This is a genomic window from Geomonas ferrireducens, assembly GCF_004917065.1.
GTDB lineage: Bacteria > Desulfobacterota > Desulfuromonadia > Geobacterales > Geobacteraceae > Geomonas > Geomonas ferrireducens.
In genome coordinates this window covers 988320-1103662 of the sequence record NZ_SSYA01000001.1, presented here as the reverse complement: position 1 = coordinate 1103662, position 115343 = coordinate 988320, and the positions used below count along the sequence as shown (strand labels likewise).

At 63.1% G+C, this 115343-nt stretch carries 93 protein-coding genes, 1 tRNA gene and 1 other RNA gene (2 of these 95 cut by a window edge); 50 read left to right on the top strand and 45 right to left on the bottom strand.

Annotated features, from left to right (window positions below):
• A protein-coding gene (locus E8L22_RS04735; protein WP_136524075.1) for a PilZ domain-containing protein crosses the window boundary here: on the bottom strand, nucleotides 1–223 show its 5' portion. Its footprint begins 491 nt before the window's first position; 223 of the gene's 714 nt are visible here — the first part of the coding sequence; its start codon is at nucleotides 221–223; its stop codon lies beyond the left edge, outside the window.
• Between the two features lie 129 nt (nucleotides 224–352).
• On the opposite strand from E8L22_RS04735, the gene E8L22_RS04730 reads away from it, so the two are divergent.
• The 7 genes from E8L22_RS04730 to E8L22_RS04695 all read left to right on the top strand — a co-directional run bounded on the left by E8L22_RS04730 (nucleotide 353) and on the right by E8L22_RS04695 (nucleotide 6322).
• Nucleotides 353–1936 (top strand): peptide chain release factor 3, encoded by a 1584-nt coding sequence (locus tag E8L22_RS04730; RefSeq protein ID WP_162604778.1) that lies wholly within the window; start codon nucleotides 353–355, stop codon nucleotides 1934–1936.
• 145 nt (nucleotides 1937–2081) lie between these two features.
• Complete coding sequence (locus E8L22_RS04720; RefSeq protein ID WP_136524074.1) at nucleotides 2082–3002, top strand: DMT family transporter; 921 nt, start codon at nucleotides 2082–2084, stop codon at nucleotides 3000–3002.
• A gap of 24 nt (nucleotides 3003–3026) precedes the next feature.
• On the top strand, nucleotides 3027–3329 hold the full coding sequence (locus E8L22_RS04715) for a Rieske (2Fe-2S) protein (RefSeq protein ID WP_136524073.1): 303 nt from the start codon (nucleotides 3027–3029) through the stop codon (nucleotides 3327–3329).
• A gap of 116 nt (nucleotides 3330–3445) precedes the next feature.
• Nucleotides 3446–3754, top strand: coding sequence for a 50S ribosomal protein L21 (rplU, locus tag E8L22_RS04710; protein WP_012528601.1), 309 nt, complete (start codon nucleotides 3446–3448; stop codon nucleotides 3752–3754).
• A 72-nt stretch (nucleotides 3755–3826) separates the two neighbouring features.
• Nucleotides 3827–4084 (top strand): 50S ribosomal protein L27, encoded by a 258-nt coding sequence (gene rpmA / locus E8L22_RS04705; RefSeq protein ID WP_136524072.1) that lies wholly within the window; start codon nucleotides 3827–3829, stop codon nucleotides 4082–4084.
• 78 nt (nucleotides 4085–4162) lie between these two features.
• Nucleotides 4163–5179 (top strand): GTPase ObgE, encoded by a 1017-nt coding sequence (obgE, locus tag E8L22_RS04700; RefSeq protein ID WP_136524071.1) that lies wholly within the window; start codon nucleotides 4163–4165, stop codon nucleotides 5177–5179.
• A 207-nt stretch (nucleotides 5180–5386) separates the two neighbouring features.
• Nucleotides 5387–6322, top strand: a complete 936-nt coding sequence (locus tag E8L22_RS04695) for an HD-GYP domain-containing protein (protein WP_136524070.1) — start codon at nucleotides 5387–5389, stop codon at nucleotides 6320–6322.
• Nucleotides 6323–6410: 88 nt separating this feature from the next.
• Here the strand turns inward: E8L22_RS04695 and E8L22_RS04690 are convergent, their stop codons facing one another.
• The 16 genes from E8L22_RS04690 to E8L22_RS04615 all read right to left on the bottom strand — a co-directional run bounded on the left by E8L22_RS04690 (nucleotide 6411) and on the right by E8L22_RS04615 (nucleotide 23743).
• Nucleotides 6411–7805, bottom strand: coding sequence for an NADH-quinone oxidoreductase subunit N (locus tag E8L22_RS04690; RefSeq protein ID WP_136524069.1), 1395 nt, complete (start codon nucleotides 7803–7805; stop codon nucleotides 6411–6413).
• 53 nt (nucleotides 7806–7858) lie between these two features.
• Nucleotides 7859–9343: a complex I subunit 4 family protein gene (locus E8L22_RS04685; protein WP_136524068.1), complete on the bottom strand. Its 1485-nt coding sequence runs from the start codon at nucleotides 9341–9343 to the stop codon at nucleotides 7859–7861.
• Nucleotides 9344–9377: 34 nt separating this feature from the next.
• On the bottom strand, nucleotides 9378–11252 hold the full coding sequence (gene nuoL / locus E8L22_RS04680) for an NADH-quinone oxidoreductase subunit L (protein WP_136524820.1): 1875 nt from the start codon (nucleotides 11250–11252) through the stop codon (nucleotides 9378–9380).
• A gap of 5 nt (nucleotides 11253–11257) precedes the next feature.
• Nucleotides 11258–11566: an NADH-quinone oxidoreductase subunit NuoK gene (gene nuoK, locus E8L22_RS04675; RefSeq protein ID WP_135868854.1), complete on the bottom strand. Its 309-nt coding sequence runs from the start codon at nucleotides 11564–11566 to the stop codon at nucleotides 11258–11260.
• Nucleotides 11563–12048, bottom strand: a complete 486-nt coding sequence (locus tag E8L22_RS04670) for an NADH-quinone oxidoreductase subunit J family protein (RefSeq protein WP_136524067.1) — start codon at nucleotides 12046–12048, stop codon at nucleotides 11563–11565. The genes nuoK and E8L22_RS04670 overlap by 4 nt, the downstream gene beginning before the upstream one ends.
• Nucleotides 12049–12196: 148 nt before the next feature.
• A complete protein-coding gene (gene nuoI, locus E8L22_RS04665; RefSeq protein ID WP_129125202.1) occupies nucleotides 12197–12727 on the bottom strand; it encodes an NADH-quinone oxidoreductase subunit NuoI in 531 nt (176 codons plus the stop codon).
• Between the two features lie 129 nt (nucleotides 12728–12856).
• Entirely contained in the window at nucleotides 12857–13306 is a 450-nt protein-coding gene (locus E8L22_RS04660; RefSeq protein ID WP_136524066.1) for an ankyrin repeat domain-containing protein, read from the bottom strand.
• 44 nt (nucleotides 13307–13350) lie between these two features.
• The gene (gene nuoH / locus E8L22_RS04655; RefSeq protein WP_136524065.1) at nucleotides 13351–14340 is read right to left on the bottom strand and encodes an NADH-quinone oxidoreductase subunit NuoH; all 990 of its coding nucleotides are present in this window, start codon (nucleotides 14338–14340) and stop codon (nucleotides 13351–13353) included.
• Entirely contained in the window at nucleotides 14337–16292 is a 1956-nt protein-coding gene (locus E8L22_RS04650; RefSeq protein WP_136524064.1) for a 2Fe-2S iron-sulfur cluster-binding protein, read from the bottom strand. Before E8L22_RS04650 ends, nuoH begins: the two co-directional genes overlap by 4 nt.
• Before the next feature lie 264 nt (nucleotides 16293–16556).
• Nucleotides 16557–17816, bottom strand: coding sequence for a complex I 51 kDa subunit family protein (locus E8L22_RS04645; RefSeq protein WP_136524063.1), 1260 nt, complete (start codon nucleotides 17814–17816; stop codon nucleotides 16557–16559).
• The gene (gene nuoE / locus E8L22_RS04640; protein WP_136515342.1) at nucleotides 17813–18286 is read right to left on the bottom strand and encodes an NADH-quinone oxidoreductase subunit NuoE; all 474 of its coding nucleotides are present in this window, start codon (nucleotides 18284–18286) and stop codon (nucleotides 17813–17815) included. The genes E8L22_RS04645 and nuoE overlap by 4 nt, the downstream gene beginning before the upstream one ends.
• 21 nt (nucleotides 18287–18307) lie before the next feature.
• On the bottom strand, nucleotides 18308–20692 hold the full coding sequence (locus E8L22_RS04635) for an NADH-quinone oxidoreductase subunit B/C/D (protein WP_136524062.1): 2385 nt from the start codon (nucleotides 20690–20692) through the stop codon (nucleotides 18308–18310).
• On the bottom strand, nucleotides 20689–21093 hold the full coding sequence (locus E8L22_RS04630) for an NADH-quinone oxidoreductase subunit A (RefSeq protein ID WP_136524061.1): 405 nt from the start codon (nucleotides 21091–21093) through the stop codon (nucleotides 20689–20691). The genes E8L22_RS04635 and E8L22_RS04630 overlap by 4 nt, the downstream gene beginning before the upstream one ends.
• A gap of 108 nt (nucleotides 21094–21201) precedes the next feature.
• Entirely contained in the window at nucleotides 21202–22479 is a 1278-nt protein-coding gene (locus E8L22_RS04625; protein ID WP_198420134.1) for a GspE/PulE/PilB domain-containing protein, read from the bottom strand.
• 170 nt (nucleotides 22480–22649) lie between these two features.
• Complete coding sequence (locus E8L22_RS04620; RefSeq protein WP_136524059.1) at nucleotides 22650–23057, bottom strand: GreA/GreB family elongation factor; 408 nt, start codon at nucleotides 23055–23057, stop codon at nucleotides 22650–22652.
• 149 nt (nucleotides 23058–23206) lie between these two features.
• On the bottom strand, nucleotides 23207–23743 hold the full coding sequence (locus E8L22_RS04615) for an acyloxyacyl hydrolase (RefSeq protein WP_136524058.1): 537 nt from the start codon (nucleotides 23741–23743) through the stop codon (nucleotides 23207–23209).
• Nucleotides 23744–23943: 200 nt separating this feature from the next.
• On the opposite strand from E8L22_RS04615, the gene E8L22_RS04610 reads away from it, so the two are divergent.
• A complete protein-coding gene (locus E8L22_RS04610) occupies nucleotides 23944–24315 on the top strand; it encodes a hypothetical protein (RefSeq protein ID WP_136524057.1) in 372 nt (123 codons plus the stop codon).
• 86 nt (nucleotides 24316–24401) lie between these two features.
• On the opposite strand, the gene E8L22_RS04605 is transcribed toward E8L22_RS04610, so the two are convergent.
• On the bottom strand, nucleotides 24402–24875 hold the full coding sequence (locus E8L22_RS04605) for a peroxiredoxin (RefSeq protein ID WP_136524056.1): 474 nt from the start codon (nucleotides 24873–24875) through the stop codon (nucleotides 24402–24404).
• 135 nt (nucleotides 24876–25010) lie between these two features.
• On the opposite strand from E8L22_RS04605, the gene E8L22_RS04600 reads away from it, so the two are divergent.
• Entirely contained in the window at nucleotides 25011–25541 is a 531-nt protein-coding gene (locus E8L22_RS04600; RefSeq protein ID WP_136524055.1) for a hypothetical protein, read from the top strand.
• 66 nt (nucleotides 25542–25607) lie between these two features.
• Here E8L22_RS04600 and E8L22_RS04595 read toward each other — a convergent pair whose 3' ends face one another.
• Nucleotides 25608–26807 carry a protoporphyrinogen/coproporphyrinogen oxidase gene (locus E8L22_RS04595; RefSeq protein WP_136524054.1) on the bottom strand — a complete coding sequence of 400 codons (1200 nt, stop codon included), beginning with the start codon at nucleotides 26805–26807 and terminating at the stop codon, nucleotides 25608–25610.
• A 150-nt stretch (nucleotides 26808–26957) separates the two neighbouring features.
• Here E8L22_RS04595 and E8L22_RS04590 point away from each other — a divergent pair, with 150 nt between their 5' ends.
• A complete protein-coding gene (locus E8L22_RS04590) occupies nucleotides 26958–27848 on the top strand; it encodes a DnaJ C-terminal domain-containing protein (protein ID WP_136524053.1) in 891 nt (296 codons plus the stop codon).
• 77 nt (nucleotides 27849–27925) lie between these two features.
• Here E8L22_RS04590 and E8L22_RS04585 read toward each other — a convergent pair whose 3' ends face one another.
• The 3 genes from E8L22_RS04585 to mfd all read right to left on the bottom strand — a co-directional run bounded on the left by E8L22_RS04585 (nucleotide 27926) and on the right by mfd (nucleotide 33444).
• Complete coding sequence (locus tag E8L22_RS04585) at nucleotides 27926–28885, bottom strand: peptidylprolyl isomerase (protein ID WP_136524052.1); 960 nt, start codon at nucleotides 28883–28885, stop codon at nucleotides 27926–27928.
• Nucleotides 28886–28980: 95 nt separating this feature from the next.
• On the bottom strand, nucleotides 28981–29913 hold the full coding sequence (locus E8L22_RS04580) for a peptidylprolyl isomerase (protein ID WP_136524051.1): 933 nt from the start codon (nucleotides 29911–29913) through the stop codon (nucleotides 28981–28983).
• A gap of 57 nt (nucleotides 29914–29970) precedes the next feature.
• Complete coding sequence (gene mfd, locus E8L22_RS04575; RefSeq protein WP_136524050.1) at nucleotides 29971–33444, bottom strand: transcription-repair coupling factor; 3474 nt, start codon at nucleotides 33442–33444, stop codon at nucleotides 29971–29973.
• Between the two features lie 209 nt (nucleotides 33445–33653).
• Between mfd and E8L22_RS04570 the strand changes: the two genes are divergently transcribed.
• The 8 genes from E8L22_RS04570 to E8L22_RS04535 all read left to right on the top strand — a co-directional run bounded on the left by E8L22_RS04570 (nucleotide 33654) and on the right by E8L22_RS04535 (nucleotide 41229).
• The gene (locus tag E8L22_RS04570; RefSeq protein WP_129125221.1) at nucleotides 33654–33992 is read left to right on the top strand and encodes a hypothetical protein; all 339 of its coding nucleotides are present in this window, start codon (nucleotides 33654–33656) and stop codon (nucleotides 33990–33992) included.
• A gap of 123 nt (nucleotides 33993–34115) precedes the next feature.
• A tRNA-Ser gene (locus E8L22_RS04565) sits at nucleotides 34116–34206 on the top strand.
• 33 nt (nucleotides 34207–34239) lie between these two features.
• An RNA gene (ffs, locus tag E8L22_RS04560) (signal recognition particle sRNA small type) lies at nucleotides 34240–34338 on the top strand.
• A 78-nt stretch (nucleotides 34339–34416) separates the two neighbouring features.
• The gene (gene dnaX, locus E8L22_RS04555; RefSeq protein ID WP_136524049.1) at nucleotides 34417–36189 is read left to right on the top strand and encodes a DNA polymerase III subunit gamma/tau; all 1773 of its coding nucleotides are present in this window, start codon (nucleotides 34417–34419) and stop codon (nucleotides 36187–36189) included.
• Between the two features lie 49 nt (nucleotides 36190–36238).
• The gene (locus E8L22_RS04550) at nucleotides 36239–36553 is read left to right on the top strand and encodes a YbaB/EbfC family nucleoid-associated protein (protein ID WP_135868832.1); all 315 of its coding nucleotides are present in this window, start codon (nucleotides 36239–36241) and stop codon (nucleotides 36551–36553) included.
• Nucleotides 36554–36694: 141 nt separating this feature from the next.
• Nucleotides 36695–37288: a recombination mediator RecR gene (recR, locus tag E8L22_RS04545; protein ID WP_129125224.1), complete on the top strand. Its 594-nt coding sequence runs from the start codon at nucleotides 36695–36697 to the stop codon at nucleotides 37286–37288.
• A gap of 79 nt (nucleotides 37289–37367) precedes the next feature.
• The gene (gene nifJ / locus E8L22_RS04540; RefSeq protein ID WP_136524048.1) at nucleotides 37368–40916 is read left to right on the top strand and encodes a pyruvate:ferredoxin (flavodoxin) oxidoreductase; all 3549 of its coding nucleotides are present in this window, start codon (nucleotides 37368–37370) and stop codon (nucleotides 40914–40916) included.
• 112 nt (nucleotides 40917–41028) lie between these two features.
• Nucleotides 41029–41229, top strand: a complete 201-nt coding sequence (locus E8L22_RS04535) for a cold-shock protein (RefSeq protein ID WP_136524047.1) — start codon at nucleotides 41029–41031, stop codon at nucleotides 41227–41229.
• 91 nt (nucleotides 41230–41320) lie between these two features.
• On the opposite strand, the gene E8L22_RS04530 is transcribed toward E8L22_RS04535, so the two are convergent.
• The gene (locus E8L22_RS04530; protein ID WP_136524046.1) at nucleotides 41321–42004 is read right to left on the bottom strand and encodes a pentapeptide repeat-containing protein; all 684 of its coding nucleotides are present in this window, start codon (nucleotides 42002–42004) and stop codon (nucleotides 41321–41323) included.
• A gap of 221 nt (nucleotides 42005–42225) precedes the next feature.
• On the opposite strand from E8L22_RS04530, the gene uvrA reads away from it, so the two are divergent.
• From uvrA to E8L22_RS04515, 4 genes are all read left to right on the top strand, one after another.
• Nucleotides 42226–45063 carry an excinuclease ABC subunit UvrA gene (gene uvrA / locus E8L22_RS04525; RefSeq protein WP_136524045.1) on the top strand — a complete coding sequence of 946 codons (2838 nt, stop codon included), beginning with the start codon at nucleotides 42226–42228 and terminating at the stop codon, nucleotides 45061–45063.
• A gap of 22 nt (nucleotides 45064–45085) precedes the next feature.
• A complete protein-coding gene (locus tag E8L22_RS21480) occupies nucleotides 45086–45250 on the top strand; it encodes a hypothetical protein (protein ID WP_198420119.1) in 165 nt (54 codons plus the stop codon).
• Nucleotides 45251–45324: 74 nt separating this feature from the next.
• Nucleotides 45325–45894 (top strand): hypothetical protein, encoded by a 570-nt coding sequence (locus E8L22_RS04520; protein WP_136524044.1) that lies wholly within the window; start codon nucleotides 45325–45327, stop codon nucleotides 45892–45894.
• Between the two features lie 144 nt (nucleotides 45895–46038).
• Complete coding sequence (locus tag E8L22_RS04515; protein WP_136524043.1) at nucleotides 46039–47025, top strand: serine/threonine protein kinase; 987 nt, start codon at nucleotides 46039–46041, stop codon at nucleotides 47023–47025.
• A gap of 65 nt (nucleotides 47026–47090) precedes the next feature.
• Here the strand turns inward: E8L22_RS04515 and E8L22_RS04510 are convergent, their stop codons facing one another.
• The 6 genes from E8L22_RS04510 to E8L22_RS04485 form a co-directional block, all read right to left on the bottom strand.
• Nucleotides 47091–47591 (bottom strand): hypothetical protein, encoded by a 501-nt coding sequence (locus E8L22_RS04510; protein ID WP_136524042.1) that lies wholly within the window; start codon nucleotides 47589–47591, stop codon nucleotides 47091–47093.
• Nucleotides 47588–48880 (bottom strand): GGDEF domain-containing protein, encoded by a 1293-nt coding sequence (locus E8L22_RS04505; protein WP_246044545.1) that lies wholly within the window; start codon nucleotides 48878–48880, stop codon nucleotides 47588–47590. The genes E8L22_RS04510 and E8L22_RS04505 overlap by 4 nt, the downstream gene beginning before the upstream one ends.
• 102 nt (nucleotides 48881–48982) lie before the next feature.
• A complete protein-coding gene (locus E8L22_RS04500; protein WP_136524040.1) occupies nucleotides 48983–49495 on the bottom strand; it encodes a shikimate kinase in 513 nt (170 codons plus the stop codon).
• 57 nt (nucleotides 49496–49552) lie between these two features.
• A complete protein-coding gene (locus E8L22_RS04495) occupies nucleotides 49553–49861 on the bottom strand; it encodes a hypothetical protein (RefSeq protein ID WP_198420118.1) in 309 nt (102 codons plus the stop codon).
• Between the two features lie 37 nt (nucleotides 49862–49898).
• Nucleotides 49899–50681 (bottom strand): rhomboid family intramembrane serine protease, encoded by a 783-nt coding sequence (locus E8L22_RS04490; RefSeq protein WP_136524039.1) that lies wholly within the window; start codon nucleotides 50679–50681, stop codon nucleotides 49899–49901.
• Between the two features lie 4 nt (nucleotides 50682–50685).
• The gene (locus E8L22_RS04485; protein WP_136524038.1) at nucleotides 50686–51354 is read right to left on the bottom strand and encodes a hypothetical protein; all 669 of its coding nucleotides are present in this window, start codon (nucleotides 51352–51354) and stop codon (nucleotides 50686–50688) included.
• Between the two features lie 171 nt (nucleotides 51355–51525).
• Here E8L22_RS04485 and E8L22_RS04480 point away from each other — a divergent pair, with 171 nt between their 5' ends.
• Entirely contained in the window at nucleotides 51526–53088 is a 1563-nt protein-coding gene (locus E8L22_RS04480) for a hypothetical protein (protein WP_136524037.1), read from the top strand.
• Between the two features lie 13 nt (nucleotides 53089–53101).
• Nucleotides 53102–54364 (top strand): LysM peptidoglycan-binding domain-containing protein, encoded by a 1263-nt coding sequence (locus E8L22_RS04475; protein ID WP_136524036.1) that lies wholly within the window; start codon nucleotides 53102–53104, stop codon nucleotides 54362–54364.
• A gap of 6 nt (nucleotides 54365–54370) precedes the next feature.
• Here the strand turns inward: E8L22_RS04475 and E8L22_RS04470 are convergent, their stop codons facing one another.
• The 5 genes from E8L22_RS04470 to E8L22_RS04450 form a co-directional block, all read right to left on the bottom strand.
• Nucleotides 54371–55090, bottom strand: a complete 720-nt coding sequence (locus E8L22_RS04470; RefSeq protein ID WP_136524035.1) for a lytic transglycosylase domain-containing protein — start codon at nucleotides 55088–55090, stop codon at nucleotides 54371–54373.
• A gap of 223 nt (nucleotides 55091–55313) precedes the next feature.
• Complete coding sequence (gene gdhA, locus E8L22_RS04465; RefSeq protein ID WP_136524034.1) at nucleotides 55314–56663, bottom strand: NADP-specific glutamate dehydrogenase; 1350 nt, start codon at nucleotides 56661–56663, stop codon at nucleotides 55314–55316.
• Between the two features lie 359 nt (nucleotides 56664–57022).
• Entirely contained in the window at nucleotides 57023–58093 is a 1071-nt protein-coding gene (locus tag E8L22_RS04460; RefSeq protein ID WP_136524033.1) for a type IV pilus twitching motility protein PilT, read from the bottom strand.
• A gap of 33 nt (nucleotides 58094–58126) precedes the next feature.
• Nucleotides 58127–59854 carry a response regulator gene (locus E8L22_RS04455; RefSeq protein ID WP_136524032.1) on the bottom strand — a complete coding sequence of 576 codons (1728 nt, stop codon included), beginning with the start codon at nucleotides 59852–59854 and terminating at the stop codon, nucleotides 58127–58129.
• Nucleotides 59855–59980: 126 nt separating this feature from the next.
• Nucleotides 59981–60787 carry a triphosphoribosyl-dephospho-CoA synthase gene (locus E8L22_RS04450; RefSeq protein ID WP_136524031.1) on the bottom strand — a complete coding sequence of 269 codons (807 nt, stop codon included), beginning with the start codon at nucleotides 60785–60787 and terminating at the stop codon, nucleotides 59981–59983.
• A gap of 348 nt (nucleotides 60788–61135) precedes the next feature.
• Here E8L22_RS04450 and E8L22_RS04445 point away from each other — a divergent pair, with 348 nt between their 5' ends.
• From E8L22_RS04445 to priA, 5 genes are all read left to right on the top strand, one after another.
• Nucleotides 61136–63634 (top strand): penicillin-binding protein 1A, encoded by a 2499-nt coding sequence (locus E8L22_RS04445; protein WP_136524030.1) that lies wholly within the window; start codon nucleotides 61136–61138, stop codon nucleotides 63632–63634.
• Nucleotides 63635–63852: 218 nt separating this feature from the next.
• On the top strand, nucleotides 63853–64137 hold the full coding sequence (locus E8L22_RS04440; RefSeq protein WP_015718556.1) for an HU family DNA-binding protein: 285 nt from the start codon (nucleotides 63853–63855) through the stop codon (nucleotides 64135–64137).
• Between the two features lie 451 nt (nucleotides 64138–64588).
• On the top strand, nucleotides 64589–65953 hold the full coding sequence (locus tag E8L22_RS04435) for a DEAD/DEAH box helicase (protein ID WP_136524029.1): 1365 nt from the start codon (nucleotides 64589–64591) through the stop codon (nucleotides 65951–65953).
• A gap of 143 nt (nucleotides 65954–66096) precedes the next feature.
• Nucleotides 66097–67284 (top strand): FprA family A-type flavoprotein, encoded by a 1188-nt coding sequence (locus tag E8L22_RS04430; protein ID WP_136524028.1) that lies wholly within the window; start codon nucleotides 66097–66099, stop codon nucleotides 67282–67284.
• Between the two features lie 97 nt (nucleotides 67285–67381).
• Nucleotides 67382–69640: a replication restart helicase PriA gene (gene priA / locus E8L22_RS04425; protein WP_136524027.1), complete on the top strand. Its 2259-nt coding sequence runs from the start codon at nucleotides 67382–67384 to the stop codon at nucleotides 69638–69640.
• Between the two features lie 113 nt (nucleotides 69641–69753).
• Here priA and E8L22_RS04420 read toward each other — a convergent pair whose 3' ends face one another.
• The 3 genes from E8L22_RS04420 to E8L22_RS04410 form a co-directional block, all read right to left on the bottom strand.
• Nucleotides 69754–71604: a cytochrome c3 family protein gene (locus E8L22_RS04420; RefSeq protein WP_136524026.1), complete on the bottom strand. Its 1851-nt coding sequence runs from the start codon at nucleotides 71602–71604 to the stop codon at nucleotides 69754–69756.
• A 392-nt stretch (nucleotides 71605–71996) separates the two neighbouring features.
• The gene (locus tag E8L22_RS04415; protein ID WP_342792609.1) at nucleotides 71997–73730 is read right to left on the bottom strand and encodes a B12-binding domain-containing radical SAM protein; all 1734 of its coding nucleotides are present in this window, start codon (nucleotides 73728–73730) and stop codon (nucleotides 71997–71999) included.
• Nucleotides 73731–73849: 119 nt separating this feature from the next.
• Entirely contained in the window at nucleotides 73850–74407 is a 558-nt protein-coding gene (locus tag E8L22_RS04410; protein ID WP_136524025.1) for an MXAN_5187 C-terminal domain-containing protein, read from the bottom strand.
• Nucleotides 74408–74557: 150 nt separating this feature from the next.
• Here E8L22_RS04410 and glmU point away from each other — a divergent pair, with 150 nt between their 5' ends.
• Together glmU and glmS are read left to right on the top strand one after the other, a co-directional pair.
• Entirely contained in the window at nucleotides 74558–75931 is a 1374-nt protein-coding gene (gene glmU, locus E8L22_RS04405; protein ID WP_136524024.1) for a bifunctional UDP-N-acetylglucosamine diphosphorylase/glucosamine-1-phosphate N-acetyltransferase GlmU, read from the top strand.
• 87 nt (nucleotides 75932–76018) lie between these two features.
• Nucleotides 76019–77848 carry a glutamine--fructose-6-phosphate transaminase (isomerizing) gene (gene glmS, locus E8L22_RS04400; protein ID WP_136524023.1) on the top strand — a complete coding sequence of 610 codons (1830 nt, stop codon included), beginning with the start codon at nucleotides 76019–76021 and terminating at the stop codon, nucleotides 77846–77848.
• Nucleotides 77849–77934: 86 nt separating this feature from the next.
• Here glmS and E8L22_RS04395 read toward each other — a convergent pair whose 3' ends face one another.
• Together E8L22_RS04395 and E8L22_RS04390 are read right to left on the bottom strand one after the other, a co-directional pair.
• Nucleotides 77935–78228: a type II toxin-antitoxin system RelE/ParE family toxin gene (locus E8L22_RS04395; RefSeq protein WP_135868802.1), complete on the bottom strand. Its 294-nt coding sequence runs from the start codon at nucleotides 78226–78228 to the stop codon at nucleotides 77935–77937.
• Nucleotides 78216–78404, bottom strand: coding sequence for a hypothetical protein (locus E8L22_RS04390; protein WP_136524022.1), 189 nt, complete (start codon nucleotides 78402–78404; stop codon nucleotides 78216–78218). The genes E8L22_RS04395 and E8L22_RS04390 overlap by 13 nt, the downstream gene beginning before the upstream one ends.
• Nucleotides 78405–78663: 259 nt before the next feature.
• Between E8L22_RS04390 and E8L22_RS04385 the strand changes: the two genes are divergently transcribed.
• From E8L22_RS04385 to E8L22_RS04360, 6 genes are all read left to right on the top strand, one after another.
• Nucleotides 78664–80028 carry a glycosyltransferase family 87 protein gene (locus E8L22_RS04385; protein ID WP_162604777.1) on the top strand — a complete coding sequence of 455 codons (1365 nt, stop codon included), beginning with the start codon at nucleotides 78664–78666 and terminating at the stop codon, nucleotides 80026–80028.
• Nucleotides 80029–80059: 31 nt separating this feature from the next.
• On the top strand, nucleotides 80060–80578 hold the full coding sequence (gene dcd / locus E8L22_RS04380; RefSeq protein WP_136524020.1) for a dCTP deaminase: 519 nt from the start codon (nucleotides 80060–80062) through the stop codon (nucleotides 80576–80578).
• Nucleotides 80579–80808: 230 nt separating this feature from the next.
• A complete protein-coding gene (locus E8L22_RS04375) occupies nucleotides 80809–81489 on the top strand; it encodes a response regulator transcription factor (protein ID WP_136524019.1) in 681 nt (226 codons plus the stop codon).
• Nucleotides 81486–82844, top strand: a complete 1359-nt coding sequence (locus E8L22_RS04370; RefSeq protein WP_136524018.1) for a sensor histidine kinase — start codon at nucleotides 81486–81488, stop codon at nucleotides 82842–82844. Before E8L22_RS04375 ends, E8L22_RS04370 begins: the two co-directional genes overlap by 4 nt.
• 53 nt (nucleotides 82845–82897) lie before the next feature.
• A complete protein-coding gene (locus tag E8L22_RS04365) occupies nucleotides 82898–84136 on the top strand; it encodes a hypothetical protein (RefSeq protein WP_136524017.1) in 1239 nt (412 codons plus the stop codon).
• 56 nt (nucleotides 84137–84192) lie between these two features.
• The gene (locus tag E8L22_RS04360; protein WP_136524016.1) at nucleotides 84193–84891 is read left to right on the top strand and encodes a LamG domain-containing protein; all 699 of its coding nucleotides are present in this window, start codon (nucleotides 84193–84195) and stop codon (nucleotides 84889–84891) included.
• Here E8L22_RS04360 and E8L22_RS04355 read toward each other — a convergent pair.
• From E8L22_RS04355 to E8L22_RS04345, 3 genes are all read right to left on the bottom strand, one after another.
• A complete protein-coding gene (locus tag E8L22_RS04355; protein ID WP_136524015.1) occupies nucleotides 84878–86626 on the bottom strand; it encodes a response regulator in 1749 nt (582 codons plus the stop codon). The genes E8L22_RS04360 and E8L22_RS04355 overlap by 14 nt on opposite strands.
• A gap of 176 nt (nucleotides 86627–86802) precedes the next feature.
• Nucleotides 86803–87927: an ATP-binding response regulator gene (locus E8L22_RS04350; protein ID WP_136524014.1), complete on the bottom strand. Its 1125-nt coding sequence runs from the start codon at nucleotides 87925–87927 to the stop codon at nucleotides 86803–86805.
• Between the two features lie 46 nt (nucleotides 87928–87973).
• Nucleotides 87974–91399, bottom strand: a complete 3426-nt coding sequence (locus E8L22_RS04345; RefSeq protein ID WP_136524013.1) for a CHASE domain-containing protein — start codon at nucleotides 91397–91399, stop codon at nucleotides 87974–87976.
• Nucleotides 91400–91834: 435 nt separating this feature from the next.
• Here E8L22_RS04345 and E8L22_RS04340 point away from each other — a divergent pair, with 435 nt between their 5' ends.
• The 7 genes from E8L22_RS04340 to E8L22_RS04310 all read left to right on the top strand — a co-directional run bounded on the left by E8L22_RS04340 (nucleotide 91835) and on the right by E8L22_RS04310 (nucleotide 101452).
• Nucleotides 91835–92512 carry a response regulator gene (locus tag E8L22_RS04340; RefSeq protein WP_136524012.1) on the top strand — a complete coding sequence of 226 codons (678 nt, stop codon included), beginning with the start codon at nucleotides 91835–91837 and terminating at the stop codon, nucleotides 92510–92512.
• 93 nt (nucleotides 92513–92605) lie between these two features.
• Nucleotides 92606–94813, top strand: coding sequence for an ATP-dependent helicase (locus E8L22_RS04335; protein ID WP_136524011.1), 2208 nt, complete (start codon nucleotides 92606–92608; stop codon nucleotides 94811–94813).
• A gap of 54 nt (nucleotides 94814–94867) precedes the next feature.
• Nucleotides 94868–95602 carry a glycine zipper family protein gene (locus E8L22_RS04330; RefSeq protein ID WP_136524010.1) on the top strand — a complete coding sequence of 245 codons (735 nt, stop codon included), beginning with the start codon at nucleotides 94868–94870 and terminating at the stop codon, nucleotides 95600–95602.
• Between the two features lie 106 nt (nucleotides 95603–95708).
• A complete protein-coding gene (pdxA, locus tag E8L22_RS04325; protein ID WP_136524818.1) occupies nucleotides 95709–96686 on the top strand; it encodes a 4-hydroxythreonine-4-phosphate dehydrogenase PdxA in 978 nt (325 codons plus the stop codon).
• A gap of 29 nt (nucleotides 96687–96715) precedes the next feature.
• Entirely contained in the window at nucleotides 96716–97690 is a 975-nt protein-coding gene (locus E8L22_RS04320) for a transglycosylase domain-containing protein (protein ID WP_136524009.1), read from the top strand.
• A gap of 228 nt (nucleotides 97691–97918) precedes the next feature.
• Nucleotides 97919–98992, top strand: coding sequence for a response regulator (locus E8L22_RS04315; RefSeq protein ID WP_136524008.1), 1074 nt, complete (start codon nucleotides 97919–97921; stop codon nucleotides 98990–98992).
• A gap of 18 nt (nucleotides 98993–99010) precedes the next feature.
• Entirely contained in the window at nucleotides 99011–101452 is a 2442-nt protein-coding gene (locus E8L22_RS04310) for a sensor domain-containing diguanylate cyclase (protein ID WP_136524007.1), read from the top strand.
• On the opposite strand, the gene E8L22_RS04305 is transcribed toward E8L22_RS04310, so the two are convergent.
• Nucleotides 101442–102446, bottom strand: a complete 1005-nt coding sequence (locus E8L22_RS04305; protein WP_136524006.1) for a hypothetical protein — start codon at nucleotides 102444–102446, stop codon at nucleotides 101442–101444. The genes E8L22_RS04310 and E8L22_RS04305 overlap by 11 nt on opposite strands.
• 300 nt (nucleotides 102447–102746) lie before the next feature.
• Here E8L22_RS04305 and E8L22_RS04300 point away from each other — a divergent pair, with 300 nt between their 5' ends.
• From E8L22_RS04300 to E8L22_RS04290, 3 genes are all read left to right on the top strand, one after another.
• A complete protein-coding gene (locus E8L22_RS04300; protein ID WP_136524005.1) occupies nucleotides 102747–104405 on the top strand; it encodes a GspE/PulE family protein in 1659 nt (552 codons plus the stop codon).
• Nucleotides 104406–104417: 12 nt separating this feature from the next.
• Entirely contained in the window at nucleotides 104418–105488 is a 1071-nt protein-coding gene (locus E8L22_RS04295) for a type IV pilus twitching motility protein PilT (protein WP_136524004.1), read from the top strand.
• 123 nt (nucleotides 105489–105611) lie between these two features.
• On the top strand, nucleotides 105612–106787 hold the full coding sequence (locus tag E8L22_RS04290; protein ID WP_136524003.1) for an aminotransferase: 1176 nt from the start codon (nucleotides 105612–105614) through the stop codon (nucleotides 106785–106787).
• A gap of 11 nt (nucleotides 106788–106798) precedes the next feature.
• Here E8L22_RS04290 and E8L22_RS04285 read toward each other — a convergent pair whose 3' ends face one another.
• Entirely contained in the window at nucleotides 106799–107638 is an 840-nt protein-coding gene (locus tag E8L22_RS04285) for an alpha/beta fold hydrolase (RefSeq protein WP_136524002.1), read from the bottom strand.
• 274 nt (nucleotides 107639–107912) lie between these two features.
• On the opposite strand from E8L22_RS04285, the gene E8L22_RS04280 reads away from it, so the two are divergent.
• Genes E8L22_RS04280 through E8L22_RS04270 form a run of 3 tightly spaced genes read left to right on the top strand, consistent with a single transcriptional unit; the run spans nucleotide 107913 to nucleotide 112922 of the window.
• Entirely contained in the window at nucleotides 107913–109013 is a 1101-nt protein-coding gene (locus tag E8L22_RS04280; RefSeq protein ID WP_162604776.1) for an ABC transporter substrate-binding protein, read from the top strand.
• Between the two features lie 17 nt (nucleotides 109014–109030).
• Nucleotides 109031–110119 carry an ABC transporter substrate-binding protein gene (locus tag E8L22_RS04275; protein ID WP_136524000.1) on the top strand — a complete coding sequence of 363 codons (1089 nt, stop codon included), beginning with the start codon at nucleotides 109031–109033 and terminating at the stop codon, nucleotides 110117–110119.
• Nucleotides 110112–112922 carry a response regulator gene (locus tag E8L22_RS04270; protein ID WP_136523999.1) on the top strand — a complete coding sequence of 937 codons (2811 nt, stop codon included), beginning with the start codon at nucleotides 110112–110114 and terminating at the stop codon, nucleotides 112920–112922. The genes E8L22_RS04275 and E8L22_RS04270 overlap by 8 nt, the downstream gene beginning before the upstream one ends.
• Before the next feature lie 212 nt (nucleotides 112923–113134).
• Here the strand turns inward: E8L22_RS04270 and E8L22_RS04265 are convergent, their stop codons facing one another.
• Nucleotides 113135–115343, bottom strand: the 3' portion of a protein-coding gene (locus E8L22_RS04265) for a methyl-accepting chemotaxis protein (protein ID WP_136523998.1). Its footprint extends 212 nt past the window's final position; only the last 2209 of its 2421 coding nucleotides appear in the window; its start codon lies off the right edge, out of view — the gene reads right to left on this strand; the stop codon is at nucleotides 113135–113137.

Genomic DNA, 115343 nt, shown 5'->3' with positions numbered 1-115343 from the left:
GCGCTATGACAACGGCCTGCACCTGGTGCACCAGCAGTTCGGCGTCATTTTCTTCGATGGTGAGGACTTCCGCACCGTAGCTTACCGGGACTTCACGGTAGAAGTTGAGGAGCCTGAGGTCGTTTTTCAGCTTCCCGGAGCGTATGGCAGCGAGGGTCGCGAGGATCTCGGTGCGGTCACGCTGCTCGTCGGCAAGTTGCAACCTCTGGTAGTTGTCGTTCATGGTCGGTTCCGCCCGAAAAAAGTTATTGCTCTTTAGGCGCTTGCTGTGCAATTATGCCACGTTGTAGCGCTTGGCGAAGATACCCTCTTCGCCTTTCGTTTGTCCAGAGAATTTTAACGGGAGTTCAAGTTGATACGGTACAACGAACAAGAGATAGAGAGGCGGCGCACCTTCGCCATTATCAGTCATCCGGACGCTGGTAAGACTACCATAACCGAGAAGCTGTTGCTATTCGGCGGTGCCATCCAGCAGGCGGGCGAGGTCCGGGCGAGAAAGTCGGCGCGGCATGCCACGAGCGACTGGATGGAGATGGAAAAACAGCGTGGCATTTCGGTCACTTCTTCGGTCATGAAGTTCACCTACCGCGACTTCGAGATAAACCTCCTGGACACCCCAGGCCACAACGACTTTTCCGAGGACACCTACCGCACCCTGACCGCCGTTGACTCGGTGCTCATGGTCATCGACTCCGTGAAGGGTGTCGAGAGCCAGACGAAGAAACTCCTCGAGGTCTGCCGCCTGCGCAATACGCCGATCATGACCTTCATCAACAAGCTTGACCGTGAGGGGCGCGAGCCGCTCGACCTGCTCGACGACATCGAGAGCACGTTGAAGATCCAGTGCGCGCCCATGACCTGGCCCATAGGGATGGGGAAACGTTTCCGCGGTACATACCACCTCTACACCAAGGAGATCACCTTCTACGACCCGGAGGCGGACCGCGGCGTCGGTGAGGTCATCACGGTGAAGGGGCTGGAAGATCCGCTCCTTGACGAGCTCCTGGGAAGCCAGGTGGAGGAGTTGCGCAACGACGTAGAGCTCCTGGAAGGGGCGGCGCACCCGTTTGACGCCGAGGCGTACTTAGCCGGCAAACAGACTCCGGTCTTCTTCGGCTCCGCCATCAACACCTTCGGGGTACAGCAACTGCTCGACTCCTTCGTGGAAAACGCTCCGTCGCCGCTGCCGCGCGACGCAACCACCCGTACCGTCTCTCCGTACGAGGAGCCATTCACCGGGTTCACCTTCAAGATCCAGGCGAACATGGACCCGGCGCACCGCGACCGCATCGCATTCTTCCGCATCTGCTCCGGAAAGTTCGAGCGCGGCATGAAGGTTAAGCACCTGCGGCTTGGGCGCGAAGTCCAGATCTCCAATGCCACCATCTTCATGGCACAGGACCGCACCAACGTGGACGAGGCTTACGCCGGCGACATCATCGGCATCCACAACCACGGCACCATCAAGATCGGCGACACCTTTACGCAGGGCGAGGATCTCAAGTACACCGGGATCCCGAACTTCGCGCCGGAGCACTTCCGTAAGGTACGCATCCTGAACCCGCTCAAGTCGAAGTCCCTGGAGAAGGGGCTCGTGCAGCTAGCCGAGGAGGGGACCACCCAGGTCTTCCGTCCCCTGATGGGCGCCGACTGGATCGTGGGCGCGGTGGGTATGCTGCAGTTCGACGTGGTCATGCATCGCCTCGAGCACGAGTACGGCGTCAAGGCGACCTACGAGCCGGTCTCCTACGTCACCGCCCGCTGGGTCACCGGCGATAGGAAGAGGCTCGACGAGTTCCAGAAGAAAGAGGCGATGAGCCTCTACCTGGACGGAGAAGGGAACCTCGCCTACCTTGCCGGGAGCCAGTGGCGCCTGGACAACACCATGGAGAACTGGAAGGACCTCAACTTCCACGCCACCCGCGAGCACAGCTAGGCCGGGCTTAACCCAGTCGGACCCGTCGTACCCGTCTGACTAGTCCGACTGGTCCGACTGGTCCGACTGGTCCGACTAGTCCGACTGGTCCGACTGGTCCGACTGGTCCGACTGGTCCGACGGGTTCTTAGAGAGCACAGCAACGATGGCCAACCAGCCGGAAAAAACCACCGCCAACGCAGCAGCGCCTGCCGCACACAATGCCGGCGGCGCCCTGCTCGTCCTTGCTGCCGCCACCCTTTGGGGGACCTCGGGCACCTCGCAGGCCCTGGCGCCTGCAGGCGTCAGCCCCTGGAGCGTCGGCGCATTGCGCCTGCTGGTTGGGGGCGCGGCGCTCATGGTTCTCGCCTTCATGAGAGGCGGCCTGGGCAAAGGGCGCTGGCCCTTCTGGGGCACCCTGGCTGCGGGCGGGTTCGTCGCCATCTACCAACTTGCTTTCTTCACCGCAGTGAGCAGGACCGGTGTAGCCGTCGGCACCCTGGTTGGCATCGGGAGTTCGCCGGTCATCGCCGGCATACTGGGCTTCGTCGTCCGTGGAGAGCGCCCGGGCCGTGCGTGGGGGATTGCGACCGTGCTCGCCTTGGCCGGCTGCGGCCTCCTGGTCACCGGGGGAGGCGGGGTCGCCATCGACGTGGTGGGCGTCCTTCTGGCTTTTGGCGCCGGCACTTCCTATGCCTGCTACACCATGGCCATCAAGGTGCTCCTACCCGGCCGCACCTCCGAGGCGGTCATGGCGGTGGTTTTCTGTCTGGGCGCCCTGCTCCTCGCACCCGTCCTTTTCATGGCGGACCTCCATTGGGTCGCCCAGCCGCGGGGGATCGGCGTCGTGCTCTACCTCGGCGTGGTGGTCACCGCCCTTTCCTATTGTCTCTTCGCTATGGGGCTGCGCAGCGTACCGGTCGCCTCGGCGGTCACCCTTTCGCTCGCGGAGCCGCTGATGGCGGCGCTTCTTGGGATACTGTTCCTGGGCGAGCGGCTCACCCCTACGGCACTCGCCGGGATCCCGCTGCTATTCGCGGGGCTCGCCGTGCTCGCTTATTCAATGTCAGGTAAAAGGGCTGTTTGAACTAAAAGGTAAGGAGGCATTTCCATGGTATTCGCAGCGAAAGTTTCCGAGATTCCGGAGTTCGGCAAGAAACTGGTTGAAGTGGGCGGTGAGAAGGTCCTCCTGGTGAAGACCAAGGGGAAGGTCTACGCATGCGAGCACGAGTGTCCGCATCAGGGGGCGCCGCTGCAGGGGGCGCTGGTCAAGGAAGTCGGGAAGCTCTCGTGCCAGCGTCACGGCTACCGCTTCGATCTGGAGACCGGCATCTGCCCTGAGCATCCGGAGTGCCCTCTCACGGTCTACTCCGTAGAGATCCGCGGTGACGAGGTATTCGTAGACCTCGGGTAGTCTGTGCGTCCCTCACAGAAAAAATGTCCGTGTCACAAAAAAATGTTGACTCAAAAGACTTTTCAAGATAAGTTTGACCGCTCAATTGTAAATCCAGAGTAAAGGTGGTGAAGTTCATGTACGCAGTAGTCAAAACCGGAGGGAAGCAATATAAAGTTTCCGAAGGCGACTTTCTGAAAGTCGAAAAACTGGAGGGTGCGGTAGGTGATACCGTCGAGTTCTCCGAAATCCTGATGGTTGGCGGCGATAAGGTTGTTATCGGAACACCTTTAGTGCCCAGCGCCTCTGTAGTCGGCAAAATCGTCGAGCAGGGCAAAGACAAGAAGATTCTGGTCTTCAAGTCCAAGCGCCGGAAAAACACCAGGAAACTTAACGGGCACCGTCAACTCAGGACTATTCTCAAGATTGAGAAGATCAACGCCTAGGTAATATCTTAAACGGCGGTGCGGCAGCCGCGATTTTAGAATCAGGGCCGCTACCGGCAGAAGGAGCAGAAAATGGCACACAAGAAAGGCGTCGGTAGTTCCAGGAACGGTCGCGACTCCGACGGCCAAAGACTTGGTTGCAAGAAGTTCGGCGGCGAAGCGGTCAAAGCCGGCAACATCATTTACCGTCAGCACGGCACCAAGATCCACCCGGGCAACAACGTTGGCCTCGGCAAGGATTACACGCTGTTCGCCCTTATCGAGGGCGTGGTGAAGTTCGAGCGTCTGGGCAAAGACCGTAAGAAGGTCTCCGTCTACCCGGCCAACTAGCCAGCGCAGCAAGACGAAAGTGTGAAAGCCCGGAGCCGCAAGGTCCGGGCTTTTGCCGTTTGCACAGGAATATTCCTAATGAGTTTCATTGATGAAGTAAAGATTTACGTGAAGTCCGGCGACGGCGGCGCGGGGTGCGTCTCCTTCCGGCGTGAAAAGTTCATCCCGCTTGGCGGTCCCGACGGCGGTGATGGCGGCAAGGGCGGCGACGTGGTGGTGAAGGTATCGCCGCATCTGGCGACGCTGCTCGACCTGCGCCAGCACCCGCACCAGAAGGCCGGGCGCGGCAAGAACGGCATGGGGAGCGACCGGCACGGCGCCAATGGCGACGCCAAGGAGATCCTGGTGCCGCGGGGCACCGTTATCAAGGACGCGGAGACCGGCGAAACGCTAGCCGATCTGACCGAGTCTGATTCTTCCATCGTGCTCCTCAAAGGTGGACGCGGCGGGCAGGGGAACGCCCGCTTCAAAACCGCGACGCACAAGGCCCCGAAGTTCGCGCAGCCCGGCGAGCCGGGAGAGGAGCGCTGGATCAGGCTCGAGCTGAAGCTCATGGCGGACGTCGGCCTTCTTGGGATGCCGAGCGTCGGGAAATCGTCGCTCATCAGCAAGATCTCCGCGGCACGCCCGAAGATCGCCGAGTACCACTTCACCACGCTGAAGCCGAACCTGGGCGTGGTGAAATACAAGAACTACCGCACCTTCGTCATGGCCGACATCCCGGGCCTCATCGAGGGGGCGAGCGAAGGGGCGGGCCTTGGGCACCGCTTCCTCAAGCACCTGGAGCGCACCGGGCAGTTGCTGCACCTGCTCGACCTCTCCTGGATGCCCGATCGCGATCCGATCGCCGAGTACGAGGCGATCAACCGCGAGCTGGCACTCTTCAACCCGGAACTCGCCGAAAAGCGGCAGACCGTGGTGATCAACAAGATCGACCTGCCGCACGTCCGCGAGAACCTGGAGAAGGTGCTCCCTTACTTCGAGGAGCGCGGCATCAGGGTCTTCCCCATTTCGGCCGCGACCGGCGAGGGGATCGCCGAACTTCTGGACGACATCGCCTTCAACCTTTGGGGCGAGCCGGAGGAGACCTGGTAAGGGTTGGCACATAGTGGAGTGTTGAAGGGGGAGGGGCGCAAGCTTCTCCCCCTTTTCTTTTTGAGGCGCAGTGCGGAATGGGACTACGGGCGGCAATTGCGAAAAGACATGATAGACTACGATATTTGTAATTTCTAATAAATTGCAAGTGGTCGGACTGTGACAGGTGCTGAGCGGGAGCCGGACAGAACTCTTCAGGAGGTCGGCATGTACAGGATGATCCAGCTGGAATCCTTGGTACCCGAAACTCTGCCGGGCGTGTCGCTGTTCATAAAGCACGGCGAGAACCACGTGCTCTACAAGAATCCGGATCTCTCCTTTACGCAGTGGGATAAGGAGCGGCTGCTGGATAACAACGTGACGCACCTCTACGTGAAATCGGCGGAGATATCCATCTTCAACCAGTACGTCGAAGCCAACCTCGCGGCGGCCCTGAACGACGAGAACCTGGAGCCGGAGGTCAAGCAGGCCATGCTGTATCAGGCATCGGTAAACTACGTACAAGAGATTTTCGACAGTCCGGCCATTGCTATAAAACAGAACGTCGAGCGTTGCCGAAACCTTATTCAACACATACTGGATGACGTGATGAAATCCGACGGCGTCATGCCTGCACTCAGCAGTCTGGTCGACCACAACACCTATACCTATGTTCACTCAGTACAGGTGGCGACCTACTCGATAGCCCTGCATGTCAGGATGTTCGAGCTGAGCAGCGACGAGCTCATGGACGTCGGGATGGGATCGCTCTTCCACGACTACGGCAAAGTCTACGTTCCGAAAGAGTTGCTGGACAAGCCGGGAAGGCTCACCGCCACCGAATTCCAAGAGGTAAAGAAGCACCCGGTCTACGGTTTCAGCACCTTGAAGGATCTTGATATCTTCACCCCTGTGGCCCTGGGGATCGTCAAGCACCACCACGAAAAGGAGAACGGCAGCGGTTATCCCGACGGGCTTTCCAGCTACGACATCGCCCGCAGCTCAAAGATCACGGCCATCGCCGACGTCTTCAGCGCCCTCACCACGACGAGGTCCTATCGCCAGGCGCTATCCAAGGAGAGCGCCCTGGAGATCATGTACGGCGAGATGGACGGCTCCTTCGACCTGCACTACCTGAACTCCTTCCGGGACAGTCTCAACTGACAGTGCCATCCCCATATTGAACAAAAAAGCCCCGCCGGTTATAGGACCAGTGGGGCTTTTACTTGTGCATCAGGTGAAGGCGCAGAGCCTAGCGCAAGGCCGTTTCCACCATTTCCAGGAGCGGCCCGGGATAGACGCCGATGATGAGGATGGCGGCTGAAGCGGCGCAAAGGGCGAGCCCCTCGGCGAAACCGACCGGCTTGGGAGCGGGGGACTCGGTACGATGCATGTAGAGTTGTGCCACCACCCTGAGATAGAAGTAGGCGGACGCTGCCGCGCTCAGGATGCCGACGACGGCGAGCGGGACGATGCCCCCTTTGAGGGCTGAATAGAAGATGAAGAACTTCCCGATGAAGCCGGCTGTCGGGGGGATGCCGGCCAGCGAGATCATGGCGAGGGCAAGTACGCCGCCACGGACCGGGGCCGTAAAGCCGATTCCGGTGAAATCCGTGATCTGCTCGCGCTCTTCTTCGAAGGAGAGCGAAGAGATGGCGCCGAAGGCGGCGAGGTTCATGGCCGTGTAGATCGCTCCGTAAAGAAGCACCGCCGCATAGCCGTCCCGGGAGCCGGTCAGTAGCGCGAGGGCAAGGTATCCCATGTGGGCGACCGAGGAGTAGGCGAGCATCCGCTTGATGTTGGTTTGCCTGAGGGCGGCGAGGTTGCCGAGCACCATGGAAAGAACGGAGAGGGCGGCAAGCGGGACGCGCAGCTCGGCCATCGGGGGGAAGTGGCCGAGCAGGATGAGAAGCAGAGCCGCGGCGGCGACCTTCGAGCTCGTGGAGAGGAAGGCGGCGACCGGCGACGGTGCGCCCTGGTAGACGTCGGGCGTCCAGAGATGGGCGGGGACCAGCGAGAGCTTGAAGGCCATGCCGAGGATGAGGACACCCCAGCCTGCGGAGATGATGGCCCTGTTTTCGGGGCGCGTAAGCGCTGCGGAAAGCGCGAGGGTGCCGCTACCCGTGAAGATGAGCGCGAAGCCGAAGGCGGTGAAGGCGGCCGCCACGGCTCCCATCAGGAGGTACTTGAGCCCCGCCTCCCCGGACTCGGCGCGGTTCAGATCCATGCTGACGAGGATGTAGAAGGCGAAGGAGACCGACTCCAGCGCAAGGAAGAGGATCAGCATGTTGGTGGCGCAGGGGAGCACACACATGGCGAAAAGCGCGAAGAGGACGGTCGCGGGATATTCCTCACCCTTGAGGATGCGGCGTTCGTTGTACCCGTGGGAGAGGAGCAGGGTAAGCGCGGCGGCGAAGCTGAAGAGGGGGATCAGCAGCTGGGCAAGCGGCGTGAAGGCGAGCCCTGGTATGCACTGGATGGGTGCGGGAGCCGTAAAGGCAGCCCAGATGCCGGCGGCAGCGGAAGCGGTGACCCCAATGGCGGTAAGGCTCGAGGAAAGGAGCAGCGGACCGCAGAGCAGCACGAAGAGCGCAGCGCAGCCCGTGATCACAATCGGCATGAGGCAGTAAAGTTCGGTAAGGGTCATTCTAAATGCTCCAAAAGCTAACCACAGAGGTTTGGGTCATCTGCGTTCCGGGGTTACTTATTCAGCAGAAGCTCCAAAGGCGCCTTGAACAGGTCGAGCACCGGCCCGGGGTGCACGCCAAGGTACACGACCACCACCGCGAGCAGCACCAGCACGCTTCCTTCCCTCAGCGAAACCTCCGCGAGCACCGTCGGCTTGCTCTCCTTGCCGAAGAGCACCTCCTGCACCAGGCGCACCGTGTAGATGAGCGTCAGGACGCTCCCCAGAAACGCACCCAGTGCAGCGGCGGGGGCGACCTTGAAAACACCCACAAGGACGATCAGCTCACTCACGAAGTTGTTCAACCCCGGCACCCCGGCGGAGGCCATGTTGAAGACCAGGAAGAAGAAGGCGAGCACGGGGACCTTGCCCCATACGCCGCCGAAGTCGGAAAGGTCGCGGCTCTCCGCGCGCTCGTCGAGCATGCCGACCATGACGAAGAGCGCCCCGGTGGTGATGGCGTGGTTCACCATCTGCATGAGCGCTCCGGAGACGGCGACCGGGCTCCACGCGGCGATACCGAGCGCGACGAATCCCATGTGGCTCACGCTCGAGTAGGCGAGCATCCGCTTCATGTCCCGCTGCGCGAAGGCGACCCAGGCGAAGTAGCAGATGCCGATCACGGCGACCACGTAGACGAGCGGCGTCAGTGCGCGGGAGGCCTCGGGGAAGAGCGGGTAGGCGATGCGGATGAGGCCGTAGGCGGCGGTCTTCGAAAGAAGGCTCGCGAGCATGAGCGTACCGGCGACGGGGGCGTCGCAATAAGCGTCGGGCTGCCAGGTGTGTAGCGGGAAAAGCGGGAACTTGATGGCGAACGAGAGCAGGAATGCGCCGAAAAGCCAAAGCCCAAGTTGGTACGGGACGGCGGTGTGCATGAGCGCGGGAAGCGCGAAGGTGTAGCTGCCGGTCTGGGCGCCGTGCATCAGGTAGAGCGCGATGATGGCGAGCAGCATGAGGAGCGAGCCGACGAAGGTGTAGAGGAAGAACTTGATGGTCGAGTACACCGGCCTGCCGGTTCCCCAGACGCCGATCAGGAAAAGCATCGGGATCAGCATCGCTTCCCAGAAGAGGTAGAAGAGGAAAAGGTCGAGGCTCAGGAAAAGCCCCTGCACCGCGCCCTGCAGGGCCAGGAGCAGTGACAGGTAGAGTCCCTGCCGCTCCTTCACCTTCCACGAGGCGATAACGGCGACGATGGTGATGAAGGCGGTGAGGATAACCATGACGAGGCTGATGCCGTCCATCCCGAGGGTGAAGCGGATGCCGAAACGGTCGATCCAGCCGTGGTCCTGATACAGGAAGAACCCGGTAGGTACGCCGACTTGCGCGCCCCCCTGGCGGTCGATGGCGAGCGGGACGCAGGCGAGGACGAACTCGGCCACGCCGAAGACGAGCGCGAGCCAGCGAGCGGCAGACGCGCTTCGCCGAAGGGCGAACACGAGCAGCGCTCCCGCCAGCGGGAGGAAGATAAGCAGCGAAAGTATCGGGATGAGAGATGTCATCAGAGGTCCCGTTGGCGCGTCTGCGCCGGTTGCGTTACAGCACGAGCCACGCGAGGTAGCAAAGGATAAGGGCTCCCCCGGCGGCGAAACTGATCAGGTAGACGGCGACGCGCCCAGTGCTCCAGCGCCCGAGCCGCTGTCCTACCGAGCCGAGCCCCTTGCCCAGACCGTCCAGGGACTCGTCGATGACCCCTTCGTCCATGCGCTCCCACAGGACCCCGGCGAGAGCGCGGTAGGGGCGGATGAAAAGGACGTTGTACAGCGCGTCGAAATACCAGCCGTTGGCGAGGAACGAGATGAGCGGGGAGGGTGGCGACTGCGCCTCCTGCATCCGGTGTGCGCGTCCCTTGCCGTAGCGCAGCCACGCCGCCGCGAGTCCCGCGAGTGCGAGTGTCCCGGCCACGGCCTGCATGACGATCTCCTGCTCGTGCGTCGCCTCAACGGCGCCGCCCCCTGGGATCGCGGCGAAGAGGCGGGTGAGGAGCCCTTCGCCGATGTATCCCGGCAGGTCCAGCACGCCGCCGAAGAGACCGAGTATGGCCAGCGGGATGAGCACCGCCTGCATCACGCCGAGGCCGGAAGTGCGGTGCACGTGTCCGTTGCCCCCCCCGAAGACCAGGAAGACGAGACGGAAACTGTAGAAGGCGGTGACGAGGGCGGTCAGGAGTCCCAAAAGGTACAGGGACTGGTAAAGCGCCCCCCCCTTGTGCCAGACCGCCATGAGGATGCTGTCCTTGCTGAAGAAGCCGCCGGTGAGCGGCAGACCGGCAAGGCAGGCGGCACCGGCGAGGAAGCTCCAGAAGGTGAGCGGCAGCGTCCGCCTGAGCCCTCCCATCTTGAAGATGTCCTGTTCGTGGTGCATGGCCGCGATGACGCAGCCCGCGCCGAGGAAGAGGAGCGCCTTGAAGAAGGCGTGCACCAGCAGGTGGAAGGTCGCAGCGGTGACCGCTTCGGCACCGACGCCAAGCATCATGTAGCCGATCTGGCTGATGGTCGAATAGGCGAGCACACGTTTCAGGTCGCGCTGCGCGAGGGCGCAGGTGGCGCCGTAGAAGGCGGTCACCGCGCCGGTCACGGCGATGGCGGCAAGCGCTGCCTGCGAGGCCGAAATCAGTGGGTACATGCGCGCCAGGAGGTAGACCCCGGCGGTGACCATGGTGGCCGCGTGGATCATGGCGGAGACCGGCGTGGGGCCCGCCATCGCGTCCGGAAGCCAGACCATGAGCGGGACCTGAGCGGACTTGCCCATGGCGGCAATGAGGAAAAGGATGCCGAGGGCGGTGAGCACGGAGACCGGCATCAGGAAGCCCATGCCGTTCAGCTTGGTCACCGAGAGGGTCCCGAAGAGCTGGAAGAGCCAGGCGAGCGCGATCATGAAGGCGGTGTCGCCGATCCTCGTGGTGATGAACGCCTTTCTGCCGGCGTCGGCGTTGTTCGTGTCCCGGTACCAGAAGCCGATCAGGAGGTACGAGCAGAAGCCGACCCCCTCCCAGCCGAGGTAGAGAAGCGGCAGGCTCTCGGCGAGGACCAGGGTCAGCATGGCGAAGACGAAGATGTTCAGCAGGGCGAAGTAGCGCGCGTAGTCCTCGTCCTCGCGCATGTAGAAGACCGAGTAGAGGTGGATCAGGCCGCACACGAAGCCGATCATAACGGAAAGCGAAAGCGAAAGGGGATCGAGGTAGAGCGAGATCGGAATGACGAGTTCGAAACTGGCGAACCACTCCGCCAGCGTGACCACCGTCGGCGCCGTGTAGGAGAGGGCGGCCAGCGCGGCGCATGCGAAGCTCCCGAAGACGGCGGCGCAGGCTAGGCTTTCCACCAGCACGCGCGGCAGTTTCCTCCCGGCGATGGCGCAAGTGAGCCCGCCCAGAAGCGGTAGGAGGAGCATCAATGTCAGGTAGGTTGCCAGCATCATTATCCCTTCATCGAATCAAACCGGTCCGTGTTGACCGTCTGCTTGCGCCGGTGCAGGTAGACCACCATCGCAAGCGCAAGCGACACCTCGGCCGAGGTGAGCGCCATGAGCATCAGCGAAAAGAGCTGTCCATCGGCGATGCCCCAGTGCGCCGAGCCACCGACGAAGGTGAGCATGACGGCGTTCAGCATGATCTCGATCCCGATGAGCATCATGATCACGTTGGCGCGCCAGGCGACCACGCAGGCAAGCCCCATGGCGAACATGAGCGAGGCGACGATCAGGACGTGCGACAGCGGTACGCTCATTTGTGCCTCCCGAGGTACAGCGCGCCCACCAGGGCGAAGAGGAGCTGCATGGAAACGATCTCCACGGCGACCCCGTACTGCTTGAAGAGCGTGTAGGCGAACTGGCGCACCGGGATATCGGTGAAGCCGGGGGGGACCGCCCGCACGTGGCTGAGCAGCAGCACCGCCAGTGCGCCCACCACCACGACCACCAGGGCCAGGGCAGGCCACCAGTCGGAAAGGCGCGGTTTGGGCAGCTTCTCGGGCGATTCCAGCTCAAGCATCATGATGACGAACAGGAAGAGCACCATGATGGCGCCGGCGTAGATGATGACCTCGAAGGCCGCGATGAGCGGGGCCCCCAGGAGGTAGAACATCAACGCCAGCGCGAAGAACGAAACCACCAGGTAGACGATGGCCCGTACCGCCTGCCGCGCCGTAATGGCACAGAGCGTCCCGATCAGCAGTATCGCCGCCAGTATGTAGAAAACAGTCGCTTCCATCTCTCTCCAGATTATGCAAGTCCCACCCTTGGCGTTCCCGCCCCCGGAGGGGGAGGAACAGGGAGGGGGATTTTTTGTTGCGGCTGCGCCCCCCTCCCAGCCTCCCCCCTCCAGGGAGAGCAGTGCTCGGATGGAGCATTCTGATCCCCTAAGGCATGAGGCTCCTCGGGTCGAAGGGGGCCTGCTCGCCGTCACCGCTACCGCGCGGCTGCACCACACCGATGCCGGCATGGCGGTAGAAATTGTAGTCGGGATCCTTGCCGGTCCCGTCGATCAGCAGATCTTCCTTTTCGTACACCATGTCGATCACCTGCCGCCTGCAGTTGAACATCTCGGGCGACATCTGGATGGCGAGTGTCGGGCACGCCTCGGCGCAGAGGCCGCACAGGATGCAGCGCGAGAAGTTGATGCGGAACCAGGCGGCGTAACGCCGGCCGTTCTCACCTTCAGCCGCCGCCATCGATATGCAGTCGACGGGGCAGGCCCCGGAGCACAGATAGCAGGCGACGCAGCGCTCGGCGCCGTCGGGGTCGCGGGTCAGGACGATGCTGCCGCGGAAGCGCTCCGGCATGGGCCGACGCTCCTCGGGGAACTGCACCGTGACCGGCTTCCTGAAGATGTGGCGCAGGGTGATGGAAAGGCCGGTAAAGATCTCTTTTATGTCGGTCAGTATGGACATCTGTTCCCGATGTTGTTCTTGTTGCCGTAAGTTGCCTGCCGTCGCCTCAAACTTCGGCAGGATTTGCCGCGCCCGGAGAGGCGGCCGGGGCCCGGCAGACAGCGCGGGGCTGTCTGCCGGAAGGAGGTGTTAGTTGGGCCGTAGTGCCTTCAGCAAGACGTCGAGGGTCTGTTTGTGACGGTTGTTCTCTGCGTAGGCCAGGGCGGTGGTTCCGGAGTATGACAGCGCCATGGGGTCGGCGCCGTTGTCGACCAGCAGTTGACTGGTCTGGGTGCAGCCGTAGTTGGCTGCCAGCATGAGAGGCGTGTGGCCGTCACGGTCGCGGGCATCGACCTCGGCACCCTTTTGCAGCAGCAGGCGTACCACGTCCGCCTTGCCGTGCGCTGCTGCGAAATGCAGAGGGGTCTTTCCCTTGTCGCTTCTGGCGGTGATGCTGGCGCCGCGCTCCAAAAGTTCGCTCACCTCCGTCAGGTTGCCGGCCTTTGCTGCGTCCATGAGTGCGGTGTGGCCGTTTTTGTCCACCGCATCCACCTGTGCTGTAAACCCTGCCCCCAACTCGACTTCCACGGTTGTCGTCATCGCAGTTCCTCCTTTGTTGAATGCATTGCCCAGTACAACGCCCCCTATCGTAAAGCCAGCCACCATCCGGTGACTAGAATATTGAGAAGAGCTAGCGGTGTCAGGAACTTCCAGCCCAGATGCATGAGCTGGTCGTAGCGAAGGCGGGGCAGGGTTCCCCTGACCCAGATGAACAGGAACGAGAACAATCCGACCTTGATGAAGAACCAGAGGATCGGCGGCAGTAGCGGGCCGCGCCATCCGCCCAGGAAGAAGAGCGAGGCGAGCGAGCCCAGAGAGATGATGTTGATGTACTCCCCGACGAAGAAGAGCCCGAAGCGCATCCCGGAGTACTCGGTGTGGAAGCCGGCGACGAGCTCCCCTTCCGCCTCGGGGAGGTCGAAGGGGATGCGGCGGCACTCGGCCAGGATGCTGACCAGGAAGATCGCAAAGGCGAGCGGCTGGTACACGATGAACGGCATATCCGCCTGGGCGTTAACGATGTCGGCGAGGCTCAGCGACTTGGCCAGCATGACCACGGGAACCAGTGAGAGCCCCATGGAGAGCTCGTAGGAGATGAGCTGGGACAGGCCGCGGATGCTCCCTAAGAGCGCGTACTTCGAGTTGGAGGCCCAGCCGCCGAGGGCGACGCCGTAGACCGCAACCGAGGAGAGCGCCATGAAGTAGAGCACCCCCACGTTCAGGTCGACGACCTGCATGGTCACCTTGTGCCCGAAGATCTCCACCGGCGCCCCCAGGGGGATGATGGCGAAGGTGAGGATGGCCGGCAGCGCCGCCATGGCTGGTGCTAACGAGAAGAGGAGGCGGTCCGCAGCGCTCGGGATCATGTCCTCCTTGGTAAGCATCTTAATGACGTCGGCCAGCGGCTGTAAAAGGCCCCAGGGGCCGACGCGGTTCGGGCCGATGCGGTCCTGGAGAAAGCCGAGGATGCGCCGCTCCGCCAGCACCAGATAGGCTGCGTAGGTGAGTATGACGGCGAAGACGAAGACTATCTTCCCGAGCATCAGCGCTATGTCGACGGTATCCCAAGTCATGACTCGGTCCTTGGATCGCCCTGCAACAGGTTGAAGACGCGGACCCCTTCACCTTCCGGATCGAGGTCCTTCAGCTTGCTCCATCTACCGGTGAGGGGCTCCTCGATGGTTCGACCCCCCAGTCTCTCGATGAGCTGCGCCATGACGCGCCAGGCGTCCCGCTCCGCGCCGCCGGGAACTTCTCTGCGGTGCAGTCGCGGCGGGTGCTCGGCGACCGCGTCCGCGGTGGAGCCGTAGTACTTCGGATCGAGCCCCCTCAAGGGAAGTCCCGGCACCCGGGTTCGCTGAAAGCGCTGCGCGCGCCCCTCGTAGTTGATGGCTGTGCCGTCGGACTCTACCCAGGTGGTGGTGGGGAGAAAGACCGGCGCCTTCGCGGCAGCAGCGCTCGTACGCCAGTCGGCGCAGGCCAGGATCTCGATGTCGGCGATGAGTCCATCGGGAAGGTCGGCTTCGAAGCAGACCACACCCTTTATCTTCCCGGCCGAAGCCAGCTCCGAAAAGGCCTGTCCCCCGAATTCCAGGGTGAGGAGCCCTCCCGCCATGGCGTTGGGGCCCGGCTGCAGCATCACGAGTTTGGCTCCCCCGGAGGCAAGCTGGTCCAGGAGATCCGCATCCTTCTTCCCGGCGCCTGCGATGACCACCCCCCTGCCGCCCCCCTCGAAGGGGACCTCGTCCAGGGTGGCTACCGCGGTGAAGGTGAAGGGGAGCTTTTGCCTTGCCGGAATCGGATCGCCGTCCACCAGGTAGATCTGCGCACCGGCGAGAAACGCCTTGCGCACCGCCAGGGCCAGCATGGGGCCTTCTTCCATGAGATCAAGGGCATAGAGCGCGATGCACTCCGCCTTTTCGATGTCACCCAGATAGGCGCTGTTCTTCTCATGCAGGAGTCTCGCCGCCGCCACGCTGCCGGCAAGCTCTTCTTCGTTGCCGAAATAGCAGAGCCTGGAGCCGTCGACGGTGCGGGCGAGCTGTGCCAGCAGGGTCATCCCCTCCAGGGAGAGTCTTGAGGAGCCGACGAAGGCGAGGCTTTCGGCACCGTTTTGGGCGACGAACTTGTCGATCTCCTTGGCGGCCGCGTCGATGGCGACGTCGTAGCCGCAGGTGGCGCCGTCCAGGCGCGCTTCGCGCGGGCGCTGCGGGTCGTTCAGGTAACCCTTGTCAAAGCGGGCGCGGTCGCAGATGAACCAGCCGTTCACCTGGTCGTTGCGGCGTCCCACGATCTTGATGGTCTCCCTCTGGAAGCTCTGCGGCGCGGTGTTGCAGCCGACCGAACAGTGCTGGCATACCGAGGGGGCGAACTCGTAATCCCAGTAGCGGGCCCGGAAGCGGCCGGTCTTGTCGGTGAAGACCCCGGTCGGGCAGATGTCGACCAGGTTGCCTGAGAATGGAGACTCGAGCGCTCCCTCCTGGAACCTGCCGAAGTAGACACGGCCGGCGCTCCCGGTCACGCCGAAGTCGGTGCCGCCGGCGTAATCCTGGTAGAACCTGACGCAGCGATAGCATTCGATGCAGCGGTTCATCTCGTGGTGGATCGTCTCGCCCAGGTACTGGTTCTGGAAGGTCCTCTTCTTCCCCTGGTAGCGGCGCCGGCTGTGCCCCCCGGCGATGGTGAAGTCCTGCAGGAGGCACTCGCCCCCCTCGTCGCAGACCGGGCAGTCGTGCGGGTGGTTCATCATGAGCCACTCGATCACCAACTGGCGCATCCTGAGCGCTTCGGGATCGGTGGTGGATACCACCATGCCGTCTTGTGCCGGGAGGGAGCACGACATCTGGATACCCTTCACCGGGCCGTCCAGGAGTTTCACGGCGCAGAGGCGGCAGGCCGCGGCTATGGCGAGCGCAGGATGGTAGCAGAAGTGCGGGATGGTGATGCCGACGCTTCGCGCCGCCTCCAGCACGCTCGTTCCCGGCGCGACCTCTACCGGTATGTCATCGATGATCAGTTTGGGCATCTTCCTCTTTCGTCCTTATATGCTTCAGTCCCTTCTCTCTTATCCCGCGGCGCCCTCACCCCGACCCTCTCCCGGGGGGAGAGGGTCGGGGTGTTCAGAGGGAGGGGCTTTGTGTGCCCCGAAGTGCCGTACCTGACCTCGCGCTCCCCCCTTTGCGAAAGGGGGACGGGGGGGGATTTGCTCTTCGCAGCTCCGGGCCGCCGCCCAGCATCAGCCATCTGCCGCCCGCAGTTTGCGGGATAGGGCGCTAGCTTCTTTTTACCGCTACTTCAGCGGGCACTTCTTCTTCACGATATGCTCCCGCACCTCGTCCTCGAAGTCGCGCAATAGCCCTTCAAGGGGGGCCATGGCGCCCGGTGCGAGGGCGCAGAAACTGTAATTCAGGTACTTCACGTGCTCGCGCAGGATGGCGATGTCGTCCTCCTCGCCGCGGCCGTTCTCGATCCTGGTGAGGATCTCCCTTACGAAAGGAAGCCCCTCGCGGCACGGGGTGCACCAGCCGCATGATTCCCGGGCGAAGAAGGTGATCAGGTTCAGGGTCGCCTCGACGAGACAGTGGCTTTCGTCGAAGACGATCACGCCGCCGGAGCCGAGCCGGGAGCCGGCCTTGGCCACGGTATCGTAGTCCATCGGGAGCTTCATGTGCTCCGGTTTCAGGAACTGCGTCGAAGCGCCACCCGGGATGCAGGCCTTGAACTTCCTCCCTTCGCGCATGCCGCCACAGGCATCGAGTACCGCCTCAAGGGTGCTCCCGATCGGGAGCTCAACGCAGGCGCGGTTTTCGACCGAGCCGCTCACGCAAAAGAGCTTGCTCCCAGCCCCTTCCGGGTTCAGCGCGAGCCCCTTGAACCAGGCCGCGCCATTGGCGACGATGGCCGGGATGTTGGCCAGCGTCTCCACGTTGTTCACCACCGTCGGCCCCTGCCAGAGCCCTTTAACGGCTGGGAACGGGGGCTTTTGTCGCGGGTTCGGCCGCTTCCCCTCCAGGGCGTTGATGAGGGCGGTTTCCTCGCCGCAGATGTAGCGGCCGGCGGAGAGGTGCAGGTCCAGTTCGATGGAATGCTCCGTCCCGAGGATCTTCTCACCCAGGAGTCCCGCCTTTTTCGCCTCTTCGATGCCGCGCGCGAGGTTCGCCGCGGCCTTCTCGTACCCCTTGCGAATGAAGATGAAGGCGTGCCGGACGCCGAGCGCGTAGCAGGCGAGGGTCATCCCCTCGATCAGGGAGTAGGGGTTATGCTCGAGGAGCACCCGGTCCTTGTAGGTGCCGGGCTCCATCTCGTCACAGTTGCAGATGAGCCAGCGCGGACCCGGGAGGTCGCGAGGCACGAAGGACCACTTGCGTCCGGTCGGGAACCCGGCGCCGCCGCGGCCGCGCAGCCCCGAATCGATCACGGTCTGCTGCACCTCGGCAGGGCTCATCCCCGTAAAGGCCTTCCTGAGTCCCTCGAAGCCCCCCTCCTCGCGGTACTCGTCGAAGGTAACCACGCGGTTTGCGCGGTTATGTCGGAAAAGAGGGAGTGTCATGCTTTTTGCCGCTCCATCTCAAGGATTTCGTCCACCAGCTCGGGGGTCAGCTTCCCGTACGGGACGTCGCCCACCGACATGGCCGGACCGTCGCCGCACATCCCCATGCAGCAGCAAGGGAGGAGGGTGAACATGCCGTCCGCGGTGGTCTCGCCGAGGCCGACGCCGAGTTTCTTCTTCAGGTGCTCGATGATGCCTTCGCAGTCAACGCACCAGCAGGAGATGGAATCGCAGACGTGGATCACCTTCTTCCCCACCGGGCGGCGGTAGATCATCTCGTAGAAGGTGGCAAGCTCCTCGACCTGCAGCGGCGAGAGCCCGAGCAGGCTTGCCGCCTCCCCGACCGCCTCGTCGGTCAGCCAGCCGTAATGGGCCTGCAGCTCCTTCATCACGTCCACCGCGGCCTCCCGCGCGGTGATGGCGGAGGCGACGCGCGCCTCCAGCGTTTTTTTCAAACTCTCCGGTATCATCCCGAATTCTGCTCCTTGTTGTTACCGGTCCAGGTCCGCCAGCACGAAATCGATGGAACCAAGGATGGCGAGAAAGTCCGACACGAGCCAGCCGCGGCTCAAAACGGGGAGCGACTGGATGTGCGGGAAGGTCGGCGTCCTGATCCGCATGCGGTAGGCGGTGTGCAGGCCGTCCGAGACCGCGAAGTAGCCGCACTCCCCCTTGGGCGCCTCGATCGGGGCGTAGCACTCCCCCTTGGGGGGTGACATGCCGCGCGTCGCGTTCACGAAGTGGTGGATCAGCGACTCGATGTCGTTCAGCGCGTCCCGTTTTTGCGGGAGCGTGTAGCGGTAGTCCTGCGAGATCCAGCGGCCGTCCGGCATCCCCTCTGCGGCCTGCTTCACGATGGCGAAGGACTGCCGCATCTCCTCCATGCGTACGAGGTAGCGCGCGTAGCAGTCCCCGCCTTGCGCGATGGCGACGTCGAACTTGAAGCGGTCGTAGCCGCCGTAGGGCATCTTCTTCCTGAGGTCCCAGTCGAAGCCGCAGGCGCGCAGCATCGGTCCGCTGAGGCCCCATTCCATCGCTTGGTCCACCGTGATTGCGGAGACCTCCTTCAGGCGAGCGGTGAAGATCGGGTTGCCGGTCAGAAGCTTCTCGTACTCGGCCAGCCGCGGCGGGAACCACTCCAGGAAGGCGCGCACCTTCTCCTGCCACCCCGGCGGGAGGTCGTCGGCGACGCCGCCGATCCTGAACCAGGCCGGATGCATGCGGCCGCCGGTGATCAGCTCGACTATGTCGAAGATCTTCTCGCGGTCCGTGAAGGTGTAGAAGACCGGGGTCATGGCGCCGATGTCCGCGGCGAAGGTTCCGAGCCATACCAAGTGGTTCGCGATCCTGAACAGCTCGCAGAGCATGACGCGGATGTAGGTGGCGCGCTCGGGGATCTCGATGCCGCAGAGCTTCTCGACCGAGTTCAGGTAGGCGAGGTTGTTCTGCACCCCGGCCAGGTAGTCGACCCGGTCCGTGTACGGCATGAACTGGTGCCAGTTCTGACGCTCGCCGATCTTCTCGGCGCCGCGGTGGTGGTACCCGATCTCGCTGTCCATGTCGACGATCTCCTCGCCGGAGAGCTTCAACACGAAACGGACTACGCCGTGGGTCCCGGGGTGCTGGGGGCCGAGGTTCAGGATGAGGGTCTCATCGTCGACGCGGTCGAAGAAGTCGCTGGCGGGAAGCGCCTTGCGCCGGCGCGCCTCGTCGGCGGTGTAGGGGGGCATCTCGGTTGCGCGGGACGGGTGCTCCTTCCTGAGCGGGTGCCCCTCCCAGTCCGGCGGCATCAGGATGCGGGTGAGGTTTTTGTGTCCGGCGAAGCGGATGCCGAACATGTCGTACGCCTCGCGCTCGTACCAGTCGGCTGCCGGGAAGACCGAGGTGACGCTCGGCATCTCGGGGTACGCCCCGTCGAGCTCGGTCTTGACCCGAATTCTCCCCGGGGTGTCGAAGCAGGTGAGGTGGTAGTTCACGGTGAAGTCGCGGAAGCGGTCCCGGTCGCGCCGGCACGACTCGTCCACGCAGGCGATGTCCTCCAGGCGGCGGAAGGGGGAGGAACTGCGCTTCTTCAGGTGCGCGAGCAGCTCCGGCACCAGCCGGGCCGGGGCACGCAGGGTGAGCATGTCGCAGGCGGCCGGATCGACGGCCACCTCGCCGCCGAAAGCTGATTGCAGTTCGCCTTCGAGGCCGAAATCGGGGTAGGGGAGGCGCGGCTGTTTCGGGCGCCAGAGCTCGTCGGAGCGGGGCGCCGCGAAGTACGGGTGCTGCATGGCGCTGCCGCGGATGGCGATCCCCTCCATACCGGGGCCGCGGGTGTCGCGCGACTTTGTGACGCCGTCGACGAGGATCGGGGCCACCGTCCCCTGGGTACCCCCCTGCATGCGGAGCACGGGGCGGGTCGGGCGCTCCTCGGTCCTGATCTTTTGCTGCAGCAGCATGAGCCCTTCAAGGAAGGATTCGGGACGCGGCGGACAGCCGGGGATGTAGAGGTCGACGGGGAGGATCTGGTTCACCCCCTGCACGACGCTGTAGACGTCGTACATCCCGCCTGAGTTGGCGCAGCTCCCCATGGAGATGACCCACTTGGGCTCCGCCATCTGGTCGTAAAGCCTGAGGATACTGGGCGCCATCTTCTTGAAGACGGTCCCCGCGATCACCATGAGGTCCGCCTCGCGCGGCGTGCCGCGCAGTACCTCGGCGCCGAAGCGCGAGACGTCGTAGCGCGAGGTGAAGGAGGCCATCATCTCCACGAAACAACAGGAAAGCCCGAAGAACATGGGCCACAGCGAGTTAGCCCTCCCCCAGTTGATCAGGTCGTCCAGGTTGGTGAGGAGGACGTTTTCCGGTATTTTTTCGTCGTCTCTCTCGCTCAATGCTGTCTACCTCGCTCTCGGGCTGCGGACGGTCCCCACTCGAGGCCACCCTTGATCCAGAGCCAGACGAGCCCCAGCATTAGGATGACGATGAACGCGGTGATGTGGACGAGGCCGGGGATGCCAAGAAGGTCCCAGGCGGTGGCCCAGGTCAGGATGAAGGCACCCTCGACGTCGAAGACGATGAAAAAGATGGCGATGAGGTAGAAGGGAACGCGTGAGGCGTGGCGGGCTGCCCCGGTGGGGACGACGCCCGATTCGTACGGGATGTGCTTGTCAGCTGAGTCCTTGCCGGAGCCGAGGAAATACGCCGCGGCTAAAAGTAGGGCGATGAGCCCCACCGCGAACGCGGTGTAGATGGCTAGGGGAATGAACTCTACCTGCTGAGCGGTTAATGGCATACCGGCCTTTCAATGAGAGTATCAGGGGATTTTGGTACCCGTATAATCTAGCGTAGGGCGGCTGAAAGTCAATTTGTCCCGCGGTTAATTTAGTCTTTCATTAGAGGGTCAGGTCATCATGATCTTGCTCTTCAGAATGAGTATCTCAAAGGCCATGGCGGCCTTGCCGATGAGCTTCTGGATTTCGAGGAGTTTTTCCTCGAGAGGGGTACTCCCGCCGCCGACATAGAGGACGGCGACGACGCGTCCCATCATCACGAGCGGGACCAGGAGGTTGTTGAAGGGAGTCCCCCCACCCAGCGCCTCCATGATGGCCTGGTTGCCGGCCGTAGCGGGCATCGGGCCAAGAAAGTAGTTCTTGCTATGGTCCACCAGGTTCAGCACCGACGGCTCGGCCAGCGAGAGTTCCAGTTCTTCGAACTCAGGCACCGGCCTGTTGTCGACCCGCGCCACCCAGCCGGAAGCACGGCCGCCGCGCAAAAGGAAAAAGGCGACCCGGCGGAACTGGGAGCCGAGGTGTCCGGTGACCAGTTCCGCGATCCAGTCCCGGTCATCCGGCTCGGCAAGACCCGCAAGCACGCTCTCCAGGGAGTAATCCTGCTCCGGGTCTTCAATCTCCTCGTAGATCTCGGCGGCGGGCGGCTCGGGTGCGGTTTGCGGTGCGGCCGGCTCCGCGGCAGGTGTGTGAGCGGCTGCGCTTTCCGGCGCCAAAGCGGCGGGTGGCTCCTCTGTCTGTTCCAGGAGCTCCAGGCAGCTCAGGTCCTCGATTACCGGGAGGTCGAAGACATCCTCCTCTTCGTGGGCCGGCAATAGCCCGAGTGGTGGTTTCGGGGGCGCGGGAGGCGGGGTGGCGGCGGCCACACGGCTTGCCGGGGGAGCGGCTTGATGAGCGGACGGATGCGCGGCATGGTGCCGGTTCCTGCTTCGGTTCCCCCCTTCCACGCTTATGTAGCGCACCTCGCGCTTGATGCGGTAGTACTTCTCCATCGCCGTTACGATGCGCAGTTCCGGGGCAATCACCGGCATGATGATGAGGCCGGTGGCGAAAGAAATCTCGTCTATGGCGTGGAAGTCTGTAGGGTCGACCATCGCCAGGGTGAGCTTGCGCTTGTTCAGTTCGATGGGGATCACGCGGTATTTCTTCACGTGGTCGTAGGAGATGAGCTTGATTACGTCGTCGGGGATGTCGAGCAACTGTTCCGGGGCTGCGTGGGGAACTCCCGTTTTCTGGCTCAGAAACTCAGCCAGGTCGCGCTCGTCGAGGTACCCCATCTCTACGAGGTTGGTGCCGAAACGGCCGCCGAAAATGGCCTGTCCCTTGAGGGTTTCCTCCAACTGGAACGGCGTGATCTTCCCCGCCTGGACCAGCATTTCGCCCAATCTCATCTTCTCCAAACCGTCCTCCGCCATCACATGAAATCGCATCGCAAGACCGGTCATGCCGCACCACGTCCAGGGGCTTCGGAACTGCCGTTTCGGGGCGGCATCCCGTGCCGGTCAGGCGCCAATTTAGAGCCGCTTCACGTAGATGTCAATAGCAAAGGGGGGCGTTGTCACTAACAGAGGTCGACTATCTCGTACGAGGCGCTGCCTATTTCCACAGTGTCGCCTAGGGATTTGCCGATCAGCTCTCGCCCCATCGGGGAACTCGGTGTGATGACAAGGACTTCCTCGCCGTTCAGCAGCAGTTTGAGGCCACCTTCCTGCGGGCCGATGAAGACCGTTTTGAGCACTTCGTCGTCCCCTTCCAGGGTGACCAGCGCGGTGAGGCGGATCTCGGCCGAGGCGTCGAAGGGCTGCAGCGACAGGCCGCGATAGGCCTGCAGGGCGAGCTTTATCTCCTGGGCTCGGTTTGCCTGCCCTTGCGCCACGTAAGAGGCCTCAAGGCTCAGGGTGTCGTACTTGTTGTCGGGGATGTTTTCTTCGTGGATGGCCGCTTCATGGGCCGCCTTCGCGGCCTTCATCAGGGTGTCCAGGTCATGGGTGAGACGGTCGATGATGAGACGGTGCAGTTGCTTCTTTTTGTTCGCTACAATGGGAAACCTTCCTGAAAGATGTTTAGGTCACCTGTCGGGTGACGGCGACAGATACTATAACGCGCGGAGGAATCTGTCTAGGGATACCAGTCGACCCCGATCAGATGCATGTTGATGCCCGGGTTCGGACCGCCGTTGAAACCGGCGTTGGACATGTGCTGGAAACGGTAGGAGAGACCGAAGCCGGGGGTGAAATGGTAGATCAGCTCGGCGTGCGAGACGAACTGCTGGATGCCGTTGTAGTCCTTCAATCCGAAGCGGTCGCGGGAAATGATGGCGATGCTGACACCAAGGTCGAGCTCGACGGGGAAGTCCGGATTGCCGAACCTGAAGGCGGGCCCGAGGGTGCCGATGAACCCGTTGTCTTCTTCTGTACTCAAAGTCCCTGCCGTGATGGCAGCCTCGGTCCATACGCCCCAACCTGCCTTATTGCGCAGGCCCCAGGGGAGTTGGTAAGTACCGAATGCTTCGATGAGATAGGCGCTGTTATCCTTGCCGTCTGCAGATACCCCGCCCCTGATACCCAGCGGGCCCCAGCTGCCGGCTGCGGCGGATCTTTCCGTCATGGGGAGCAGAGCGAGTGCTGCGATTAGCAGAAGGAATGTGCTTTTCATGATGTATCCCCCGCGGTTAGGGCATGTTAACCTCATAAGGTGTATCCACTATTTGCAGAAATTCAAGCAGGTTTCACGAGGGCACGGATGCGTGTCGTCCAAAAGCCCTTTAGTTGCGGAAAAATATCGCTGGGGGTACTATTTAATAGGCGGTAAACAGGCAGGAGGAGGCTGTTAATGACAGCCGGGAGGAGGTGGCCATGAAAGGATACCAGCTGGTAAAAGAGATCAGAGATGCGAAGAACGCTCACCCCGACATGGTATTCATCAAGTGGTGGCGCAATGAGGAGGATTTCATCGATTTCGACCTGCTTGACCGATTCCTGCAGAACCTGAAAGAGAGCGAAAACATCGGCGGATTCGAGTTGATCAACGAGGATGAGATGTGGCGCACTCTTGAAGCAAGATGCCGCGGGCGGGTGACGAGGGAACAGCGTGACGGAGAGTGGGTGTTGCACTGGACGCCGCCGCCTGACAGAAAGGTTGAGGAGGCACAGACAGAGTTCCCGTACACGGCAGAGTCACTGGTGAAGATCCTGGATTCGGAAACCAACTACAACTACGTGGACTGACAGGCAGGCTCCGCGTCCGCGCGCCTCCGCTTCTGCTGACGATGAGGGGCGAAGACTTCCGTCTTCGCCCCTTTTATCGTCCAGGTTCAGCCTTTTGCCAGCATCTTGAAGAAATCGAGCACCTTGTCAGGGTGTTCAGAGGCCTTCGCGATCTTGGTCCAGTGCCTGATCACGGTTCCCTCAGGCGCGAGCACCACCGTGGAGCGGATCACCCCCATAGTGGTCTTGCCGTACTGAACCTTCTCACCGAAGGCGCCGTATGCCTTCATCACCGACGCGTCCGGGTCGGAGAGTAGGGTGAACGGGAGCTTGAAGTCGGCGACGAACTTCTCGTGCGACTTCAGGGAATCCTTGGAAATACCGACCAACACGACCCCCAACTGGAGGAAAAGCGGCTGCAGCTTCGCAAAGCCGACCGCTTCAGCGGTTCAGCCGGGGGTGTTGTCTTTGGGGTAGAAGAAGAGCACCACGAGTTTCCCCGCGTAATCCTTCAGCGAATGTTCCTTCCCGTCGCTCCCTTGGAGCCTGAAATCCGGCGCCTTCTGGCCTTCTAGTGACATGCCTGCCTCCTTGGATGTGGTTCTCATTAGCTGGTTAAACATAGCAGACTGGGTATGAATGGCAAGGGATAAGGCTGCGGTTGTCAGCTAGATCCTTTCAGGGTATGCTGTGGCCGGTTTTATGGGAGGGGTGAGATGGGCGGCATCATGGAGGTGGCGGGCGACCCGGAGCGTTGGCATCACTTTGCCGGGGTCCTGCTCGTGATAGCGATGGCGGTGTTGCAGGCGCGGGTCGGGAGGGCGGGAGCCCTATGGCAGATCTGCTGGGCCCTTCCGGGGACGCTGCTGCATGAGCTTTCCCACCTGGTGGTGGCCACGGTCACCGGTGGGAGGCCCGTGGGGTTCAGCATTATCCCGCGGCGGGAAGGCGAGGGGCGCTGGGTGCTGGGTTCGGTGACCATCAGCAACGCCGGGGCCATTTCCGCGCTACCCTCGGCGCTTGCGCCGCTTTTGCTGAACGTGGTCGCTTATTATCTGTATCTTGGGTGGAACACGTGGTTTCCCGCGGACCTGCCGCACACCCTGCTTATGTACGTCGCCATTTACGTTTTCAGTTACAGCTCGATTCCGTCGGGGCAGGATGTGCGGGTTGCCCTTTCCAATCCTGCGGGGGTGCTGCTCTACGGCGGTGCAGCGGGTTTCTATTTCTGGCGGGCGGGACTTTAGGGGGTAAAAAAGCCCACCCCACTTTCGCGGAGGCGGGCTCGCCTTCTCTTCTATCCCTGCCAATCTCTAGAGTGTCGCCGCCAGCCTCTCGAACTCCTTCCTCGAGCGCACGATGCAGTCTTCCACCGCCATCCCGGCAAAGTAGTTCCCGGTCAAGTAGAGGCTGCTTCCCTGCAGCAGCCGGTCGATCTCGTCGGTGAGCGCCTTGTGGCCTACCACCGGCGACGGGAGCTGGCTCTCACGCTCCACCACCTGCTCGAGATCCTCCGGCTTGACCTTCAGCACCTGGGCAATCCGATTCAGCTTGGCATCCAGCGGGAGCTTCCCGGACTTGAAGTGGAAGCTGAAGCCCCGATAGCTGTCGTGGGCGACGGTATCCCTGGAAACGGCGGAGTAGAATTCCTCACCGATCGGGATCAGACCGGCCAGAAGCGGCAGCTGCAGCTTGCTCTTCTGAACCGCCACCCCCACCGTTTCTATGGTTTCCAGCTTGAGCGCGGAAAGCACCTTGGTGAGCTCGGGGGCGATGCCGGCGGCAAGCGCCGCGCTCGCCGGCGGCGGAGCGGCGAGGGTGAGCCTCGGCGCACGGTAGACGGTCCCGTCGGAGAGTTCCACCTCATAGCCGGACGCATCCTTGGAGACGCGGACCACCTCCACACCGGTCTGCAGGGTGATGCCACGCGCGGCGACGAGCCCGTCGATGACGCTGTTCAGTCCCCCCTTCAGGGTGAAGCTCTTGATGACGTCCTTTCTCCTCGGACGCTTGTTGAAGAGCATGTCGGCGGGGAAGTCGTCGGCGCGCTGCGAGATGACCGCGTTGAAGGCGGGACCGAAGACGTTTTTATAGTTCTTCCGCCCCACGATGCGCCCGTAGTACGATGCGACGCTCTCCCCCTCCTTCTTCAGTGTGAAGAGCTGCCAGGCCGAGGTGAAAAGCTCGACGAAGGATAGCTGTGAGGGGATACTCTTCACCTCGTTGCCGACCAGCATCTTGAAGGAGACCTTCTCCCTCGGAAGGATGCTCTGCATCAGCCCGTGGCGCTCCATGAGCTCGAGCAGCCCGCCGTAAGAGTTGTAGCAGGTGTGGGCGCCGAGCTCGAGCCAGAAGCCTTCGGCACTTCCCTGGAAGCGGTGTGAATGGAAACATCCGCCGGGACGATCGCTCTTTTCAAGGACCAGGGTGTCGAGTCCCTTGGCGGCTGCATGACTGGCGAAACTGAGACCGCTGATCCCTGCTCCTATCACGATGGCGTCGAATTGCTTCATCTGGCGGCTCCTGTTTTTAAGGGTCGTTAATTGCAGCCTATATAAGCCCGCCCGCGCAGAGTTGTCAAGGTTTACAACATGTTGACAATAGTGGGGGCAGCAATTACATTCTGGGAAGCAATTCCCAGGATCACTGAAAGGACTTCCGTTATGGCACAAAGAGATTACTACGAGGTGCTCGGCCTGAAAAAAGGGGCCTCGGCCGATGAAATCAAGCGGGCCTACCGCAAGCTCGCGGTGAAATACCACCCGGACAAGAACCCGGGGAACAAAGAGGCCGAGGAGCGCTTCAAGGAGATCAACGAGGCGTACGCCGTCCTCTCCGACCCGCAGAAGAAGGAGCAGTTCGACCAGTTCGGTTCCACCAACTTCCACCAGCGCTTCTCGCAGGAGGATATCTTCAGGGGCTTCAACGTGGACGACATGTTCCGCGACCAGGGGTTCGGCACGGACGACATCTTCTCGCGCATCTTCGGGGACGCCATGCGGCGCCAGCGCGGCGGCCGCGGCAGGCCGGCCGCAAGGGGCGAGGACTTCTCCATGGAGCTCCAGGTCACCTTCCGGGACGCCTACGACGGCGCGGAGAAGCGGGTCGCCTTCATGCGCGACGGCTCCCGCGAGGAGCTGTCGGTGAAGGTTCTCGCCGGAATAGAAAACGGCGCGCGGCTGAGGGTGGCGGGGCGCGGCGGGCCGGGGCGCATGGGCGGGCCTTCCGGGGACCTCTACCTGACCGTGCTGGTCAGCGCGGATCCCCTGTTCCAACGCGAGGGTAACGATATCGTGCTGAACCACGAGGTGCGCTTCTCCGAGGCGGTCCTCGGGGGGCAGATCGAGGTGCCGACCATGCAGGGGACAAAGCGGATCAGGATCCCGGCCGGCATCCAGTCCGGCACCAAGGTGCGTCTCAAGGGGCTCGGCTTCCCGTTGATGGGCGGGGCGGGGCGCGGCGACATGTACGTGCGGGTCGCGGTGCACGTGCCGGAAAAGCTGACCGCACGCCAGCGCGAGCTGGTGGAGCAGTTGGCGGCGGAAGGGCTCTGACCCCTCCGGCACCGGCAAAAAAAATCCCCCTCGCCGCGGACCGGCGAGGGGGATTTTTCATTTCTGGGGAGTAGAGGCTAGGGCTGCTTGATGTCGATGCTGGCTGCGTTACGGAGGTCCTTCACCCACTGGTTGAAGCGCTCGTCCGATTTCTTCTTGTAGAGCAGCTCCTCGATGGAGTCCTTGACCTCCTCGAAGGGACGGCCCGCCTCGCGGTTCTTCTGCTCCAGCTTGATGATGTGCAGTCCGGCCGGGCTGCGCACGATGGAGCTCACCTCGCCAGGCTTCATGGCGGCGACGGTGTCGCCGATTTCGGGCAGCATGTCGCTCTTCTTGAAGCTGCCTAAGTCTCCCCCGTCCTTGGCTGCGGCGGGATCCTGGGAGTACTTCTTGGCGAGGGCGGCGAAGTCCTCGCCCGCGCGCGCCTTCGCGAGCACGTCGTTCGCGAGCTTCTCGGTGGCGGCGGCATCTTCCGGTTTCGCTTTGGAATCGAGCTTGAAGAAGATGTGCCGGGCGTGGAAGGTCTCGGCGCCGCCGTAGCTGTCGCGATGCGCGTCGTAGTACTCGCGCATCTCACGTTCACCCACCTGGATCTTGGAACGGACCTCCTGGCTCATGAGCCGCATACGCTCCAACTGCTCCTTCAACTGCGCCTTGTACTGCGGGAAGGTGAGTCCCTGGGCGGCCAGCGCCTGTTCCAGCGCCTCCTGGGTCAGGTTGTTCTGCTTCTTGACGTCCTCGATAGAAGCGCGCAGTTCATCTTCGCCTACCTTGATGTCCAGCTCGCGGATCTTCTGCTCGACCAGCTTCTTGTCCACGAGCCGGTTCAGCGCCGCGCTTCTGAGCCCCATCTTCTCCGCCGGCGGGAGCTTCTCGCTCTCCTTCAGCATCTGGGCGTATTCCTTGTCGAGGTCGAGGGTGGTGATCACCTCGTCGTTGACGACGGCAGCGATGCCGCTGATCTGTTTTGCCTGGGAGGGGAAGGGGGATACTGCCAGGAGGGCCAGCAGGGTGCAGGCCATGATGATCTTAGCCATGGTGTCTCTCTATGGCCGCGCATGCGGCGTTTGTGCAAAAACGGCCGGACTTGCGCCCGGCCGTTGGCTGTTTCGGTTATTACTAGTGATTCCGACTATTTCGCCTGGGCGGGCTGGCCGGCTGCCGGCTGTGCGCCCTCTTTGGCACCCTCAGGTCCCTTGAGCCCTTTCAGCGCATCTTCCTTCACGCTGATCTTCGCCTGCTTCTTCAGGTCATCCTTCAGTTTCTTGAAGGTCTCCTGCTGCTTCTCCGGGAGGAGGGCCGCCTTGATCTGGTCCTTCACCTCTTCGAGGGAGCGCGGGCCGGCGGGGCGCTGGCCGGTCACCTTGATGATATGGTAGCCGAACTGGGTCTTCACGATGCCGGAGGTCTGCCCTTCTTTCAGGCCGAAAGCGACCTTTTCGAAGTCGGGGATCATGGAGCCTTTGCCGAACCAGCCGAGATCGCCGCCTTTCTGGGCTGCGCCGTCGATGGAGAACTTCTTGGCCAGGTCCTCGAAGTTCGCGCCGCCCTTAAGCTGCTTCTCGATGTCCTTTGCCTGATCCTCGGACTTCACCAGGATGTGGCTCGCCCTGATCTGTGCGCCGGTCTGGAACTTGTCCTTGTTCTTGTTGTAGTAGTCCTGCATCTCGGCGTCGGTGACCTTGCCGATCTCTTCGACCTTCTTCTTCAGGAATGCCTCTACGATGACGCGCTTTTTCAGGTCTTCCAGGCGTGCGGCGACGTCCGGGCTCTTGTCGATCCCTTCCTTCTGTGCCTGCTGCATGATCAGCTCGCGCACCACCATGGTGTCGACCATTTCCTTCTTCCCTTCCGGGGTCTCGGTCATCGGCTTCAGGTACGGGGGAAGAGCGGCCTGCTCTTTGTAGAAATCGTTGTCCGTGATGGTGGCGCCATTCACCTCGGCGAGGACGACCCCTTTGCCCGGGCCTTCCTGTTTCGCCCCGGTGGCCGCCTCTTTCTTGCAGCCGGTCACGGCAACGCAGAGAGCGAGTAAAAGTATGGTGGCAGATTTGCTGAATTGCACGGTTAGCTCCTTTTATAAGTTGCGTAAATGATTTCCAATCCGGTGAACGCTAGCATATCAGACTAAGCATTTCAAGACATTTCTGGCCTCCGCCAGCACCCCGTCGAAGGAGCTGTCGGCGACCCGGACGTAGAGCCGGAAGTCCGGCGTAAACCGGTATTTTCCCTTCTCTTTGCGTAAGAGGCCGGTGATGGCGTCGGGGGAAACCGGGGTCCTCTCGTGGAAGGCGAGGGCGATCTCGTTGCCGGCGAGCTCGATCTCCTTGACGAGGAGCCGCTTCAGCCCGACGCGCAGGCGCATGACCTCGATGAGGTAGAGCGCCGCCGGGGGGAGCGGTCCGAAGCGGTCGGCGAGCTCCTCCTTGATGTCGTCGATCTCCGCCTCGTCGGCGGGCTGCGTGAGTTTCTTGTAGATCATGAGGCGCTGGTTCGGGTCCCTGACGTACTCCTCCGGGATGAAGGCGGGGACCTTGAGCTTGATCTCCGGCTCGACCCGCTCCGGGAGTTCCTCCCCCTTCAAGGTGCGCACCGCCTCGTCCAGGAGCTCAGTGTAAAGCTCGAAGCCGACCGCTGCGATGTCCCCGCTTTGCCGCGCGCCCAAAAGGTCGCCGGCGCCGCGGATCTCGAGGTCGTGGGTGGCGATGCGGAAGCCGGCCCCCAGCTCGGTGAGCTCCTGGATGATCTTCAGCCGCTCGCGCGCGTCCGTGGAGATCGACCCTTCTCCCGGGATGAGTAGGTAGGCGTAGGCGCGGGTCTTGGAGCGGCCGACCCTGCCGCGCAACTGGTAGAGCTGCGCGAGGCCGAAGGTGTCGGCGCGGTTCACGATGAGGGTGTTGGCGGTCGGGATGTCGAGGCCGCTCTCGATGATGGTGGTGCACAGAAGGAGGTTGGTCTCGCCGTGCATGAAGGAGAGCATCACCTGCTCCAGCTCCTTCTCGGCCATCTGCCCGTGCCCGACCGCGATCTTCGCTTCCGGCACGATGCGCTTCAGCTCCTCGGCCATGGCGCCTATGGTCTGCACCCGGTTGTGCACGAAGAAGACCTGGCCGCCGCGCCTAAGCTCCCTCAGCACCGCCTCGCGGATCAGCTCGTCCGAGGAGCGGGAGACGAAGGTCTTAATGGCGAGCCGGTCCACCGGCGGGGTGTCGATGATTGAGAGGTCGCGTATCCCCATGAGCGACATGTAAAGGGTGCGCGGGATCGGGGTCGCGGTGAGGGTGAGGATGTCCACCACGGCGCGGAACTGCTTGAGTCGCTCCTTGTGCGCGACACCGAAGCGCTGCTCCTCGTCGACGATGAGAAGACCCAGGTCCTTGAAGACGACGTCCTTCTGCAGGAGGCGGTGCGTGCCGATGACGACGTCCACGTCCCCCTTTTTCACACCCTCGAGGATCTCCCTTTGCTGCTGCGCGGTGCGAAAACGCGACAGCATCTCCACGCGGACCGGGTACTCCTTGAAACGCGCCGCGAAACTCTCGGCGTGCTGCTGGGCGAGGACCGTGGTCGGGACCAGGATTGCCACCTGCTTGCCGTCCAGGGTCGCCTTGAAGGCGGCACGCATGGCCACCTCGGTCTTGCCGTAGCCTACGTCGCCGCAGACCAGGCGGTCCATGGGGCGGGTGCTCTCCATGTCGGCGATGACCTGGTCGATGGCGGCTGCCTGGTCCGGGGTCTCCTCGAAGGCGAAGGCCGCCTCGAAGGCGCGGTACATGTCGTCGGCCGGGGAGTAGCGGTAACCCTGCTGCACCTCGCGCGCGGCGTGGATCTTCAGAAGTTCGGCGGCCATCTCCTCGATCTCGGCGCGGGCCTTCGCCTTCGCCTTCTCCCATCCCGCCCCGCCAAGCTTGTCGAGCCTCGGCTCGATACCTTCGGCGCCCACGTAGCGCTGCACCAGGTTGATGCGGTCCACCGGGAGGTAGAGCTTGTCCCCTCCAGCGTACTCGAGGAGCAGGAAGTCCCCCTCCAGACCGGTGAGGCTCAGGTGCTCCAGCCCGCGGTAAAGGGCGACGCCGAAGTCGACGTGCACCATGTGGTCGCCGGGCTTCAGCTCGGCGAGCGAGGTGAGGAGCTGCTTTTTCTTCGCCTCGGAGAGGCCGCGCCGCTTCACCCTCTTGCCGAAGATCTCCTCCTCGGCGACCACGACCAGGCGCTCCTCCTCGAGGCGGAAGCCGCGCGAGATCTCGCCGATGACGATCTCGACACGCCCCGGTGGGCGTCCCGCCGCGACCTCGAAGCGGTCGGAGGAGTGCTCAAGCGGCATCCGGTAGTGGGAGAGGAGCTCGTAGAGCCTGCGTGCCTGTCCCGCCTGGTGGCAGGGGACGAGCACGCGGTTTCCCGCCGCGATCCATCCCACCATCTTCTCGGTGAGAGGCGCCAGCACCCGCTCCCCTTCCGGGGTGGCGTCGAGTTTCAGGTCCTGGTTCCCCGCACATTTGAGGCGGAGCTTCTCGCCCCCTTCCCCCTCGATCTCAAGGCGCGGGAACTCGAGGCGGCGCCCGGCAAGAAGGAGGCGTTCGAAGTCGTCGTCGGCCAGGTAGAGTTCGGCGGGGTCGCCCGTGATGGCGTCACGCAGTTCGGCGCGCCGGACCGCGCTGTCGAGCTCCTCGCGGAAACGCTCAGCCGCCTCGCGTATCGCCTCGGGATCGACGAGGACGCGCACGGCTCCTTCGCCTACGTAGTCGAAGACGGTCTGCAGTCCCGGGTGGAAAAGAGGCTGCAGGAAGTCGACCCCCGGCGGGTAGATGGCATGCTGCAGCTGATCTAGGAGCTCCCGGCGCCGGTCCGCGCCGATCCCCAGGTGGTCGCATCGCCGCTTCAGTCTGGGGGCCAGCTCCTTCACCACCTCCGCCGAAAGGATCACCTCGCGGGAGGGGAGCAGCACCAGTTCCGGGAGCGCTTCGAGCGAGCGCTGGGTCACCGGATCGAAAAGCCGCATGGTCTCGACCATGTCGCCGAAGAACTCGATCCTGACCGGCATCTCCCGGTCGGGAGGGTAGATGTCGAGGATGCCGCCGCGTACTGAGAAGGTGCCCCGGTCCTCGACCAGGGGAACGTGGGAGTAGCCGAGCTTCACGAGCTTCTCGACCAGGCTTTCACGCTCGAGCTCCTCGCCTGCCACGAGGTATTGGCACACCCCCCCGAGCGTGTCGCGCGGGATCACCCGCTGCATGGCGCTTGCCACCGGGAGGACGAGGGCGCGGACCGCGCCGTCCATGAGGCGCACCAGGGCGTTCAGGCGTTCCCCCACGATGTCGGGGTGCGGCGAGGCCGCCTCGAAGGGGGTGACGTCCCAGGCGGGGAGGGGGAGCACGGTCTCGGGGTGCGACGAGAAGAAGCGGAGCTCGCGGGTGATCTCGTCGGCGCTTTCCTGATCGGCAGTGAGGACGATGAGCGGCGGAGCACCGCCGGCGGCGAGCCGGGAGAGGAGGTAGGCCGGGGCCGAACCCTCGAGCCCCGCCACGCTCACCTGGCAGGAGGAAGCCGAGAGCTTCTCGCTAAGCTGTTTCAGATACTGCGGTACGGGCATGGTCATCGTCGCGGGGGGGCCTTTCTCGTTGGTGGGTGGAGCGGACAGCACCGGTCGAGCATAGCAAAAACGGGGCCGATTATCCAGCCAGTTGCGCCGCAAACTTTTGTCGCGGATCCCAAATAAAGGTAAAGAAAAAAATGGAGCAGCCGAATAGCTCTGTGAAGGTCGGAAAACGGCGTAAGTGCAAACCTTCATTAAGGATTGGTGAGCTTATGAAACAAGAAGATGTCCTACACTCCGACGTGATCAACTACTTCACCACGGAGTTTGCCGCACTAGAGGAACGGCTCAAATCGGGGGGGCTGGACGACTACCGGGAGCGCGTGCTGGTGAGCCGCAAGATCAGCGAGGCGGTGCACCTGCTCTCCCCATACGTGAGGAGCGATCCGAGGGCGCGTCGCCTGGTGAAGGACGCGGAGGCGCTCAGGATGGAGCTCCTGTCGGTGCGTTCCATCATCGCTAAGCAACTCTTGAAAAAGGAGAAGCAGTCCCTGCTGCAGGCCATCTTCATGCGCAAGAAGCGGCGCGGCCCCGACGAGCTGGCTGGTTGACCGGAGCGTCCTGGTGCCGGGTCCGGCGCACAGCTTCTGCCGGGGCTGCCGGTGTATTTCGTCCCCATGAAGAATTCACTTTACAATTAACTCGGCGTGTATTATATATCACCTCCTTGTTGTGGAGAGATGTCCGAGTGGTTGAAGGAGCACGCCTGGAAAGCGTGTGTACGTTAATAGCGTACCGAGGGTTCGAATCCCTCTCTCTCCGCCATACTTATATTTACCCTTTGCGGATAGACCTGATAGCTGGGTCCCGCGCAACGGAAGGTTATGAACCCCGTCAGGTCCGGAAGGAAGCAGCGGCAGTAACCGCCCCCGTGTGCCGCGGGGTAGCCCAGCTATCAGCTCTTTCCGCAACCCCCCTGCCCCCCAAGCCCCACGCGAAACCATGAACCACTTGTTGCCATAGAGGTACGTCGCCTTGTCCTATCTCGTTCTCGCTAGAAAATGGCGCCCCCAGACCTTCAGCGACCTGGTCGGCCAGGAGCACGTCAGTCAGACCCTGAAAAACGCCATCGACGGCGGCAGGGTGGCCCACGCCTTTCTTTTCACCGGCGCACGCGGCGTCGGCAAGACCAGTTCCGCGCGCATCCTGGCGAAGGCGCTCAACTGCGAGAGCGGGCTGACTGTCGAGCCGTGCAACAGCTGTGCGACCTGCCTCGAAATCACCGATGGGAACTCGGTCGACGTTTTCGAAATCGACGGCGCCTCGAATACCGGCGTCGACGACATCCGCGAGCTGCGGGACAACATCAAGTACCTGCCGTCCCGTTCGCGCTACAAGATCTTCATCATCGACGAAGTGCACATGCTCACCACCAACGCCTTCAACGCGCTGTTGAAGACGCTGGAGGAGCCCCCGCCGCACGTCAAGTTCATCTTCGCCACCACCGAACCGCACAAGGTCCCGATCACCATCCTCTCGCGCTGCCAGCGCTTCGATTTCAAGAGGATCGCGCTGCCGCGCATCGTCTCGAGGCTGCGCTACATCGTGGACCAGGAGGGGGTGCAGATCTCCGACGAGGCGCTCGCCGTGGTGGCGAGAAAGGGCGACGGGAGCATGCGCGACTCGCTCTCGACGCTCGATCAGGTGCTCGCCTTCTGCGGTGATTCCGTAGCAGATGCCGACGTGGCCGCGCTGCTGGGCGTCGTGGATCGGCGTCTCATCATGGACGGCTGCCGCGCGGTGCTCGACAGCGACGTGAAGGGGGCGCTCGAGATCGTGGCCCAGGTGGATTCCTTCGGCTACAGCATGCGCCAGTTCTGCCATGAGCTCATCAACCAGTTTAGGAACATCGCCATCCTGAAGGCGGTGGGCGAGCCGGGAGAGCTTCTGGAGCTCTCCGACGCCGAGCTCGCCGAGTTGCGCGGTTTCGGCGAGAAGAGCGCGCAGCAGGATCTGCAGCGTCACCTGAGCATCCTGCTGAAGAGCGAGGCCGAGATGGCCCACGCCGGTTTCCCGCGCCTGATCCTGGAGATGGCGCTGATGAAGATGGCGGCTCTCGCGCCGGCGATTCCCGTGCAGGAGCTTCTGCGCCGGTTGGACACCCTGGAGCAGGGAGGCCCCGTGCCGCAGCGCAGCGAAGCGTCGCGCCCCTCCGCCCCGGCGTCGCGTCCGGCACCGCAGCACGCCGCCCCGGCGCGTCCCGCAGCCGCCCCCGTCGCCGCCGCGCCTGCGACTGCAACGGCGTCCCATACTTCCCATGCCTCCCATTCGGCCCCGCCTGCCCAGGCCGCTGCAGCCGCAGCAACCACCGGTTTCGCCGGCGCCGCCACCGCCGACCTCTGGAGCGGTTTCGTCCGTGCCGTGAAGGCGAAGAAACCCATGCTTGGCGGTGCCCTGGAGGAGGTCTACCCGGTTAAGGTGTCCCAGGGGCACCTGGAAATCGGCTGTCTGCAGGGGAGCTTCCAACTGACCCGCCTGCAGGACCCCGACCAGATCAACGAGTTGAAGGGGCTTGCCCAGGCGCACTTCGGGGTGCCGACCCAAATCAAGGTGGTCGCGCTCAGCGCGCCCCCTTCCGATGCCGCCCCGACCCTTTCGGAAAAAAAAAGCCTTGAAGATGCCGAGCGAAAGGCAACCCTGAGGCGCGAGGCCGAGGCACACCCGCTGGTGGCCGCCGCGGTGGAGATGTTCGACGGCGAAATCGCCGAGGTGCAGGAATTACCGCGAAAAGAAGCGACAAAATCATAACGATGTTCCGCGGTACGCTGCGACAATAAAAGATAAATTGGAGGATAAGATGTCTAAAGGTTTGGCGCAGATCATGAAACAAGCGCAGATGATGCAGCAGAAGATGGGAAAGCTGCAGGAAGAGGCGGCGGAGCGCACCGCCGAAGTGACCACCGGCGGCGGTGCCGTAACGGTGGTTGTTAACGGCAAGAACCAGGTGCTTTCCCTGGTGATCAAGAAAGAGGCGGTCGATCCGGAAGACGTCGAGATGCTGCAGGACCTGGTGATGACCGCCGTGAACGAGGCGCTCAAGAAGGTGCACCAGGCGATGTCTGAAGAGATGAGCAAGATCACCGGCGGCCTGAGCATTCCGGGACTGTTCTAGGTACTTGGCGCCCGTGCGGCGCCTGATGCAAGTGAGAGGGTGTATGCCGGTTAGTGTGCACCCTCTCATTATAGAAATCATCGATCAAAATTTTTTTGGTAAAAATAACCAGTAAAAACTTGTTTTATCCGTGGTGGGAATATGCTACATTTTTCGGGCTCGCTGACCAGGCTGGTAGGAGAATTGAAGAAACTGCCTGGCGTCGGTGAAAAAAGTGCCTTGCGGCTCGCGTTTCATCTGCTTAAATATCCCGGCAATATCGAGGCCTTAGCCGAGAGCCTCATGCAGGTGAAGGAAAGGGTCCGTTTTTGTTCCGTCTGTTTTGCCATCACCGAGGACGATCCCTGCTGGATCTGCTCCGGTGAGCGGGACGCCGCCACGCTCTGCGTGGTCGAGGAGCCGCAGGACCTGCTTGCACTGGAGAGAAGCCGCGCCTTTCGCGGCCGTTACCACGTGCTGCAGGGCGCTCTTTCACCGTTAAACGGCGTTACACCGCGTGACCTCAGGATCGCAGAGCTTATGCAGCGGCTTGAGGGGGGCGAGGTAAGGGAGGTGCTGATCGCCACCAACTTCAGTGTTGAAGGGGAGGCGACCGCTCTCTACCTGACCAGGATGATCAAGCCTTTGGGGATCAAGGTGACGCGTCTGGCGCACGGCATCCCCATCGGAAGCGATCTGGAATACGTGGATGCGGCGACGGTGCAGCGGGCGGTGGAGGGACGGTCGGAGCTGTGAGTTCCCGGCCGAATGGAAATGTAGAACGATCTTTTACCGTAAAGCCAATGCAAGATTTTCAAACTACAGGAGGAAATCAATGTCCCGCAGAATGGTAACAATCGACGGTAACACCGCGGCAGCCCACGTGGCCCACGCCACCAACGAGGTGATCGCCATCTACCCGATCACCCCTTCTTCCGTCATGGGGGAGATCTCGGACGAGAAGAGCGCCCGGGGGGAGAAGAACATCTGGGGGACCGTTCCTTCGGTCGCCGAGATGCAGTCCGAAGGGGGCGCCGCCGGTGCCGTGCACGGCTCCCTACAGGCGGGCGCGCTGACCACCACCTTCACCGCGAGCCAGGGGCTCCTGCTGATGATCCCGAACATGTTCAAGATCGCAGGCGAGCTCACCTCGACCGTGTTCCACATCTCCGCCCGTGCCATCTCCGCGGCGGCGCTCAACATCTTCGGTGACCATTCCGACGTCATGGCGGCCCGCGCCACCGGCTGGGGCATGCTTTGCTCCAACAACGTGCAGGAGGTCATGGACTTCGCCCTGATCTCCCAGGCCGCGACGCTCAGGGCCCGCGTCCCCTTCATGCACTACTTCGACGGTTTCAGGACCTCCCACGAGGTGCAGAAGGTCGAGGAACTCACCTTTGACGACATGCGGGCGATGATCACCCCGGAGCTGGTCCAGGCGCACCGTGACCGTTGCATGACCCCGGACCGCCCGGTGATGCGCGGCACCGCCCAGAACCCGGACGTTTACTTCCAGGGTCGCGAGACGGTCAACCCCTACTACCCCGCCTGCCTCACCATCGTGCAGGAGGAGATGGACAAGTTCGCCAAGGTGGCCGGCCGCCAGTACAAGCTGGTTGAGTACGTGGGCGCCCCGGACGCCGAGCGCGTCATCATCGTGATGGGCTCCGCCGCCGACACCGTCCAGGAGACCATGGCCACCCTGAACGCCGCCGGCGAGAAGGTAGGCCTCCTGAAGGTCCGCCTCTTCAGGCCGTTCCCGGTCGCCGCCATCGCCGCGGCGCTCCCCGCCTCCGTGAAGAAGATCGCCGTACTCGACCGCACCAAGGAGCCTGGCTCCCTGGGCGAGCCGCTCTACCTGGACGTTCGGACCGCGATCGGCGAGGCGATGGGCGACGGGCTCACCAACTTCAAGCAGTACCCGATCATCGTCGGCGGCCGCTTCGGCTTGGGCTCCAAGGAGTTCACCCCGGGCATGGCCAAGGGGGTCTTTGACAACCTGAAGCTCGACAAGCCGAAGAACCACTTCGTGGTCGGCATCATCGAGGACGTGACCAACTCCTCCCTCGAGTACGATCCGAAGTTCGTGAACCCCTCCGCCGGCACCTACGCCGCGATGTTCTACGGCCTGGGCTCCGACGGTACCGTGGGCGCCAACAAGAACTCCATCAAGATCATCGGCGAGACCACCGACAACAACGTCCAGGCCTACTTCGTGTACGACTCGAAGAAGGCGGGCTCGGTGACCACCTCGCATCTGCGTTTCGGCAAGAACCCGATCCACGCGCCGTACCTGATCGACCAGGCCGACTTCGTCGCCTGCCACAACTTCTCCTTCCTCGAGAAGTACGACATGCTGGCGAACGCGAAGGAAGGGGCCACCTTCCTCCTCTGCTCCCCCTTCGAGCACGACAAGGTGTGGGACTCCATGCCGATCGAGGTGCAGCAGCAGATGATCGAGAAGAAGCTCAAGTTCTACGTGATCAACGCCATCGAGCTCGCCGAGAAGCTGGGTCTTGGCGCCAGGATCAACGTGATCATGCAGACCGCCTTCTTCAAGATCTCCAACATCATCCCGCTCGACACCGCTATCACCGCGATCAAGGACGCCATCAAGAAGTCCTACGGCAAGTCCGGCGAGAAGGTCGTCGAGATGAACAACAAGGCGGTGGACGCAGCACTCGAGAACATCTTCGAGGTGCAGGTACCGGCGATCGCCACCAGCGCGCTCAGAAAACCCCCGGTCGTCGGCTCCCACGCCCCCGACTTCGTCCAGAACGTGACCTCGACCATGATCGCCGGCCTTGGCGACCAGCTCCCGGTGTCCAAGATCCCGGCCGACGGCACCTTCCCGACCGCGACCTCGCAGTACGAGAAGCGCAACATCGCCGTGGACATCCCGGTATGGGACGAGGCGCTCTGCATCCAGTGCGGCATCTGCTCCTTCATCTGCCCGCACGCCTCCATCAGGATGAAGGTTTATGACGCCGACAAGCTCGCCGGCGCACCGGCCACCTTCAAATCCGCCGATGCCCGCGGCAACGAGTTCAAGGGGATGAAGTGCTCCATCCAGGTCGCCCCCGAGGACTGCACCGGCTGCGGCGCCTGCGTGGCGAACTGTCCGGCGAAATCCAAGGAAGATCCGAAGCACAAGGCGATCAACATGAAGTTCCAGGCGCCGCTCAGGGCCTCCGAGGCGGCCAACTACGACTTCTTCCTCAACATCCCCGAGACCGATCCGAGCCTCGTCAAGGTCGACACCCTCAAGGGTAGCCAGCTGGCGCGTCCGCTCTTCGAGTACTCCGGTGCCTGCGCCGGCTGCGGTGAGACCCCGTACCTGAAGCTCCTCTCCCAGCTCTTCGGTGACCGGGCGCTCATCGCCAACGCCACCGGGTGTTCCTCGATCTACGGCGGCAACCTCCCGACCACCCCGTGGGCGAAGAACGCAGACGGGCGCGGCCCGGCCTGGTCCAACTCTCTCTTCGAGGACAACGCCGAGTTCGGCTTCGGCATGAGGCTCGCGGTCGACAAGTTCAACCAGGCCGCCCAGGAGCTCCTGGACCAGGTCGCCCTCCCGGCGGAACTCGTCGCACAGATCAAGGGTGCCGACCAGCAAAACCAGGCCGGCGTCGAGGCGCAGCGTGCACGCATCGAAGAGCTGAAGCAGGCGCTCGCGGCAAGCAAGGAGCCGGCGGCACAGCAGCTTCTCTCCCTCGCCGATTACCTCGTGAAAAAGTCGGTCTGGATCGTCGGCGGCGACGGCTGGGCCTATGACATCGGCTACGGCGGCCTTGACCACGTCATCGCCTCCGGCAAGAACGTGAACCTCCTCGTGCTCGACACCGAGGTCTACTCCAACACCGGCGGTCAGGCCTCCAAGTCGACCCCGATGGGCGCGGTGGCGCAGTTCGCAGCCGGCGGCAAGCCGCAGGCCAAGAAGGACCTCGGCATGATCGCCATGGCCTACGGCAACGTGTACGTCGCCAAGGTCTCCCTCTCCAACCCGGCACAGTGCGTCAAGGCGTTCATCGAGGCGGAGGCCTACGACGGCCCGTCCCTCATCCTCGCGTACAGCCACTGCATCGCGCACGGCATCGACATGGCCACCGCGGTAGAGACCCAGAAGCGCGCGGTTGCCTCCGGCCACTGGCCGCTGGTCCGCTACAACCCGGAGCTCGCCGAGCAGGGCAAGAACCCGCTCGTCCTCGACAGCAAGGACCCGAGCATCTCTCTCGAGGAGTACGCCTACGGCGAGAACCGCTACCGCGTACTGAAGAAGAACAACCCGGACGCCGCCGCTGCACTCATGGCGCGCTCCTCGGAACTCACTGCACGCCGCTTCGATCTGTACAAGCGGATGGCCGAAATGGAGTTCGAGAAATAAGAAAGAAATCTAACAAAAGCGCTTGACAGGGACCAGACCCGTGCATAAACTCTTTACCTGTGCCGGGGATGGTCCCGCTTATCACGAAAGAGTAGTAACAGGAGAAGTCGTAATGGCTAAAGGTGTAGTTAAGTGGTTCAATGACAGCAAGGGTTTTGGTTTCATCGAGCAGGAGAACGGTGAGGATGTGTTCGTACACTTCTCCGCGATCCAGTCCGACGGCTTCAAGTCCCTGGCAGAAGGCGATTCCGTAACTTTCGACGTGCAGCAGGGGCCGAAAGGTCTCCAGGCGGCCAACGTAGTCAGGATTTAAGACTACCTTTAAACGCAAAAAGCCCCCGGGGGAAACTCCGGGGGCTTTTTTATGCCGATAGGCGATGATCTTGGGCTGGTACCATCTTCTCTTACTCGATGCAGGTCCCGACCGAGCCGGGACGGCAGATGGTCTTGTCGGTCCAAAGCGCCCCATCGAGCTTGGCCCCCGCCATTCGGGTTCCCCTGAGGCGTGCCTGGTTCAGCGAGGCGCCGCGCAGGTTGGCGCCGGTCAGGTCGGCGAGCTCGAGGTCGGTCTCCGCCAGGTTCGCCCGCTCGAGGTTCGCGGACTGCAGGTTGGTGCGGTTGAATTTGGCGCCCGCCAGGTCGTAACCCACAAGGTTTAGTCCGCTTAGGTCGGCACCGGAGAAGTCGCGCGTGGAGGAGAGGATCCTCTGCACCTCGGGCTGGGTCATGCGCCGGTTCGTGACCTTCGCATTGACCGCCGCGCCCCCCCCCTTGCCCTTCGCGCTTTTCTTACCCTTCGTTACCTTCTTTTTCTTCCCCTTGACCTGCTTTTTGCCCCCCTTCTTTTTGCTGACCTGGGCCGCGGACTTCCCCGATTCCACTTCCCTGGCGAGGGCGGCCAGCTTCGCTTCGGCGGCCTTTAGGGTCTGTGCCTCGGCGCTCTCCTTGGCCGCGCTATCTTTGGTGGGTGCCTCCTTGGCGGGAGCGGGTGCAGGGGCGTCGGCCCCCAGTGCAAGTACGGGATAGGTCGCGGCCAGCCAGGCGGCGAGGGTGATGCGTGCGATATGGGCTGCAAAAGGGCGGTTCATGGGCGCCTCCGTAACATGTTCCGACTCCCCGGACTGGTTCCGGGAGTGTGCTTGTTCCCTTATCGGCAGGGGTGCGAAAAAACTGAAAGGTGTTTACCTTGTGGTATGGTCGAAATTCTCATTATAATGGAGGTGCCGTCCCGACAATAAGCGGGGCGGTGTGCTATATTTAACAGTCGCGCGCCCGGCGCGCCACGCAGATAATTTTCATCGGGAGCATCATGGCAACGAACAAGATCATCGTAAAAGGTGCCTGCGAGCACAACCTCAAATGCATCGACGTCGAAATCCCGCGCGACCAGCTCGTGGTCATCACCGGCATATCCGGCTCGGGGAAATCGACGCTCGCCTTCGACACCATCTACGCGGAGGGGCAGCGGCGCTACGTCGAGTCCCTCTCCGCCTATGCACGGCAGTTCCTGGAGCAGATGGAGAAACCCGACGTCGAATCGATCGAGGGACTCTCCCCGGCCATCTCCATCGAACAGAAGACTACCAGCAAGAACCCCCGGTCGACGGTGGGGACCGTCACCGAAATCTACGATTACCTCCGCCTGCTCTTCGCCCGCATCGGCAAGCCGCACTGCTACAACTGCGGCAGGCTCATCACGTCGCAGACGGTGTCGCAGATGGTGGACCAGATCGCTGCGCTCCCCCAGGGGGCGAAGCTGACCCTGCTCTCCCCGATCGTGCGCGGCAGGAAGGGGGAGTACAAAAAGGAACTGGCGCAGCTTAGAAAGGACGGCTTCGTCAGGGTCGTCGTCGACGGCGAGACCCACGACCTCGCCGAGGAGATCACCCTCGACAAGAAGAAAAAGCACGACATCGACATCGTGGTGGACCGTCTGGTGGTGAAGCCGGGTTTCGAGAAGCGTCTCGCGGATTCCTTGGAGACGGCGCTCTCCCATGCTGAGGGGATCGTGAAGGTGGCGCTCTCCGAGGATGAAAGCCGCGGTGTGAAGGCCGAGACCCACCTCTTCTCGGAGTCGGCGGCCTGCATCGAGTGTGGCATCTCCTATCCCGAGATGACCCCGCGCATGTTCTCCTTCAACAACCCTTACGGCGCCTGCCCGGACTGCACCGGCCTTGGCACGCGCATGTACCTCGACGCCGAGCTGGTCATCCCGGAGCCTGAACTCTCGCTCGCCGACGGCGCCATCGCACCCTGGGAGAAGCGCTTCTCCGGGTGGTACCAGCAGACGCTCGCCGCGCTCGCCAAGGCCTACGGCTTCGACATGCATGCCCCCTTCAAGAGCCTCTCGAAGAAGGCGAAGGACGTGATCCTGAACGGCTCGCAAGGGGAACAGGTCGAGTTCTGGTGGATCGACGAGACCGGGAAGAAGCACAACTACAAGAAGGCCTTCGAAGGGGTGCTGAACAACCTGGAGCGGCGCCACCGCGAGAGCGAATCGGAGCAGGTGCGCGAGGAGCTCGAGAAGTACATGGGGGTTATGCCGTGCCCGACCTGCGAGGGTGCGCGCCTCAAAAAGGAGGCGCTCCACGTGACGGTGGGGGAAAGAAACATCCGGCAGGTGACCGCGCTTTCCATCAAGGACTCCCTCGCCTTCTTCGCCGCGCTGTCGCTTACCGACAAGGAAGAGGACATCGCACGCAGGATCCTGAAGGAGATCAGGGAGCGCCTGAACTTCCTGGTCAACGTAGGGCTCGACTACCTCTCCCTGGACCGCTCCTCCGGGACCCTTTCAGGGGGTGAGGGACAGAGGATCAGGCTCGCCACCCAGATCGGCTCATCGCTCGTCGGGGTCCTCTACATCCTCGACGAGCCTTCCATCGGGCTGCACCAGCGCGACAACGGGCGTCTGCTCTCGACGCTTCGGCACCTGCGCGACATCGGCAACACGGTGCTCGTCGTTGAGCACGACGAGGAGACCATCACCGAGGCGGACTGGGTCATCGACATGGGGCCGGGGGCAGGGGTGCACGGTGGCGAGGTGGTGGCAGAGGGGACTCCGGCCGAGATCATGGCGAACCCGCACTCCCTGACCGGGCGCTACCTCTCCGGCGCGCTCACCATCCCGATACCTAAAAAGCGCAGGAAAGGGCACCGCTTCCTGCACATCGAGGGGGCGGCGGAGAACAACCTGAAGAACGTGAGCGTCGACGTGCCGCTCGGGGTGATGACCTGCATCACCGGCGTCTCGGGTTCGGGCAAGTCGTCACTCATCATCGACACCCTGTACAAGACGCTGAACCAGCGCCTCTACAAGAGCCGCGAGAAGGCGGGGGCGGTGCGGGCGATCCGCGGCACCGAGGTGCTCGACAAGGTCATCAACATCGACCAGTCCCCCATCGGGCGGACACCGCGCTCGAACCCGGCGACCTACACCGGGCTCTTTACCGAGATCCGGGAGATCTTCGCCCAGCTGCCGGAATCGAAGGTGCGCGGCTACAAGCCGGGACGCTACTCCTTCAACGTGAAGGGGGGGCGCTGCGAGGCCTGCTCGGGGGACGGCATCATAAAGATAGAGATGCACTTTCTCCCGGACGTGTACGTGGAGTGCGAGGTCTGCAAGGGGGCCCGTTACAACCGCGAAACCCTCGAGGTGCGCTTCAAGGGGCACTCCATCGCCGAGGTCCTGGACATGACGGTCTCGCAGGCCCTCGTTTTCCTGGAGCACATCCCGCGCATCAGGACGAAGCTGCAGACCCTGGAAGAGGTAGGGCTCGGCTACATAAAGCTCGGCCAGTCGGCCACGACCCTCTCCGGCGGCGAGGCGCAGCGCGTGAAGCTCGCCAAGGAACTCTCCAAGCGCGCTACCGGGCGCACCATCTACATCCTGGACGAGCCGACCACGGGCCTTCATTTCGCCGATATCGCGAAGCTTTTGGAGGTGCTGCACAAGCTCGTGGAGGCGGGGAATACCATCGTGGTGATCGAGCACAACCTGGACGTCATCAAGACGGCGGACTGGATCATCGACCTCGGGCCGGAAGGCGGGGACCGCGGCGGAGAGATCATCGCAGTCGGCACCCCGGAGCAGGTGGCTCGCGTCGAGCGCTCCTACACGGGGCAGTACCTCGCGAAGATGCTCCCCTAGCGACGGGGGCAGGGAGGAGACCATGACGGGCGGAGAAAAATGCAGCCACACTCCTGAAGAGAGAAAAGGTTGTGCCGTCTGCCGGGAGGAGGAGCCTGAGCCTTTCTGGTGCGGCTCCTGCAACAGGGGGGTGCCGCAGAAGCGGTGCCCGTACTGCGGTCTGAAGGCCCGGAAAAAGAAGGGATAGCCCCGACGATTTAACGAGAAAGTACGTTATAATCTGCTCATTGTTTTTCAGGCGGTGTACGGAAGGAGCTTCTCATGTGCAACGCATCGCTTATCAAGATCATGTTTTTCCTGTTGCTGCTGACACAGGTCGGCTGCTCCAATCTGCTACCGAGGTCGAAGGCGATCACCGAGTCGCCGTGGCAGGAGTACGACGCGGCGAAGGCCTCCTTTGACAGTATCATAGTCGGGAAGACGACCGTGGAGGACCTGCAGAAGATGGGGTTCGACGTCAAGTCTTCGCCGAACATCAGGGTCCTCAACTACCTGGACATTGCCGCCATGCTGCAGGGGATGCCGGCGAAGGACATCGACCCGGGGCTGCAGGCGTGCTTGAGGGCGCGCGAGGATTGCCGCGCTTACGTCTTCGAGCCCAAGCGCAACTACAGCAAGCGGGTCGGCAACTTCTGGCTTGATATCCTGAACTTCAAGCGCAAGACCCACGAGACTGGCTGGCGTTTCAAGGCGCTCATCGTTTTCGTGAACCATCATGTGGCGTACAAGCTTTCCAGCGGCGAGCCCAAGATCGACCAGATGACCGACCAGGTGAACCCGCTCGGGCCGCTGCAGGCGCCTGCCGACATGATCACCAGGACGCTTTTCTGACAGGACCGAGTAACCGGTTACCCAGCCTGCAGCGTGACGGACGTTGCAGGCTTTTTTGTGCCCTCCAGGTTCCCCGACTCATCTCTTGGTTCCCGCCGCAATTGATGTTATTGTGCATCGGTCAAAAACACGCAGGAGAGTCCTATGCATGACGCGCAGCACCCGTTTCACACCCTGACCCCGAACTTCATCATGGACGCCGTGGAGAGCCAGGGGTTCCGCTGTGACTGCCGCACCTCGGCCCTCAACAGCTACGAGAACCGCGTCTACCAGGTGGGGATAGAGGAGGAAAAGCCGCTCATCGCCAAGTTCTACCGGCCCGGGCGCTGGAGCGACGACCAGATCATCGAGGAGCACCGCTTCACCCTCGAACTCGCCGGCCACGAGCTCTCCGTGGTGGCCCCCTGGCTGAACCAGGCCGGTGCGAGCCTCTTCCACTACAAGGGGTTCCGCTTCGCGCTCTACCCGCGCCAGGGGGGGCACGCCCCCGAGTTCGACAACGACGCGAACCTCCTGATCCTCGGCCGCATGTTGGGCCGGATCCACAGTATCGGCGCAGTGCGCCCCTTCGAGCACCGCCCCGCGCTCACAAGCGGCGACTTCGGCTACGACAGCTCCGCCTTCATCGCCGAGCGTTTCATACCGGACGAGTACCGCGAGAGCTACCAGGCGGTGACGCGGCAGCTTTTGCAGGGGATCGACGATGCCTTCGCCTCGGTACCGCAGCTCGCCTGCGTCCGGGCTCACGGCGACTGCCACGCCGGGAACATCCTGTGGCGCGACGACGCCCCCCATTTTGTCGACTTCGACGACGCGCGCATGGCGCCGGCGGTCCAGGACCTCTGGATGATGCTCTCGGGAGACCGGCCGCGCCAGCTGGCGCAGCTTGCCCAGCTCGTAAAGGGGTACCGCGAGTTTTACGATTTCAACCCTGCCGAGCTGCGCCTCATCGAGCCCCTGCGGGCGCTGCGCATGATGCATTACAGCGCGTGGCTTGCCCGGCGCTGGGATGATCCCGCTTTCCCCGTCGCCTTCCCCTGGTTCAACACGGTGCGCTACTGGGGTGAGCATCTGCTCCAGTTGCGCGAGCAGCTGGCGGCGCTGGATGAGCCGCCGCTGGAACTCCCCTGACCTGCAAGAAAGAAAGAGGCGACCCATAGGGCCGCCTCTTTCTTTACACGTTGCACCGCACCGCTCTAGCGGGACTTCTTCTCCAGTTCCTGGTCCAGGTGTTTCAACTGCTCGATGCGCTGGCTCAGCTCCTCCATCTCGCGGTTGAGCGCTTGGTTGCTGGTGCGCAGGGCGCGGTTTTGTCGTTTCTGTTCTTCGGCCAGGTTCACCAGGTCGGTTACCGGAGCCGCCAGCAGGGTCCACTGGCTCGCCGGATACTCCTTCTTCAGCCGCCGCAAGAGGCGCTGCGCCTGGGCCGATGCGGGACGGTCCGCCTTGGTTTTCATGGTCAGAAGGGCCAGGCGGAAGAGCGCCTCGTCGGTCACTCCCGCCACGCCGGGTTCGTTGCAAACCGCGGTAAGAAGTCCGGCGGCACCGGTGGCGTCTCCTTCCTGGAGCAGCGTCGTTGCCCGCGCGAGCTGGCGGGATCCGCTGTAGCGGTCGAAAAGGTTGGCCTCCCCGGTCCGGGTGTTGGCACACCCTCCGCAGCATAGGAGGATCGGGATGAGTAGCAGCGTCTTTCTCATGCAGTCTCCCTTTCCGGGGTCCCGATCAGGTAGGTGCTCCCAGTCTTCCCCTTGGCACGGTCCTTCACCTTGGCTGCGGCCCTCGCGATCTCGACGGCGGAGGCGAACTGGTCCCTGCCGCAGACGATCACCGCGATGGAGATGGTCATCACCGGGAAGAAGCGCTGCACGCCGTAGCGGTCGCTCCCCTCGATCCCGCCGGCCCTCAGGTCTTCGGGGGAGTAGTGTTTGACCACCTCGGCATTGAAGCTGCTGATCACTTCCTCGCAGACCGGCTTCACCCGGTCCATAGGGATCACCATGACGAAGTCGTCCCCCCCCACGTGCCCGACGAAGCCATCCCCCCCCCCGTTGTCTTTCACCGCTGCCTGGATCAGGTCGCCGGTCAGGCGGAGCAGTTCGCTTCCCTTGGCGTAGCCGTAGTGGTCGCCGTACGGCTTGAAGTTGTCGAGGTCGGCGTAGCAGAAGGCGAAAGGGGCGCCGCCTTGCAGCCGCTCCTCGAGCACCCGCTCTATCGCTATGTTCCCGGGGAGCCGGGTGAGCGGGCTTGCGTCGAGGCTCATCTGTTCGAGTACCTTGAGCCGCGCCGCCATCTTGGTGAAGTCGCGGGCGAGGTCGCTGATCTCGTCGCCGTAGGGGACCTCGGGGCGGTAGTCGAAGTCGCCGGCGGCGATCCGGTGCGTGGCGCTTTGCAGCTCCCTGATCGCTCCGAAGGTGCGGTAGGTGACCACCGGGGCGACGCCGATGGCGAGGAGAAAGCCGGTGCAGGAGATGGCGATGGTCCACCAGACGGTCCGCTTCTGCTGTTCGTCGGCGCGCGCGAGCACCACCTTCAGCTTGTCCCTGCGTTTAAGGTAGCTCGTATCGATGGCGTTCAGGACCCGGAGCGCCGGGGTACGCAGCGCTCCGGTCCCCGCCGATTGGCCGGAAAAGACCTTTTCCGAGGCCTTCTGGTATTCGAGATAGAGCCGCTTCAGCTCCGTTAGATCCGGTGTGGGGGGCGTCCGCTCCAGCATGGTGAGGCTCGCCTGCGCCTCGGCCTGCCGCTGGTGAAAAAGGTCTATGAACGCAGGGTCCCTAAGGATGACGTACTTTCCGGCGAAACTTTCCTGTGCCAGCAGCGAGGTGCGCAGCTCGATGAGGGCGCTGATGACGGGGAGCTCTTTGTTGGCGATATCCCGGGAGATGTTGGTGCTGCGGTAGATGTTGTAGGAAGAGAAGACCAGGGCCGCGGCGGTGAAGAGCGCCATGGCTGCGTAGCCTGCCGTTATCTTCTGGATCAGGGTCATGTTGGATAGACTGAACCGGGAAGACGTTATTGTGCTGGCTGTTTCAGACATGGGTATAGATATTAGGGCACGGCACCGGCAAAGTCAACGTGGCGGTTGCTGTCAGTGGTTTGATGTGAGACGGAACTGGGACAGTATCCTGGTTGCGGCCTCTTCGAGAGTCTCGTCGTTCAGCAGCACAACGTGGTGAGCATGCTTCTGATACAGTGCGAAGCGCCGTTCGTACAGCTCATCGAGACCGCCTTCACTCATCCCGACAATGCCGCGCGGTGCTTCGCTTGCTATACGTTCATGCAGCTTTTGAACTGGGAGGGCGAGGAAGATGATGGTGGAGAGCGAGGCGAGGTGACGCATGGCGGCGTCCGAATAGACCACGCTTCCCCCGGTGGAGATGACGGCGTGGTCGTCAGGGGCAAGCGCCAGCACGGTCTCCTCCTCGACCCGGCGGAATTCTTCCGCATCGAGCTCGTCGACCACGGCCTGCAGCTTTTTCCCGAAGCGCTGCTCGATGCAATGATCGGTGTCGATGAACTCCCAGCCGAGCCGCGCGGCGACGGTACGGCCGATGGCGCTCTTGCCGGAGCCTGGCATCCCTATCAAGGTGAGTCGTTCCATGTCACCCCCAGCGGCGGGTGTGCGGCCGGTTCTCCGCACGAGGCCGGGACTCCGCGATTACTGCCGCACCGGCAGCAGGGCCGCCTCCAGCAGGGCGCGCAGCGCCTTGTCGCTTCCTGCCTCGCGGTTGACGATCGCCTTGCGCTCCCGGCGGGAGATGAGGGCTTCGAGGTGCGCGGCGGCCTCAACGGTGCCTCCGGCGATGGAGGCGGAGAGCTGACACAGGATCTGGACCGGCAGCCCGTTTCGGTACCCTTGCACAAGTTTGCCGATCTCTTCGTGGCGCTGCTCGTAGCTCCAGGTCTGGTAGACCTCGTCGCCCAAGTTGTTTAACTTTCCCTGTATGCCGCTCAGCTTTTCAAGCATCCCTTGTTTCTCCTTGCGCCGCTATCTTGTTGGCGGTCTATTTCTTGTGTTCGTGGCTGAAGATGTGATCCCTGCAGTAGCCGTACTGCCCGTTGCACTTGGGGCAGTATCGGAAGTCCATGTCAGGGTGCGTCTTCTCCGTGATGCCGCAGGTGGTGCACCGGTGCACCAGCACCTCCTCGCGCGGGGCGAAGCGCACCTTCTTCGCGATCTGCCTCTTGCCGTGGCGCAGGTTCAGGTAGATGTCGTGCGCGAAGAAGATCAGGTAGTTGGCCGTGGCTGCAAGCACCATGACCCGGGCGGGCCACCCACCGAAGACGAGCTGGTAGGCGTAGCCGAGCCAGGTGAGAAGGGCGAGCCACTTGATGCGTACCGGCAGGATGAAGAAGAGCAGTATCTGGAACTCCGGGAAGAGCGTGGCGAAGGCGAGGAAGACCGAGCCTGCCAGGAAGGCGTTGCTTACCGGGTATGACGGTATCAAAAAGGACGCCAGGAAGGTGATCAGGCACCCCAGGATGAGGTAAATGTTGTACCGGAAGGCGCCCCAGTGTTCCTCAAGGGTAGAGCCGAGCATGTAGAAGAAATACCAGGCGATCAGGGTGAAGATGAGGCTGGAGCGCGGCGGGTCGAACGGGATGGTGAAGATGCGCCACCATTCACCCGACATGAAGAGGTCGGCGGAGAAGTAGGTCGCCATCCGGTCCAGCTTCCCCGTCATGTACATGAGGTAGAAGAAGGATTGCCCCGCGATGAGGTAGATGGTGATATTCGGGATGGCGTAGCGGCCGAACTTCCGGTCCAGTCGGTCAATTATCTTCATGGCGCTAGAGATGTTCCTTTGCTTGCAGTTGTGTCTGTGCCGGGTGATCGGTGTCTGCGCTGCGGGTCGCTTTGCCTGTCGCCGCCGCGGCCTTCCCCGGAAAACGGAGCGCCATGAGTGCGTCCCGGTCCTCTTGGGTGATGATCTTCAGGGTCGCCAGCTCGTCCAGGTCCACGGGACGGGCGTGTTCGACGGTGAAGGCGAAGTCCTCGGTGTCGAAGTCGGAGCCGGGCCGGTACGTGCTGCGCACCAGCGCCTGCAGCGCCGTGGGATGTGCCGCCATGTGCGCGCGCCAGGCGTCGCGCTGTTCCTGCTTCATCCCGTAATACCAGATGTGGTGCGAGAACTCGTGCAGCATGAGGGAGCAGAGCTGATCCCGGGTGTACTCCTGGTAGAGGTTGCGGTAGATCACTTTCGAGTCGCGCCGGTAGGCCCCGAGATGGTACTTCACCTCGCTCGGCATCATGACCTCGTCGAAGGAGGCCCCGGAAACACTAAGGGTACTGCGTTGCGGGTCGTAACGGTCGAAGAGAAGACAAAGAAACGGGTCCTCATGGGAGAGTTTCTTCGCCAGGTCCCCTTGCCCGAAGCTGACCGGGACATAGGTCGTGCTGCAGCCGGTCAGCACGAGCGCGAGCAGCAGCAAGGAAAGTTTCTTTACGACAGCTTGCATTGGGACTCCAGGCGGGCGGCGCTGCCGACCCGGCGGAAATGTAACACATTACCGCCGGACAGCGCAACCAATCGCGCTGGGGCCATCTTGTAAAGCCCTCACATAAATGAATGCTGTTGATTATTCGTTTTACCTCCCCTAGAATGTGCCGTTAAAAACCAAGGGGAAACAGTGACGCGCGTCCTACTCATTGCAGACACCGAAAGGGTGCAACGTATCTTCCAGTCCATGGCGGAGCAGGGTTCCCTGCAGTTGCAGACCGCCTCGACCCTCCCCCTGGGAGAGCTCGAACTTACCGCCTCTTCCCCGGAATTCACCTTCGTGCAGAGCCGCATCTCCGGTTTTTCCGGCGATATCCTGCTGCGTCATCTCGACAAGATGCTCCCCTCCGGCGGCAAACTCGTGCTTTTGGCCGGAGACAGCGAGGACGCCGCCCAGGCCAAAAGGCAGGGGAGGACCTCGCTCGACCTCGCCATGACCGACGCCTTCCTGGAGCGAAGCGTAGCCGCGCTTCTGGCCGGGATTGCGCTCCCGGAGCCGCCGGAACAGGAGCTGCCGGTGGAGGATACACCGGCGCAGGGGCCGCAAGCCCCGGAACCGCAGGTGTCGGAAACCGCAGCGGCGGTAAAGCGTACGCCCGTGAGGGCGAAGGGAGCCGTTCCCGTCCCAGAAGTGACGCCAGTCGTTGCTGGTAAAGAAGAGGGGCATCAGGACGAGGAGGAGGGTGAGGCGCCTCCCTTCGTTCCGTTCCAGCCGAAGGCCTGGGAGCCGGAGGCCTTCACTCCCAAAGCGCCGGAATCGGAAGTGCCTGAACCGAAGGTGGCCGAGGAGTATCCCCAAGTGCCGCGCGCCGCTGGGAAAGCGGCGGCCTCGGCATTTGAGGAGGCCATGCAGCGGGCCGAGGCGGACATCGCACCGATAGATGCCTCCATGCTCGAGGTTGAGGACCACGTCGAGGTAGGCAGGAAAGTGGTGGACGCGGCTTCCCGGCAAACGCCGTCTACTGCTGCCGTCGCCGACGAGACGACGGTGGTGGGCGGGGGATATTACGCCGGGGAGACCGTGGCTGAGGCACTTCGCAAGGCCCAGCAGGTCAAGCGGCGCAGGCCGTACCTCTTTATCGTGCCGCTGCTGCTTCTTCTCGCCGTACCTTTGGTTTCCTACCTCGCGGGGAAGATGTCGGCCCCTCCTGAGAAACCTGTGGATAAGCCCGCGTCGCCCCGCAAGCCAGGGAGCACTCCCCCTGCTGTGCAGACTGCTCCGAAGGCGGCAGCCCCGGTGCAAAGCCCAACGCCTCAGGCGCCACCCGCAGCGAAGGTGCCCCCCGCGCAGCCCGCTCCGTCCGCTCCCGCCCAGCCGCAGGCATCGCCCCAAAAGGGAATCGAAAAGCTCCCGGAGATGCTGGAGGGGGCCAAGCTCGACGCCGAGTACGGCAGGAAAAATCCGGGATGGGTGCGCTACGTCGGCCTTAGGGCGGAGTACAAACTCTTCAAAGAGAACAACCTGTACCGGGCCATCCAGGTGATACCGGTTTCCGGCGGGGTCATCTCCGATGACCTGTTCAAGAGGGTGCTGAGGCAGTTCGGTGGCGTGGACAGCTACCGCGTCGAGTCGAGCGCCCCGAAAGGCGGGTACGTCATCGAGCAGTGCTCCGCCCCCGGGAACCTGGCTCTCACTATTTATCGCCACAAGGACAGCAGCAAGATTAAGGCCCTGGTGGTCTATTACCGTTGATATGAGGCTACCGATGATCCATGCCAAAAAGGGAGCGCTCCTTGCCGCCCTCCTTCTGCTTCCCGCCCAACTGAACGCGGCCTCGCCTGAATTCCAGATCGATCTGAAGGAGCTGGAGCGGCAACAGCAGCCGGCGCCTGCCAAGCCGTCACCCAAGCAGGTGCCCAAGAGCAAGAAGCAGGCTCCCGTAAAGAAGGAGCCGAGCGCAAAGGTGGCCCCGGCGGCGAAGAAGGCCCGTCCCGAAACGGCACAAGGGGAGTACGTTCGTTACACGGTGCGGCCGGGGGATCATATCTTCAAGATCCTGGTTGCCCGGTTCGGCCTGTCCAACGAACAGGCGGAACGCCTCATCCCTTCCATCGTTGAGGTGAACGGCATACGCAACATCAAGTCGCTTGAAGTCGGGAAGACCCTGCTGATCCCGGCGGCGGCGCTCCATGAGCACGCGCCGAAGGCTGCTAAAGAGGCTAAAGAGGCTAAAGAAGCGAAGGAAGCGAAGGAAGCGAAGGAAGCGAGAGAGAAGAATAAAGCCGAGGCCGTCAAGGCTCCGGCACCTGCTCCCGCGGTGGCTCCCAGGGCTCCCGAGCCTGTCGCCGAGGCGCCTCGCGCTCCGGAACCTGCCGTTGCAGCTCCAAAGGCACCGGCCGCCAAACCGGTTCCCGCACCGGCTCCTAAACCGGCTCCTGCGCCCACATCCACACCGGCGTCGCCCCCGGCTCCGGCTCCGGCCCTGACTCCGGCACCTACAGCAACTCCGGCCAAGGTGGCGTCGCCCCCCCCTGCCATACCGGCCGTCCCGCAGGTGACCACCTGGGTCTGTCCGGTGAACACACATGACACGGCGAGTATCGTCGATTCGGTCCTGAACGCGCTTTCCGCCAACTGGAGCCGCAACAGGATCATCCATTCGGGTGACGGTGCAGCAACCCCCTTCAGCATCAGGGTGGACCGTTACTTCGAGTACAAGGGTGGGCGCTACATCGTCAGCATAGGCGAGAGCGACCCGTACAACTACACCTTGATCCGGATACTGGAGACGGCGGGGTACCGGGCGCTCATGCTGGGTGGAAAAGAGGATTTCAAGGTCATAGCCGAAAAGCTGTTCAAGCTGGTGGGGTTGGCGGCGGGCTACGGAGAGCACCAACTGGAAGGGGTGCGGGGGGCAGGATTCCTGCTGCAGCAGGACGATGCGGCGGGGAAACGTGTGCTGATCACCAACGCGCCGCCCCCTGCCGGGTACAAATGGGTCATGCCCAAGGGGTGCGGCGCAAAATAGAAAAGGTCAAGGGATGGGGATCGCCGAGTGTTCCCCGTCTTCCGTGTAGTAACCGATGTTGTCGTGCGACATAGCGTTGTCCTGCTTGGCGGCAATCTCCGGGAGGGCCGTCTTTGCGGTGGTCTCGGCAGGCCGCGGCTTTTGCTGCAGAACCTCTTTCGGGGCGGGAACGCTCCCCTTTGTCTTCACCTTGAACTCCTCGGCCTTCCCCTGCGCCGCATCGTCTACCCAGCCGTCCACTTTCTGCCGTACCAGCGTTTCTATGCTGTCCTTGAGCGGCGTGTAGGCCGCCTCTTGCTTCACCGGCTTCACGCGCTGCAACTGATCGAAAACCCGCTTCGAATAACGGTCACGCTTGTCCGGTGTCTGGCTGTTGTAACAGCCGATTGCTTTCCAGTTGTAGCCGTACTTATCTATGCACATGGAGAGGATCCACGCACCGGTCTTGACGCTGTTGCACGGGTCGCCCAGTGAGTTCCAGCGCTGTTTACCGATGGTGGAGGCCCAGCTGGAATTGATCTGCATGAGGCCGAAATCGTAGGTTCCGTTGGTGTTGTAGTTGACGGCGGCGGGGTTGAAGTTGGACTCGACTTTGGCGATCGCCCGCAGGATCTGCGGGTTGATGCCGTACTCGATGCCAGCTTCCTCGAAACAGAAGGCCGAGGCGTCGGTTGTCAGCGCCAGGGTCAAGGCGGCAGCCGCGTAAAGCAGTCTGGCTTTACCCATCTTCAGGTTCCTCTTCAGTGGGGTAGGGGCGTCAACCGGCGGGGTGGCCGGAGCGCGACCCGGTTCATAATACATTTTCCGAGGCGCCGTGTCACCCCGTAATGTTCCCGCGCTCCGACTCACCCTCTTTGCCGGCCCCTTCGCCGACTTTTCCAAACCAAACAAAAAGAAGGCCCGACCTTGCGGCCGAGCCTTCTCGTTTCTTGCTACGGTAGCGCCCGGACTAGATCAGTCCGTGGGCAACCATGGCCTTGGCCACCTTGATGAAGCCGGCGATGTTTGCGCCGTTCACGTAGTTGCCGGGGGTGCCGTACTCCTCGGCGGTCTGGTAGCAGGTGTCATGGATGTTCTTCATGATCTGGGCCAGACGCTGCTCGGTGTACTCGAAGGTCCACGCGTCGCGGCAGGCGTTCTGCTGCATCTCGAGCGCAGAGGTGGCAACGCCGCCTGCGTTCGCGGCTTTGCCCGGGCCATAGGCGATCCCGGCCTCGAGGAACACCTTGACGCCTTCCGGAGTGGTCGGCATGTTGGCGCCTTCGCCGACGGCGATGCAGCCGTTTTTGACCAAGGTGGCGGCGTCCTTGCCGTTGATCTCGTTCTGGGTAGCGGACGGCATGGCGACCTGGCAGGGGATCTCCCAGATCTTGCCGTTGGCGACGTATTTTGCGTCCTTGTGGTACTTGGCGTAGTCCTCGATGCGACGACGCTCGACTTCCTTGAGCTGCTTGACCAGGTCGAGGTCGATGCCTTTCTCGTGGTAGATGACGCCGTTGGAGTCGGAGCAGGTGACGCACTTGCCGCCCAACTGGTGGATCTTCTCGATGGTGTAGATGGCGACGTTGCCGGAGCCGGAAACCGAGCAGGTCTTGCCCTCGAAGGAGTCTTTGCGCACCTTCAGCATGGCGTCGACGAAGAAGCTGGCGCCGTAGCCGGTGGCCTCGGTGCGTACCAGCGAGCCGCCCCAATCAAGGCCCTTGCCGGTCAGGACGCCGGGCTCGTAGCGGTTGGTGATGCGCTTGTACTGGCCGAACATGTAGCCGATCTCGCGTCCGCCCACGCCGATGTCGCCCGCAGGGACGTCGGTGTGCTCGCCTAAGTGACGGTACAGCTCGGTCATGAAGCTCTGGCAGAAACGCATGATCTCGTTGTCGGACTTGCCCTTCGGATCGAAGTCGGAACCACCCTTGCCGCCGCCGATCGGGAGGCCGGTCAGGGAGTTCTTGAAGATCTGCTCGAAGCCGAGGAACTTGATGATCCCGAGGTAGACGGAGGGATGGAAACGGAGCCCGCCCTTGAAGGGGCCGAGAGAGCTGTTGAACTCCACGCGGAAACCGCGGTTGATATGCACGTTGCCGGCGTCGTCCTGCCAGGGTACCCGGAAGATGATCTGGCGCTCCGGCTCACAGATCCTCTCGATGATCTTGCGATCTGCGAACTCAGGGTGCTTCACCAGGACGGGGCCCAGCGACTCCAGAACTTCGCGGACGGCCTGGTGGAACTCCACCTCGCCGGGGTTTCTCTTCAGTACTTCCTGGTAAATCGGTTCTACTTTCTCGTCAATCTGCGGCGACATACATCCTCCTTGGTTATGGAATGACTGCATTTGATTATTCTTTAATCAGCATAGAGGGTGGGACTCCCGACCTCTGCCTTAAATGCGGACTCCTTTATGCACGAGGTGAACCATTTTTGTGCATCTGTGCAAATAAAACAGGCAGGTGGTGTGAAGTGTGCTGAATTTGGAGGCAAAATGGAGGTGGGCGCCTGTGTGCGGCTGCCGTAAAAATGATCAGTCGGTCAGGCAGAGTTTACATTGGTTACTCTTTTTAATTTTTGAAACTACACAGGCGGGTGCGCGCGCGTTGGGCAGGAAATGAAAAAAGGGGGGGCGCGGAGTGATCCGCGTCCCCCTTTGTGTGACGGGGATCGGGGCTAGTTGGTGAACATGAGCTTGCGCTCCAGGTCCATGGAGTGGGAGAGGCGCTTTGCCTCCTCCATGGTGATCTGTTCCTGTTCGTGGAGCTGGATCAGGTGCTGGTCGAGGGTCTGCATCTGGTACTGGCTGCGGCCGTTTTCCATGTGCGCCTCGATCTCGTCGAGCCTTCCCTCGCGGATGCAACTCTGGATGGTTGTGGTGGCGCGCATGATCTCGAGAACGGGGATGATGGCCTCGCCTGTCTTGTTCATCACGAGGCGGATGGAAACGGTCGCCACCAGGATGTCCGCCAGGCGCTGACGTACGATCTCCTGGGCGTCAGGGGGGAAGTGTCCCACGATCCTGTTGATGGTCGACACCGCCCCCTGGGTATGGAGCGTCGAAAGGACCAGGTGCCCCGTCTCGGCGGCCATGAGGCATGACTCTATGGTGGCGGTGTCGCGCATCTCGCCCACCATGATCAGGTCCGGGTCCATGCGCAGCGCGGCCCTCAGCGCCGAGCTGAAGCTGTCGGTGTCGATGCCGACTTCGCGCTGGATGATGCAGCTTTTCTCGGAGTGGAAGAGGAACTCGATGGGGTCCTCTATGGTGATGCAGTTGTAACTGAAGTTCTCGTTGATGTAACGCAGCATCGAGGCGAGGGTGGTCGACTTGCCGTTGCCGGTGGGGCCGGTGACGAGGATGAGGCCGTTGGGGGCCTTCGCAATCTCGCCAAGTACCGGGGGGAGGCGCAGCTCGTCAAAAGTCCCGATATGGGCCGGGATCACCCTCATGATGATGCCGAAATGACCGCGCTGCCGGAAGATGCTGACGCGGAAGCGCGCCCCGCTCGGCAGCGAGAAGGAGGTGTCGAACTCCTTCTGGTCCGGTTCCCAGCGGCGGCCGTGGTGCGTCATGATTTGCGCGGCGATGAATTCGGTGTCCTCGGCGGTGAGGTTCGGGAGCTTGGAACGGATGATCTGCCCCTTGCCGCGGAAGAAGGGAGGGTTGTCCACCTCGAAATGCACGTCGGAAACCTTCTTGCTGAAGGCTATTTCAAGAATCTGGACGAAGATCTTGGCATCCATGGTTGCCCCTTTTGTGCTCTCGGCACGCCCTCACTATTTCTGGGCGCAGCGCTTGCGGTACAGGATGTTGTCGATAACGAGCCCCGCGTGCTGCGCGAGGATCTCTAGAAGCGGCAGTTGCGGATCGGTTCCGGCGCCGGCGCCGAAGTCGGCGTAGATGATGGCGATGACGCGCCCGAAGCTTTTCACCGGGAGGAGCAGGGCCTTGCCGCTGATCGGCGCCCCGACGGCAGCGTAGATGGTGTCGCGCAGCGACTGGTCCGCGTCGCCGTAGCAGAGCTCGCCGCCTAACGCCTTCTGGTACAGCGACTCCTCTGGAGGGTTAAGGCGCAGCTTCACCGAGGTGACGGTGCCGTCCCCGCCGATTCCCATGGCGCGCTCGGCGATGAGCTCTGAGCGGACCACGACCAGGGTGACGCCGCGGCGAAAGACCCCGCAGACGGCCTGCAACAGCGCGAAGGTGGCCTCTGCAGCCTCGCGCTGCTCGGCAAGGGCCGCGAACTGCGCGCGGAACTGCGCCGGGAGCTGCGAGGTGGGGGCGCCTGTTTGTCGTTTCAGGCATGCCGCAAGCGCCCGGCACCCGGCGATGAGGTCGGCGATGAAGCTCTCGCCGCGATCATCGCGGCAGGCGCGGGGCAGCACGGTCGTCACGCCGCACTCCTGCGCCGAAGCGGCAAGCTCGAAGTCGTCCGGAGCGGCGAAGAGCACGATGGAGAGGGCGGGGTGGCGCTCGCGGATCTGCTGCAGCAGTGGGGCGACGTTGCGGCCGTTTCTGCGGCGGTCCTCCCCTGCATCCAGGAGAAGCAGCGGCGACTTGTCGCGGGAGCGGGTCTGTTCGATAAAGGGGGCAAGTTGAAGGGGATCGTCGGTGGCGCAGACAAAGCGCGGGCCGCACACCGCCGAGACGCATTCACGCATAAGCCTTGAGGAGGTGACGAGGATCACCCCGAGCGTCGCTTCCGCTTCGGCGGCACGCGCGGAAGCCCCTTCGAGGAAGTCGAAAAGCTCCTGCTGCTCGTGTGCCGGAATCCCGGAGAGCTCCTGCTGCAGTCTGACGGCGATGGTGTCGGGGGGCTCCTCCTTGATGGCGGAGAAGAACCTGGGGATGCGGCTTTCCAGCTCGTCCAGTTCCTCGAGACCGAGGTCGGCGGCCGAGAGCCCGGAGCCGGACAGGGGCTCGGAGCCCGATTGGGGCTCCGAGGCGGGCGGCGCGCCGAAGATGGACTCCGGTGTCAGGGTGCCGTCGCGCTTACGCTCGTCGTAGATGCGCAGGGCGTCCATCAGGATGCTCTGCGTGTTCATGTGGATCTGTGTATTCGCCTTTTCCGGGAAGTAGCGGTAGTCGTCGGAAACGACGATCTTGTTGACGTCGAGGCAGAACGTCCCCCTGGTCCAGGTGAGGATGTCGACGATGGTCATCTCGATGAGCGCCTCGAGCCCCTGGTACGCGGCCTGGTTCTCGACGATCCCTTCCTCGATGAGCATCTGGATGATCGGCTTTCGTTCCGAGCCGGCCTTTTGCTGCGCTTTCAAGGCCTGCTCCAGCGCCTCGCGGCTCAGAAGCCCCATGTCGATCATGACTTGGCCGATGCGGATGCTGTTGTCGACGTGGTTGGCGCTGACGATGAAACCGTCCCGGAAGACGAGCTGGCTCTCCCCCTTGCTGCTTTTAAGCGTGAGGGTGCCGCTCTTGCCGGTTTGGTGCAGCAGTTGGATGACATCCACTAGGGGAAGGTGTTCCAAATCGCCTTCGAAGGACATGGCGGTACCCTTGTTAGCCTGGCGGTGGGTGTACTGGAGCGGGTTTAGCGGGGAGATTCTAACATGGGGTCGGGGCTAAGTAAACGGGAATTGCTGGGGATTTCGCAAAAACGGAGGAGGGGTGGATCAGGCGGCTTCGAGCTCCCCGGTGTGGCTTAACCAGGCAAGACCCAGGGCGAGGAGCCCGGCCACGCCCCCCATGGTGAGGTTGCGGCTCGCGTAGTGAGCGTTGCGCTCGGCCAGGAAGGCAAGGAAATCATCCCTTTGTGCAATCATGCGCTCCAGGTGCCTGCCGTCTTCCCGGATCGTCCTCAGTCCGCTGCGTCCGCAGCGGCGCAGCGCGGTGCTGTCCTCGACGGTCTGCATGAGCCTGCCGAGCATGGCGAATATGGCGCTGCCGCGGTTGCCGCCGCTCGCCATCTCGCGCCTGAAAACGGGGAGTGCCTCGTCGAAGAGGCTCGGCAGCCCGGCCAGCGCCTCTTCCCTCAGGCCGCCTCCCTGGAAGCGGTTTCTGACCCGGTGCGCCGCACCGGGCTCCCCCTGGTCGAAGAAAAGGGCGGCGAGCCGGGTGATCGAAGCACGCAGCGCCTCTTCGTCGCGCCCGTTGCTGCAGGCGCTGGCGCAGAGCATGAGCCCGGCCAGGAAGATGTAACCCTTGTGACAGCTGGTGCCGATGGCACGCTGCACCGCGCTTTCCGCGGCAACGCCCAGACGCACCTGTTCGTTAAGCTCTTCGCCGCGCGCGACGGCGTCGCAGAGATCGAGCAGGTACAGGGAGACGATCTTCAAGGAGGTCTCCATGCGCTCGACCGAGAGCTCGGGATGCGAGCCGCTGTCGCAGAGATCCACCAGCCCCGGTTTCGGGGTGAGGTAGAGCTCCATGAAGGCGCCGCGCACCAGGTTATGGGTCAGTCTTGCCAGGTGTGTCGTCATCGCTTCGGGAATGTCTCCGCATTTAGTCATATGCACCGGGGAATAATAGCATCGTTTCGCGCAAGAACGTAATGTGTATACATTATGCGGCGATAAGGCACCCTCCCCTAACGGCTGCTGCCGCGGGGAGAAGGGCTCCCCACCCCACATTAACCTTGAATTACTGAGCCCATCTGGGATAATCTTCACTCCTGGCGCCCCCACCGGGGCGCGGCACACCAGATGCACCCGCAGGTTCCCGACCGGCTCCACCTAGCCGCAGGCAAAGGAGCTTCTCCCCCTCGCCCGCACCGGCCTTCCGGGTAGACCCCAGCGTACGCATCAATCCCGATCGGAGATCCTCTCGACATGGAAACCTACAAGGCGCAGCCGCGCCAGCAGCGCAGGTTGAAAAAGTCCTCCCCAATGAAGTACCTCCTCTGGGGCGCCGCCGGCGGCTCCACCATCATGCTCCTCGCCCTGCTCGGCTACTTCTTCTACCTTCTCGGCGCACTGCCGAAGGTCGATCGTCTGGCCGATTACCGTCCGCCCATCCTTTCCCAGGTCTTCGGCCAGGACGGCACCCTGGTCGGTGAGTTCTACCTTGAGCGGCGCACCGTGGTGCCTGTGGACAAGATGCCCAAACGCCTGATCCAGGCCTTCGTGGCGGCGGAAGACTCCAACTTCTACCAGCACAAGGGGATCGACTACATCGGCGTCATGCGGGCGGCCTTCAAAAACGTCATCTCCATGCGCAAGAAGGAAGGGGCCTCGACCATCACGCAGCAGGTCGCGAAGTCCATGCTCCTCACCCCGGAGAAGAAGTTCTCCAGGAAGCTGAAGGAGGCGATCCTCGCGAAGAGGATGGAGGAGCGTCTCACCAAGGACGAGATCCTTTACATCTACCTGAACCAGATCTACCTCGGTGCCGGGGCCTACGGGGTGCAGCTTGCCGCGGAAACCTACTTCGGCAAAGAGGTCGACAAGCTGAACCTGGCCGAGATGGCCATGCTGGCGGGGCTTCCCAAGGCGCCCAACAGCTACTCCCCGATCAAGCACCTGGAGCGCGCCAAGGAGCGCCAGGGGTACGTCCTGGAGCGGATGGTGAAGGAGGGGTACATAACCCAGGCCGAGGCCGATTACGCCAAGGCCACCCCGATCGTGATCCAGCCGCTCAAGAAGGTGAACGCGGAGCAGTCGGCCTACTTCCTGGAACAGGTGCGCCAGCAGCTCGTGGAGAAGTACGGCGAGGAGCGGCTCTACAAGGACGGGCTGAAGATCTACACCACGATGAACGCCGAGATGCAGAAGGCGGCCTACGACGCGGTGGTGAACGGCCTGAAGGCGGTGGACAAGCGCCAGGGATTCCGCGGCGCGGCTAAGTACCTGGCCGAGGCCGAGGTCGATCCCTTCTGCAAGAAGGTTGAGGACGACATCGACGATCTCTCGCTCAAGCAGGGGTCGGTGTACCAGGGGGTGGTGACCGGGGTGAACCCGGCGAAGCAGGAGCTGACGGTCAGGGTAGGGGAGCGGACCGGCACCGTGCCCAGGAAGGGGATGGATTGGGCCGGGCGCCTCGAGCTCGTGAACAGCTACGGAAAGCCGGCCGCCAAACGGGCCATTGGCCTGGGCGCCGTGCTGGAGCTGCAGGTCAAGGAACCGGACAAGAACCGCACCGGAGCCGTCTTCGCCCTCGACCAGGTGCCGGAGGCGCAGGCCGCGCTCATCGCCATCGATCCCACCTCCGGCGGCGTCCGCGCCATGGTCGGCGGGTACGATTTCAAGAAGAGCCAGTTCAACCGCGCCATGCAGGCGAAGAGAAACCCCGGTTCCGCCTTCAAGCCGGTCATCTATGCGGCGGCCCTCGAGCACGGCATGACCACGGCGAGCATCATCGACGACTCACAGGTCGAGTACGAAAGCGGCGGCGACAAGGCATGGAAGCCGAAGAACTACGACAACGTCTACCGCGGCCCGGTGACCATGCGCGAGGCGCTCACCGACTCGATCAACGTCGTGAGCGTCAAGATCCTGGAGCAGATCGGGGTCGGCTCCGCGATCGATTACGCCAAGAAACTCGGCATCACCTCGCCGCTTGCGGCGAACCTCACCCTTGCCCTTGGTTCATCGAGCGTCACCCCCATCGAGCTGACCAGCGCCTACGCCGTGTTCGCCTCGGGTGGCTATCGGACCACCCCGTACTTCGTCACCAAGGTGCTCGACCGCGACGGCAACGTCCTTGAGCAGATCCAGGAGCCGAAGGCCCCGGTGTTTACCCGGATGTCGAGCGCCGCGCCTGAGGCCGCAGGGGAGGGGGACGGTGCAGGTGACGGAGAGGACGGAAAGCCGATCGAACTGAACCAGAACAAACCGGTCCCGGTGATGTCGGAGGCGACCGGCGGTGCCGTGCCTGCCATACCGCCTGAGACCGCCTTCATTATGACCAACCTGATGCAGAGCGTCGTCTCCAGCGGCACCGGCAGCAGGGCCCGCGCCCTCGGACGGCCGGTGGCCGGCAAGACCGGCACCACGAACGACATGAAAGACGCCTGGTTCGTCGGATACGTGCCTCAACTGGTGGCCGGCGTGTGGGTCGGCTACGATCAGGAGAGGAGTCTGGGCTCCGGCGGCTCGGGTGGACAGGCGGCGGCGCCGATCTGGACCGAGTTCATGCAGCGCGCCCTTGCCGGGGTGCCGGTGCGGTCCTTCCCCACCCCGGGGAACGTCACCTTCGCCCTTATCGACCCGCGCAGCGGCAAACTCGCGCGCGAAGGGACCCCCGGCGCCGTGCAGGAGTGCTTCGTTTCCGGGACCGAGCCCACAAGCTATGCTGCCGAGCCCGCCGAAGCGGCGGCTCCTGCGCAGTAAGCTGCAGGAATTGTTGGGTTTTTTCGGTTGACGCGGGGCTGTTTCATGCGGCTTAACCTGCCGCTGTAAACCCTTGCCAGGAGCGGCTTCGCGCCTTAAAAACGGGCTAAAGCCGCGCCAGTTGCGGGAAAAATCTTAGCGGTCTTAAGAAAACCCTTGCAAATTACCGATATATGATTATAGTGGCGTTAATTTAATCCAGCCAAGGAGGGTCTCACATGACTAAAGCAGAACTGGTCGAAGCAGTGGCGAAATCCGCAAACATCCCCAAGGCCGCAGCCGAGAAGGCCGTCGGTGCATTCATCTCCACCGTGAGCGGCGCACTGAAAAAGGGCGACAGGGTAACTCTGGTAGGCTTCGGCAGCTTCGAAGTGGCTAGCCGCCAGGCGCGTACCGGCAGGAACCCGCAAACCGGCAAGGAGATCAAGATCGCCGAAGCCAAGGTCCCCAAGTTCCGCCCGGGCAAGGCACTGAAAGACGCTATCGCAGCCAAGAAGAAGTAATCCCGGACCAGCCAGCGACGTGCCCCTCCACGACTGTTGCACCGTCCCGGCACGCACCGAAAACCCCGCCCTCACCGGCGGGGTTTTTTCGTAAACGTATACGTTTCAATAAAAACTTGCCTTTTGTACCCTTCCTGTAGTAAAGGTCATTGACTGACTGACATCAGTTCCAAAGGGGGAATCTCCCCCTCCCATCGATCCAACCCCTCGCATTCAGTAAATCCCCACGAGAAATGCGGCAGCAACCATGGTTGGCGACGATGTAAGGTTTGCCGGTCATATGGCGTGTTGCCGATTCTGTCCATCAGCTGAGGCCGCGACAATTGTTGTCGCTGCGGGTTTGGCACGCCCACATTTTACATTCCTTCCGCGAGAGAGCCGCGTCCGTCCCCTGGGGAATACGGCACGGAGGCCGGCCCGCTTTTGTCCGGAGGAAATAAAAAGGAAACACATGTCTTTTGAAGCACTGAACCTTTCCGCACCTCTTCTCAAAGCAATCAACGCCTGCGGCTACACCGAGCCCACCCCGATCCAGGCCGAATCGATTCCGCTCGCGCTTTCCGGGCGCGACCTGATCGGCAGCGCCCAGACTGGTACCGGCAAGACCGCCTCCTTCGTTCTCCCCGCGCTGGAGCGTCTGCTCGTTCCGTCGCCGGTGCGCGGCAAGGGGCCGCGCGTCCTCGTGCTGACGCCGACCCGCGAACTCGCCATCCAGGTGGTTGACGCGATCAGGACGTACGGCAAGTTCATGCGCGTGCGCTGCGGCTCGATCCTTGGCGGTATGCCCTACCGCGACCAGATGATGCTGTTGTCCAGCCCGGTCGACATCATCGTCGCCACCCCCGGGCGCCTGATCGATCACCTCGACCGCCGCACCATCAACTTCTCCCGTCTCGAGATGCTGGTCCTGGATGAGGCGGATCGCATGCTCGACATGGGCTTCTCCGAGGACGTCGACCGCATCGCCGCCGCGGCTCCGACCGAGCGCCAGACGCTGCTCTTCACCGCCACCATGGACGACCCCATGGCGAAGCTCGCCCAGCGTCTTTTGAAGGATCCGGTCCGCGTCGCGGTTGACGTAACGCAGGCCACGAACCTCCATATCGAGCAGCGCCTGCACGTAACCGACGACATGCGCCACAAAAACCGCCTGCTGCAGCACCTGGTCTCCGACGCGAGCGTCACCAAGGCGATCATCTTCTCCGCGACCAAGAAGGACGCCGACCAGTTGGCCTTCGAGCTCTACTCCCAGGGACACGCCGCGGCCGCGCTGCACGGCGACATGTCGCAGGGAGCGCGCAACAAGACCATCACCAACATGCGCCGCGGCAAGGTGCGCCTGCTTGTCGCCACCGATGTCGCCGCCCGCGGTCTGGACGTCTCCGGGATCAGCCACGTCATCAACTACGATCTGCCGAAGTTCGCCGAGGACTACGTGCACAGGATCGGCAGGACCGGCCGCGCCGGCGCCACCGGGATCGCCATCTCCTTCTGCTCCATGAACGAAGTGGCCTACCTGGACCGCATCGAGCGCCTGACCGGCAAGCCGCTGCCGCAGCACGTCATCGAGGGGTTCGAGCCGACCCGCCCCCTGAGAAGGAACAACGGCGGCCCCGGTGCCAGGAAAGGGCGTCCCGGTTTCGACCCGAGGAAGAAGCCGTTCGGTGCCAAGGGGCGTCCCGGCCAGAACGAGCGCGCAGGTCACGGCGGACGTCCCGGACAGGGTGGGCGTCCCGCACCGGCAGGGCGCTCGGGAAGGCGCGACGCGCAGGTGGTGGTCGAGTATCGCCGCGGCAGGGACGGCGCTGGAAACTAGCCTTTTCCTTGCTTTAAGCTTTTGATTTTGGTACAGTTCGCATCTGTGTATACGGCCCCACGGCGCATCGCCGCGGGGCCGCTTGTCAACTGAGCGCGGGCCGGCATCCGGCCGTTATGAAAGATAAGACAGGGGGTAGCGGCATGTCTGCAGCAGTCGAGTTAGGGAAGGGTCTCCACTGGATCGGGGTCAAGGACCCGAGCCTCGCCGTCTTCGACGATCTCTTTCCCACCGAACACGGTACCACGTACAACTCCTACCTCGTGCAGGGGGAGAGCAAGATAGCCATCATCGACACCGTCAAGGCCAAGCGCTTCGACGAGTACCTCGAGAAGATCCGTTCCCTCATCGATCCCGCGAGCGTGGACTACATCGTGGTGAACCACTCGGAACCGGACCACTCCGGCTCCCTTTCCAAGCTGCTGCAGCACTGCCCGAAGGCGATCGTGGTATCCAGCCAGGCGGCGCGCACCTTCCTCGGGAATCAGATCCACACCCCCTTCGAGTCGAAGATCGTGAAGGATAACGATCAGATCGACCTCGGCGGACGCACCCTGCGCTTCATTGCTGCGCCGTTTCTGCACTGGCCGGACACCATGTTCACTCTGCTCGAGGAGGACCGCGCCCTTTTCTCCTGCGACGCCTTCGGCTCCCACTACTCCCCCGAGGCCCTCTTCGCTGACGAGTGCCCCGATTTCTCCGGCGAGACCCGCTTCTACTTCGACTGCATCATGCGTCCCTTCAAGGAGCGCATCCTCCAGGCGGTGGCAAAGCTCGACGGCGTCGAGCTGAACATGCTCTGCCCGAGCCACGGCCCGGTCTACCGCGCCGATGCGAGGAAAGCGATCGACATGTACCGCAAGTGGTCCGAGCCCAAAGCCGCGGGGCGCCGCATCGCGGTGTTCTACATCTCCCCGCACGGCAACACGGAGCAGATGGCCGAGGCGGTGGCGAAGGGGGCGGGCGAGGCCGGCGTGCACGTTACCCTGTGCCACATCAACCACGCCTCCGTGGCAGACATCCGTGACCTCATGGAGGAGTGCGACGCGCTCATCTTCGGCACCCCGACCATCAACCGCGACATCCCGAAGCCGATGTGGGACGTGCTTGCCTACCTCTCGACGGTGAGCCTCAAGGGGAGCATCGGCGGGGTTTTCGGCAGCTACGGCTGGTCGGGCGAGGCGTGCCGCATGGCCGAGGAGAGGCTGAAGAGCATGAACTTCAAGCTCCCGCACCCCTTCGTGCGCTCCCCCTTCATGCCCAAGCCCGAGATTATCGCCGAGTGCGAGGCCCTCGGACGTGCGGTGGCCGAAGAGGTTCTGAAAAAGTAATCCGCTCAGCTTCACGCTCCCCCTTCCTTCCCCTTACGACCTCCCCCCCCTCCGGGGGGAGGGGGTCAACCCTTAACGCAGCAGACATCTCTACTAAATGCAGACAGCCCGCCAGCACATCGTAGAGGTCGCCATCCCCCTCCCCCTGGAGGGAAGCTTCCATTACCTCGTGCCCGAACGCCTCTCGTCCGTGGCCGTGGCCGGCAAGCGCGTCCTCGTCCCCTTCGGCCGTCGCAAGGTCACCGGGTACCTCCTGGGAGACGGCGATCATCCTGGCGCGGGGGAGCTCAAGGAGGTCCTCGACGTTCTCGACGAGGAACCGCTCTTCACCCCCCCCGAACTCGACTTCTACCGCTTCATCGCCGGATATTACCTGCACCCGCTGGGCGAGGTGATCAAGATGGCGCTTCCCGCCGGGATCAACGTGGTGAGCCGCTACCGCTGCGAGGAGTCCGAGGACGGCACCCCGGTCCTCAAGGAGTACCTAGCCGGTGGGAAAAGCGTGCGCACCGAGCGGATCTACACCGCGGATCCGGAATGCGCGGCGCGCCCGCGGGGCAAGGGGCTGGAGATCCTGGAGTACCTTCTCGATGTGGGACCGTGCTCAGGGCCCGAGCTCAGAGAGCGCTTCGGGAGCTGTACGGCGCAGCTCGCTCGCCTGGTGGAACTCGGCGCGGCAAGGCTCTCCCAGCGCGAGGTGTACCGCGACCCGTTCAAGGCCCAGAGTTTCGGGCACGACGCACCCCTGCCTCTGAACCCCGCCCAGGGCGAGGCGCTCGCCCGGCTCACCGCCGCACTAAATGCGAGCTCCTTCGCGCCGTTTCTGCTGCACGGGGTCACCGGGAGCGGCAAGACCGAGGTTTACCTGCAGACCATCGCGATCGCCTTGGCCGCCGGGAAGACGGCCCTCGTCCTCGTCCCAGAAATCGCCCTGACCCCGCAGCTGGTCGGTCGCTTCAAGCGTCGCTTCGACTGCGGCATCGCGGTGCTGCACTCCGGGCTTTCCGACGGGGAGCGCTACGACGAGTGGCGCCGCATCCGGCGCGGAGAGGCCTCCATCGTCATCGGCGCCCGTTCCGCGCTCTTCGCCCCCCTGCAGGGGGTAGGAGTGATCGTGGTCGACGAGGAGCACGAGGGGAGCTACAAGCAGTCCGAGGGGGTGCGTTACAACGCCCGCGACCTGTCCCTCGTGCGCGGCAAGCAGGCCGGCGCCGTAGTGATCCTCGGCTCGGCCACCCCGCTCGTCACGAGCTACCACGCCGCGATGCACGGCAGGCTCGGCTACCTGCACCTCCCGGACCGGGTGCGCGAACTCCCGATGCCGGTGACGACGATGCTGGATGCCCGCAACCAGAAGGGAGAGACCTTCCTCCCCGAACTCGTCGAGGCGATGGGGGAGAACCTGGACGCCGGGGGGCAGACCCTTCTCTTTTTGAACCGGCGCGGCTTCGCCACCTACCTCGTCTGCGAGACCTGCGGCCACGTTCTGCGCTGCCCCAACTGTGCCGTCACCCTTACCTTCCACCGCATCAAGGGAAAGCACGTCTGCCACTACTGCGACTTCACCATGCTCCCCCCCGCCAGTTGCCCCGACTGCAAGAGCGGTGCGATCACCATGCTCGGGCGCGGCACGGAACGGGTCGAGGATCAGGTCCAGAAGCTCTTCCCGGACGCACGCGTCTCGCGCATGGACCGGGACTCGACAAAGGGTAAGGGGGGGCATGCGCGCGTCCTGAAGGAGCTGGAGGAGGGGTCGGTCGACATCCTGATCGGGACCCAGATGATCGCCAAGGGGCACGATTTTCCCGGCGTCACCCTGGTCGGGGTGCTCTCCGCCGACGCCTCGCTGAACCTTCCCGACTTCAGGAGCGCCGAGCGCACCTTCCAACTGGTGACCCAGGTGATGGGGCGGGCCGGGCGCGGCGACAAGCCGGGTCGGGTCTTCGTGCAGACGCTCGCTCCCGGCCACTACGCCCTCACCCACGCGGTCGCCCACGACTACGAGGCGTTTTACCGCGAAGAGATCGCCTTCCGTGAGGAGGTGGGGTATCCTCCCTTCGCGCACCTGGCCGCGCTCACCTTCTCCGCGGTGGCTGCACGCCAGGGTGAGAGTGCCGCGGACGAGGCGGCGGCGCTTTTGCGCAAGATCAAGAGGGAGGCACGCTTGAGGGTCGAGGTGCTAGGCCCGGTAACCGCGCCGCTTGGAAAGGTGCGCGGACGGTTCCGTTGGCAGATCCTTCTGAAAGGGGTGGAGCGTGCCGACCTGCACCGGCTCCTCTTCCATTTTCGCGGCGGCTTCAACCACCCCTCCACGGTACGCTTCACCATCGACGTCGATCCGGTGGACATGCTTTAGCTGCTGCTTCCCTCGACGAAGCCGTCTGACCAGTCGGACAAGTCAGACGGCTAAAAACAAAAAGGGGCCTCCCGAATGGGAGGCCCCTTTTTTACTGCAGGTTCAGCAGCCGCTTAGTGGTGCGGGTGCATGAAGGCGTAGATCATCAGCATCAGCAGGGTGATGCCGGTGAACAGCGCGGTGAAGCCGAAGGCCTTCAGGCAGAAGTCGTAGAAGATGCCGGAAGACTTCTTGGCCGCGAACTGCTCGGTGATCCCGTCCTTCTCGTAACGCGCCCACTGATCGCCACGCTCTTCGACGAACTCGTGCTTGGACATTTGGCCGTTGAAGATGACGAAGTCCATCGGGAACTTCTCAGGACGTCCGTGGGTGTTGAAGAAGTGGACCGAGAAGATGAAGCCGGTTGCCAGGAGCGCCTCGTCCGAGTGGATGATGGTGGCCACGTTGAAGGCCCAACCCGGCAGGAACATGCCGAAGAACTCGGGGAACCAGAGCATCAGGCCGGAGCCGCCGATGGCGAACATACCCCAGAAGACTGCGATGAAGTCGAATTTCTCCCAGTAGGTCCACCTTTCGAAGGTCGGCTTCGGACCTTTGAAGAAGAACCAGCGGACCATGCCGATCACGTCGCTGATATCGCGCAGGTTCGGGCAGAGGGAGTCAGGTCCGAAGAGCCTCTGGATCGGGTTCCCCTTGACGTCCTTCCTGATGAAGAGGAAGTGGACACTCATGACAAGGGCCATGGAGAAGTAGACGAAGGTGATGCCGGCGCAGATCCTGTGGAAGAAGCCTGCGTTGGGCGCCCCGCCGTAAAGATCCATGAGGAACTTCGCCCATACCTGGTCGCTGAACTTGAGCGGCAGACCGGTGAGTGAGAGGCCGAGGAAGCTGATGATGACCAGCAGGTGCATGAACACGTGGACCCTTCTGAAGCGGCGGTACTGCTTGTGCCCTTCGGGGACGTGATGCATGATGATGCCTTCTTCGAGCGCTGCCGCCTTCTCACGGTTCTCCACGAAGCCACGGATCATCCAGAGCAGGGTGTGGATCCAGAAGACGGTGAAGGTGCCGACCAGCAGGCCGGTCATCGCGATGAAGGTGTAGAACAGGATGGGGTACTTCTCGCGGTCGTTGTGCTCACCGTGTGCGTAAAACTTGGTGAAGAGCATGCTCCCCTTGCTGTGGCACTTGCCGCAGGTGCCGACCAGGTTAGCCGGGTTGACCGAGGACTTGGGATCCTTGGAGGGGAGGATGGCGTGCGCGGTGTGGCAGTCGGCGCAGCCGGCAACTTTCTCCGGGTAGCCAAGGCGGTAGTTCTTGCCGTGGTAGCTTTCCATGTAGCTCTTAACGGCCACTTCGGAGATGTGGTTACGCTCGACGAGTTTCTGGTCGGCGTGGCAGCGGAGGCAAACCTTGGTGTGGAACTCGCGGTTCTCCTTGGAGGTCGGGTCGCCAAGCGCCTTGATCTCGTGCAGGTTGTGGCAGTCGTTGCAAGCTGCCGAATCCTGGTTCCCGGCGAGGACGCCCTTGCCGTGTACGGACTGGCTGAAGCCGCGCTCGTCTTTGTGGCACTGGGTGCACTTGACGATGACCCTACGCTTGTCCTTGTTCCAGTAGGTGTGGCTGTGCATGTCGGTGTGGCACTGCGCGCACCCGACGCCCTTCTCGCTGTGGATACTCCTTGCGTGTTCGGCCGCTTCCTTCTTATGGCAGCGCACGCACTGGACCTTACCCACCTTGATCTCGCCCCTCATGTGCTTGGCGAGTTCAACGATCTCGATGTGGCAGCTGGTGCAGCCGTTTTTGCCGTGCACCGAGTTGGCCATCTGCTCGGCAGAAATCTTGTTGCCGTGGCAGCCAAGGCAGGTTGCCGGGTCGATGGCCAGGCCCTGTGCTGCGAAACCGGGCCGGGCTAGTGCGAGGAGCAGTAGCAGCGGGATGAGGCGTGTGAAGACTTGAACCATTGTGATCTCCTGTATTTAGGATCGTTTTAGAACGCTTTAATCTGGGTCGGCGCTCGCAACGGCGGCTACTTTAATACGCGCGGCTTAAGAAATCAACTGAAAAAGCGTCAATTAATAAGCAGGATACAACTTCTCGTTCAAGAATTCTCACGCTTTGTGTGTGACAATCCAGCTCGATAGTTACGATGTACGTAAATTAAGTATGCCTTTGCAAGTAATTGGTTTTTTTATAAAGGCAGCTGTGTGTGGTTGAGATCTATGACAGGGTGATGATTAATCACGCAACATTGGAGGGAGACGCGGCGGATGGCTGTATTGTTCTCTTTTAATGTATCAGGGGTTGTATGAGTGGGGAGGAGATTGGGGTGAGAAAGAAGACTAAAATGGTCCCATTAATCTTGGGAAGGGAGCGCGAGCTGCACGATCCCTTCAGCGATGGCGAATTCGAGGAACTCCCGGGCCTCTTCTTCCGAGAGTTGTGCCTTTCGGCAAAGCTGCCGTGCGCTCCTTTTCCCGTCCAAGGCCGTCAAAAGCTCGAAATAGGCGGGTGACAGCGATTCCGTGCACACCTCGCCGTGCGCGGGGTAGATGACGGCGCAGGAACCGGTGGCCTGGAAGCAGGACGCGAAATCGGCGAGATCCGGCTCGCCGGCGTCCAGGATTTCCAGCACCTCGTAGTTGAAGCGTGCCAGCGTGGCGCTGGCGGAAAGCTGCAGAGGCTCCTGCAACGGGTCGAGCTTCTGCAGCCGTTTCGGGGAGAGGGGCTTAGGCGGCGTCGCCATGAGGGCCGACGCGTAATGATGGTGGTAGTCGACCAGGTCGAGGGCGAGCGGTAACAGCTTCGCCTTCCTGCGTTCCTGGAAGATCCGCTCCATGAATGTGCGCTGCATCCCCCAGATCGCCTCTTCGGGGACATCGGCTTCCGACGTCTCCCCCATGAAAGCGGCGAAGTGGGCCAAGAAGGCGCTCGGGCTGAGCCGCAAGGCGGCGACCACGGAGTTGAACCATGCAACGGCCTTTCCCCTGCTGTAGAAGAGATCGCAGGCGGCGGCAAGCCTGCCGGCATCCTCGAGTTCCTGCGGCGTGAAACAGGGGGTGGCGATGACGGTGTAGGGGGGCGTGTCCAGGTGTTTCAGGCCGAGTGACTCCGCCTTGCCGTAAAGCCGCGTCCCGGGAAGTACGGCGAGCGGGAAGATGTCGAGGTGGTTCGGGTACAGCGACAGGGCGAAGTCGAGTGAAGAACGGAAAAGTTCCGGCGTGTCGCCCGGCAGTCCGAAAATGAGGTCGAAGCCGAAGATGGCGCCGCTTTGGTTCAGGAGGAAAACGCGGTTCACGAAGTCGTCGCGGTCGAAGCCGCGTCCCACCCCGCGCAGCACGGCGGCGTCGGAGCTTTGCAGACCGATCTGCAGCGAGCAGGTGATGGAGGCGAAGAGCCCGGCCATCTCGGCGTCGATGAACTCGCTTCTCACCTCGAAGTGGAAGTGGATGTCCGGCGCCATCTTCCTGATCAGGCGCAGGATCTCCTTCGCGCGCTTGGGCACCTTGTTGAAGGTGGAATCGAGCACGAAGACCTGGGGGACCTTGAGGCGGGCGAAAAGGCGCAGCTCCGCCTCGAGCCTCTCCATGGAAAACCGGCGTACTCCGCCTCCCCCCTTGTGGTCGAAGCAGAAAGAACAGGCGAAGTCGCAGCCGCGCGAGAGCTGCCAGAGCGCGCCGCCGACGGCCGAAGGATCGAGCCTTCCCGAGAGGTAAGGGGACGGGATCGTCTCCAGATCGGCTGGGGAGGGAAGGGGAGCAGAGGATGCGCCCGGCAGGAGCACGCCCGGGATGCCGTCCAATTGCCCACCCTCCAGGAGGCGGTGCACCGCCTGCGGCAGGGCGGTTTCACCTTCGCCGCGGACCACGAAATCGAAGGCGCCGTCGAGAAGCCCGGCGGGGTTGGCGGTTGGCTCGGCGCCTCCGGCGCATAAGATGGCGGCAGGAAGCAGCTGGCGAAGGGCTCCGGCCATGGCAAGGGCGCACTCCCGGCTCCAGACGTAGACCGAGAAGGCGACGAGATCGGGTGCGTGGGAGGCGACGGTTCTGGCGCACACGGCGGGATCATCGTCGGTGAAGAACTCGAGGATCTCGGCGTCGACTCACCCGGCGAGGGTGGCGTCGGACAAAAGCGCCTCCCGGAGAAAGGCACAGGCAAGTGGCACCGCTTGCGGCGACGGGTACGGGTGAATGGCGATGAGGGCGATTTTCATGCGTTCTTCGGGCGGGCCTTCAGGGTGGGTTTGCCACCCTCGATGACGACGACGAACTCGACGTCACGGCAGCGGTACTTCTCCATCAGCGCGGGCTTTTGCCGGTTGATCGCCTCGGCGAGCTTATCGCGGGTCACGTTCTCGACCGGGAGGTTGCAGGCGCGGCGGGCGCTCACGTACTGCTGGTAGATGTTCTCGATCTGTGCATCCTGGGGGGGAGCGGCGGTGTTCTTCTTCTCCGACTTTCCGGCGCGTTCCGCCTGGTGCAGCGACATGCGGAAGCGGTCGCGCTGGAACTTCCCTTCCTCGATGAGGCGGTTGGTGCGGGCCCATTTCTGCTTGTGCACGCTAAGCGTGGAGACGAGCGATTCGTACTTGAACCTGTGGCTGGTGTTAGGGATACTGACGTTCTGGTAGCGTCTTACCTCACGCTGCACCGTGTCGAGCAGGCGCAGAGGCTCCCGCTTCTCGATGCCGAAAAAGTACTGCTCGTACTTGATAATCAGCTCGCGCAGGTCAAGCTCAAGCTTGGCTATGTCCTCGGCAACTCCCATGAAACCTCCACCGCTGGACTATAGCCGTAAGTGACGGATTAGTAAACGATAAAAGGATGCGGAGCGTCGAAAACCGCCAGCGAAACAGCTTGACCTGGTGGGGCATTGTTGTTAAAAAAGAACAATTTGCTGGGCCGCAAGGGGGAAACCATGAACAAGACATCAGCAATAGTGCTGGCAGCCGGTATGGGGACCAGGATGAAATCGGATCTGGTCAAGGTGATGCATCCCGTCGCCGGCCCGCCCATGATAGAGTGGCCCGTGGCCGCCGCCTTCGCCTCAGGCGTCGGGCGCTGCGTCCTCGTGGTGGGGCACCAGCAGGAGAAGGTGCGCAGCTACTTTACCGGGCGTACCGAGGTGAGCTTCGCGGTCCAGGCCGAGCAACTCGGCACCGGGCATGCGGTCGCCTGCGCCATGCCTGAAATAGACGGGGATGCCGACACCGTCCTCATCCTCTGCGGCGACACGCCGCTTTTGACCGAGCAGAGTCTGCGCGCCATGCTGAAGGCGCATGCGGAGAGCGGGGCCTGCGTGACCGTCATGACCGCGACGGTGGAAAACCCGTTCGGCTACGGCCGCATCGTGAAGGACGAGGCGGGCAACGTGGTGGCCATCACCGAGCAAAAGGACGCAAGTGAAGCCGAGCGCCTGATCCGCGAGGTGAACGCGGGGGTGTATTGCGTGGACCGCACCTTCCTCGCCGAGGCGGTGGCCAGACTGGACAACAACAACGCCCAGAAGGAATACTACCTGACCGACGTGGTGCGGCAGGCGCGGGCGAAGGGACTTTCCTGCCGCAGCTACCAGGTGGGAGACCCCCGCGAGATCTCCGGGGTGAATGACCGGGTGCAGATGGCCGAAGCTTCCCGGGTGCTGCGCCGGCGCATCAACGAAGAGCTGATGCTCTCTGGCGTCACAATGATCGACCCGGACGCCGTTTACATCGAGAGCGGCGTGCAGATTGGGCGCGACAGCGTGATCCATCCCGGCGCCGTGATCCGCGGCAAGACCGTGATCGGTGAGCGCTGCCGCATCGAGCAGAACACCTTGATCGTCGACTGCCGCATCGCCGAAGACGTGGCGGTGAAAGCGGGGAGCGTGCTCGAGGAGTCCGTCGTCGGTCCCGATGCCGCCATCGGCCCGATGGCACACCTGCGTCCCGGCACCGAGCTCTCGGCCCACGTTAAAATCGGCAACTTCGTGGAGACCAAGAAGGCCTTCATGGGTGAGGGTTCCAAGGCCTCCCATCTCACCTACTTGGGCGACGCCACCATCGGCCGCGACGTGAACATCGGCTGCGGTACCATCACCTGCAACTACGACGGGGTGAAAAAGCACAAGACCGTCATCGAGGACGGCGTCTTCGTGGGGAGCGACGTGCAGCTGGTCGCCCCGGTCACGGTGGGGAAAAACTCCCTCATCGCCGCGGGAACCACGGTTACGAAGGACGTCCCCGCCGACTCCCTTGCCATCGCCCGAGCACCGCAGGTGAACAAAGAGGGGTGGACCCTCAGGAAAAAATAACTGTTGCTGCTTCCGACGAGATGTTATCCTGTAGCGTCTTGGGAACTTCCCTTTATTAATTAAGAAATCGACGAAACGGAGTCATACATGTGTGGAATCGTTGGATTCACCGGCCACCAGGAGGCCACCTCCATCATCATTGAAGGGCTGAGAAAGCTCGAGTACCGTGGCTACGACTCGGCCGGTATCTGCACCATCAGCGATGGGAAGGCGAGCATCCGGCGCAGCGAAGGGAAGCTCTCCAACCTGGAGAAGCTCCTCGCGGCGAGCCCCGTCGTCGGCACCGTCGGCATCGGGCACACCCGCTGGGCCACCCACGGCCGTCCTTCCGAGATCAACGCCCATCCGCACCAGGCCGGTCCCATCGTCGTGGTGCACAACGGCATCATCGAGAACTATCTGCAGCTGCGCGAGGAGCTGAAGGCGCAGGGGCACGTTTTCAAGAGCGAGACCGACACCGAGGTCATCGCGCACCTGATCGACCAGTACATGAAGGGGACCGGGAACTTCGAGAGCGCGGTGCGCCAGGCCCTCGCGGTACTGCGCGGGGCATACGCCATCTGCATCGTGAGCGAGAGCGAGCCCGACAAGCTGATCGCCGCGAAGCACGGCGCGCCCATGGTGGTGGGACTTGGCGAAGGGGAGTTCTATGTCGCCTCCGACATCCCGGCGATCCTCTCCCACACCCGCTCCATGATCTTCATGGAGGACGGCGAGATGGCCGTCTTCAAGGGTGGAAGCGCCCAGTTCAGCAACGTGCAGGGGGATTTGCTGGAGAAGAAGCCGCGCCACATCGACTGGTCGCCGCACATGGCGGAGAAGGGGGGCTACAAGCACTTCATGCTCAAGGAGATCTTCGAGCAGCCCCGCGCCGTGCGCGACACCATCGCCGGCAGACTCCGCGAAGAGCAGGGTGACGTCTACCTCGAGGATCTTGCCCTCTCCGACGAAAAGCTTAAAGATATCAGCCGCATCTGCATCGTCGCCTGCGGTACTTCCTGGCATGCGGCGCTGGTCGGCAAGTTCCTCATCGAGGAATACTGCCGCGTGCCGGTCGAAGTGGATATCGCCTCCGAATTCCGTTACAGAAATCCTGTGGTGGACGACAACACCCTGGTGATGCTGATCTCCCAGTCCGGCGAGACCGCCGACACCCTGGCCGCCATGCGCGAGTCCAAGCGTCGCGGCGGCGCCTGCGTCGCCATTTGCAACGTGGTGGACTCCTCCATCGCCCGCGAGGCCGACGGCGTCATCTACACCCACGCCGGCCCCGAGATCGGTGTCGCCTCCACCAAGGCCTTCGTCACGCAGTTGATCGCCCTCTACCTCTTCACCATCCGTCTCGGACGCGCCCGCGGCGCGATGGACGTGGAAAAGGGGAGAAAGCTCATCTCCGCCATAGTGCGCGTCCCGGCCCTCATGGAAGAGGCGCTCAAGCTGAACGAGCAGGTGGAAAAGGTGGCGAGGAACTACCTCTCCGCCCGCGACTTCCTGTACTTGGGGCGCGGCATGAACTACCCGATCGCCCTGGAAGGTGCCCTGAAGCTGAAGGAGATCTCCTACATCCACGCCGAGGGGTACGCGGCCGGCGAAATGAAGCACGGCCCCATCGCCCTCATCGACGAGCACATGCCGGTCGTCGTGCTGGTCCCAAAGGGGGCGACCTACGAGAAGGTCTTCTCCAACATGGAGGAGGTCATTGCCCGCGGCGGCCGCGTCATCGCGGTCTGCTCCAAGGGGGACGCCGAGGTGGCCGACAAGGTCGAGGTCGCCCTCGAGGTTCCGGAGGACGGCGATGAGGTGATGCCGATCATCATCTCGATCCCGATGCAACTGCTCGCCTACCATGTCGCCGTGCTGAAGGGGACCGACGTCGATCAGCCGAGGAACCTGGCGAAGAGCGTCACGGTGGAATAAGTTTTACCGTAGTGGAATTTTCAAGGGGAGACGGCGTAAGCCGTCTCCCCTTTTTTCTGAGTGTCAGAGTTAAATGTAGGGAAAGCTCATAGCACCTCTTCTTTTAGCAGCCGTTTCCCATGGATGACGGCAAGGATCAAAATCTCAGATCCTGAGGTGCGATAGACGATGCGGTAGGGGTCGACGATGACTTCGCGGAGGGGAGAAGTGGGGAACTCGGGGAGAGGGCGACCGGAAGTCGGAAAGATTGCCAGCCGTTCCACGGCAGCAATCACCTTGGTGACTTGGTGTTGCGCGTAGAATTGTGAATCGAGGGCGATGTAGTCGAAAATCTCCTCGAGGTCTGAAAGCGATTTCTCAGACCACGTTATTGTTGCCATCTGCGCTTTAGCCTTTGCACTGCCTCTTCATGGGACAGAGAACGGCCTTCAGCGATGTCTGTCTCGCCGGCCTCAATCTTTTCTAGAAGATAGAGACGATACATTACTTCCTCGGTGTCTACCTGCTCAGGAAGGTCCTCAAGGAAGCTTTCGAGTTTAGCTTTTGCAATGTGCATTGGACACCTCCTATAGCTAGCGTCTCCAATGGTATACCGTAATCCTACACCTTAGTCACGTTCCAATTTTGAGCTAAAGTGTTTGCTTCGAAGCGCACTCCGCTCGTTCGTCCTGCCCCAGCTTGACCTCCGTTACACAGGTAGTATCCTATCGACTCGTTTACTCACTCGGTTTCAAGTGGCGCAAGCTGAGCAGAACGCTACAATTGCACTGATACTTGTGTGATGGCAATACCTGATGGAATGGAGCGGAGGGGGTGTGGCTGAGTCAGGACACGTCATAAAGAGGATAGTCGTCTCGATGCCGTCCTTCGCCAAGCCGGTCCTGGCAACTCTCATTGCCGTCCTCGGCATACTATCCATCCGGCGGCTCATCCAGTACTTTTCTCCCGAGTACATTCACCAGAAGGATTTCATTCAGGAATACCTCCTGGCTAAGGCGGTTCTTGCCGGCACCGATCCCTATGCACCTCTCCCCGACTTGGCGGCGCGTTTCCTTGGACCAATCAGCAACGCGGTTTTCCTGCATCCCACGCCACATCCCCCTGCCGTCGGCCTGCTCTTTTCCCCGCTTGGTCTTCTTTCCTACCAGCACGCGGTGCAGACGTGGTTCGTCATCCAGCTTGCTCTCGTGGCGGCTTCGGTGTACGGGGTGCTGCGCTGCTTGGGGGCGCGGCCGATGCCCGGGACCGTTCTGACCTGCTCTTTTCTCGCGGTTGCCTCGAGCCCGTTTTTCCAGGATCTGGTGCTCGGCCAACTGATGACTTTTAAACTCGCCCTGCTGATCTGCACTTGGTACCTGATAAAAGCCGGTCGGGAGATTGGGGGCGGCTTTTTTCTCGGCGCTGCTATCGCGATAAAGTTCATCGCCTGGCCTTTGGTGCTCCTTTTTGCCGTGCAGAGACGTTGGAAGGCGGTCTTCGCGGCGGGCATCACCGTCCTTGCTGCCAACGGCGTCGCAGCAATCATCATCGGGAGCGACGCCGTCATCGCCTACTACACCAAGGTCGGGCCGCTGGTCTCCTCGCTGTACCGGGGTCACGCCTCCAACTTCTCAGTCTGGGGCATTGCCTGTCGGCTTTTCGCTGGTACGGACTCACCGGTTATGTGCGGCGTCAAGGCCGCACCGGTCTGGAGCGCGCCCCAGCTTGCCAGCACCCTCGCCTTCGTTGCGCCGGTGACGCTGCTTGGGGCGGGGGTGTTCGCCTCCGCGCGCCTTTCGAAAATTTCTTTCGATGCTCCCTTCGCCTTAATGGTCTGCGTCAGCATCTTGATATCACCTGTCGCTTGGAACAGTTATCTCGTGCTGGCAGTTATTCCGGCCGCTCTTGTTGCTAAGCGGTTGCTGGAACAGCAGTTCCCGCCCGGTGCGACCAACGCAGCTATCATTACGGGAATGCTGTTGATAGTGCCGCCGGTCACGCTGAACCGAATCATGATCGGCATGGGCGACCCCGCCTTGGTCGGGGCATGTCGCCCGGTGGTTCCCTTCCCGGTTACCACGATCAGCTTGGTCCCTCTCGCCGCAGTGCTTGGGCTCATGTGGCTTGTGTGGACCCTGGAACACCTGTCAGTGCGAAACGAAGTGGTGGATGTACAGAGGGCGAAGGTGCTGCCCGGATAAGGAAGGGCGCACACACTAGGGAGGTGGCAAAATGTCGATACTCGTAGGCCGGGAAATAACGGCGGCGATCGGACGCGGGGAGATAACCATAGAGCCGCTGGACCCTTCCCAGATCGGGCCGGGCTCCGTAGATCTCACCCTGGGAAACGACTTCAGGATTTTCAAGAAGCAGACCGGGCTCTGCCACGTGCACAACGAGTCCGATTTCGCCGACGTGACCGAAGCCGTTTCCGTGGCGGACGGGGAATTCATCACCATCGCACCTTGCGAGATGGTTCTCGGCATCACCAAGGAGCGCATAACACTTGCCGAGACGGTCGCCGGATGGCTCGAGGGAAGAAGCCGCTTCGCCCGTTTCGGGCTGGCGGTTCATGTCACCGCCGGGTTCATGCAGCCTGGGATCTCGAACCGGCAGGTGCTGGAGATCGTGAACCTGGGTCACAAGCCGCTGGCGCTCTACCCGGGGACGAGGATCTGCCAGTTCGTTTTCGAGCGCTGCATCGGGACGGCGAAATATCACGGGAAATTTTTCGATCAACTGAAGCCTTGATCCACGCCTTTGCCACACTCACCTCCAGGCAACGGTGCACCCCTCTCTCCCGTACGGGTATCGTGCAAAGCCAGCTTCGGGTTTAACTTCTGCCTTCACGAACCAGGCGGACCGACCGTGCGTCGGATAAGCCGATGCTCCGACGGCTATTCTTACTGCTTTGTCAGAACAACTTCAGTTGAGACCGATGACCGATTTGGCTGATACTGCGAACAGTTCAAGGAGCGTGCATGCACGTGCTGGTGATAGAGGACGAGAAGAAGGTGGCCGATGCCTTGAAGGTCGGGCTCGAGGCCGAGCAGTACCAGGTGAGCGTGGCCTACAGCGGTGAAGATGGGTTCTACCAGCTAAGTGCCGGCGCCTTCGATTTGGTCCTGCTCGATCTGATGCTGCCGGGGCGCGACGGGCTCGAGATCCTTACCACCATGCGAAAGCGCGGCTTTGAGACGCCGGTGCTGATACTGACCGCGCGCGACTCGATCGAGGATCGCGTCCTCGGGCTGGACAGCGGTGCGGACGAGTACCTGGTGAAGCCGTTCGCGTTCCCGGAGTTGTTGGCCCGCATCAGGCTGATACTGCGCCGGGAAAAGAAGGAGACTCCGGTGAAGCTCTCCCTGGGGGGGCTGGAGATGGATCTGGTAGGGCGGAAGGTGAAGCGCGACGGCGAGGGAATCGAGCTGACGGTAAAGGAATTTCAGCTCCTTGAGTACCTGTTGCGCAACCAGGGGAGCGTGGTGACCCGCGAGATGCTGGCGCGGGACGTCTGGCAGGTGAAGGAACGCTCGACCCCGCTCGACAACGTGATCGACGTGCACGTCGCCAGGTTAAGGCGCAAGGTGGACGGCCCGTTCGAACGCAAGCTGCTCAGGACGGTGAGAGGGCTTGGGTTCACCATGGAGGAAGGGCAATGATGCTCAGACCGCGCAGCATACGGTTGCGCTTGACCGTCTGGTACGCCGCCGCCCTGGCCGCCATCGTGATCGCCTTCGCGCTCGGGGTCTACCTCTTCGTCCGCGCCAGCCTGCTGCGCGAGATGGACGCGCAACTGGAACGCGACCTCGCCACGGTGACGCGTGTGCTGCGCGAGGAGCCGTTCGAGATCAACGAGTTGGCGCAGCACGGCTCGGTGGAATTTTTCCAGGTGAGCCAGGGGAACGTGGTCGTCGCCGAGACGCCCGGGTGGAGCAGGGAGGTGCTGGAGAAGGCGCTCGCCGAGGTGCCGGAAGGTCCCGCTCGCTCCTGGCGTTCACACGCCGGGCAACCCTTCCGGATCAGGAACGCGGTACTGCAGTTGCCGGGACAGTCGCGTGTCGTCGTCGCCGAGAACGAACAGACGCTGAGTACGAGTCTGGAAAGCATCGCGGTGATCCTGCTCGTGGGAAGCCCGCTCGCCGTGCTCGTGGCGGTGTTGGGCGGGTATTTGCTGGCCGGTCGGGTCCTCATTCCCATCGAGACCATGACGGCGCGGGCGGGTGCCATTACGGCGGAGCGGCTCTCCGAGCGGCTCCCGGTGGAAAATTCCGACGACGAGTTCGGCCGCCTGGCGCTGATGCTGAACGGCACCTTCGCGCGGCTGGAGGATTCCTTCGAAAGGCTGCGCCGCTTCAGCGCCGACGCCTCGCACGAGTTGCGCACGCCGCTCACGGCGCTCAGGAGCGTGGGAGAAGTAGGGTTGCAGCGGGAACTGGATGCCGCCGGCTGTCGCGAGGTGATTGCCAGCATGCTGGAGGAATCGGACCGGCTGACCAGGTTGGTGGACAGCCTGCTGACCTTGAGCCGCGGCGACGCGAGGGCGCTTTCCGTGGTGAGGGAACGGGTCGAGCTCGCGCAGGTGGCGGTGGACGTGGTGGAGATCATCGGGGTGCTGGCGGAGGAAAAGGGACAGACGATCGAACTGCGGACCGAAAAGGGGCTCTACGCCATGGTGAACCCGGAGATGCTGCGCCAGGCGCTGATCAACGTGCTGGACAACGCGGTTAAGTACTCGCCGCCGAGAGGTCGCATCGAGGTGCGCGTGCGCAGGACGGAGCGGGGCGAGGCCGCGCTCGAGGTGCAGGACCAGGGGCCGGGAATCGCGCGGGAACACCGGGAGCTCATCTTCGACCGCTTTTACCGAGCCGACCCCGGACGCTCTCGCGAGATGGGGGGGGCGGGGCTTGGCCTCGCCATCTCGCGCCAGGCGGTGGAGTTGAACGGCGGCAGGATCGAATTGGAGAGCGAAGAGGGGCGGGGCTGCAGGTTCAGCATCCTGCTTCCGATCACATAAACCGCACGTAACGTGGGACGGCAAAGGCGGCACGGCCGCCACAGGGGGAAAACATGAAAAAATCGATCATCTCGGGATGCACGGGGCTCGTTGCCATGCTGTTGGCCGGAACGGCGCTGGCCGCCGGTGCCGGTACCGGAGGGATGAACTTCCCGCAGGGGACCGCCACCCCTTCCGAGACCTGCGGAGCGTGCCACAAGGCCATTTACCGGGAGTTCGCCTTCGGCTACGGCAGTGATCTGCACTACCGGCCGACCACCATTCCGCAGAAGGAAGGGGAGGCGATACCGATGCCTGCGGGAGTTTCGGCTACCGCCACCGCCCACGCCTTCGCCGGGTCCGAGAAGTACCCGGTGCATGCCCGAGAGGCCGAGGAGGAGGGGCGTTCCTGCAACGTCTGCCATTACCCCGAGCCCTTCACCATCCCCGAAATCAACATCGCCGAGATGACAAAGCCGAAGGCCCGTGGCAAGGACAAGGAGGCGATCGGCATCACCTGTGCGAGCTGCCATCTCACCCCGGAAGGGAAGATCCGCTCCGCCCATGCCGTCAATGCGCCGCACGAGACCGTGGCCGATCCCGCCATACAGACGTCCGCCATGTGCGCCTACTGCCACAGCATGGGGAAAAGGGTGTCAGGCAAGCAGACGCAGACTTTCCTCGAATGGCGCGAGGACTTCTTCAAACCGGGGCTTGGCAAGCAGCAGTGCCAGGATTGCCACATGCCGCGCACGATGCGCAAGGTCGCCGAGGATTATGACAACCCGGAGCGCCCGGTGGCGCGCCACCTGTGGACCGGTGGGCGTTCCCAGCAGCGCCTGGCGAGCGCGCTCAGCATGGCGATCAGCCAGCCGGGCGAGGGGAAAGCCGATCTCGCCTTCCATCTGATCAACATCGGCGCGGGACACTCGGTCCCCACCGGTTCCAACCGTCGCGCGGTCTACCTGAACGTCGTGGTGTCGGACCGGATGGGCAAGCCCGTAGCGACCAGGGAATGGATGTTCGCGCCTTCCTACGGCCCCCGCCCGGACGACAGGAAATTCCTCGAGGAGGACAAGAAGCGTCCCGATGCGATCGCGGCGAGCCAGGCCGATGCGCAGGGGCCGCATGAAGCGATCATCAGGGCCGGCGAGGAGCGCATCCTCACCTGGACCCCGGTGCTCCCCAGCGGCACCTACACGGTAAAGGCGCGCCTGATCTACGACCTCAACCGTTACAACAGCCGCTCCTACACCGAGGACCAGACCGATATGAACGGGGCGACCTTCACCTTGAAGGTCAAGCAGGGGTGAGAAATATGCGCCGGGAGTGCCGACAGATGAGCCAGGTGAAGAGAAATTTCAGGAAAATGTTGACGATACTGGTGACGGCGGCCGCCTTGGCCGCCACGGCACTTCCGGCCTCAGCGAAAGGGCAGATCGGGTTTGCCGGGGAGACGCCGGGAGCCGAAGCGCGGAGTTTCAGCGCGCTGGTCGGGACTTGGCACGTGGACCGCGACGGGACCCGCGCCGTCTACGCGGTCGACGGCCGAAGCTGGGAACAGGGCGTCCTGGCTCCGGCTGCCCCCGTCAAGGCGAAGGCGCTCTACGGAGCGGGCGCCCCGCAATTCCTTGCGGGACTGGAACGGTACCGCTACTTTCCGCTGTCGATCTGCCACGAGGTCAGAAACTTCCGGGGGGGGAGCATCGAGGTGGCCTTCAAGGGGGTGAGCGGCACGATCGACCAGGCGGCGGGGATTGCCTTCGACATCAAGCCGAACGGGGACTACCTGCTGCTGCGCGCCAACGCACTGGAGGACAACCTAGTCCTGTTCCGTATGGAGCAGGGGCGGCGGACCACGGTGCAGTGGGCCGGCAAGGTGCCGGTCCAGTCCGGCCGGTGGCACGATCTCAAGCTCGTCGTGGAGGGGAAAAGGATCCTCGGATACCTGAACGGGGTGAAGTATGTGGACCAGCCTTGGACCGAACCGGTCGACGGTCGCATCGGCCTCTGGTCGAAGGCCGATTCCTATGTTTTCTTCGACAGATTCACCGTCACTGAGAGATGAATTCCGAGGTGCAGCAGGGCGGCAGCCACCTCGACATCACGTCCCGGAGCTGCTCGAGGCTGAAGGGCTTGCTGAGATAGTCGTCCATGCCGACACCGAGGCAAAACTCGCGGGAGCCGGCCATGGCGTGGGCGGTGAGGGCGACGATGGTGGTATGTCTGCCGGTTCCGCGCTCCTTGAAACGTATCGCGTGGGTCGCCTCGTAACCGTCGAGCTCCGGCATCTGGCAGTCCATGAAGACGAGATCGTACTCTTTGCAGGAGAGCGCCGCGATCGCCTGCACCCCGTTTTGAACCACGTCGACCTGGCACCCGAGCGCGGTGATCATGGCGTGGGCCACCTCGCAGTTGACCGGGTTGTCTTCGGCAAGAAGCACATGTGCGGCGAAGGCCGCGGAGTTTCCCTCGCCCGCTTGCGCTTCCAGGTAGGGCGTCTCTTGCTGAAGCTCCGGTGTCTGCGGGGCCTTGCCGAGATAGACGATGAAGCTGAAGGTAGACCCTTTTCCCTGCTCGCTCTCGACGCCGATCTCGCCTCCCATCAGCTCGACCAGCTGTTTGGCGATGGCGAGCCCGAGACCGGTCCCGCCGTATCGGCGCGTCGTGGAGCCGTCCACCTGGGCGAAGAGGTCGAAGACGGTGTCAAGCGACTGCGCCGGGATGCCGATGCCGGTGTCCTTAACCTCGAACCCGACGTGATGCCCCACGCCGCTTTCATCGATGAGATTGACCCGGACCTGAACCGAGCCCTGCTCGGTGAACTTGAGGCCGTTATCGATGATGTTGATCAGCACCTGGCGCAGACGATTCGGGTCGCCGACGGCGTGGCGGGGAACTCCCGTCGTCACTTCGAGCTCGACCGCCACACCCTTGCGTCGCCCGACCTCGCGGTACAGCTCGACGGCTCCCTGCACAGCGTCGTGCAGATCGAAGGTGATCTTCTCCAGCTCCAGCTTCCCCGCCTCGATTTTCGAGATGTTGAGGATGTCGTTGATGATGGCGAGGAGCGACGTCCCTGAGTGGTGCAGCATCTCGGCGTAGCCGCGCTGCCTCTGGTCCAGGTCGGTGCGCAGCAAAAGTTCCGCCATGCCGAGCACGCCGTTCATCGGGGTGCGGATCTCGTGGCTCATGTTGGCGAGGAACTGGGACTTGGCCCGGTTCGCCGCCTCGGCCGCCTCCTTTGCCTCCCTGAGCTCCGCGATGATCGTCTTCTGGTGCAGGTTGGCCCGGGACAGCTCCGCGGTCCGCTGCGACACCTTTTCCTCGAGGTCGCTGTTCGCCTGGCGCAGTTCCTTCATGATGCGCGTGTTCTCGACGGCGAGGTCGGCCAAGGTGCGCACCAGGTCGTCGTGTTCGCTCATGAGGCGGCGCCGCTCCAGGGTCTTGTTCACCGTGGTGAGCACCATCTCCAGGTCGTCGAACGGTTTGAAGAGGTAATCCTGGGCTCCAAGGCGTAGTGCCTGCACCGCGGTCTCCAGCGACACGTGGCTCGTCATGATGATGACATCGACGCCGGGGTGGGACTCGCCGATGGCGCGCAGCACCTCGATGCCGCTGATCCCCGGCAGGCGCACGTCGAGCATCACCAGCTTGTACGGGGTGCGCTGCAGCTCCTCGAGGCACTCCTCGCCGGTCGCGACCCCGGAGCTGTCGTACCCTTCCTTGATGAAGAGTTCGACCAGGACCGATGTCACCACCTCGTTGTCATCGACGATCAGTATGTCCCGTCCCGTTCCCATGAGGATCTCCCGGCTGGAAATTACATTGGAGAATATTAACAAAAAAGGCCGTTGCGACAAGCGCATGGGAAGTGTCAGGGGGGAGAGGTGAGAGGTGAATGCAGCCGGCGGCGGCAATGCCGCCAGGGGGGGGACTTCCGCCGCTTTCGCCGGGGGCAGGGGAGGTGCGCTGAGGGCTACGCTGCCGCGGGATCGCGTAGCGGGATGACGGCGCGGACCGTGGTGCCGGCACCGGGGGTGCCAAGGATTTCGAAGCTGCCGCCCCAGCGGTGCGCGCGCTCCTGCATCCCGACGAGGCCGAGAGAACGGTTGTTGGCGGGGGCGCTGCCGATGCCGCAGCCGTTGTCGGTCACCTGCAGCAGGGCGCGCTCCTCGTCCAGGTCGAGGAGTATCTCGACACGGGTGGCGCCCGAGTGGCGCATGACGTTGGTCATGCTCTCCTGGAAAATCCTGAACAGCGACACCTGGCGCTCCTTGTCGATGGTAGTGTTTCGCCGCGGGACGTCGAGAGTGCACTCCAGGTGCCGGTTACGCATCTCCTGCACTTCCGCCTCGATCGCGGCAACCACGCCGAGTTCGTCCAGCATCCTCGGGCGCAGCCCGGTGGTCAGGCGCCGCACCGTCCCGATGGTCGCGTTGATCACCTGGTCCATGGCCTCGATCTTACCGGCGACCGGCGTCTCCCCTTCGGGGCAGCGCCTTTTGAGCCAGGCGAGGTCGAGCTTCAAGGCGGTCAGGAGCTGTCCCAACTCGTCGTGCAATTCTCTTGCGATCTCGATGCGCTCCTGCTCCGCTACCGTTTCCACGCGTGCGGCGAGCAGCCGCAACTGCTGGTTGGACTTCTGCAACTCCCCGGTGCGCTGCGCCACCTCCAGCTCCAGAAGCTCGTTTTTGTCGCGCATGAAGTCGGCGGCGGCCTTCAGGTTCAACTGGGTCTTGATGCGTGCGAGAACGATGGGAGGGCTGATCGGTTTGGTGATGTAGTCGGCGGCGCCAAGCTCCAGGCCGCGGCGCTCGCTCTCCGGATCCGATTTCGCGGTCAGGAAGATGACGGGAATTTCTCTCGTGGCGGGATCGCCTTTCAGGAGACGGCACACCTCGTAGCCGTCGAGCTCGGGCATCATTATGTCGAGCAGGATAACGTCGAGATGGCGCGCGTCCCGTGCGATCTGCAGTGCCTTCGCCCCGTTGGTGGCCACGCGCACCTGGTAATCGTCCTTGAGAAGCTGTCCCATGAAGGCGAGGTTATCCGGGGTGTCGTCGACGATGAGGACCGTCGGGCGCTCATTCTTGCTGTTCATCAAACCCTCCTCGTTTCATTGCCCTGCCGCAAACCGGCATCCGCTCTTACTTCGGGGCCTGTTGAAACCGCTCCATCATCGCTCCCAGTTGCACCAGCGCCCGGTCGAAGGCGAAGGCCTCCACGTGTCGCGCCAGTTCCCGGGTCTCGTCCTGCCCAGTCTCGTACAGCATGCCGCGCAACTCGTCGAAGCACTGAACCGCCTCGATGTCATCATTGGCAAGGAGGTCATGCAGCTGCTGCATGCCGTCGCGTAGCCGGGGCCAGGGAACGGCCACCTCAGGCACCGGGAGCGCTCCCGGAAGGGACTGCAGGAAGGGGGTAACCTCGGCGAATTTTCTCTGCAGGTTCCGGCAAAACAGCAAAAGGTCCTCCTTGGACTGCTGCTCCCTCGCCGCCATTTCCACCTCCCCAGCGGCCCGCTGAATGGCAGCGAGCCCGAGGGCTCCCGCGGTCCCCTTCAGGTTGTGGGAGAGATGCCTTACCGCCGCCAGGTTCCCCTGTTCGACTGCCTCCTCGATGATCATGGCGTCCGCCGCGTGTGAGCTGGTGAAGCGCGACAGCATCGCGACGAGGCGCGCGGCGTTTCCGCGGAAGCTGCGCAGCCCCGTCGCGACGTCCAACCCCGGGATCCCCATGATGAGGTCGTTGGCGCTGGGACCCTCCGCGGTCGTGGTCCGGTTTTCCACGCGACGCGGTGCGCCGGTCGGCTTCGGCAGCCAGTTGAGCAGCGTGGCGTAGAGCTGGTTCGGATCGACCGGTTTGCTGATGTGGGCGTTCATCCCGGCGCGGCGGCAGGCTTCCACGTCGTCTTCCCGGGCGTTCGCCGTCAGTGCGAGCACGGGTGTCGACTCATACCCGGCAAGCTGTCGCAGTTGCTGCACCGTTTCGATCCCCCCCATTACCGGCATCTGCATGTCGAGAAGCACGAGCTCATAACGCTTTTGCCGGGCGAGTCGTAATGCCTTCTCGCCGTCGACCGCCGCATCCACCTCGAGTCCAACATGCTGCAAAAGATCGATGATGACATCCCTGTTGAGCGGGTTGTCCTCGGCAAGAAGGACCTTTCGGCCGGCGTGGGGGGCAAGGCGTGCCTCCACGTCAACCGCCTCGGCCCGCGCCGTTGCCGCTGCTACGCTACGATCGGTGACCTCGGCGCCGTCCACCAAGCCGAAAGGTGCCTCGAAGGAGAAGGTGCTACCTGCACCGGGGGTGCTTTCGACGTGGATGTGCCCATCCATCAGGTCCGCAAGGCGCTGGCAAATGGCGAGGCCAAGGCCGGTCCCGCCGTAGCGCCTGGTCATGGAGCCGTCTCCCTGCTCGAAGGCATTGAAGATCTTCTCCTGCTGCCCGGATGTCATGCCGATGCCGGTGTCGCGCACCGAGAACCTGAGCCAGACCCGTTCCCCTTCGCAACGAATTTTCTCGCCAATCAGCTCAATGGTGCCGCGCTCGGTGAACTTGAACGCGTTGCTGACGAAGTTAAGCAATATCTGCTCCAACTTCAGGTCGTCGCCGTACACACGACGCGGGATGTTGCGTACGTCCACGATAAAATCCACCTGGGCCTGTTCGATCCGGTCCGCGAGTACCGAGCGGATCGTTTCGATGATGGAGGAGATGCCGAACACGGTAGGTTGCAGAGTCATTTTCTTGGCATCGACCTTCGAGAAGTCGAGTACGTCGTTGATAATGCCGAGCAGGTGTCGGGCGGCCCGGTCGATCTTGCACAGCTGCTGGCGTTGGCGGCCGGTGGCGTCTCGGCGCATGAGATAGGCGATGCCGATGATGGCGTTCATTGGCGTGCGTATCTCGTGGCTTACGTTGGCCAGGAACTCCCCCTTGGCCTGGTTCGCCGCATCCGCCAGTTCCTTTGCCTGCATCAGGGCCACGGTCTGTTCGGATACCCGCCGCTGGATAACCGAGGTGCGTCCGGTCATGGCGAGCATCATCACCTGCAGGAGGGCGGCGAAGAGGAGCCCGATGATCCCGACACTCCAGGCGATCCAGGAACGGTGCTGGGCGAGGTACTCTGAGGTCGGGAAGATGTCGACGGTCCAGTGGCGGTCGGCGATGGTGAGCTTGCCGTGCCAGGCGTAGGAGTCGGCGGGTTGCGGCGCGCTTGCCGACTGGAAGAGGACGCGTTTTGACGCAGGCGCCGCGGGATCGCTGACCCGCAGTTCCAGCCCCTCGGGCAACTGGTCGCGGATGGCGATCTGGATCATCTCGTCTACCTTGATAACGGCGACGGCGAACCCCAGAGGCGAAGCGGGGTCGGTCGCGACCGCCGTGCCGGGGCGGCGGTAGGCGGGATGCATCAACAGTACCCCCACCCGCTTCTGCTGCTCCTGCACGAGCTGGATCGGAGCGGTGACCGCGGGGCGCCCGGTACCGAGGGCCTTGTCGATGGCAGCGCGGCGTATCGGCTCCGAGTTGATGTCGAAACCTATGGCGGGGAGGTTCCCGGCGATGGGAGCGATGTAGCCGACACAGACGTAGTGCGGGCGGGTTCCGGCGGGGACAAGGTCTTTCCGGCTGTTTCTCTCGGCGATCCTGAAACTGCCGGTCGGGGATTTGGCCGCCATTGCGGTTTCGAAGCGGCCGCGGTCGGCATGCGGTACGAAGGGGTTGAAGCTCAGCCCGAAGATGTCCGGGTTGTCGCGCACAGTTATGCTGGTGAAATACTCGAACTGCCTGAAGGTCATCTCCGGGTTCATCTCGATCACCCGGCGCAGCGCGGCGATGGCCTCCTGGTGCGCGATCAGGCGGTGATCGAGCAGCCGGGTCAGCTTTCTGCCGTGGTCGGCGATCTGTGCCTCCTGCTGCCTCTGCTCCCAGCGTGCGATGCCGAGGTAGGACACCGTTACCAGCATGAGGGTTACCGTCATCGGGACGGTGACGTTCAGCAAACGCTCCTTCCAGGGGGATTCTCTGAGCAGGAAGATCAGGGTGAGCGGAGCGAACAGCACCACCCCTAACGTGTCGCCGCTCCACCAGCTCCACCAGGAAAAGGCAAGGTCTTCCTTCGGGATGATGCCGGCCAGCTGGAGCGCCGCGATGCCCACCGTGGCCGAGACGAGACAAGCGACCGGGCCGCTGCAGACGAGGAAACAGGCGATATCCCGCTCGGATTCCAGCACGCGCCACTTCTCTCCCATGAACCGGGTCACCAGGGCTGCCGCGGCGTAGGCCTGCAGCGTCGCCCCGGTGGCGAGAAGCACAGCCACCACCGCCGCATCCGGATGGAGGGTGCCGTGGTGCCAGGGGGTGGCAAGGTTGATGAAGAGGGAACCGAGCCAGATGCCGGGGAGGATGCGGTTGCCGAAGTTGAGCGCCGCGGCGACCGCGAGGCCGGCGGCGGGAAACACCGGGCTCGCATAGCCAGGGGGAATGGCCAGGGCGAGGCCGAGGGCGCCGAGAACGGCGTAGGCCAGGGCGACGATGGGGATGCGGGTCAGGCTGTTTGCTGTCATAAAAGCGGCTGCTCCATACACCGGGCGGCGGTAAAGGGGATCCTGATTAGAGGATGATCGTGGGGGGCTCGCTCCGTCCCCTTGACGGCCAGCTTTCCCCCTTCCAACCTCCACTTCCGGGGGAGGGGTGCTTTAAGGGTTGGTTCAGGAAAGCCATTGAAAGATAACAATAATTGCTCACGCCATATATAAGTTGCGGGCCCATTTTAATGTCGGAGTTTGTCTTACTTGGCCTTACGGCGCTCTCACGCGCGGAAAAGTCGAAAGTCCGGCAGCTTGTGCGGTTTAAAGAGGGGATCGAGCTGCCTTGCAAGGCGCATGCGCGGATAGAAGCGGCTCTGTGGACTGCTGTACCTTGACTTGGCGCACGGTAAGTCGTATTTTATTTGAAAAATTCTATATTCAAAAACCTACCCTCACAGGGAGAAGATGCCATTGCAACCCACCATTCTGCTCGTTGACGATCTGCAGATGTTCCTCGAAATCGAGAGAGATTTTTTCCGGCACGCCGATGTAAAGATCGTCACCGCACGCGACGGCGTCGAGGCGCTGGAAGCGGTGCAATCCCATAGCCCCCGCGTCGTTTTCATGGACCTGCAGATGCCCAACATGGACGGCGCGAGCTGCTGCAAGGCGATCCGTGCCACCCCGTCGCACGGCAACACCCCCGTCGTGATCGTCTCCTCCAGTTCATCTGAGTCGGACCGGGAAGAGAGCCTTGCCGCCGGCTGCAATTACTTCCTCACCAAGCCCGCCGGCCGTGACCGTTTCCTGGAGATCGCCCGCGAGTTCATCCCGGACATCGACCGCCGCGAAAAGCGCGTCCCCTGCAGCCTTCCGGCCACCCTTTCCTGCAACGGGGTCTTTGCACCCTGCACGCTGCATGACCTGGGGGTGGAGGGTGCCTACCTGGCTACCGATCTCGTCGCCAATTCGGGAAATGTCATCCATCTCTCCTTCACCCTTCCCGACGGCACCGCAGTAGATACCCCCTGCAAAGTAGTCTGGATCGACGAGAGCGGAAAGACCCGCCCGAGGGGGATCGGCGTCAGGTTCGCGCTGCTCCCGAAACCGCTGCGCGTGGCGCTGGCCCGGGCCCTGGAGAAGCTGTAGGCAGATTCCCTTTTGACCTGAACGGGGCTTAGGTGGTATAAAGAGGCGCTTCCTCCCGGGGCGCCTAAGCCCCGGCGGGCCTTAAGGAAAACCATGAAACTGCTCCACAATCTGAACCCTCCGCAGAAGGAGGCCGTGCAGCACGGCGAGGGACCGCTCCTGGTCCTTGCGGGCGCGGGCTCCGGCAAGACCCGCGTCATCGTGCACCGCATCGCCTACCTGATCCACGAGCGGGGCGTTCCCCCCTGGCAGATCCTGGCCGTCACCTTCACCAACAAGGCCGCAGGCGAGATGCGCGAGCGCATCCGGCACATGCTGGGCGACGGCGAGACGCCGCTCGTCTCCACCTTCCATTCCACCTGCGCCCGGTTTCTCAGAAACGACATCAAAAGTCTCGGCTACGACCCGAACTTCGCCATCTACGACGACAAGGACTGCGAGCGCCTCCTTAAGGACTGCGCGGCCGAACTGAACCTGGACGAGAAGCGCTATCCGGTGAAGCTTCTGGGAAGCTCCATCGACGAGTTCAAGAACCAGGGGATGTCCCCCTTCGACGTTCCGGCCGATTCCCCCTACCAGGCGACGCTCGCCCGGGTGTACCGCTGCTACCAGGAGCGCCTGAAGCGCTGCAACGCGGTCGACTTCGGCGACCTGCTGCTCCTTACCGTGCAGCTTTTCGAGGAGCACCCGGAGGTGCTGGAAAAGTACCTGAAGCGCTACCGCTGGATCATGGTGGACGAGTACCAGGATACGAACCCGGTGCAGTACCGCCTGGTGCAGCTCCTTGCCGGGGAGAGGCAGAACCTCTGCGTCGTCGGGGATGACGATCAGTCCATCTACGGCTGGCGCGGCGCCGACATCCGCAACATCCTCGAGTTCGAGAAGGATTTCCCGAACGTCAAGGTGGTGAAGCTGGAGCAGAACTACCGTTCCACGAAGAACATCCTGGACGGCGCCTGGCACGTGGTGCAGAAGAACCGGGGCAGAAAGCCCAAAAGGCTTTGGACCGACAACCCGGAAGGGGAGTCGATCGTCTACCGCACCCTCCCGAACGAGTGGGAAGAGGCGCGCCTCGTCTGCCGCGAGATCGAGCGCTTCCTCTCCGAAGGTGGAGATCTCTCCGAGGTCGCCGTCTTCTACCGCACCAACGCCCAGTCCCGCGTCATCGAGGACGCCATGGTGGCGGCGAGCGTCCCCTACCACATGGTCGGCGGCGTCCGTTTCTACGCGCGCCTCGAGGTGAAGGACATCCTTGCCTACCTGAAGGTGCTCGACAACCCCGCCGACGACGTCTCGTTGAAGCGCATCATCAACACCCCGCCGCGCGGCATCGGCAACACCACGGTGCAAAGAATCGCCGACTTCGCCAACGAAAAGGGGATACCGTTCCACGACGCCATGCTGGAGGGGGCCTACGGGCCGCTGCTGCCGGCCGCTGCCAAGGGGAAGGTCGCCGCTTTCGTGAACGAGATGGAGGGTTACAAGGCCCACTCCGAGAAGCTCCCGCTCTCCGAGCTCACCGCCGCCGTCATCAACGATTCCGGATACTACGCGCGCCTGAAGAGCCTTCCCCGCGACGAGGGGCAGGACCGCATCGAGAACCTGCAGGAGCTCGTGACCGCCATGCAGGTCTACGAGACCGGGCCGGGGGAGAAGGGGCTCGCCGACTTCCTGGAGCAGGTGGCGTTGGTCAGCGACCTCGAGCACGAGGGGGACGGCAAGAAGGCATCGGCTACGCTCATGACGCTGCACTCGGCCAAGGGGCTCGAGTTCCAGCTCGTCTTCATGATCGGCATGGAGGAGAAGCTCTTCCCCCACGCGCGCGCCCTTGAGAATCCGGAGCAGATGGAGGAGGAGAGAAGGCTCTGCTACGTCGGGATGACCCGGGCGAAAAAGCGCCTGTTCCTTCTGAACGTGCGCCGGCGCCACATCTTCGGCCAGGAGCAGATGAACGCGCCGGCCCGCTTCATCGCGGACATCCCGAAGGAGCTCCTGGACGGGGGCGACCTCTGGCAGCGTTCCGAGCCCTCGCGCGACTTCACTTCCTCCTCGCACAACCTGGCCTCCCTCTTCGAGGACGAGATGGAGCCGGAGGTGGCGGACAACGAGGTGCGCATGGTCCCGGAAGACGGGGAGGACGGCATCTGGGTCGGGATGAAGGTGCGCCACGCCCAGTTCGGTCCGGGCACCATCCGGAAGATCGAGGGGGAAGGGGACAACCAGAAGGTGATCGTCTGGTTCAACTCGCTCGGCGGGCCGAAGAAGCTCCTCGTGCGCTTCGCCGGGCTTGAGCGAGCCTGAAAACGGGTATATAGTTACTGCGGTGATACTAATGAGAATGCAAGGAGGCCAGCCATGAGAAAAGTAGCCGCCATGATGATCGCGATGATGCTCTTTTCCGGATGCACCCATTACAAGAGCCAGTACGTCTCCTTCCGTCCCCCCGAGGCGTACGTGAACCACATGGAGCAGAGCGGCGTCTCCCTCGGAGGCGAGGCGTACGCGACCGCGGACTCCGCAGAGCAGGCCTTCGGTTTCGACATCAAGGGTGCGGGGCTTTTGCCGGTCATGCTCGTCATGGACAACAAAAGCGGCAAGACTCTGGAGCTCATGGCAGGGCAGACCTTCCTGGTGGACGAGGGGGGGAACTACTGGCCCATGGTCACCAACAAGGTTGCCTTCGACCGGCTGGAAAGCTCGACCCAGTTCGCCTCCTTCTTCGGCAAGGGTGCCGGAAAGGGCGCCCTCCTCGGCGCCGCCGCGGGTACCGTGCTTGGTGCCGCACTCGGCATCGTCTCCGGCAAGAGCGTGGCGGGGAGCCTCGGCAAGGGTGCCGCAATCGGTGCGGCGGGCGGCGCCGTCATCGGCGGCACCCAGGAGGGGACCTCCAACGAGCGTGAGAACCGGATCTCGGACGACCTGAGGAGCAAGGGGCTGGAGGGGCGGCCCATACCCGCAGACAGCCTTTCCAACGGCTTCATCTTCTTCCCGGGGGAGGCCCCGAGCGCGAAGGAGTTGAGGCTGCAGTGGCGCGAGCGTGAGACCGGGCAAGTGCAGAAGCTGATCCTGCCGCTCAACGTGCGCAAGTAGGCGCGAAGCTCGCAGCTTGAAGCGCGAATAGGGGCTCAAAGGCCCCTATTCGTTTGTGCGGGCTTTAAAGGAGAACCCTTTGGAAAAACCAATCATCGCCGTAACGATGGGGGACCCGAGCGGCATCGGGCCTGAGATCATCGCCGCCACGCTTGCCGACCCCTCCGTCAACGCGCTCTGCCGCCCGCTGGTTCTGGGTGACCGTGGCGCCATGGCGCGCGGCATCGCCGTCGCCGGCGTCGACTTAGCTATCGTCTCCGCCCCGGACCTCATCCCTCCCGCGGCAGCGGCACCGGGGACGCTCTACCTGCGCGAGCTTTCCGCCCTCAAAGCGGACCAGATGGAGTACGGCCGTCCCACCCCTGCCGGGGGAGACGCCTGCTACCGCTACATCTGCGAGGCGGCGCGCCTTTGCATGGAAGGGACCGCGGCGGCCATGGCGACCGCCCCCATCAACAAGGAGTCGCTGAACAGCGCGGGGCACCACTTCCCCGGTCACACCGAGCTTCTCGCCGAGTTGACCGGCGGGCACGAGGTGGTGATGATGCTCGCCGGCGAACGCCTGCGCGTCACCCTGGTCACCATCCACGAGGCGCTCTCCCGCGTCCCGGAGCTCGTCACCTTCGAGCGCATCCTCTCCACCATCAGGATCACCAACGCTTCGCTCTCCCGCTGGTTCTGCAGGACGCCGCGCCTCGCCGTCCTTGCGCTCAACCCGCACTGCGGCGAGGGGGGGATGTTCGGCGACGAGGAAAGCCGCATCATCGCTCCAGCCATCGCGCAGGCCAGGGCGGAAGGGATCGACGCGACCGGACCGCTCTCCGCCGACACCCTTTTCCACTTCGCCGCGCAGGGAGGGTACGACGCAGTGGTCTGCATGTACCACGACCAGGGGCTCATCCCGCTCAAGCTGCTCCACTTCGATGACGGGGTGAACGTCACCCTGGGGCTTCCCATCATCCGCACCTCGGTGGACCACGGCACCGCCTACGACCTGGCCGGGACCGGCCGCGCGAGCGCCGCCAGCATGAAGGCCGCCCTCACCATGGCGGCTGGGATGGCGCAGACGGTCCGGGAAATCTGAGGCTTAGACTTAGAAAGGAATCGCATCGCATGAATCTGAAGAAATACCTCCGCTGGGGCGTCGGTCTCCTGGCCCTCTATGTCGTCTACGTCGTCGTCTCCTTGTTCTTCCTCCCGCCGGTAACCGACCTCAAGAACAAAAAGACCAACATGACCATCCAGGTGAAGGACTGGCAGGGTAACTACCACCCCCTGGTGGTGGGGCCGAAGAACAAGTACTGGACCCCGCTTGCCCAGATCCCTCCCGAGATGAAGTGGGCGGTGATCCTCGCCGAGGACGCTTCGTTCTATAAGCACGAGGGGGTCGACGTGAAGGCGATCAAGGAGGCGATCAAGTACGACCTGGAGAAGCAGAGCTTCGCCCGTGGCGCCTCCACCATTACGCAGCAGGTGGCCAAGAACCTCTTCCTCTCCCGGGAAAAGACACTGACAAGGAAGGCGAAGGAGCTTTACCTGGCTAAGCGGATGGAGCAGGAACTCAGCAAGGGGCGCATCATCGAGCTCTACCTGAACGTGATCGAGCTCGGGCCCATGGTGCACGGCATCGGGCACGGCGCACGCTACTACTTCGGCAAACCCGCGGCGGCACTCACCCCGCGCGAGTGCGCCTTCCTGGCCGCCATGCTCCCCGGCCCCCGCGTCGCCTACAACCCGTACAAGAACCTGGACAAGGTGCTCAAGCGCTCCAACATGATCCTGCGGCTTTTGGCCAACAAGGGTGTGCTCTCCTCCGGCGAATACCAGGCGGCACTGGCCGAGATGCCCAACATCGGACGCCTGCAGAGAAAGGTTGACGAGAGTATCAAGCAGGTCGAGGTCATGGCGAACCACACCAGCGCCACCGTGCCGCAGGGTTTGTCCGAGGAGCCTGGCAAGGGGGGCGCCGAAACCTCGGGAGGCGCGGCCACCGAGCAGCCTGCCACAGGCGAGCCCGCGCCGGAAAAAGCCCCGGACGCGGGAGCTCCTCCCGCGAAGGAGGAAGCGCCGGCGCAGGAGAAGCAGTAGTCCGGTGGATGCAGCTCCCCGTCCCCAACCTTCCACCTTTGGGGGAGGGTTGGGGACGGGGAGGCCGGGAGGGGGGAGAACGTCCCCCATATCACCACCAAAGCCCCTTTCTTTCCCCTTCCGGTTCGCACCACTTAGCCTTTCCTTAGAAAACTCCCCCTCAAGTTCCCATTAAATCTGCCGACATTACGTAAGGGAGCAGTCATCGCCCAAACATCCGGAGAAGCTATGGAAACAACTGTGTCCGGTCGCGTCATCCTGGTTGACGACGACCCTTACGTCCTGGAGAGTGTGGCCCTGCTCCTGTCGGTGAGCGGCTTCGAGGTGCACCCCTTCTCGAACGGCATGGAGGCACTGGAACTTTTGCGCCAGTCGCCGCCGGACGTGGTGCTGACCGACGTCAACATGCCCCAGATGACCGGGATCGACCTCCTGGAACAGGTGCACAAGTTCGACAAGGACATCCCGGTGATCCTGATGACTGCCTATGCGGAACTGGAGATGGCGGTCTCGGCGATCAAAAAGGGGGCCTTCGACTTCATCATCAAGCCCTTCAAGACCCCCTACCTCATCTACGCCGTCGAGAAGGGGATCAACTACCAGCGCCTGGTCCTGGTCGAGAAGAACTACAAGGCCGAGCTTGAGCGCCAGGTTCTCGACCGGACCCGCGAGCTTGGGGAAGCTCTGGTGCAGATGCGCGCCATGAGCCGGGAAACCATCGAGAGGCTCACCGCGGCGGCGGAGCTTAGGGACGAGGACACGGGCAAACACATCGCCCGCATCGGCTTGTACGCGAAGCGGCTGGCCGAGCAGCTCGCCATGCCGCGCGACTTCACCGACGCCATCGCCATGTCGGCGCCTATGCACGACGTCGGCAAGATCGGCATCCCGGACGCCATCCTGCTCAAGGCCGGGCCGCTCAACGGTGAGGAGTTCGAGATCATGAAGGGGCACACCACCATCGGCGGCAAGATCCTCGCCGGGTCGAACCACATGGTGCTGCAGATGGCGGCCTCCATCGCCAACACCCATCATGAGCGATGGGACGGCAGCGGCTATCCCGCAGGCCTTGTCGGCGCGGTGACCCCCATGGAGGGGCGCATCGTTATGCTGGTCGACCAGTACGACGCGCTCAGGAGCAAGCGGGTCTACAAGCCCGCACTCGACCACGACAGGACCGTGGAGATCATCACCAAGGGGGATGGCAGGACCATGCCGCACCATTTCGATCCGGAGGTCCTGGAGGCCTTCGCCGGGGCGGCGGGAGACTTCGAGCAGATTTTCGCCACCCACACCGACTAAACGAAGCAGACGACATCCATGTCGAGGTTCAGCCTGAAAATAAAGCTGGCTGCGGTGGTCTTCATCCTGGTCGGCACCGTGAGCACCGGGGTTGCCGGGCTGGGACTTCTGTTCTTCATACAGGAGTTCAAGGCCAGCACCGCGAGCCGGCAGTTCTCCGTCGTGAGCGCCATGGCCGGAGAACTCGACGACCGGATTACGGCGGCACAGCGGGAACTGACCGCGGTGGCCCTCAGTATCCCCACCTCCATGGCCGGTGACGCCGGTAAACTGCAGCACTTCCTCGACACCCGCCTCGACCTGCATCAGGTGTTCAGCGACGGCACCGCCTTCTTCTCACCTGCCGGCACCCTCCTCGCCTACGCCCCGGGGGAGACCCCCCTCATCGGAAATAATTTCGCCATGCGCGAGTACTTCGTACGCACGCTCGCCTCGGGCAGGCCGCACATCTCCGCGCCTTTCACCTCGGCCAAGGGGGAGGGGCATCAGGTGGTGATGTTCACCGCGCCGGTCATGGGCGGCGACGGCAGCGTAATCGGCGTACTGGGCGGAAAGGTGGAGCTCAAGGAGGAGAATTTCCTGAGCCGGGTGTCCCGCATGCACGTGGGGGACGGCGGCAACTTCTTCCTCTTCAACGACAACCGCCAGATGATCGCGCACCCGGACCGGGACAAGGTCGGCCTTCCCATGGGGCACAAGGGGAAGCAGGAGCTCCTTGACCGGGTCATCGCCGGGTACGAGGGGAGCTGGGAGATGTTGAGCCCCTCCGGGGTGGCCGGCATCTACTCCTTCAAGCGGTTGAAAACGACGGGGTGGATCCTGGCGGCGGAGCGCCCGCTCGCCAGCGCCTACGAACCGATCGCCCGTGCCGAACGGCTCGTCCTCTACAGCCTCTGCGCTCTGCTGCCGCTGGCGCTCATCACCATCTGGCTCTTCGTCGGCCACCTCACCGCTCCACTTCTGATGTTCGCCGGCCGGGTGCGCGAGTCCGGGCGCGACGAGACCCCCTTCACACCGATCCCGCTGCAAAGCGGGGACGAGATCGGCGAGCTGGTGCAGGCCTTCAACGCGATGATGCAGGAGCTGGCCAGCCAGCGGCGTCTCCTGGAGCGGGAGAAGAGCTTCGCGGAAGAGCTTTTGCAGCATTCCGCCGTTCCCTGCTTCGTCATCGACGCCGGGCATCGGGTCATCATCTGGAACAGGGCGATGGAGGAGTTGACCGGCGTCGAGGCGTCGCGTCAGGTCGGCGGGGCCGAGCCGTGGCGCGCCTTCTACGAGGAGCCGCGCCGGGTGCTGGCCGATGTGGTGGTGGACGGAGCGCTGCAGGAGATGGCGGATCTCTACCCCTGCTACGCGGACTCGGCCCTCATCCCGGAGGGGCTCCGGGCGGAGGGGTGGTACCGGCTCAAGGGAAAACAGCGCTACCTCTGCTTCGACGCCGCCCCGATCCGGGACACCGAGGGGAACCTCCTGGCGGCGATCCAGACACTGCAGGACGTGACCACGCGCGCCAACACCGAAGAGCAGTTGAGGAACATGGTTGAGGCGATCGGCGAGAGCGAGGAGCGCTTCCGCCGCCTGGTCGAGCTATCCCTCGACGGCATCGCGATCCTCGTGGACCGCTGCTTCGTCTTCGTGAACCCGGCGGGGTGCGAGATGCTCGGGTGCCAGGTCCCCGATGAGCTTATGGGGCGTGAGATGCGCGAGTTCATCCAGAGGGAGTCGGAGGAGGTCTTCCTGGAGCAGATGAGCTACGCGGAGTCGAGCGATACCACCGCGCCGTGGGTCGAGGAGAGGCTTTTACGCAGCGACCGCACCGCCATCGAGGTGGAGCTCGGGGTGGGGCCCTTCGTGTACCGTGGGCAGAAGGCGCTGCAGGTCATCTTCCGGGACATCACCGAGCGAAAACTCGCCAAGGCGCGCCTGGAAACGCTGGCCCACTACGACTCGCTCACCTCTTTGCCTAACCGGGTGCTTTTCTTCGACCGGTTGAACCACGTGGTCTCGGAGGCGAAGCGCTACCATCACCCGATGGCGCTCATGTACCTGGATCTCGACTGCTTCAAGGAGGTGAACGACCGCTTCGGCCATGCCGCGGGGGACGTGGTGCTGTTGGAGGCGGGGCGCCGGCTGAAAGATTGCGTGCGGGCCTGCGACATGGTGGCGCGCATGGGAGGGGATGAATTCACCATCATCCTGAGCAAGATGGCGGAGCCGCAGGACGCGACGGTGGTTGCGGAGCGGATCATCGCGGCGTTCTCGCTCCCCTTCCAGTTGGAAGGGGAGGAGGCGTCGGTCGGGGTGAGCATAGGCATCTGCATCTACCCCGTTAACGATACCGATATGGATGGCATGGTGCGTTGCGCCGACGGCGCCATGTATCGCGCCAAACAGGACGGCAAGAACGTCTACCGTTACTGCGAGCCGCCGCTACGAATGGAAGGGGAGTTTATACCCTGAGGCTTTCCACCGCGGCCTCGTCCAGTGCGTTGGTGGTGACGAACTCGCTCTCGACGCCGTCGCAGGTTACCGCGATGGTGGCGGTTTCACCCGGCTCCGCCTTGGTGTAGCGCAATAGGATCTGCGCTGCGCGCTCGAGGAGTTCGGGAGAGCTTTCCCCCATGAGTGCCGCGAGGGGGCTTTTGCCGTCCTTCCAGCGCAGCGCCGCCTCACCCGCCTGGATGTTGCGCTCGACGAGATCGTTCTCCGCCTCGTTTCTCCCTACGATCACCTTGGTGCGACGTCCGATCCTGAAGTGGCGCCCGAGTTTCAGGAGTCTGAAGTCCCTCATGTTCAGTTCGTCGGAGTGGTCGAAGACGTCGCGGATCTTGCCGACGAAGGAGAGCTCGGTCAAAAGGCAGCCGCCGGCCGGGCAGGGGTAGTTTTTCACGTCGAGCTCTTCGGCGAGCTCGAACTGCTCCTTCCTGGAACGCCCGGAGATGGAGAGGAGCTTCTCGCGGTCCACCCACCCCTCCTGTTCCGGGATGGTCGGGTTGAAGTGCTTGGCCGAGAGGGGGCGCAAGAGGAGCCCCTCGAGGCCGCTCTCGCGCTCGATCACGCGCAGCGTGTCGCGGCGCTGGCTCATGGGGCGCTGGCCTAGCACCTCGCCGGTGATGACGAAGTCGGCGCCCGACTCCTCCATGTACTGTTTCGCCTTCTGCAAAAGGAAGATGCGGCAGTCGATGCAGGGGTTCATCCCCTTGCCGTAGCCGTGCTTCGGGTTCCTGATGATCTCAAGGTAGTCGGTTCCCTTGTGCATCACCTTGATGGGGATCTTGAACTCCTCCGCCACGCGAACCGCCTCAGACTTGCAGCCGGCGTTCTTTCCGGTGCAGGTGCAAAAGGGTGAGGTGAAGTTGAGCGCCTCTACTGCGATCCCCTGTTCGAGGAGCACCTTCACGGCGAGGGTGGAATCAAGTCCGCCCGAAAGCAGGGCGATGGCTTTTCTCTGCATGCAAACTCCTTATTCAATTGACAATTGAGAATTGGCAATTGACAACGTGTTGTCTTATTCAGTAATGATGGCAGTGACTTGCAACGCGACTTACGGATAGTCAGGAAGGGGATCTGCGTTGAGGTTCTGCTTGTAGAGGTACGGGGCATCGGCTCCTATGCCTGCATCAAACGTGGCATTGTCAATTGTCCACTGTCAATTGTCAATTGATTTGTGGCTTGGCATTGTCAATTGTCATTCGATGCGTTTTCGGTTACATTTCCGTGGCACCGCCATCTGCAGGAACCCGGAGGTAATGCAATGAACGGGCTTGTCAAGGAAGGGTCCATCGGTGAGGTCCTTTTCAAATCGCAGATCATCACCGAGCATGAGTTGAGGGCCGCCCTCGAGGCACAGAAGGTCTCGGGATGCCGGGTCGGCGAAGCGCTGGTCCGCATGGGGGTGGTCACCCAGGAGGACATCGACTGGGCCCTCGCCAATCAGTTGAACATCCCTTACGTACGCCTCAAGAAGGAGAACATCGACCCGGCCGCCGTGGAGAAGGTCCCGGGTGAGTTGGCGCGGCGCTACAGCCTCTGCCCGGTGGTCTTGACCGGCACCGAGCTTTCGGTAGCCATGGCCGACCCGCTCGACAAGGGCGCCATCGAGGAACTCTCCCGCATCACCGGGTGCCACGTCAACATCTCCGTCGGTCTCATCCGCGAGATCCGCGAGATGCACGAGATCCTCTACGGGCCCGACGTCACCCAGCCGGAGCTCGGTTTTTCCTCGGGGCTTTTCAGCGCGACCGTTCTCTCCGCCATCAACACGGACCTCACCTGTGCGACCCTTTTGAACCACCTCCTGTTGCGCGTGGTGCAGCAGAAGTTCGACAGCCTCGCCCTGCAGCCCCTGGGGGACCGGGTGCGCTTCCTCGCCCGTGCCGGGAGAAAGACCACCGAGCTCGGCAGCCTCGCCATCACCCACTACGCCCTTCTCACCGAGCGCATCCGGCGCCTCTGCTCGCTCCCCGCTGCCACCCAGGGTGCGTCGAACGGTGTGCTCAGGTTCTTGTTGCAGGGAAAGAAGATCCCCTTCCAGGCGCTCCTCATGGCGGGTGATGGCGGTGAATACGTGACGCTCAGGCTGCACGTGAGCGCGCCGCAGCTGAGCGGTCTCGACGACCTGGGGCTCGCCCCGCAACAGCGCGCCGACATCGACGCCCTGGCCGGCGTCCGCGACGGTCTCATCCTCTTCTCCGGCAGGGAGCCGGAGACGCGCGGCAGGCTCATCGACCTCTTCCTCGACTCGTGCGACCACACCGACCGCAACGTGATGATCGTGGGTGAGCGGCTCGGGCGCGGCAAGGTGCGCTTCCCCCGCCTCCCCTTGGCGCGCTGCTTAGCCGACGACACCGCCGCGGTGACGGCCCGGGCCATGGACCACGATCCCGACACCCTCGTCATCGAGGACATAACCGAGCTCCCCGCCTTCATCGCGGCGAGCAAGGCGGTGATGCGCGGCAAACTCGTGCTGGCCGGGGTCTCGCACGGGAGCAAGGGGGAGGTGCTGAAACAGCTGCTCTACCTGATCCAGAAGAACTTCCTGATCCCGACCCATCTGAAAGGGGTGGTCGGCTGCCGCAGCGTTTTCCTCCTTTGCCCCGACTGCAAGGAGCGCTACGTACCCGCACCGGAGGAGTTGGCAGCACTCAGGCTTCCGGCGAGCGAGCGCCCCTCATTCCGCCCCGTCGGCTGTCCCACCTGTGACCAGACCGGTTACCAAGACCGTAAATATCTCCTCGAGGTGCTCCGTTTCGACGGCGAGCTCCTGGAGGCGCTGGAGATGATCCGCAACAGCGACGAGATGCTCCGCTACCTGAGGGAGTCCGGCTTCCGTGGCGTGGCCGAAGAGGGGCTCGAGCTCCTCGAACGCGGGGAGATCTCCCCGGGCGAATACGTCGCCTCGATACTACTGTGACGGAGATGAAAAATGGCAAGAATTGATGCGCTGTTCAAGCTGTTGCACGATGCCGGGGCTTCCGATTTGCACCTCTCCGCGGGCTCTCCCCCGATTTTCCGTTTGCGCGGCGAAATGGAGCGTCAGAACTTCAAGTCGCTTTCCCACGAGGAGCTGAAGGCGATCCTCTTCGAGATCCTGACGCCGAAGCAGCGCGAGACCTTCGAGGAGAAGCACGACCTCGACTTCGCCTACTCGGTGCCGGGGCTTGCGCGCTTCCGCGGCAACTACATGTTGCAGCACCGCGGCATCGCCGCCGTGTTCAGGATCATCCCGAGCAAGATCCTCTCGGCCGATGACCTCGGTCTTCCGGACGGGATCCGGAACATGACCAAGCTCAGGAAGGGGCTCGTGCTCGTCACCGGTCCGACCGGGAGCGGCAAGTCCACAACCCTTGCCGCGATGATCGACCTGATCAACAGCACGCGGCGCGAGCACATCCTGACCCTCGAAGACCCGCTCGAATTCATCCACGAGAACAAGATGTCGCTTTTCAACCAGCGTCAGATCGGCGAGCACTCCGAGAGTTTCGCCAGTGCGCTGCGGGCGGCGTTGAGGGAAGACCCGGACGTGATCCTGGTTGGGGAGATGCGCGACCTGGAGACCATCAGCCTCGCCATGAGCGCCGCCGAGACCGGTCACCTCGTTTTCGGCACCCTGCACACGAGCTCCGCCGCGAAGACGGTGGACCGTATCATCGACGTCTTTCCGAAGGACGCCCAGGAGCAGGTGCGCGCCATTCTTTCCGAGTCGCTGAAGGGGGTCGTCTGCCAGCAGCTTTTGAAGACCGCCGACGGGAAGGGGAGGGCGGCCGCCCAGGAGATCATGGTCTGGAACCCCGCGGTCGGCAACCTGATCCGGGAAGGGAAGACCTTCCAGATCCCCTCGATCATGCAGACCGGTCGGAAGGACGGGATGCAGCTCATGGACCAGCACATCCTGGATCTGTTGAAGACCAAGCGGGTGAGCCCGGAAGAGGCGTACCGCTGCTGCCAGGACAAGCGGCAGTTCGAGCAGTACCTCACCACTCCGCCGGAGCATTAGCCTTTTGCGGACGGCCCCCCGGTAACGGAGGGGCCGTTTTTGTCGGACAGTCGGACCTGTCTGACTAGTCTGACTGGTCCGACCGGTCAGACGTCCGACTATGCCTTTTGCAGGAGCTGCCTCATGAAGTTCCCGGTTTCCCCACTGGTGCGCGGAGTGCACCCGCCCCCCATCTCCGAGGTGAAGGGGTGGCTCGCCGCAGCGAGCCCCGAACTCCCCCTCATCGACCTCTGCCAGGCGATCCCCGACTACCCGCCCCCCCCCGAGCTGATCGACCACCTGGAAACGGTGATGCGCGACCCGCTCACCTCGCGCTACAGCATCGACGAGGGGCTCCCCGAGGTGCGCGAGGCGGTCTGCCGCGGCTACCGCGAGCTCTACGGCGCCTGCATCGACCCTGCCCAGAGCTGCCTCACCATCGGCGCGAGCCAGGCGCTGTGGCTCGCCATGGTGACCCTGTGCCGCGCGGGGGACGAGGTGATCGTGCAGCTCCCGGCCTACTTCGACCACCCCATGGCGCTCGCCTCCTTGGGCATCCGCTGCGTCTTCGCCCCCTTCGACGAAAAAACGGGCGGTCTCCCGGATCTCTCTACCATAGAGGCGCTCATCACCGACAAAACGCGCGCCATCCTCATCGTCACGCCGAGCAACCCGACCGGTGCGGTGACCCCGCCGGACACGGTGCGCGAGCTTTACGAGCTTGCCTGCCGCCGCAACCTGGCGCTCGTTCTGGACGAGACCTACAACAGCTTCATCACCGGCGGCGTGCGCCCGCACCGGCTCTTCGAGGACCCCGACTGGGGGGACCACTTCGTCCACATCGCCTCCTTCGGCAAGACCTTCGCCCTCACCGGCTACCGTGCCGGGATGCTCGCCGCCTCGAAGGAGTTCATCGGCCACGCTTTGAAGGTGCAGGACACCATGGCGGTCTGCCAGCCGCGGGTGACCCAGCACGCGGTCCAGTACGGCTTCGAGCACCTCTCGGAATGGGTCACGCGCAACCGGGTCATGATGGAGCGGCGCCACGAGGTGTTCCGTGCCGAGATGCAGAAGGCGGGCAACCCGTTTCGCCTGGTGGCGAGCGGGCCGTTCTTCGGCTGGGTGGCGCACCCGTGCAGCGGGAGGACCGGCCGCCAGGTCGTGAAGCGGCTGGTAGAGGAGGCGGGGATGCTGCTTTTGCCGGGCGAGGTGTTCGGCCCAGGTCTTGAAGGGTACCTGCGCCTCGCCTTCGGGAACGTCACCGAGGATGCCATTCCCGAGGCGGTGCGCAGGTTCAGGGAGTTCGAGGTGTCGTCCTAGCGCTGCGCTTCTTACAGCGCTTCCTGCAGAAAGTCGATCAGCCCGTCGTTCACCTCTTCGGCGTGGGTCCAGTTGAGGCCGTGCGGTGCGCCGGCGACCACGACGAGCCGGCTTCCCTCCACCGCCTCGTGCGTGCGGCTCCCGGTCGCGGCGAAGGGGAGGATCCGGTCGTCATCGCCGTGGATCACCAGGGTGGGGATCTTGATGCTCAAAAGGTCGTCCCTGAAGTCGGTGAGCCAGGAGGTGACGCAGGCGAGGGTCCCGATGGGGGACGCCCCCGCCGCGACGTTCCAGCTAAGACGCAGCGCCTCCTCGCTTACCTGCCTCCTCCCCAGGGCATGCACGTTGTAAAAATTGCCCAGAAAGCTCGTCAGAAAAGAGAGCCTGTCGCGCTCGATCCCCTGCCGGATCCCCTCGAAGATGCTCCCGTCGAGCCCTGCGGGGTTTTCCGGCGTCTTCAGGAGAAACGGGGTCACCGCCCCCATGAAGACCGCCTTCTGCACCCGCTCCGATCCGTAGCGGCCGAGATAGCGCGCCACCTCGCCCCCTCCCATCGAGAAACCCACCAGCACCGCGTCGCGCAGGTCGAGCGCATTCATCAGCATGTTAAGATCGGCGGCGAGCGTATCGTAGTCGTACCCGGTGGACGGCCTGCCCGACGCCCCGAACCCGCGCCGGTCGTATGCGACCACCCGGTACCCCGCCTTGAGAAGGGCCGGTACCTGTTTCTCCCATGACCGGCTGCTGAGCGGCCAGCCGTGGATCAAAACCACCGGCTGCCCTTGTCCCATGTCCTCGTAATACAGGTCGATGCTGCAGGAGTTCTCCTTCCCTACGGTGATGAAACTCATCGCTATCCTCCTTCTGGGGCGATGCTTGAGGCCCCGGTTTGGATGGGCGCTGCGGCACAAGCTGTTCAGATACAGCATTTTACCTTCAAGTCAACCTTTCTCCACACTTTCCAAAGCGGTGCGCAATCACCTATTTCCTTGTCCATTTCCCTTGTGTCATCTTATACTGTCAAACCCGCACAATCTGTGTGGAAAACGCTCAAGCTATCTCTGTTCATCGCCGATCAGTAAAGCAACTTCAACTATTATTGATTGTGTTCAATACAGGCGACTGATGAACCAACCTCCTATTTCAATCCGTTATGCAGTCAAAGTCATCTGGGTGATGCTCCTTTTGCTGCTCTTTGCCACTGCGGCTGTCGGTGCGCCCTCGGCTTCAAAGGTAAAAAAGCCCGCCGCGGAGCCGACGGTGATCACCTTCGTCTATTTCCCGATGGCGGTCCCCGTCGCCGTCCTCGGGGAAACCTTGAAAAGGGACCGTTTGCTCAAGCGGGAGCTTGAGCGCGCCGGCTGCCGCATCGCGTTTCGGACCCTGGCCAAGGGAGCCGATGCGGTCCCGCTTGTGCGCAGCCGCCAGGTCGACGCGGTGATGTTCTCCGACATGCCCGCCATCGAGGCGGCAAGCTGCGGCGACCTCGTCATCGCGGGGACGGTGAAGCGAAGCTATTCCTCGGTGCTCGCGCGCAGCAACGTGGTGCTGGAACAACTGGCCGGGAAAAAGGTTGGGAACGTTCCTGGCTCCACCTCCCACTACGCGCTGTTGCAGGCGCTCGCCTCGGTCCGCCTCACCGAGCGCGAGGTGAACCTGGTCTCCATGGAGCTGCAAAAGATGCCGGAGGCGCTCGCGCAGGGGCGCATCGACGCCTTCGCGGCCTGGGAGCCGACGCCGACCATCACCATGAAGAAGTACCCGGGACAGTTCTGCGTCATTTACCGGCAGGTGAGTCTTTCCTTCTTCGCCCTTTCCGGAGAGCTGCTGCGGGTCAACCGCCCCGCGGCGGACGCGCTCTGCGCGGGTATCATCAGGGGGGTGCGCTGGCTCAAAAAGGGAAACAACCTGAACACGGCGAGCCAGTGGGCGGTCCATGGAATGACGGCCTTCAGCGGCAGGAACGCGGAGGTCAGCGCGGCCGACATCGCGGCGATCACCCGCAGCGACCTCCTCGACGTGCCCGCGGCACCGCTCATCTCCGCCGCGGACCGGGAGGCGAACTCGAACCTGCTGCGCGAGTTCGACTTCCTGAAGAGCATCGGCAGGGTCCCCGCCAACGCCTCGCGCGAGCGTTTCCGCTCCAGCATCCGTTCCGATCTTCTCGAGTCCGTCCTCGGCAGGCGCTCGCGGTTTCGCCTGACCACCTTTGATTATGCGCCGTGAGCGCCGGAGGATAACGTATGTCAGTCAGCCCCCCCCGCAGGGCGTGCCGCGCCCTTCTCAGCCTTAGGCTTCTGCATCTTGCGCTCGTCGTGCTGCTCATTCTCGTTCCCGCCGCGGTACCGGCGAAGATTGTGCCGCTTGCCTTGAGCTATCAGCCGCTCGCTTCTCCGGGCGGTGCTCTCGCCGCGGCGCTGCAGCGCGACCGCATCCTGCGCGAGGCCCTTGCCCGCCAAGGCTTTCAGCTGACCATGCTCCCGGTGCGGGACGGGGGGGAGGCGATCACGCAACTATCCCAGGGGCGCTCGGCGCTCGCCACCATGGGTGACATGCCCTTCATAAAGGCCGTCGCCTCCGGGATGCCGCTTTGCGCGGTGGCGCTGCTCAAGCAGAACTACGTCTCCGTGATCGGCCCCAGGGGGATGATGGCCTCCGATCTGAAAGGAAAGCGGATCGGCAACGCCTTCGGGACGACCGGGCATTTCGCACTCATGAAGACCCTGGCGGGGAGCGGGCTTAGCGAAGCGGATGCGGTGCTGGTCCCGATGGAGGTGAACGAGATGGAGGATGCCCTCTTGAATGGTAGCATCGACGCCTACGCTGCCTGGGCCCCCACCCCGGAACTCACCCTCGCACGCTATCCGGACCGCTTCACCGCCATCGGCAAGCAAAAAAGCATCGCCTTCCTTGCCATGAGCGCTAAGGTTGCCGACCTCCACCCGGAGGTCTCCAGGCTGGTCGCGGCGGCGCTCACGCGGGCGCTCATGTGGGGGGGACGGGACCGGGGCGCCCTGGAGAAGATGGCGCGCTGGAACGCGGCCGACATCGCCGCCTTGAACGGCAAACCGCTGCCGCAGGGAGCCCAGGCGCGCCTGGTCCAGGACCTGCGCTCGGATTTGAAGGCGGTCGGCAGGATACCCCGCATCCCGAGGGGGATCGAGGCGGACGGTTCGAGCCTTTGCGACGAGTTCCTCTTCCTGAAAAAGCTCGGCAAGGTGCCCGCTTCGGTACAGTGGTCCACGCTGAAGGGCAGCTTCAGGTTCGAGTACCTCGACCAGGTGATGAAAAACCCGAAACAGTACCGCATCACCAGGTTCGACTATGACTGAGGAAACGCCCGCACATCCCAGGCCGCGCATGCCCTGGCACTCCGGGATCGGCGGACGGGTCGTCATCACCTTCTGCACCCTGTCCTTATTGGTCCTCATGGCGGTGGAACTGAGCGAGCTCTACGGCCTTCCCTTCGGTGTGACCAAGGGAAGGGTCGCCGACAGCACCGCCAAGGAACTCACCGTCCTTTCCTCCATAGCGGACGGCAACAAGAAGCTGATCACCTCCTGGCTCGAAGAGCGCCACTCCGACACCCTCTCCGTCGCCAGTGCCCCCGTCGTCAGGTCTCTGGCCGTGCAACGGGTCGGCGCCGGCAGGCAGCCCGCGGACCGGGCGCTTGGCGAGTGGCTGGAGGTGGTGCGCTCCGCATACCGCTACGAGGGGGTCCACATCGTCGACCCCCAAAGCGGTGCGCTGGTGGCGGGGAGTGCCGATGACCTCCCCGATCCGCCGCTCGCCCCGGCGCTGCTCGGGGAAGCCTCCCGCCCGGGTAACGACGAAACCGTGAGCTTTCTCCCTGGCGGTCCCGGGCGCAGCGCACGGCTGCACCTCATCAGACAGATCGGCCAGGACCTGACCCCGGACGAGCGGCCGGTCCTGCTCCTTGACTGCTCCGTGGACCTGGACCAGGTCATGAAGCCGCTTCTGGAAGGTTCCATCGCCGGGGTCCTCGGGCGCTCCGGGGAGGTGGTCATGGTCGACGGCAAACGTCGCTTCCTCATGACCACGAGGCACCCGATGCCGGGGGGAACCCCCGTGGTCCCGCTCGTCACCGTCGACGGCGGCAAGGCGACGCGCCTCGCGACGGAGGGGAGCGAAGGGGCGATCAGGACGCTCGACTACCGCGGAGTACCGGTCCTCGCCGCGTTCAGGCACATCCCGCTCAACCCGGAGGTCTCCTGGGGGATGGTGGTGAAGATCGACGAGGCGGAGGCGATGGCGCCGGTGCGCCAGCAGCTGCAGCGCGCCCTCGTCTTCAGTGCGCTCGGGATCGTGGTCACCCTTTGCTGCGCCCTCGTGGTGGCCCGGTTGCTGGGGCGCCCCCTGGAGCGGATCGCCCGGACTGCGGCGGAGATAGAGGGGGGCGACCTGACCCTCAGGGTCCCCCTGGAGGGGACCAGGGAAACCATCGAGCTCGCCTATTCCTTCAACGCCATGGTGGACCGGCTGAAGCAGTCGCAAGAGGGGCTCGAACAGCGCGTGGTCGAGCGTACCCTGCAGCTTGAGGCGCTGAACCGCGAGTTGCAGCAGGAGATAACCGGGCGGGCGAGGGTGGAGGAGCGCCTGCGGGAGAGCAACGAGAAGTTCGCCGCCGCCTGGGACAGCGCCCCCGTGATGATCTCGCTCACCTCGCTCGACGACTGGCGCTTTCTCGACGTGAACAACAAGTTCTGCACCACCTCCGGGTTCATCCGGGAGGAGGCGGTAGGGAAGACGGCGGTGGAAATCGGCTGGATCCGCCCCGAGGACGCCGTCGCCATTCGCGAGAAGCTCGACCGCGAGGGTCGGATCCAGGACCTGGAGATCACCTGCCGCACGAGAAGCGGGCAACCCCTCCTCTGCCGGCGCTGGGGCGAGGTGATCACCCTCGCGGGACACAAGGCGCTCCTCTCCATCGTCATGGACATCACCCAGTACCGGAAGGTGGAAGAACAGTTCTACCAGGCGCAGAAGATGGAGTCGGTGGGGAGGCTCGCAGGCGGCGTCGCCCACGATTTCAACAACATGCTGAGCGTGATCCTGGGGCACGCCGAGCTTTGCCTCATGGACCCGGAGCACTCGCCGATGCAGCGCCGGCACCTGGAGGCGATCCGCGACGCCGGCGCGCGCTCCGCCGAGATCACCAAGCAGCTCCTGGCCTTCGCGCGGCGCCAGATCGCCGAGCCGAAGGTCCTCGACCTGAACGGGACGGTGGCCGGCATGCTCCGTATGCTGGAGCGCCTGATCGGGGAGGGGATCGAGCTTGTCTGGATCCCGGGCGCAGGACCTTGCCGGGTGAGGATCGACCCCGCCCAGGTGGACCAGATGCTCGCGAACCTCTGCGTCAACGCCCGCGACGCCATCGCCGGGATCGGCAGGCTCACCATCAGAACGGAAAATGTCGTCCTGAGCGACGCGGAGTGCCGCGTCAAGGGTGACCTCTCACCAGGCGCCTACGTGCTTCTGTCGGTCACCGACACCGGGGAAGGGATCGACGAGCCGCTCCTCGAGCACATCTTCGAACCCTTCTTCACCACGAAGGAGATGGGGAAGGGGACCGGGCTCGGCCTCGCCACCGTGTTCGGCATCGTGAAGCAGAACCAGGGGGGTATCCGGGTGGAGAGCCGCAAGGGGGTGGGGACCACCTTCGACATCTTCCTCCCGGCGGTCGAGGCCGGGGTAGCCGAGGGGCAGGAGGAGAAGGCCGTCGAACCGATCCAGGGGGGGGACGAGACCATCCTCCTCGTGGAGGACGAGCCGTCGGTCATCGAGATGAGCCGCACCATCCTCGAGAACCTCGGTTATCGCCTCATGGTGGCCAGGGACCCCGAGGAGGCGCTGCGCCTTGTGGGGGACGCTGAGGAGGCGGTCGATCTCCTCTTGACCGACGTGGTGATGCCGGGGATGAACGGCCGCGACCTTGCCCAGCGGCTCCAGGAGTTAAGGCCGGGACTCAAGTGCCTCTTCATGTCCGGTTACACCGCCGACATCATCGCCGACCACGGCGTGGTGCACGACAGCGTCAATTTCCTGCAGAAACCGTTCGATGTCAGGAGCCTCGCCGCCAAGGTGAGGTCGGTCCTCTCGGGAGTCACACCATGAGGTCAAACCGGCACCCCGCCATGAAATGGTCGGCCAAAGGCAAATCCCGCCTTGCCCCCCTTTTCGGCTAAGATGCTTCAGTCCTCCCCCTCCCCTTGCGGGAGGGGGAGGCCCGAGTGCAAGTTTTCCCCGGAATTCCCGGATTAACCAATGAAAAGGCCCCCGGCATGTGCCAGGGGGCCTTCTTGTTTCGGACGTGGGGGAGGGGAGGGTCACACCCTGAACCATTCCACCATCCCCTTCAGATCGCCGGCCAGGTGCGACAGACCGGCGGAGGACTCCCGGATGCCGCTGCAGGCGGTGCGCAGCTCACGCGTCAGGCCCGCGATCTCGTCCACGTTGTGGGAGACCTCGCTGCTCGATGCCGACTGCTCCTCGGTGGCGACGGCGATGCGCCGCACCATCTCGTTCACCTGCTCCACGTAGGTCGCGATGCGGTCGATCGCCTCCCCGGTCCCCTGCACGCGCTCGACGATGGTGTCCACGCACTTCCTCTCGTCACCCATCTTGGTCACCGAGCGGTTCACGCTCTCCTGCATCGCCTTGACGGTATGGTTGATGTCGGCTGTGGCCACCGCGGTGCGCTCGGCAAGCTGGCGTACGCTGTCGGCGACGACGGCGAAGCCTCGTCCCTGCTCGCCGGCCCGGGCCGCCTCGATGGCGGCGTTCAGGGCCAGAAGGTTCGTCTGGTCGGCGATGTCCCTGATCAGGACGCCGATCTCGCTGATCTGTGCGGACTGGTCGCTCAACTGCTCCACCATGAGGGCGGTTTCCGCGAAGCTTCCGGCGAAGTGCTGGAGTTCTTCCGCGGTCAACTGCATCGCCTCCTTCCCCTCCTTGGCGATCTCCATCATGGTGTCGGCCGCGTTCGCGGTGTCCGCCGTGTTTCTGGCCATGTCCATGGTGGTTGTGGTCATCTCGGAGATGGCGGTGGCAGAACCTTCGACGCGCTGCGCCTGACGCGCTGCACCGTCCTCCAGGACCCCTGCGGTGGCCGCCATCTGCTCGGAGCTCGCGGCAAGGGTGCTGGTCGCCTCGCCGATCCTGCCCACCACGTTTCTGAGGCTTCCCAGCATGCGGGCCATCGCCCCCTGTACCCTCCCCACCTCGTCCGCGCTCGTCGCCGCGATCTCGACGGCCAGGTTCCCTTCGGCCGCCTGCTCCGCCATGGCGATCAGCTCGCCTATCGGGCGGGAGATGGTGCGGAAGATCCACATGCCGACCAGGTTGCCGACGACGGCGGAGACGAGTGCTATCACCACGATGAGGGTCATGCTGTAGCGCACGGTGCGGTTCACCGTCCCGATCGCCTGCTCCTGCCCCTCCTGGGCTACCGTCACGGTCTGTTTCCCTTTTTCCGCCTGCTTCGCCACCACCTCGCGCAGCCGGGCACCTCCCTGTGCCGCCTTTTCCTGGAGCTGCATCTTCTGGTGCAGCTTGGCCACGATGCCGTCCTGGGCGAAGACGGTGTCGCGCACCCCGGCAAGCGAAGCGGCCACGCCGTTCAGGTTGCGCAACTCGCGCTCGGCGCCCGCCGCCTTCAAAAGCTGGGCGACCGACTTTTCCACCACGGTGAGGCGGGCGTAGTCCCGGGCGAACTCGGCGGCGACGGCGTCCAGCTCCTTCGGCGTGTTGGCGAAGAAGAGCCGGCCGGAAAGGCCCTCGAGTGACTTGCCGAGGGAGACGAGCTCGGTGTTGTAGGAGAGGACGTTCACCGCGGTGTTGGCGCGGGAGAGGTACCCCGGGAGCTTGTCCGACATCTTCCCGACCTGGACCTGGGCCCGGTCGACCTCGTCCTCGATGCGGTCCTCGACCTCGGAAAGCGTGGCGAGGGCCTCCTTCAATACGGCATCGGCGCGGTTCGCGTCCCCCCCCTCGGTGGCCAGTTTGACGAACTGGTCCGCCTTGGAGGTGAAAGTGGCGAATAGGCCGCCTATCTGCTTGTTCTGCCTTATGTTGCCGTTTTGCTGGATCCTTTTCAGCCCTCCCTGGTACTGGGTTACGCGCCTCTTCTCCGGGGAGCGCTGTATGTCGTAGAGGAGGTACCTCATGTCCTTCAGTGAAACCTTCAGGGTCTCTATGCTGGCGATGCTTCTCGAACTCTTGTCAGTCTCGTCGTTTGCCTTGGTATAGGCGGCGGAACTCGACTGTTGCAGGGTCCTTACCTTCACCTCCAGCTCCTGCAGTCGGCTGCTTGCCTCCTTGCTCTTCTGCAGGATGAGGGCATGGGCCTGGGTCGAGTCCCGCTCCGAGGCGAGCCGGGCCGTCATGGTGGCGAAGAGCTCCTGGGCGATGCTGCTGAACTCGGTGGACGCCTCGAGTTTCTCACCCGAGACCGCCTCCAGCTTTTCCTGTGAGGACCTAACTTCGGCGAGCGATTTCTCCGCCTCTGTCTTTGCGGCGGCAAAGTCCGTCTGGCTG

Coding starts and splice junctions, on each gene's coding strand:
- E8L22_RS04720 (WP_136524074.1), top strand. CDS start 2,082: ATGGCCAACCAGCCGGAAAAAACCACCGCCAACGCAGCAGCGCCTGCC.
- E8L22_RS04715 (WP_136524073.1), top strand. CDS start 3,027: ATGGTATTCGCAGCGAAAGTTTCCGAGATTCCGGAGTTCGGCAAGAAA.
- rplU (WP_012528601.1), top strand. CDS start 3,446: ATGTACGCAGTAGTCAAAACCGGAGGGAAGCAATATAAAGTTTCCGAA.
- rpmA (WP_136524072.1), top strand. CDS start 3,827: ATGGCACACAAGAAAGGCGTCGGTAGTTCCAGGAACGGTCGCGACTCC.
- obgE (WP_136524071.1), top strand. CDS start 4,163: ATGAGTTTCATTGATGAAGTAAAGATTTACGTGAAGTCCGGCGACGGC.
- E8L22_RS04695 (WP_136524070.1), top strand. CDS start 5,387: ATGTACAGGATGATCCAGCTGGAATCCTTGGTACCCGAAACTCTGCCG.
- E8L22_RS04690 (WP_136524069.1), bottom strand. CDS start 7,805: ATGACCCTTACCGAACTTTACTGCCTCATGCCGATTGTGATCACGGGC.
- E8L22_RS04685 (WP_136524068.1), bottom strand. CDS start 9,343: ATGACATCTCTCATCCCGATACTTTCGCTGCTTATCTTCCTCCCGCTG.
- nuoK (WP_135868854.1), bottom strand. CDS start 11,566: ATGAGCGTACCGCTGTCGCACGTCCTGATCGTCGCCTCGCTCATGTTC.
- E8L22_RS04670 (WP_136524067.1), bottom strand. CDS start 12,048: ATGGAAGCGACTGTTTTCTACATACTGGCGGCGATACTGCTGATCGGG.
- nuoI (WP_129125202.1), bottom strand. CDS start 12,727: ATGTCCATACTGACCGACATAAAAGAGATCTTTACCGGCCTTTCCATC.
- E8L22_RS04660 (WP_136524066.1), bottom strand. CDS start 13,306: ATGACGACAACCGTGGAAGTCGAGTTGGGGGCAGGGTTTACAGCACAG.
- nuoH (WP_136524065.1), bottom strand. CDS start 14,340: ATGACTTGGGATACCGTCGACATAGCGCTGATGCTCGGGAAGATAGTC.
- E8L22_RS04650 (WP_136524064.1), bottom strand. CDS start 16,292: ATGCCCAAACTGATCATCGATGACATACCGGTAGAGGTCGCGCCGGGA.
- E8L22_RS04645 (WP_136524063.1), bottom strand. CDS start 17,816: ATGACACTCCCTCTTTTCCGACATAACCGCGCAAACCGCGTGGTTACC.
- nuoE (WP_136515342.1), bottom strand. CDS start 18,286: ATGATACCGGAGAGTTTGAAAAAAACGCTGGAGGCGCGCGTCGCCTCC.
- E8L22_RS04630 (WP_136524061.1), bottom strand. CDS start 21,093: ATGCCATTAACCGCTCAGCAGGTAGAGTTCATTCCCCTAGCCATCTAC.
- E8L22_RS04625 (WP_198420134.1), bottom strand. CDS start 22,479: ATGAGATTGGGCGAAATGCTGGTCCAGGCGGGGAAGATCACGCCGTTC.
- E8L22_RS04620 (WP_136524059.1), bottom strand. CDS start 23,057: ATGAAGGCCGCGAAGGCGGCCCATGAAGCGGCCATCCACGAAGAAAAC.
- E8L22_RS04615 (WP_136524058.1), bottom strand. CDS start 23,743: ATGAAAAGCACATTCCTTCTGCTAATCGCAGCACTCGCTCTGCTCCCC.
- E8L22_RS04610 (WP_136524057.1), top strand. CDS start 23,944: ATGAAAGGATACCAGCTGGTAAAAGAGATCAGAGATGCGAAGAACGCT.
- E8L22_RS04600 (WP_136524055.1), top strand. CDS start 25,011: ATGGGCGGCATCATGGAGGTGGCGGGCGACCCGGAGCGTTGGCATCAC.
- E8L22_RS04595 (WP_136524054.1), bottom strand. CDS start 26,807: ATGAAGCAATTCGACGCCATCGTGATAGGAGCAGGGATCAGCGGTCTC.
- E8L22_RS04590 (WP_136524053.1), top strand. CDS start 26,958: ATGGCACAAAGAGATTACTACGAGGTGCTCGGCCTGAAAAAAGGGGCC.
- E8L22_RS04585 (WP_136524052.1), bottom strand. CDS start 28,885: ATGGCTAAGATCATCATGGCCTGCACCCTGCTGGCCCTCCTGGCAGTA.
- mfd (WP_136524050.1), bottom strand. CDS start 33,444: ATGACCATGCCCGTACCGCAGTATCTGAAACAGCTTAGCGAGAAGCTC.
- E8L22_RS04570 (WP_129125221.1), top strand. CDS start 33,654: ATGAAACAAGAAGATGTCCTACACTCCGACGTGATCAACTACTTCACC.
- E8L22_RS04550 (WP_135868832.1), top strand. CDS start 36,239: ATGTCTAAAGGTTTGGCGCAGATCATGAAACAAGCGCAGATGATGCAG.
- recR (WP_129125224.1), top strand. CDS start 36,695: ATGCTACATTTTTCGGGCTCGCTGACCAGGCTGGTAGGAGAATTGAAG.
- nifJ (WP_136524048.1), top strand. CDS start 37,368: ATGTCCCGCAGAATGGTAACAATCGACGGTAACACCGCGGCAGCCCAC.
- E8L22_RS04535 (WP_136524047.1), top strand. CDS start 41,029: ATGGCTAAAGGTGTAGTTAAGTGGTTCAATGACAGCAAGGGTTTTGGT.
- E8L22_RS04530 (WP_136524046.1), bottom strand. CDS start 42,004: ATGAACCGCCCTTTTGCAGCCCATATCGCACGCATCACCCTCGCCGCC.
- uvrA (WP_136524045.1), top strand. CDS start 42,226: ATGGCAACGAACAAGATCATCGTAAAAGGTGCCTGCGAGCACAACCTC.
- E8L22_RS21480 (WP_198420119.1), top strand. CDS start 45,086: ATGACGGGCGGAGAAAAATGCAGCCACACTCCTGAAGAGAGAAAAGGT.
- E8L22_RS04520 (WP_136524044.1), top strand. CDS start 45,325: ATGTGCAACGCATCGCTTATCAAGATCATGTTTTTCCTGTTGCTGCTG.
- E8L22_RS04515 (WP_136524043.1), top strand. CDS start 46,039: ATGCATGACGCGCAGCACCCGTTTCACACCCTGACCCCGAACTTCATC.
- E8L22_RS04510 (WP_136524042.1), bottom strand. CDS start 47,591: ATGAGAAAGACGCTGCTACTCATCCCGATCCTCCTATGCTGCGGAGGG.
- E8L22_RS04505 (WP_246044545.1), bottom strand. CDS start 48,880: ATGACCCTGATCCAGAAGATAACGGCAGGCTACGCAGCCATGGCGCTC.
- E8L22_RS04500 (WP_136524040.1), bottom strand. CDS start 49,495: ATGGAACGACTCACCTTGATAGGGATGCCAGGCTCCGGCAAGAGCGCC.
- E8L22_RS04495 (WP_198420118.1), bottom strand. CDS start 49,861: ATGCTTGAAAAGCTGAGCGGCATACAGGGAAAGTTAAACAACTTGGGC.
- E8L22_RS04490 (WP_136524039.1), bottom strand. CDS start 50,681: ATGAAGATAATTGACCGACTGGACCGGAAGTTCGGCCGCTACGCCATC.
- E8L22_RS04485 (WP_136524038.1), bottom strand. CDS start 51,354: ATGCAAGCTGTCGTAAAGAAACTTTCCTTGCTGCTGCTCGCGCTCGTG.
- E8L22_RS04475 (WP_136524036.1), top strand. CDS start 53,102: ATGATCCATGCCAAAAAGGGAGCGCTCCTTGCCGCCCTCCTTCTGCTT.
- E8L22_RS04470 (WP_136524035.1), bottom strand. CDS start 55,090: ATGGGTAAAGCCAGACTGCTTTACGCGGCTGCCGCCTTGACCCTGGCG.
- gdhA (WP_136524034.1), bottom strand. CDS start 56,663: ATGTCGCCGCAGATTGACGAGAAAGTAGAACCGATTTACCAGGAAGTA.
- E8L22_RS04460 (WP_136524033.1), bottom strand. CDS start 58,093: ATGGATGCCAAGATCTTCGTCCAGATTCTTGAAATAGCCTTCAGCAAG.
- E8L22_RS04455 (WP_136524032.1), bottom strand. CDS start 59,854: ATGTCCTTCGAAGGCGATTTGGAACACCTTCCCCTAGTGGATGTCATC.
- E8L22_RS04450 (WP_136524031.1), bottom strand. CDS start 60,787: ATGACGACACACCTGGCAAGACTGACCCATAACCTGGTGCGCGGCGCC.
- E8L22_RS04445 (WP_136524030.1), top strand. CDS start 61,136: ATGGAAACCTACAAGGCGCAGCCGCGCCAGCAGCGCAGGTTGAAAAAG.
- E8L22_RS04440 (WP_015718556.1), top strand. CDS start 63,853: ATGACTAAAGCAGAACTGGTCGAAGCAGTGGCGAAATCCGCAAACATC.
- E8L22_RS04435 (WP_136524029.1), top strand. CDS start 64,589: ATGTCTTTTGAAGCACTGAACCTTTCCGCACCTCTTCTCAAAGCAATC.
- E8L22_RS04430 (WP_136524028.1), top strand. CDS start 66,097: ATGTCTGCAGCAGTCGAGTTAGGGAAGGGTCTCCACTGGATCGGGGTC.
- priA (WP_136524027.1), top strand. CDS start 67,382: ATGCAGACAGCCCGCCAGCACATCGTAGAGGTCGCCATCCCCCTCCCC.
- E8L22_RS04420 (WP_136524026.1), bottom strand. CDS start 71,604: ATGGTTCAAGTCTTCACACGCCTCATCCCGCTGCTACTGCTCCTCGCA.
- E8L22_RS04410 (WP_136524025.1), bottom strand. CDS start 74,407: ATGGGAGTTGCCGAGGACATAGCCAAGCTTGAGCTTGACCTGCGCGAG.
- glmU (WP_136524024.1), top strand. CDS start 74,558: ATGAACAAGACATCAGCAATAGTGCTGGCAGCCGGTATGGGGACCAGG.
- glmS (WP_136524023.1), top strand. CDS start 76,019: ATGTGTGGAATCGTTGGATTCACCGGCCACCAGGAGGCCACCTCCATC.
- E8L22_RS04395 (WP_135868802.1), bottom strand. CDS start 78,228: ATGGCAACAATAACGTGGTCTGAGAAATCGCTTTCAGACCTCGAGGAG.
- E8L22_RS04390 (WP_136524022.1), bottom strand. CDS start 78,404: ATGCACATTGCAAAAGCTAAACTCGAAAGCTTCCTTGAGGACCTTCCT.
- dcd (WP_136524020.1), top strand. CDS start 80,060: ATGTCGATACTCGTAGGCCGGGAAATAACGGCGGCGATCGGACGCGGG.
- E8L22_RS04375 (WP_136524019.1), top strand. CDS start 80,809: ATGCACGTGCTGGTGATAGAGGACGAGAAGAAGGTGGCCGATGCCTTG.
- E8L22_RS04370 (WP_136524018.1), top strand. CDS start 81,486: ATGATGCTCAGACCGCGCAGCATACGGTTGCGCTTGACCGTCTGGTAC.
- E8L22_RS04365 (WP_136524017.1), top strand. CDS start 82,898: ATGAAAAAATCGATCATCTCGGGATGCACGGGGCTCGTTGCCATGCTG.
- E8L22_RS04360 (WP_136524016.1), top strand. CDS start 84,193: ATGTTGACGATACTGGTGACGGCGGCCGCCTTGGCCGCCACGGCACTT.
- E8L22_RS04355 (WP_136524015.1), bottom strand. CDS start 86,626: ATGGGAACGGGACGGGACATACTGATCGTCGATGACAACGAGGTGGTG.
- E8L22_RS04350 (WP_136524014.1), bottom strand. CDS start 87,927: ATGAACAGCAAGAATGAGCGCCCGACGGTCCTCATCGTCGACGACACC.
- E8L22_RS04345 (WP_136524013.1), bottom strand. CDS start 91,399: ATGACAGCAAACAGCCTGACCCGCATCCCCATCGTCGCCCTGGCCTAC.
- E8L22_RS04335 (WP_136524011.1), top strand. CDS start 92,606: ATGAAACTGCTCCACAATCTGAACCCTCCGCAGAAGGAGGCCGTGCAG.
- E8L22_RS04330 (WP_136524010.1), top strand. CDS start 94,868: ATGAGAAAAGTAGCCGCCATGATGATCGCGATGATGCTCTTTTCCGGA.
- pdxA (WP_136524818.1), top strand. CDS start 95,709: ATGGGGGACCCGAGCGGCATCGGGCCTGAGATCATCGCCGCCACGCTT.
- E8L22_RS04320 (WP_136524009.1), top strand. CDS start 96,716: ATGAATCTGAAGAAATACCTCCGCTGGGGCGTCGGTCTCCTGGCCCTC.
- E8L22_RS04315 (WP_136524008.1), top strand. CDS start 97,919: ATGGAAACAACTGTGTCCGGTCGCGTCATCCTGGTTGACGACGACCCT.
- E8L22_RS04310 (WP_136524007.1), top strand. CDS start 99,011: ATGTCGAGGTTCAGCCTGAAAATAAAGCTGGCTGCGGTGGTCTTCATC.
- E8L22_RS04305 (WP_136524006.1), bottom strand. CDS start 102,446: ATGCAGAGAAAAGCCATCGCCCTGCTTTCGGGCGGACTTGATTCCACC.
- E8L22_RS04300 (WP_136524005.1), top strand. CDS start 102,747: ATGAACGGGCTTGTCAAGGAAGGGTCCATCGGTGAGGTCCTTTTCAAA.
- E8L22_RS04295 (WP_136524004.1), top strand. CDS start 104,418: ATGGCAAGAATTGATGCGCTGTTCAAGCTGTTGCACGATGCCGGGGCT.
- E8L22_RS04290 (WP_136524003.1), top strand. CDS start 105,612: ATGAAGTTCCCGGTTTCCCCACTGGTGCGCGGAGTGCACCCGCCCCCC.
- E8L22_RS04285 (WP_136524002.1), bottom strand. CDS start 107,638: ATGAGTTTCATCACCGTAGGGAAGGAGAACTCCTGCAGCATCGACCTG.
- E8L22_RS04280 (WP_162604776.1), top strand. CDS start 107,913: ATGAACCAACCTCCTATTTCAATCCGTTATGCAGTCAAAGTCATCTGG.
- E8L22_RS04275 (WP_136524000.1), top strand. CDS start 109,031: ATGTCAGTCAGCCCCCCCCGCAGGGCGTGCCGCGCCCTTCTCAGCCTT.
- E8L22_RS04270 (WP_136523999.1), top strand. CDS start 110,112: ATGACTGAGGAAACGCCCGCACATCCCAGGCCGCGCATGCCCTGGCAC.